Genomic DNA, 112349 nt, shown 5'->3' on the forward strand with positions numbered 1-112349 from the left:
GCGGCATCCTGGGCCGCAAGATCAAGGTCATCAAGGAAGACGGCGCCTCTGACTGGCCCACCTTCGCGGAGAAGTCGAAGAAGCTGCTCGTGAACGACCACTGCGCGGCCGTCTTCGGCTGCTGGACCAGCGCCTCGCGCAAAGCCGTGCTGCCGGTGTTCGAAAAAGAGAACGGCCTCCTGTACTACCCCACCTTCTACGAAGGCCTGGAGCAGAGCAAGAACGTGATCTACACGGGCCAGGAGGCCACGCAGCAGATCATCTGGGGCCTGGACTGGGGCGCCAAGGAGAAGAAGGCCAAGACCTTCTTCCTGGTCGGCTCCGACTACATCTGGCCGCGCACCTCGATGAAGATCGCGCGCAAGCACATCGAGAACTTCCAGAAGGGTTCGGTCAAGGGCGAGGAGTACTACCCGTTGGGCCACACCAACTTCAACTCGCTGATCAACAAGATCAAGGTGGCCAAGCCCGACTGCATCTTCGCGGCGGTGGTGGGCGGCTCAAACGTAGCCTTCTACAAGCAACTGAAGGCCGCGGGCATCACCGGCGACAAGCAGTTCCTCTTGACGCTGGCCGTGACCGAGGACGAGATGACCGGCGTGGGCGGCGAGAACTTCGCGGGCTTCTATTCGTCGATGAAGTACTTCCAGTCGCTCGACAACGAGAACAACAAGAAGTTCGTCGCCGCCTTCAAGGCCAAGTACGGCAAGGACGCAGTGATCGGCGACGTGACGCAGGCGGGCTACCTCGGGCCGTGGCTGTGGAAGGCCGCGGTGGAGAAGGCGGGCAGCTTCGACGTGGACAAGGTCGTTGCCGGCTCGCCGGGCATCGAGCTGAAGACGGCGCCCGAAGGCTACGTGAAGCTGGACGCGAACCACCACCTGTGGAGCAAGGCGCGCATCGGGCAGGGGCAGCTCGATGGGACGTTCAAGGTGGTGGCGGAGTCGGCGGAGTTGATCAAGCCCGATCCGTTTCCCAAGGGCTACCAGTAAGCAGGCCGTCGGCCCTCACCCCAACCCTCTCCCGTGTGCGGGAGAGGGAGCAACCCCAACACTCCGGACTTCCCGCCATGACTCTGTCGGACATGATGAACATCGGCCTCATGCAGGGCTTCGCGGGGCTGAGCCTCTTCGCGGTGCTGCTGCTCATGGGCCTCGGGCTTGCGATCATCTTCGGCCAGATGGGCGTCATCAACATGGCGCATGGCGAGTTCATGACCATCGGCGCCTACTCGATCTACCTGGCCGCGCGCGTCACCGAAAGCATGGCGCCCGCGTTCATGCCGTATTACTTTCCGATCGCCATCGGCCTGGCGTTCGTGTTCGCCTTCATCGTCGGCTGGATCGTGGAGTGGGTGCTGATTCGCCACCTCTACAAGCGCCCGCTCGACACGCTGCTGGCAACCTGGGGCGTGAGCCTGGGGCTGCAGCAGATCTTTCGCACCTTCATCGGCCCGAAGGAAGTGAGCCCCACGCTGCCCGAATGGATCATGGGCTCGTGGACGCCGCATGAAGGCCTGGACATTCCGATCAACGGCCTCTTCGTGCTCGCGCTCACAGGGCTCGTCACGGCCGGCGTGCTGATCGCGCTGCACAAGAGCCGCTGGGGCCTGCGCGTGCGCGCCACCGTGGCCAACCGAACGATGGCCAACGCGACCGGCATCGACACCATGAAGACCGACCGCCTGACCTTCGCCATCGGCTGCGGCATCGCCGGCATGGCGGGCGCGGCCTTCACCACCATCGGCTCGACCGGGCCGACCTCGGGCTCGCTCTACATCGTCGATGCGTTCCTGGTCGTCACCTTCGGCGGCGCGGCGAGCCTTCTTGGCACCGTGGTCTCGGCCTTCGGCATTGCGCAGACGCAGTCGATCTCGGAGTTCTTCATGACCGGCTCGATGGCCAAGGTGCTGACGCTCTCGCTGATCGTGCTGATCCTGATGATGCGGCCGCAGGGATTGTTCGCCGTCAAGGTGCGTCGTTGATGAACCCGATTTCTTCCTGGAGAACGTTCCGATGAATTTCGTCAAGGCCTCGATCCTGCGCTACCAGCTCGGGAGCCTCTTGCTGCTGGTGCTGCTGCTGGCGGTCGTGCTGCCGCTCTCGCTCGACATCTTTCGCCTGAACCTCGTGGGCAAGTACCTCACCTACGCCTTCGTTGCCGTGGGGCTCGTCATGGTGTGGGGCTACGGCGGCGTGCTGAGCCTGGGGCAGGGCGTGTTCTTCGGCATCGGCGGCTACGCGATGGCGATGTTCCTGAAGCTCGAAGCCTCGGACCCCATCACCACCAAGATCCAGTCCACGCCCGGCATCCCGGACTTCATGGACTGGAACCAGATCACCGAGCTGCCCGCGCTGTGGCTGCCGTTCAAGAGCCTGCCGCTGAGCCTCGCGCTGGTGGTGCTGGCGCCGATGGCGCTCGCCTGGCTCGTGAGCTTTGCGATGTTCAAGCGGCGCGTGGGCGGGGTGTACTTCGCGATCATCACGCAGGCGGTGGCGCTGATCTGCACGGTGCTCATCATCGGGCAGCAGGGGTACACGGGCGGCGTCAACGGCATGACGGACCTGAAGACCATGCTGGGTTGGGACACGCGCACCGACGGGGCCAAGTACATCCTGTACTACGTGTGCGTGGGCCTCCTGGTCGCGAGCATCCTGCTGTGCCGCTTCATCCAGACCAGCAAGCTCGGCACGCTGCTGCTCGCGATGCGCGACAAGGAGGACCGCGTGCGCTTCTCGGGCTACGACGTGTCGAACTTCAAGGTCTTCATCTTCTGTCTCGCGGCGGGGCTCTCGGGCATCGGCGGCGCGATGTTCGCGTTGCAGGTGGGCTTCATGTCGCCGAGCTTCGTGGGCATCGTGCCCTCCATCGAGATGGTGATCTTCTGCGCGGTCGGCGGGCGCATGAGCCTGGTGGGCGCGGTGTACGGCGCGCTGCTGGTGAATGCGGGCAAGACGCTGTTCTCGGAGAGCTTTCCAGACCTGTGGCTCTTTCTCATGGCCGGACTCTTCATCGGCGTGACCATGGCGTTTCCGATGGGTCTCGCGGGCCTGTGGGACGAGAAGATCAGGCCCTGGTGGAAGGGCCGCCGCGCAGCGCTGCGCGAGGCCGCGGTGCAGCCGCCGCCCGCCATGCCGATGACGCCGGCGGCATCCACTGCTTCACCCGCGTCGCCCGAGCCGCACCTGCCCGACGGTGTCGGCAGCCAGCGCGCCTGAAGAAGAACACCGGAGCACATCTCTCATGAGCAACACCGACTTCGCGCTCGCCGTGGAAGACCTCACCGTCTCCTTCGACGGCTTCAAGGCCATCGACGACCTGACGCTCTACATCGACAGGAACGAGCTGCGCGTGATCATCGGCCCGAACGGCGCCGGCAAGACCACGCTGCTCGACCTGATCTGCGGCAAGACGCGCGCGAGCGCCGGCAGCATCAAGTTCAAGAACACCGAGCTCACGAAGATGGCCGAGCACAAGCGCGTGCGGCTGGGCATCGGGCGCAAGTTCCAGACGCCGTCGATCTACGAGAACCTGAGCGTGTTCCAGAACCTGGAGGTGTCCTTTCCCAAAGGGCGCTCGGTGTTCGGCGCGCTGGCCTTCAAGTGCGACGACGAGGTCAAGTCGAAGGTGCAGGCGGTGGCCGAAGACATTGGCCTCGCGGACAAGCTGCGCACCGAGGCGGGGCTCCTCAGCCACGGCCAGAAGCAGTGGCTGGAAATCGGCATGCTGCTGATGCAGGAGCCCGAGCTCCTGATGCTGGACGAGCCCATCGCCGGCATGAGCGCGCGCGAACGCGAGCTCACGGCCGAGCTGCTCAAGCGCATCTGCCAGAACCGCGCGGTGATCGTCATCGAGCACGACATGGCCTTCGTCAAGCAGATCGCGCACAAGGTCACGGTGATGCACCAGGGAAAGATCCTCGCCGAAGGGCCGATGGAGAAGGTGCAGGCGGACCCGAAGGTCATCGACGTGTACCTGGGGCATTGAATGAAGCGCCGTCTTCCAGGGCGCGATCACGCCGACGGGGTGCCTTGCTCCGCGAATGTCCCCCGCCTTCGGCTCCTCCTTGATTTCGCTGCGCAAGGCACCCCATCGGCGTGCTCGTCACGCGCAGCAGTCGTTGATCGGCCGTTCACCCAGAGCGTGCCCAAGTGCGCAGGGCATCGGGTGCTCCCCGCAGCGAAATCAAGGAGGAGGGCGAAGCCCGGGGGACATTCGCGGAGGGGAGTACCCGGTGGCCTGCGCACCCGCCCTGAACAACAAAGCCAAGCAAGCAACACCCCGGAGCCATCGAGATGAGCAACATCATGCTGAAGGTCGACGACCTGCACACCGCCTACGGCCAGAGCGAGGCGCTGCACGGCATCTCGTTCGTAGGCCATGCCAACGAAACCGTCGCGATCATGGGCCGCAACGGCATGGGCAAGACCACGCTCTTCAAGAGCCTGATGGGCGTGCTGCCGATCAAGAGCGGGCGCATCGAAGTCGCGGGGCAGGACGTGTCGCGCGACGAGAGCTTTCGCCGCGTGGCCAAGGGCATCGCCTACGTGCCGCAGGGCCGGATGATCTTTCCGACGCTGACGGTGGAAGAGAACATCCAGACGGGCCTGGAGAACTCCAAGACCCGGCGCATTCCCGAAGAGATCTACGCGCTCTTCCCCGTGCTGTGGGACATGAAGCGCCGCAAGGGCGGCAACCTCTCCGGCGGCCAGCAGCAGCAGCTCGCCATCGCGCGCGCACTCGTCACCGACCCCAAGGTGCTGCTGCTGGACGAGCCCACCGAGGGCATCCAGCCTTCGATCATCAAGGACATCGCCAAGGCGCTCAACGAGATCCGGAAGCTGCGCGGCATCACGATCGTCGTGTCCGAGCAAGTGCTCAGTTTCGCGATGGACGTGGCCGACCGGCTCTTCGTCATCGAAGGCGGGCGGCTCGTGCACGAGACCGCGCGCGACAAGACCGATGTGGACCACATCAAAGCTTATCTCTCTGTCTAACCACAACCCCAGGAGCCACTGCAAATGACGGACACGCTGATCAAGGTCGACCTGACCCAATCGCCTACGGAGAACGAGAACATCCACAACCGCTGGCACCCGGACATTCCGATGGCCTGCTGGGTCAACCCGGGCGACGACTTCATCCTGGAGACCTTCGACTGGACCGGCGGCTTCATCAAGAACAACGACAGCGCCGACGACGTGCGCGACATCGACCTGAGCACGGTGCACTACCTCTCGGGCCCGGTGGGCGTGAAGGGCGCGGAGCCCGGCGACCTGCTGGTGGTCGACCTGCTGGACATCGGCGCCAAGCAGGACAGCCTGTGGGGCTTCAACGGCTTCTTCTCGAAGAAGAACGGCGGCGGTTTCCTCACCGATCACTTTCCCGAGGCGCAGAAATCGATCTGGGACTTCAAGGGCATGTTCACGAGCTCGCGCCACATTCCGGGCGTCAACTTCGCGGGGCTGATCCATCCGGGCCTGATCGGCTGCCTGCCCGACAAGCCGATGCTGGACATGTGGAACGAGCGCGAGGGCAAGCTCATCGCCACCGATCCGGACCGCGTGCCGGGGCTCGCGAACCCGCCGTTTGCCGGCACCGCCCACATGGGCAAGATGACCGGTGAAGCGCGCGCCAAGGCGGCAGCAGAGGGCGCGCGCACCGTGCCGCCGCGCGAGCACGGCGGCAACTGCGACATCAAGGACCTGTCGCGCGGCTCGAAGGTGTTCTTCCCCGTGTACGTCGACGGCGCGGGCCTGAGCGTGGGCGACCTGCACTTCAGCCAGGGCGACGGCGAGATCACCTTCTGCGGCGCCATCGAGATGGCGGGCTGGGTGCACATGAAGGTCACGCTCATCAAGGGCGGCATGGCCAAGTACGGCATCAAGAACCCGATCTTCAAGCCCAGCCCGATCACGCCGCAGTACAACGACTACCTGATCTTCGAAGGCATCTCCGTCGACGAGAGCGGCAAGCAACACTACCTCGATGTGAACGTGGCCTATCGCCAGGCGTGCCTGAACGCCATCGAGTACCTGAAGAAGTTCGGCTACTCGGGCGCGCAGGCTTATTCGATCCTGGGCACGGCGCCGGTGCAAGGCCACATCAGCGGTGTGGTCGACGTGCCGAATTCATGCGCCACGCTGTGGCTGCCCACGGGCATCTTCGACTTCGACATCAACCCGAACGCCTCGGGCCCGGTGAAGATGATCGACGGCAACATCGACATGCCGCTGTCACACGACCTGCGCTGAAGAAAACACAGACATGCCGACCTACGACTACGCCTGCGGGCAATGCGGCGGCTTCGACGCGCTGCGGCCTTCGGGCCAGCGCGACGAACCGGCCGCGTGCCCCGACTGCGGCGGCGCATCGCCGCGTGTACTTTCGGCCGCGCCGCGGCTCGCGCTGATGGCTTCGGGCACGCGCAGCGCGATGGAAACCAACGAGCGTGCGCGGCACGAGCCCGGCAGTTCGCGGGACTACGCGCGCTTCAAGCATCCCTCTGGTTGCGGCTGCTGCTCGGGGTCGTCCCGCCGCAGCGCAACGGTGACGGCGCCGAGCGGTGCGAAGTCGGCGCCATCGAAGCGGCCGTGGATGATTTCGCATTGATGCTGCACGCAGGGTCGCGGTCGTGTAGCAAGTTGGAGCAATTCACGATTGTTTCAATCCTGTGAACGCCGCGATTCTTTTTGCCGCGGTTTTTTCGGGGCCTTCAGGATCAAACTTCATCTCACCAACCAACCGATTGAAGGAGATTGAAATGAATGCCTCGAAGATCCTCGCTGCTGCTGCTCTCTCGCTCCTGGCTGCCGCCGGTGCCCAAGCAGAAACCTATGACGGCGTGCACACCGTGAACTCGTCGGTGTCGCGTGCGGAAGTTGCGCCGCAAGCCGCTGCCGCCGCCCGCGCCGGCAACGAATACGGCGAAGGTGCCAGCGCCGGCGCACAAGCGTTCACCTCGACCGCCGACCGCGCAACCATCCAGGCAGAAGCCGTCGCCAAGGCGCACGATCCGTACGCCAGCCTCGACCGCCGCGCCTTCTACCGCGACGAAGTGCCGCAGGCTTACAAGAAGCCCAGCGTGTCGTTCACGCGCCAAGCTACGCGCTGAGCCGATCGCTGATCGGCACCATGAAGAACGGGCCCTCGGGCCCGTTTTTTCGTTGCTGGCCTGGCCGCTTTCGCGGCTGCTGCGTCATTCGATGGTGAATGTCTTGGTGCGCCCATCGCACTCGGCGCGCAGCACATCGCCATCGATCGCGATGTTCGTCCAGGTGATGGCGAAGTCACCGCTGTGGACCAGCCGGATGCTGTCGGCCGAGAGCACGTCGTAGGCGAGAAGCGGTGCGCACACCGGTCCATTCGTCGTGCCCAGCGTTGCGGCGACATGGCCCGCCGCTTGAAACCGGTAGGTCTCGATCTCGGTCTCCGAGACGAGGGCCAGGCGTCGCCCGATCGGGATGGGAGGGATGGGTGTGGTCATGGGTCCGTTGGTCGGTTGAAGGTGGATCGTGTGTGGACTCTTTCTTCCGCAGTGACGCCATGCATGCGTCGATGACGAGGATAGAGTTCGGACCGATGAATTTCCTTGCGATGCATAACGTGAAGCGTGCGGTGGCCGGTGTCCTCGGACTCGTGCTGCTGTCTGACGGATTGGTCTTGCTGGCGACCGGCTACTTTAATCTCGGCGTCGTCCTGCCCGTGGTGATGGGGCTCGGGCTTTGCGGCCTTGCACTCTGGTGGGTGCCGATGAAACGCTGGCTGGGCGTCGCCCCGAGACGCGCCACCCTCTGGCGCTGGTTCTGGTACGGCGTGTTGCTCTGGCTCGCCACAGTGGCCGTCTTCTGGGTCGTGCTGGCAAGCAGGGCATCGACGGATCTCCCCACGACCGCGCCGGCCGCGATCGTCGTCCTGGGATCGGGATCACCGGGTGCTACGGCATCGCCCACGCTCGTCGCCCGGCTGGACCTCGCTTTGCGCGATGCGGCCCGCTACCCAGACGCCTTGGTCGTGGTGAGCGGGGGCATCAGCTTCAGGGCGCAAAGCGAAGGCGAAGTGATGGCCGCCTACCTCCAGGAGCGCGGGCTGTCGGCGCATCGCATCGTCAAGGAAGAACTCAGCACCAGCACGCAAGAGAACCTGGCCTTCAGCCGCCCCCTGGTGGCCGCCGCAGGGGTGCCCGCCGATGCGCCCATCCATCTCGTGACCAGCGATTTCCACACGCTGCGCGCAGGGCTGATCGCCAAGCGCGCCGGCTATCCGGCCGTCACCACCCTGGGTGCGGAGACGCCTCTCTACCTGCGATACAACATCTGGCTGCGCGAGTACTTCGCCTTTGTCAGCAGCTGGGCCTTGAACGAGTACTAGCGCGGGCGCCAATGCCAAGAGCTTGGGGACATGGTTGCGCCTTGGCCGTCGGTCATTGCGGGTCGGTGCGCCGGTAGGTCAAGAGCCGCCCCCGGTACGCCACGCGGCCCACCGCCGCGCGCTGGTCGAGCCGCTCCTCGCACATGCCGAAGCCCTCGTCGGCCATCTGCCGGTTGAAGGCGGGGCGGTTTCCGCGGTCGGGGTCGACGATCCACACCTCGCCGGCGGGGCTCGCATGCCGGCCGATGAAGGCGGCCAGCAGGCCGCCCGCATCGCGCTCGTAGAGCAGGTCGCTGCCGATGATGAGGTCGAACGCGCCCTGCACGTCGCCCTCGGTGTTCACTCCGCGCATGCCCCAGTGGCCGCGCCGGTACTTCATCGGCGGCAGCGCGTTCAGCCGCAGGTTCTCCAGCAGGAAGCCGGCCGTCAGCGGGTGGCAGTCGCTCGCGGTCATGTCGTTGCCGCGGCGGTGGCCGACCAGGCTCGCGAGCGCCAGGCCGCAGCCGATCTCCAGCACGCGGGCGCCGATCACGACGGGGTGTATCGCCATGCGCGCGGCCAGTTGCGCGCCCGAGGGCCACAGGAGCCCGAACATCGGCCATGCCGCCGACGAGATGCCTTGCGCTGCCGCGGCGCCTTGCGGATCGGCGTACTGCTGGCGGTCGAGCAGGGACCGGATGACCAGGTCGTCCGCACCCGCGATGGCGATGCGCTCCAGCTTGATTTGGTAGCCCGGCATCGGAAGGGGGCGGGGCCTCGCGGGCGAGGCCTCGAGGCAAAGCGAAGGAGGCCCAGTATGCGCGCCGCCGCATCAAACCGCCATCGTGGGCGGGTAAGCTCGCGGCCCATGAAGCGCAACAGCAGCCCCAGCACCCCCCGATCCGCCAGCCCCAAGGCCGCCGGCATGCCGCCGCCGCAGTTGCCGGACGGCCAGGTCTCGGCGGTGCTCGCGCGCATCGAGACGCTGTGGTCGTCGCTCGGCCCCGTGGGCCAGCGCATCGCCGACTTCATCGTGAAGAACCCGCGCGAGGTGGTCCACATGTCGGTGAGCGAGGTGGCCGAGCGCACGGGTTCGAGCGAAGGCAGCATCGTGGGCCTGTGCAAGAACCTGGGCGCCACGGGCTTCCAGCAGATAAAGATCGCGCTCGCGCAGGAGATCGTGCGGCCGGTGCAGTTCATCCACGAAGACCTCGACCCGCAGGACAAGGCCGATGCGGTGATCCGCAAGATCTTCCAGAGCAACGTGCAGACGCTGCACGACACGCAGGCCACGCTCGATGCGAAGGCGATGGAGCGCGCGGTCAAGCTCTTTCGCCGCGCCGAGCGCATCGAGATCTACGGCATCGGCAGCTCCGCCACCATCGCCGAAGACGCGCACTACCGCATGCTGCGCATCGGCCTCAATGCGAAGGTGGTGGTCGATTCGCACGTGCAGGCCATCAGCGCCTCGCTCACCGATGCGAAGGTGGCGGTGCTCACCATCTCGCACTCGGGCAGCACGCACGAGACGGTCACGGCCACGCGGCTTGCAAAGGAGGCGGGCGCCTCGACGGTGTGCATCACCAACTTCGGCAAGTCGCCGATCCAGGCCTTCGCCGACGTGGTGCTCTTCACCATGGCGCGCGAAACGAGCTTTCGCACCGAGGCGATGACCAGCCGCCTCGCGCAGCTGGCGATCATTGACGTGCTGATCGCGTGCCTGGCGCTCTCGGACTACGACACCTCGGTGCGCACGTTGCGCCAGACCTTCGACGTGCTCTCGCTCAAGAGGTACTGAGGCGCTTCTTTTGCCGCGGGCGCGGCGGAGCGGAAGAGCCCCGCCACGGTGGGCGCGACGGCGCCCGGCGCCTGGCCCACCAGGAGGCACGCCATGCCCAGCCGCGCGGCGCCCTCGGCATCGGTGAGCGGGTTGTCGCCGATGACCACGGTGCTTGCGGGCTCCGCGCCCAGGCGGCGCAATCCTTCCTCGAACAGCAGCGGCGCGGGCTTGCCGATCACGCGCCAAGGCTGCACGCCGCTCGCGGCGAGCACGGCCGCGAGCAGCGCGCCGGTCTCGGGCACCACGCGGCCTTGCGGGCCGGGGTGCGTGGCGTCGGCGTTGGTCACCATCAGCCTGGCGCCGCGCAGCAACTCGTTGGCGGCGAGCGCGAGCCGCGCGTGGCTGAAATGCATGTCCAGCGCGAGCAGCACGAAGTCCGCATTCGCCTGCACCAGGTCGCAGCCTTCGGCCCGCGCGAACCGATGCAGCGACTGGCTTCCGATCAGCAACACGCGCGCGCCCGGATGCTGCTGCGCCAGCTGCCGCACCGCCAGTTCGCCGGCCAGCACGATGCGCCCTGGCGGCACGCGCAGGCCCAGCCGGCGCAGCCGCAGCGCCAGGCCCTGCGCCGTGTGCGTGGAGTTGTTGGAAACGATGGCGTAGCGGTCGTGAAAGTGCGCGAGCAGTTCGGCCGCGCCGTCGATCGCTTCCTGCTGGCGCACCAGCGTGCCGTCCAGGTCGACGAGCAGGTGGCGGGCCTGGGTGAGCCATTCGCCGTTCGCTGTTGTCGCTGTTGCTGTTGCCATTGCTGTCTTGAAATTCGTGCTCATGGATCTCCGGTATCGGCCGACCGGTATCTCGGCCATGGCGCCGGATTGTATTGAACATTGCTCAATTGATTGTTGGTTTTGTACTGAGCTAATTTCATTTTCCTGTCATCTTTCGTTTCTAAGCTCACCGGCATCCGAGCGATGAACCCGCCCTCCAGCGCTCCCGCTCTGCCCACAGATCCGAAACGAAGGAAACGATCATGAACAAGCTCCTGGCCGTCGCGGCCGCCGCACTCTCGCTGTCCGCAGCACTCTCTTTCCCGGCGCATGCGCAGTCCGTGGCCGACGGCTCGCGCGAGCACCCGCTGCGCGTGCTGCTGATTCCCGCCGACGGCGGCACCGAGTCGGGCACCAAGGCCGACTACGCGCCCGTCTTCAACGCCATCACGCGCACCACGGGCCTGAACTTCGACCTGAAGGTCGGCCAGTCGTACGGCGCCGTGGTCGAGGGCATGTGCAACCAGCTGGCCGACATCGCCTTCTTCGGCCCGGTGTCGTATGTGCAGGCCCACAAGCGCGGCTGCGCGCAGCTCCTGGCCGTGGGCGTGGAGAAGGGCGCCTCGGTGTACTACGCCGGCATGTTCGCCAAGGCCAATGCGCCCATCGCCACCATCAAGGACGTCAAGGGCAAGCGCGTGGCCTTCGGCGACGTCAACTCGGCCTCCAGCTTCACCTTCCAGGTCGCGATGCTGATGGACGCGGGCATGGACCCGGCCAAGGACCTCTCGGCCATCCGCATGACCGGCAGCCACGCGAGCAGCCTGGCCGCGCTCGTGCAGGACCAGGTCGATGTGGCCTCGCTCTCGTTCGACTCGTACGAGAAGGCCGTCAAGCAAGGCGCCGTCGATCCCAAGACCATGAAGGTCATCGCCAAGAGCATCGCCATTCCGTACCCGCCGCTCGCGCTCAACTCCAAGCTGCCCGAGCCGCTGAAGACCAAGCTGAAGGACGCCTTCCAGACCGTCAACAAGGCTCCCGGCATCACGCCCGACATGATCCGCGGCTACGGCGGCGGCAAGATCGACGGCTACGACACCAGGTTCTCGGAAGACGAGTTCAACGTCGCCGCCGAAAAGCTGGGCCTGCTGACCGACGAGCTCAAGGGCCGCATCCTCTCCAAGGCCGCGGAGCGTTGAGCACGGCCATGCTGAACTTCGATTCGGTCGCCATGCGCTATGCCGACGGCACGCGCGCGCTCGACGGCGTCTCGCTCACGGTGCCCACCGGCCAGTTCTGCGTGGTGCTGGGCTCCTCGGGCGCCGGCAAGTCGACGCTGCTGCGCATGGCCAACGGGCTGGTGCGGCCGACCGGGGGCGCGGTGCAGGTGGAGGGCGTGCCGATCGTGGCCGCCGCGCTCGCCCGCATCCGCCCGCGCATCGGCATGATCCACCAGCAGTTCAACCTCGTGCTGCGTTCCACCGTGGCCGAGAACGTGCTGGCCGGTGCGCTGCCCGCGATGCCGACGTGGCGCGCGCTGCTGGGCCTCTTTACCGACGCGCAGCGCGCCAAGGCCTGCGCGCTGATCGAATCGGTGGGCCTGCAGGAGCAGCACCTCATGCGCCGTGTGAGCGAACTCTCGGGCGGCCAGCAGCAGCGCGTGGGCATCGCGCGCGCCTTCATGCTCGATCCGCCGCTGGTGTTGGCCGACGAGCCCGTGGCGAGCCTGGACCCGCAGACCAGCCACGACGTGCTCTCGCTGCTGCGGCGCGAGGCGCGCGAGCGCGGCACCACGGTGCTGTGCAGCCTGCACCAGATCGAGCTGGCCTGCGAGTTCGCCGACCGCATCGTGGCGCTGCGCCATGGCGCGGTGGTGTTCGACGGGGCACCCGAGGCGTTCGACCCGAAGGTCTTCGATGCGATCTACGGCCGGCCCGCGGCTGCCGCACAACCACCGGCGCCGTTGAACGAACCCGAGGCCGTGCTGCCGCTGCACACCGGCCATGCGGGCTTGCTGGAGATGGCGCAATGAACCAGCCCGCATCCCGCCCTTCGTCGGCCTGGGAACTGCCGCGCCCCTTCGGCACCCGCAGCCTCGTCGTGCTGTTTCTCGTCATCGTCGTCGGCTTCTTCGCCGGCCAGCGCGTGGAGATGGGCCGCATGCTCTCGCTCACCGGCGAAGGCGTGCTCGCCGCCGTGGGCCTGCGCGACCAGTCGCAGGTGCTCTCGGGCCTGGGCACCATCGCGCGCTCGCTCTTTCCGCCGCAGGTGTCCGAGCGCACCGAGGTCGCGCGCATCGAGGGCTTCGACCGCAACCGGCTGCCCTGGTTCTCGCACGTGGAGTCCGAGGAATCGCGCCAGCCCAAGCTCAATCCGCAGACGCTGCAGATGGAGGAGGTGGTCGACCAGCGCGAGGTGCTGGTCGAGCCCTTCGGCTATCTCTGGCACGTGGCGGTGAAGATGCTCGAGACCTTCGAGATCGCGATCTGGGCCACGCTGCTGGCCATCGTGCTGAGCGCGCCGCTGGCCTGGTGCAGCGCCAAGAACTACTCGCCACACCGCGCCGTCTACACGCTGGCGCGCAGCGTGGTGGGCATGTTCCGCGCGGTGCCGGAGCTGGTGAGCGCGCTCTTCCTGGTGCTGGCCTACGGCTTCGGCCCGATCGCCGGCGTGCTGGCCCTCGCGCTGCACTCGGCCGGCTTTCTCGGCAAGTTCTACGCCGAAGACATCGAGACCGCCGACGACAAGCCACAGGAGGCGCTGCGCGCCATCGGCGCGAACAAGCTGAAGGTGATGCGCTTCGCGGTGCTGCCGCAGGTGATGCCGCAGTTCATCGCCTACACGCTCTACGTGCTCGACCGCAACGTGCGCATGGCCACCGTGGTGGGCCTGGTGGGCGCGGGCGGCATCGGGCAGGAATTGAAGGGCCGCTACGACATGTACAACTACGCGCACGTCGGAACGATCCTGATCGCGATCTTCCTCACGGTCCTCGTGCTCGACAGGGTCGCAGCCCGCCTGCGCAGCCGCTATGCCTGAGCGCTAGCCCCCGCACCCATCCCGACTTTCCTTCGATTCCGATGCGAGCCCTTCGCGGGCCCGCAGGGGATCGCTTCGCCCTCGATCTTTCGTTCCAAAGGACACACCCATGAAATCAGCTTCTTCCCGGTACGGCCTCGCTGCGGCGGGCCTCGTCTTGTGCCTTGGCCTCGCCGCCTGCGGTGGTGGTGGTGGTGGCGGCGGTGGTGGTGGTGGTGGTGGTGGCCTGCCCATCCTTCCGCCGGGCCAGACGCCGCCCGCCGGCAGCGGCCCGCAGCAGCCCGGCGGCGACCAGCCCCAGCAGCCCGCGCCCGCCCTGAAGTGCGCGCCCTGACAGCGCCGCCCGCCCACCGATCCGCTCCTTCGCTCCTTGTTTTTCTCCCGCGTTGAAAGACCACCCATGAACACCCCCAACCGTCGCGATTTCTTCCGCAAGTCGGCCGGCGCCATCGGCGCCGCCTCGGCAATGACGATGCTGCCGCCCGTGATCCGCAAGGCGCTGGCCATCGAGGCCGCTGTCGACACCGGCACCATCAACGACATCAAGCACATCGTGATCCTGATGCAGGAGAACCGCAGCTTCGACCACTACTTCGGCACCCTGCGCGGCGTGCGCGGTTTCGGCGACCGTTTCCCGATTCCGCTGGCCAACGGCAAGCCGGTGTTCTTCCAGCCCAACACCGTCGTCGGCGGCCCGGAGATCCAGCCCTTCCGCCGCGACTCCACGATCGCCAATGCGCTGATCGGCTCGGGCGCGCCGCACAGCTTTCCCGACATGCAGGGCGCATGGAACCAGGGAAAGATGGACCGCTGGATCCAGTTCAAGAACCAGGTGACGATGGGCTATTACCTGCGCGAAGACATCCCGTTCCAGTTCGCGCTGGCCGATGCCTTCACGCTCTGCGACAGCTACCACTGCTCCATCCTCACCGGCACCGATCCGAACCGCGTCATCTTCTGGTCGGGCTCCAACTTCAACCCCGAGTTGCGCAAGAAGGGCATCAACAGCACGGACACCGATTCGGAGCCCGTGAACTCGCGCTGCTGGCCCAGCCCCTCCAACTGGGTCGCGGGCCGCGCGCAGAAGGCCGACGGCACGGGCCAGACCGACCCGACCTCGGGTGCCTACAACTACAAGTACGTCAACAACTCCTTCAAGTGGGACACGCTGCCGGACGTGCTGCAGAAGGCGGGCATCACCTGGCACATCTACCAGAACATGAACAACAACTGGACGGGCGCCATGAACGGGTGCCTGGCCTTCGAGAGCTTCCGCACCGCGCAGCCGGGCTCGCCGATCTATGAGCACGGCTTGACGGGCGGCCCCGCGGCGGCCGACGGCGCGGTCAACTTCCTCGCGCAGTTGAAGCAGGACGTGATGAACGACACCCTGCCGCAAGTCTCGTGGGTGCTGCCCACGCAGGCGCTGGCCGAGCACCCGGGCAGCAGCGAAGGCACGGCCGGCGCGGCCGACTTCGTCTCGGACGTGCTGAGCGCGCTCACCTCCAACCCCGCGGTCTGGAGCAAGACGGCGCTGTTCGTCACCTTCGACGAGAACGACGGCTTCTTCGACCACATGGCGATGCCCTCGGTGCCCTCGTACAGCGCGAGCGGCGAGCTGATGGGCAAGTCCACCGTGCCGCTGGACGGCGAGTATTTCGACGCCTCGGTGGGCAGCTACCTGAACGCCGCCGATACCACGAGCGGCAAGACGCGCCCATGGGGCCTGAGCGCGCGCGTGCCGATGTACGTGGTGTCGCCGTGGAGCAAGGGCGGCTGGGTCGATTCGCAGGTGTTCGACCACACCTCGATGGGCCGCTTCCTGGAGAAGCGCTTCGGCATCACGATCGACGCCATCAGCCCGTGGCACCGCGCGGTCAGCGGCGACCTCACCTCGTGCTTCGACTTCGTGAGCCCGAACGATCCGGTCGTGCCCAAGCTGCCCGACACGAGCGGCTATCCCGCGATCAACCTGGCGCAGAAGGCGCTGGCCAACACGGGCGTCATCACCAAGGCCCCGGTCACGCCGCAGCCGCTCTTCCAGGAAACCGGCACGCGCTTCTCGCGCGCGCTGCCCTACGAGCTGCACACCAGCGCGCGCATCGAGACGCGCGGCCTCGTGTCGCTGATCTTCAGCAACACCGGCGACCAGGGCGCGGTGTTCCACGTCTACGACAAGCTGCACCTGGACCGCATCCCGCGCCGCTACACCGTCGAAGCGGGCAAGCAGCTGACCGACTTCTGGAACGCCGGCGCCACCGACAGCGGCAAGTACGAGCTGTGGGTCTACAGCAGCAACGGCTTCGTGCGCACCTTCAAGGGCGACGCGCTGGCCACCGACACCGCGGCCTTCAAGCCCGAGGTGCAGGTCTGCTACGACCCGGCCGCGGGCCAGGTCTACGTGAAGGTGCACAACACCGGCACGGGCAGCGGCACGGTCGCGGTCAAGGCCAACGCCTATCGCGCCGACGGTCCCTGGTCGCTCGACGTGGCCGCAGGCGCCACGGGCATGCTGCACTGGAACCTGGAAGACAGCGGCCACTGGTACGACTTCACCGTCGCCGCCGACAACTTCGAGCGCCGCTTCTCGGGCCGCGTGGAAACGGGCAAGCCGAGCGTGAGCGATCCGGCGATGGCGCTGCATCTCGCGGCGGTCTGAACGCGCCCGCAACGACAACACAGAGGAGAAGCATGAAACACAAGCGCGCAACGCGCGGCGCAGCCCTGGTCGGGCTGGCCGTCGCGCTCGGCTCCGGTGTGGGCCTGGGCCATGCCCAGACCATCACCTGGGACCCGGCCAAGTCCAACCTGGGCATCGGCACCGGCACGGGCATCACCGGCGTCACCGGCACCAACAACCAGGCGATGGGCACGGGCACCGGCAACAACGTCAGCACCAAGTACAACCTGGCCATCGGCGACGGCGCGGGCACCAACGTGAGCGGCGACAACGCCAACCAGGCCATCGGCTTCCAGGCGGGCACCGACGTGAAGGGCGGCTGGAACCAGTCCTTCGGCCGCAGCGCCGGCGACAACGTCACGGGCAACCACAACAACGCGACAGGCTTTCACGCCGGCAGCGGCGTGACCGGCTCGGACAACAACTCCACCGGCACCAACGCCGGCATGGCCGTCGCGGGCAGCAACAACAACGCGATGGGCAACGGCGCCGGCAGCAACGTCACGGGCAGCGAGAACACGGCCATCGGCACCAACGCCGGCAAGAACGTGACCGGCAGCAGCGACATCTCGATGGGCAACGGCGCGGGCAACAACGTCAGCACCAACTGGAACCTGGCCATCGGCGAAGGCGCGGGCACCAACGTGTCGGGCAAGAACGCCAACCAGGCCATCGGCTACTACGCGGGCACCGACGTGGTCGGCGGCTGGAACCAGACCATGGGCCGCAGCGCCGGCGAGAACGTCACCGGCGACTACAACAACTCGAACGGATATGCCGCGGGCCAGTTCGTCACCGGCAACCGCAACGACGCCACCGGCTCCAACGCCGGCCAGCACGTCACCGGCTCCGACAACGAGGCCTACGGCACCAGCGCCGGCGGCAACGTCACGGGCAACGGCAACCAGGCCTACGGCAACGGCGCGGGCCGCGACGTGAACGGCAGCAACAACATCTCCACCGGCGAAGGCGCGGGCGGCGGCGTCAAGGGCTCGGGCAACCAGGCCTCGGGCCAGATGGCCGGCGCACAGGTCTCGGGCAACAACAACCTGGCGATGGGCCAGGGCGCGGGCGGCGGCGTGCAGGGCAACCGCAACCAGGCCTTCGGCGCGACCGCCGGGCAGGGCGTGACGGGCAACGACAACACGGCGCAGGGCAACGGCGCCGGCGCGCATGTGAGCGGCAACGCCAACATCGCCATCGGCAACGACGCGGGCGTGTACGTCAACGCGAACCAGACGCTGTCGATCGGCGCCTCGGCCCGCGCCAACGCCGACAACGCGATGGCCATCGGCAGCGGCGCGCAGGCGCAGGCCGATGGGGGCATTGCGCTGGGTGCCAACGCGGTGGTGCAGCACGCCAACAGCGTGGCGCTCGGCGCGGGCAGCGTGACCACGCGCGGCGCGCAAACCAACTACGTGGCCACGGGCATGGCGGGCCTGCAGTCGTCGGCCGGCGAAGTGGCGCTGGGCAACCGCCAGCTCACCGGCGTGGCGCCCGGCAGCGCGCCGACCGACGCGACCAACGTGGGCCAGGTGCAGGGCATGGTGCAGAACGGCGTGGCCTCGGCCAACGCTTATACCGACACCATCGCCGCGCAGGGCCTGCCGTTCGGCAAGGCCTACACCGACCTCACGGCCGCGCGCCTGCAGAACCAGCTGGACGAGAACTCGCGGCGCGCCTTCGCGGGCATCGCGGGCGTCGCGGCGATGGAAGCGGCGCCCCTCGTGCCCGGCAAGATCAGCTACGCCGTGGGCCTGGGCAACTTCCGCAGCGAGAGCGCGATGGGCGGATCGCTGCGCCGCACTTCCGAAGACGGCCGCTACAGCGTCACGCTCGGCGTGGGCGTGAGCAGCTCGGGCGCGGTGAGCCGCGTGGCGTTCACGGGCGTGTTCGACTGAGCCCGGCAACGCGGGGGAGCGCGCGCACGCCGGCGCGCCTTCTCACGCGGGTCTAAGCAACTCGTCATCGGCGCCTAAGTGGGTCGTCCTAGAGTGAAAAAACCAACCACTCCAGGAGACAGCCATGAGAGTTCGTACCGCAGTCCTTTGCATTGCCGCCGCACCGGCGCTGGTGCTGGCCTCGCTCGCGCATGCGGGCGGGCGCGGCGACCCCGACTATCCGCAGATGTCGCACTCGACCCAGTCGCGCGACGCGGTGGCCGAGGACGCCATGCGTGCCAACAACAGCATGCACGCGACCGAGATCCTCGAATCGCAGGTGCAGCGGCCGGTGTCGGGCGCCGACCGTGCGCAGGTCCAGGCCGAGGCCGTGCGCGCCAACAACGCGATGCACCCGACCGAAATCCTCGAGTCGCAGGTGCAGCCGCCGGTGGCGTCGGCGAACCTGCCTTCCGCGACTGGCAGCGGCGAGTAAGCCGCGCGGCTCACTCGCGGGTCACTCGCGGTTCATTCGCGGGTGAGCACGAAGCGCTTTCGGATACCGCTCGCGGCCGAAGGCGCCACCCACAGGTCGAACTCGCCCGGCTCGACCACGGGCTTCATGTCGCGGCCGATGAAGGCCATGTCGGCCGCGGCGAGCGTGAACTCGACCACCTTCGAGGTGCCCGGCTCGATGCGCACCTTCTGGAAGCCCTTGAGCTCGCGCACCGGCCGCGTCACGCTCGCGGCGCGCTCCGAGAGGTACAGCTGCACCACCTCCTCGGCCTCGCGCATGCCGGTGTTGGTGACGGTGGCGCGCACGCGCAGCGTGTCGCCCATCGTCATGCGCTCCTGGCTCAACTCGACGTTGTCGTAGCGCACGGGCGCATAGCCGATGCCGAAGCCGAAGGGGTAGAGCGCCTCGTTCGTCGCATCGACATAGCGCGTCTTGAACGACGTGCCCGGTGCGCCTTCGGGCGTGGGGCGCCCGGTGCGCTTGTGGGCGTAGTAGTAGGGCACCTGGCCGGCGGTCTGCGGAAAGCTCACCGGCAGGCGGCCCGAAGGATTGAAGTCGCCGAACACCACGTCGGCGATGGCGTGGCCCGTCTGCACGCCGAGGAACCAGGTCACGAGAATGGCGCGCGCATTGCGCACCGCGCCCTTGAGCGCCATCGCGCGGCCGTTGCTCAGGAGCACGACGACCGGCTTGCCGGTCGCGGCCACCGCTTCGGCCAGGTCCTGCTGCGGCTGCGGCAGGCCGATGTCGCTGCGCGAGCGCGACTCGCCCGACATCTTCTGGCTCTCGCCGATGGCCAGCACCACCACGTCGGCGTTGCGCGCCGCGGCCACTGCGGCCTCGATGCCGCCGGGCAGCGGCGACTCGACGTTCGAGCCGCGCACGATCGTCACGGAGGAATCGGGGCCGAGCGCTGCGCGCAGCCCTTCGTCGATGCCGACGGGCGCCGACTGGCCCGGGAACAGGCTCCACGAGCCCATCAGGTCCTTCGTGCCTTCGGAGAACGGGCCGATCAGCGCGATCTTCGTGCCGGCCTTGGGCAGCGGCAAGAGCTTGGCCTCGTTCTTGAGCATGACGATGGAGCGGCGCGCGTCTTCGCGGGCGAGCGCGATGAATTCGGGGTTCTCGGTGCGCTGGGCGGCGGGCGGGCCGTCGAGGCCGCGGAACGGATCGTCGAAGAGGCCCAGCTTCTGCTTGACGCGCAGCACGCGGCGCACCGCTTCATCGAGCCGCGCCATCGGCACTTCGCCCGAGGCCACGAGGTCGGGCAGGTGGCGCATGTAGAGCCCGCTCTGCATGCTCATGTCGGTGCCGGCCATGAAGGCCATCTTGGCGGCCTCGCGGCTGTTGGCGGCGTAGCCGTGCTCGATGAGTTCCTCGTCGGCCGTGAAATCGGAGACCACGAAGCCCTTGAACTTCCATTCGTCGCGCAGCACGCCGGTCAGCAGCGCCGGGTTCGCGGTCGAGGGAATGCCGCCGATCTCGTTGAAGGCGCTCATGACCGAGAGCGCGCCTGCGTCGATGGCCGCGCGGAACGGCGGGAGGTACACCTCCCGCAGCGTGCGCTCGGAGATGTCGCTCGCGTTGTAGTCCAGCCCGCCCTCGGCCGCGCCGTAGGCCGCGAAGTGCTTGGGCGTGGCGAGCATCGAATCGGCGTTCGAGAGATTGCTGCCTTGAAAGCCGCGCACGCGCGCCGCCGCGAACTGGCGTGCGAGGAACGGGTCTTCACCCACGCCTTCGAGGCCGCGGCCCCAGCGCGCGTCGCGCGCGATGTCCACCATCGGCGCGAAGGTCCAGCGGAAACCGTCGGCCGTGGCCTCGACGGCCGCCGCGCGCGTGGTGCGCTCGGCCAGCGCCGGCTCCCAGCTGGAGGCCTCGGCCAGCGGCATCGGGAAGATCGTGCGAAAGCCGTGGATCACGTCGGCGCCGAAGATCAGCGGAATACCGAGGCGCGATTCGCGCACCGCGATCTGCTGCAGCCGCAGCTTGCCTTCGAGGCCCGCGTTGTTGAAGAGGCCCGTGAGGCGCCCGGCGCGCACGTCCGCCGTCTCCTGCTGGCCGTTGCGCCATGCGTCCTGCGGGTTGTTGGGGATGTTGATGTCGGCCGGGCCGTAGAGGCTCAGCTGGCCGGCCTTTTCCTCGACGGTCATGCGCGCGATCAGCGATTCGACGCGCGCATCCGCCGCAGCGGAGGCGGCAGAGGCCGCGGGGTCATCGGGCATCGAGGCGGCTGAAGCGGGAAGGAGAAAGCCGGAAAGGGAAAGGAGGAGGGGGAGGGCGGCGAGCGCCGCTTTTCGAACGTGCATGGCCTCCTATTCTGCAGACAACGGGCCCCGCCCCCGGCAAGCGGGTTTCCGTCGTCGCCGTAGGGCTATGGTTGACCGGTGCGCTTATTCCGCGGTTGCGCCGGCTTCCTTCGCCACCTTGACCCACTTGGTCGTCTCGCTCGCGATGAATTTCGAAAGCTCCGCGGGCTTCATGTTGCCGGCCGTCACGCCCTGTTCCTCGAAGCGCTTGACCACATCGGGCTGCTGCACCGCGCGCGCCAGCTCGGTGTTCAGGCGCTGCACGATCTCGGGCGGCGTGCCGTGCGGGGCCATCAGCGCGAACCACGTCGTCATGTCGTAGCCCTTCAGGCCCGCCTCGTCCAGCGTGGGCACGCCGGGGTAGGCGGGCGAGCGCGTCTTCGTCGTCACGGCCAGCGCATGCACCTTGCCGGCCTTGACGTGCGGCGAGGCCGAGGGGCTGGTCTCGATGGCCATCTGGATCTGCCCGCCCATGAGGTCGGCCATCATCGGCGCGCCGCCCTTGTAGGGCACGTGCACGATGTCGGTTTTCGTCATCGAGCGGAAGAGCTCGCCCGAGATGTGCTCGGTGCTGCCGTTGCCGGCCGAGCCGAAGTTGACCTTGCCGGGGTTCGCCTTGATGTACGCCACGAGCTCGGCCACCGTTTTCGCGGGCACCTTGTCGTTGACGATCAGCACGTTGGGCGTGGAGGCCGCGAGCGCGACCGGATCGAAGTCGCGCTGGAAGTCGTAGGCGAGCTTCTTGTAGAGGCCCGGCGCGATCGAATGCGCGATCGTGGCCAGGAACAGCGTGTAGCCGTCGGCCGGCGCCTTCGAGGCGATGGTCGCGCCCACGGTGCCGCCCGCGCCGCCGCGGTTGTCGATGATCACCGGCTGCTTGAGCGCCTCCGAGAGCTTCTGGCCGATGGTGCGCGCGACGATGTCGGTGGTGCCGCCCGCCACGAAGGGGACGATGAGGGTGATGGGTTTGGTGGGCCAGTCGGCGGCGGAGGCTGCGCCGGCCGCGAGCAGCAGCGTGGCGATGGCGGTGCGGAGGAAATTCTTTCGGTTCATGGTCGTGAGGTCTTGGTGTTGTTGTTTGAAGAAAGAAGGCGTCAGGCCACGCGGTTCAGCAGCGGTTGGCCTTCGTTCCAGCGTTTCAGGTTGTCGAGAAAGAGCGCGGCGACGCGCGCCTCGTTACCGTCGGAGTGGCCGGCGGTGTGGGGCGTGACGATCACGTTCGGCATGTCCCACAACGGCGAATCGGCCGGCAGGGGCTCGTGCGCGAACACGTCGAGGTAGGCGCCAGAGAGCGCGCCGCTGCGCAGGGCTGTGATGAGCGCGGGCTCATCGACGACCTCGCCGCGCGAGACGTTCACGAGCCGCGCGCCGGGCGGCAGCAGCGCGAGCGCCTCTGCATCGACAAGGCCGCGCGTGCGGTCGGTCAGCGGGCAGGCGAGCAGCAGCCAGTCGGCGCGCGGCAGCACGGTGCGGATGTCCTCGAAGCGCACGCTGTCGGTGCCCGCACTGCTGCGCACGGCGATCACGCGCAGGCCCAATGCGGAGAGCAGCGCGCCGAGGCCTTGCCCGATCGGCCCCCAGCCGACGATCACCGCCGTTTGCCCCGCCAGGTCGCGCGGCAGGCCGCTGCCCACGAGCGGCGCCCAGGTCTTCTCGCGTTGCGCCGCGAGCAATTGCGCAAAGTTGCGCGCCAGCATCAGCACGCCGGCCAGCGCGGTCTGCACGACCACGCCCGCGTTGGCGCCCGACGAGGTGGTCACTTCGACGCCGCGTGCGCGCAGTTCGCCGTACACGGGCCGGTCGGCGCCCGCCGAATGCGCATGCACCCAGCGCAGCGATGGCGCGCCGCGCAGGGCATCGTGAAACTGCTGCGTGTGCGGCAGCACCTGGTGCTTGGTCGAGAGACCGGTCACGTCGCGCGAGACGAAGGCCACGTCCGCATCGTCCCCGGGGTTCACCACCACGTGCGCGTGGCCGCCGAGCGCTTCGCCAAGACCCGTGCCGGCCTGCTGCGCGGCCGCGGGCGTCATCAGGATGCGCAGCGGGGAACTCATTCGGCCGTCGCGCCCGAATCGCGCACGATCACTTTCCATTTCTCGTACTCCTGCCGCGTGAACTTGCCGAACTGCTCGGGCGTGCCGCCGACCGGGTCCGCGCCCTCGCGGATCATCTGCGCTTCGAGCGAAGGCAGCGCGTCGTTCACCTGTTTGTTGAGCAGCGCGATCACCGGTGCCGGCGTGCCCTTGGGTGCGAAGAAGCCGAACCACGAGCCCGCCGAGAAGCCGGGAAAGCCCTTCTCGGCCACGGTCGGCACGTCGGGCAGCGAACGCGAGCGCTTCAGGCTGCTCACCGCGATGGCGCGCAGCTTGCCCGCGCGGATGTGCGAGATGACCGAGGGGATGGTTGCGAACATGAACTGGATGCGCCCCGCGAGCAGGTCGGTCAGCGCGTTGGCGCCCTTGTAGGGCACGTGCAGCGTCTCGGCGCCGATGCGCTTGCTGAGCATGTAGCTCGACAGGTGCGACGAAGTGCCGATGCCCGTCGAGCCGTAGTTCAGCTTGTTGGGGTTGGCCTTGGCGTAGGCGATGAACTCTTCCATCGTCTTGGCGGGCACTTCGGGGTTCACGACCAGCACGTTGGGCACGTCGGCGATCTGCACCACCGGCACGAGGTCGGCGAGCGGGTCGTAGGTCATGTTCTTGTAGAGCGTCTGGTTCACGGCCATCGGGCCGACCGAATTGACGATGAGCGTGTAGCCGTCGGCCGGCGCGCGCACCACGAACTCGGTGCCGATGTTGCCGCCGCCGCCGGGCTTGTTGTCGATGACGAAGGGCTGGCCCAGCTTCTCGGACATCTGCTGCGTGACGGCGCGCGCGAGGATGTCGGTGGTGCCGCCCGCGGTGAAGGCGACGACCACGCGCACGGGTTTGCTGGGGTACGCGGATTGGGCATCGGCACGCGGCGCGGCGCCCAGGCCCGCGGCCAGCAGCACGGCGGTGGCCGTGCCCACGAGCTTGCGCAGCAGGAAGGAGGAAGAGGAGGGGGAAGGCTTGTCTCGATTCATTTTTCTGATCCTTGGGTTCTGTCGTCTCTGTCTCTACTTGGGCGGGGGAAAGTCGTACAGCGCCGCCGGGTTGTCGACCAGCACGCGCCTGCGCTGCGCCTCGTCGGGCAGCCAGCGCGCGAGCAGGTTCACCAGGGCGCCGTCGTCGGGCACCTGCTGCGCTTCGAAGTAGTTGATGTGCGGCCAGTCGGTGCCCCACACCACGCGCTCGGCATTGGCCTCGAGCAGCGCGGCGGCGAAGGGATCGATGTCGGCGTAGGGCGGGCCCATGCCGGTGTTGCGGTCGGCGCCTGAAATCTTGGTCCACGCCTTGCCCTCGGCGAGCAGGCGGCACAGCGTGCGAAAGCCGGGGTCGTCGATGCCGCGCAAGGCCGCCATGCGGCCCATGTGGTCGACCACCAGCGGTACGCCGGCGCGCAGCAGCCGTGGCGCCAGCTCGACCAGGTCGGGCGCATGGATCCAGATCTGCGCATGCCAGCCGCGTTCGGCCAAGCGCGGCGCCAGCGCTTCGAGCACCTCGATGCCCACGCCGTTGCGGTACACGGCATGGCCGTCGCGCTTGAAGAGGTTGAAGCGCACGCCGCGGACGCCTGCGGCATGCCAGTGGTCGAGTTCCGCATCGGTGGTGTCCGTCTGCGGCACGGCGATGCCGCGCAGTCGGTCGGGATATTGCGTGAGCGCGGCGAGCACCGCACCGTTGTCGGTGCCGCTCGCGCTGCCGGTCACCAGCACGCCGCGCGAGAGGCCCAGCCGGTCGAGGTGCGCGATGAAGGCCGCGCCGGGGTATTCGCCCGGCGTGTAGCTGCGGTCGTCGGCCAGCGGAAAGCGGTCGAAGGGGCCGAAGACATGCGCGTGGCTGTCGCATGCGCCGGGCGGCAGCGCGAAGGACACGGGCGTGAATGCGTCATGGGGAGGCAGGCAGGGGCGGGTCATGGTGCGTGCGTCTCCTCAATCGACCTTGAGCTTGCCGCTCTTGGCGAGCAGCCGCGCGCTCGCGTCTTCCTTCTTCAGCGTCGCGAGCCATTCGTCGGGCGACGAGGCCTGGCCCGGACTGCCGACGGAGATCAGGCGGCGCTTGACCGTCTCGTCGGCCAGCGCCTTGCGCAGCGCGGCGTTGAGCGCGTTGATCACCTCCCGCGGCGTGCCGGCGGGTGCGAGCAGGCCGGTCGCGGTGGTCGCGTCGAAATCCTTCAGGCCTGCCTCGCGCAGCGTGGGCACGTTGGGCAATGCGGGATCGCGGTCCTTCGACATCACGGCGACCGCGCGCAGCATGCCCGACTGGATGTGCGCGGCCGAGCTCGTGAGCTGGTCCACCACGAGATCGATCTGCCCGCCCAGGAGGTCCGTGAGCGCGGGCGCCGAGCCCTTGTACGGCACGGTGTTCAGGCTCAGCTTGCCGGCCTGCTCCAGCTGCAGCAGCGCGATGTGGTTGGTGGTGCCCGGGCCTGCATGGCCGGCCGTCACCTGGCCCGGCTTGCTGCGCGCGGCCGAGAGCACGGCGTCGATGTCCTTGTACGGGCCCTGGCCGCGCACCGCGATCACCAGCGGCGTGGTGGCCGCGAGGCCGATGGGGGCGAAGTTGTCGAGCGCGTAGGTCGTCTTGGTCATCAGCGGCAGCACGACGAGCGCGTTCGGCGTGCTCACCAGCAGCGTGTAGCCGTCGGGCTGCGCACGCGCCACGTACGACGCGCCGATAGCGCCGCCGGCCCCGGCGCGGTTGTCCACGATCACCGACTGGCCGAGGATCTGGCCCAACGCCGGCGCCAGCGTGCGCGCGACGACGTCGAGGTTGCCGCCGGGCGCGAACGGAACGACGAGCGTGACCGGCTTCTGCGGGAATTTTTGCGCGAGCGCGGGCAATGCGAGCGTTGCTGCGAGCGCCGCCAGCACGGCGGGGAGGAATCTTCTCTTCATGGGGCGTTGTCTCTGCTGTTCTTCGGCGTGTGCGTGTCAGTCGCGAAAGCCCGGGTCCATGCGATCGAGCTTGCGCAGCAGCGCGGGCCACTCCATGAGGCCGTAGGGGCGACGGGTGCCGGGCTGGTAGTTGTTCCAGGTCTCTTCGAGCACCTCTTGCGGCACGGCCTTGAGCGGCGTGTTGCACGACATCGCGCCGATCTGCGCGCGGCAGGCCAGCTCCAGCCGGTGCATCCAGTTGAAGGCTTCGCCCACGCTGCGGCCCACCACGAGCGCGCCGTGGTTGCGGAAGATCACCGCCTCGCTCTGGCCGAGGTCGGCCAGGAGCGACTCTTGCTCGGCGGTGTTGAGCACCACGCCCTGGTACTCGTGATAGCCGATCTTCAAAAAGCGCATGGCCGTCTGCGTGAGCGGCAGCAGCCCGCATTCGAGCGAGGACACCGCCATCGACGCCCAGCTGTGCGTGTGGATCACGCAGGCCACGTCGGGCCGCGCGGCATGCACCGCGCTGTGGATCACGTAGCCGGCCTTGTTGATGCCGTAGTTCAGCTCGCCGAAGTCGGGCGAGGAGAGGATGCGGCCGTCGGCGTCGACCTTGATGAGGCTGGACGCGGTGATCTCCTCGTACATCATCCCGTAGGGGTTGATGAGGAACGCGCCGTGCTCGCCCGGCACGTGCGAGGAGATGTGGTTGGCCATCATGTCCGACATGCCATACAAGTCGACCAGCCGGTAGCACGCGGCCAGGTCGATGCGGGCCTGCCATTCGGCGGGCGAGCACTTGTCTTTCATGGAAGGGATCTGGAGCACGCCAGGGGTTGTCATCGCGGGTTTCCTTTCGAGGGGAGGATTCGATTGATTCAATTCAGTCGGCGCCCAGTTGCAGGCGGCTGGGCAGGCGTTTCTCGATCGCGAACTTCAGCAGCGCCGCCGAGCGGAAGATGCCGTGCGCGAACTTGCCGTAGGGCAGCGTGAGGAAGAGCGCCATCACCACGCCCAGGTGCACCGCGAGCAAGAGCGCCATGAAAGTCGTGTCGCGCCATGCGAGCAGCGCGAGGCCGGTCACGCTCGTGAGCAGCAGCAGCGCGATGAAGCCGCGGTCCATCGGCCGCTGCGCCACGTCGCCGTGCGCGGCGTTGCGCCGCAGGTTCAGCCACAGCAGGCCGATCGGGCCGATCACGAGGCCGATGCCGCCGGCCGTGCCCAGCAGCACCGGCAGGCTCGTGAGCGCATAGGGCGCATGCAGGTTGAAGAGGTAGTGGTAAAGCGTCGCCACGCACGTCGAGGCGAAGCACAGCATGAAGCCGTAGAAGGTGAAGTGGTGGAAGCGCCGGCGCCAGAGCGTGAAGCGGTCGTCCTCGTTGTTGCAGCCTTCGCCGTGGCCGCCGCCCAGGTACTTCAGCCGCAGCGCGTCGTGCGCGGCCTCGGCGCTCGCGGGGCCGCGCACGCCGGGCATCGAGGGCGCGTTGCCCGGATCGTTCGCGGGCGACACCTCGCGCCAGAAGCGGCGCACGCCCATGGCCAGCGCGAACATCACGAAGAGGAACACCGCGCCGAACACCAGCGCGAGGAAGTTGTGCGGAAAGATCGCGTAGAAATTGCCCGCGAGCGGCTCGTGCAGCAGCGAGCCCGACATCGCGACGGCCAGTACGAGGAACAGCGCCAATCCACCGGCCAGCGCCAGCGCGACGGTGAGCCCCGCCTTCTTGTAGAGCGCGCCCATCGCAGGCGGCCACGCGTAGTCGTGGTACGTCTGCATGCGCACCTGCGCCATCGCCTGCGGCACGTTCACCGCGAACTCGTGCGGCGGCGCGTACTGGCAGGCATGCAGGCACGAGCCGCAGTTGTGGCAGAGGTTCGCGAGGTAGTGCGTGTCGGCCTTGCCGAATTCGAGCCGGCGCGTCATCGCGGGGAACACGGCGCAGAAGCCCTCGCAATAGCGGCAGGCGTTGCAGATCTGCAGGATGCGCGCGACCTCGCCCTCGCTGGCGGTCAACGGGAGGGCGGGCTGGATCGGGATCACGCGCTGCGAAGGCGGGGCGCTGCCGATGCCGTCGGCATCCGCACGGGCGCGTGCGACGAGATCAGTGAGCTGCTGCAAGGGCGGTCTCCGGGGAATTCTTCGAAAGGTTCTTGGCGGCTTTCGCTGCCTTCGCGGCCTGCGTTCCGGCGATGCGGCCGAAGGCCGTGCCGATGCTCATGCCCACGCCGGCCGTGTAGCCCTTGCCCAGCACGTTGCCGGCCATCATTTCGCCGGCCACGAAGAGGTTGGGGCTGGCGCGTCCGCCGAAGCGCACGGCGGCGGTCTCGTCCACCTTGAGGCCCAGGTACGTGAAGGTGATGCCGGGGCGCACGGGGTAGGCGTAGAAGGGCGCGGTATCGAGCGGGCGCGCCCAGTGCGTCTTGGCGGGCGCGATGCCTTCGGTGTGGCAGTCGTCCAGGGCCGTGTGGTCGAAGCGGCCGACGCGGCAGGCCGTGTTGTAGTCCTGCACGGTGCGCACGAAAGTGGCTTCGTCCAGGCCGATCTTCTGCGCGAGTTCGCCGAGCGTGGTCGCCTGCGTACCGGTGAACACGGGCGGCATGAAGCGGCCGACCGCCTTCTGGTCGATGATGGACCAGGCGATCTGCCCCGGCTGCTGCGCCACGAGCCGGCCCCAGATCGCGTAGCGCTTGGGCCAGAAGTCCTCGCCCTCGTCGTAGAAGCGCTGCGCGTCGCGGTTGACCACCACGCCGAGCGAGACGCAATCGATGCGCGTGCAGATGCCGCCGTCGTAGAGCGGCGCGCGCGCATCGATGGCCACCATGTGGCCCTGCGACGGATCGCCGATGCTGTCGGCGCCCGCGGCGATCATGTACTTCAGCAGCACGCCCTGGTTGAAGCGCGTGCCGCGGATGAGGAAGTTGTCGGCCGGCCACTCGCCGCGCTCGTTCTGGCCCCACGCTTCGCGCAGCCATTCGCGGTTCGATTCGAAGCCGCCCGAGGCGAGCACGCAGCTCTTGGCTTCGATGCGCTCGCCGGCCTCGGTGCGCACGGCCACGAAGCGGTCGCCGTCAAGCTCGACCGAAGCGACGGGCGTGTCGTAGCGGATCTGCACCCCGAGCTTTTCGGCGCTGCGGAAATACGCATTCACCAGTGCCTTGCCGCCGCCCATGAAGAAGGCGTTGGTGCGCGCCACGTGCAGCGCACCCGACAGCGGCGGCTGGAAGTGCACGCCGTGGCTGCGCATCCAGTCGCGGCAGTTCGAGGAGGCGCGGATCACCAGGCGAGCGAGGTGCTCGTCGGTGAGGCCGCCAGTCACTTTCAGGAGGTCTTGCCAGTACTCCTCTTCAGGGTAGGCATCGATCAGCACGTCCTGCGGCGCGTCGTGCATGCAGCGCAGGTTGCGGGTGTGCTGCGAATTGCCGCCGCGCCATTCCTTGGGCGAGGCTTCCAGCAGCAGCACCGAAGCGCCGGCCTCGCGCGCCATCAGCGCGGCGCACAGCGCGGCATTGCCGCCACCAACAACCACTACGTCTGCCAGTACATCCATCACTCGTGGGTCTCCTTGGAATCCAGGAGACTTTAGGGAGCATGGCCTTCACGCGAAAGGCCGAAAGAGGCAACGGGTGTTCAGTTTTCGAGAAGACTTGCGCCGGTCCAGCGGCCCTCGCGAACGAGGGCGCGGGCGGTGTCGGCGACCACCACGCGCGCGGCCAGTGCAGCGGGCGAGAGCTCGTCGTCCGACAGGCTCACGAGCAGGTTGCGGCGGCCGACGTGGGCGTCGCTGATCTGCGTGAGTTCGAGGTCGTCGCGGTCGTGCCGCGCGGTGGCTGCACCGGGCTGCACGGTGGCGCCGTAGCCGGCGCGCACCGCGTCCATCAGGAGCGCGAGGCCGTCGACCTCGGCCACGATGCGCGGCGTGACGCGCGCCCGGAGAAAGGCGGCCATCAGCGTGGCGCGCAGGCCGTGGCTGCCGCTCGGCAGGATCAGCGGCACATCGGCCAATTGAGACAGGCGCACCTTGGTGCCCTTGGGGCGTTCGGCCAGCGTGGGCGAGGCGACCACGAAGAGCTTTTCAGCCAGCAGCGGCGCGACGCTCCAGCGCCGCGGCGTGTCGGTCTGGAACAGCACGGCCAGGTCGAGCTGGCGCGCATGCAGCATCGTCGTGAGGTGGCCCGAGAGCGCCTCGACCATGTGCAGCCGCACCTCGGGGTAGCGCTCCTGCATCGCGCGCATCAGCGGCACGCCGAGCACGGTGGCGGTGGTGGGCGCGAGGCCCACGCTCACATGGCCCGACAGGCGCGCCTGCTGCGCGGCGCGCACCGCGTCGTCGGCATGGCGCAAGGTGAGCTGCGCCTGCTGCAAGAACGCGAGGCCCGCATCGGTGGGCGTGACGCCGGTCGAGCTGCGCTGCAAGAGGCGCGTGGCCAGTTCGCTTTCGAGCCGGCTGATCTGCTGGCTCAGCGCCGAGGTGACCACGCCCAGCTCCACGGCCGCGCGGCCCATGCTGCGCAGCTCGCAGACCTTGACGAAGTAGCGCAGTTGCCTCAGTTCCATGCGCGCATCATCGCGCAGGCACGGCGGCGGGCTGGCCGCGCCGCAGCAACAGCCATCCGAACAGAGGGGCCGTCATGTACATCACCACCGAATAGATCGCGGCCGGCAGCGCGAGCGGAAAGCTCCCGAGCACGCTCACCGCGATGAAGATCGCGAGCGTGGAGTTGTGGATGCCGATCTCGTAGCTGATGGCGGTGGCCAGCGGCTTGTCCAGGCCCGCGGCGCGGCTCAAGTAATAGCCCGCGAGCAGGCTCACGAGGTTGAACAGCAGCACCGGAATGCCGATCTCGGCGAAGGTGGCGGTGAGGGTCTTCCACTCGTTCGCGATTGCGAGCGTCGTGACCACGGCGAGTACCACGCCGCTGAAGATCTTGGTGGGCTTTTCCATGCGCGCGGCGAACGCCGGCTTGCGCGAGGCCACGAACATGCCGATGGCCACCGGCACCAGCACGATCGCGATCACCTCCACGAGCTTGCGCGTCTGCAGCGGCACCACCTGGCCGCTCTGCGCGAAATGGCCGATGGCCCAGTTGGCGATGAGCGGCAGCGTGACGATCGACAGCAGCGTGTTCACGGCCGTGAGCGAGATGTTCATCGCCACGTTGCCGCCGAAGAGGTGCGAGAACAGGTTCGCCGAAATGCCGCCCGGCGAGGCCGCCAGCAGCATGAGGCCGATGGCGAACACCGGCGAGAGCCCGAAGCCCACGATGATTGCGTAGCACACGAGCGGCAAGCCAATGACCTGCAGCAGGAGCGCGATGGTCACCGCCTTGGGGTGCTTGAAGAGCCGCCGGAAGTCGGCCAGCGAGAGCGACAGCCCCAGCCCGAACATCACCAGCGCGAGCGCGCCGAACAGGAACCGGGTCACGATGAGCGTGGTGTCCATGGGTTGTGTCTCCTCTTTGGTTCTTCTAAAAAAATGGCTGCCCGCACCCGTCGCGCGGGCGCTGGCAGCCTTGGAAAACCGGGGATCGACGCGTCTTATTGTTTGTAGCTGTCGTCGATGCGGTCGAGTTTGCGGATCAGCGAAGGCCAGACGAACATGCCGCCCAGGCCGCCGCTTTGCACCTTCATCGCCTGGCCCACGCCGTCGATGATCTTCGGGTTCACATGCGTGAGCTCGCTGCCGCCCGATTGCGCCGCGATCTGGATCTGGCAGGTGTTCTCGAAGGTGTACATCGAGAGGAAGGCATCGGCAATGGTCTTGCCGCAGGTCAGCAGGCCGTGGTTGCGCAGCATGAGGAAATTCGCATGGCCCATGTCGGCCTGCAGGCGCGGCTTCTCGTCGTCGCGGAAGGCCACGCCTTCGTAGTCGTGGTACGCGAGCGAGGCCAGCACGAAGGTCGATTGCTGGCTGATGGGCAGCACGCCGTTCTTCTGCGCGCTCACCGCGATGCCGGCCTTCGTGTGGGTGTGCAGCACGCACTGGATGTCTTCGCGCGCGGCATGCACCGCGCTGTGAATCACGAAGCCGGCCGGGTTCACCGGGTAGGGCGACTCGATGATCTTGTTGCACTGCTGGTCGACCTTCACCAGGCTCGATGCGGTGATCTCGTCGAACATCAGCCCGTAGGGGTTGATGAGAAAGTGATGCTCGGGGCCGGGCACGCGCGCGCTGATGTGCGTGAACACGAGGTCGCTCCAGCCGTAGAGCGCTACGAGCCGGTAGCAGGCGGCGAGGTCGACGCGCAGCTGCCACTCTTCGGCGGAGACGAGCTTCTGGATTTCGGATTGGGAGTTGGCGTTCATGGTGGGGGTGTCCTTTGTCTGGGGTCTGTCAGGCCGCGGCCGGTTCTTTCAGCACGGTCTTGTAGATGCTTTGCTTGGGCTGGGCCATCAACCGGCGCAGCATGGGCTCGAATTCGCCGATCGGCAAGGTCTCGGCCTTCGGGTCGAAGGCGGGGTTGTCGTAGAGCGCGCAGAACTCGGCCGTGCGCTCGTAGTGCGGGTGGTCCTTGAAGTTCTCGCGCATGTCGCGGTCCAGGCCGATGTGGTGGAAGAAGTAATGGCCCTGGAAGATGCCGTGGTGCTGCACCATCCAGTGGTTGGCCTCGCTCACGAAGGGCTTCAAAATCGCGGCGGCGATGTCGGGGTGGTTGAAGCTGCCGAGCGTGTCGCCGATGTCGTGCAAGAGCGCGCACACCACGTACTCCTCGTCGCGGCCGTCGCGCAGGGCGCGCGTGGCGGTCTGCAGCGAGTGGGTGTAGCGGTCGACCGGAAAGCCGCCGTAGTCGCCCTCCAGGATCTGCAGGTGCTTGATCACGCGCGCGGGCAGGGCGCCCGCGAACTGCATGAACTCGCCGCCGATCAGTTGCCAGTCTTCGCGCGTGCTCTCCTGCATGCTCTTGAAACTTGCCCTTGCGCTCATCGTGCTGTCTCCATTGTTCGTGCGTTGTTCGTCCGTGGGGTGGCGGTCACTGTAGACCTGCACTTGACGCTCAACTGTCAAGAATTTGACAATGTAGGGTGGTGGTAAACCCCTGTCCCCAGGGGGACCCGCCCCACCTTTTCTCCAATGCCCCCCTCCACCAAGCCGCGTCTCTCCGCCCCGCACCGCGCTGCGCTGGAGGGCAACCCGTGGTTCACCAGCATGCCGCGCGCGCAGCGCGAGGCGCTGGTGGGCGCGGCCGAGCTCATCCACGTGCGGCGCGGAACGATGGTGTTCCGCCAGGGCGATCCGATTCATGCGTCGGGCGGCGGTTTCTATGGGCTGGTGGCGGGCACGATCAAGATTTCTTCGCTGCGGCAAGACGGGCGCGAGGCCATCCTCGCGGTGCTGGAGCCGGGCAACTGGTTCGGCGAGATCACGCTGATCGACGGCTCGCCCCGCACGCACGACGCGACCGCGCTCGAGGCGCTCGACCTCCTGGTGGTGTCGCCCGAAGCCTTCACGCGGCAGATGCGCGACGTGGTGTTTTCCAACGCGATTGCCGCGATGCTGGCCGCGCGGGTGCGCATGCTCTACGGCCTCGCGGAAGACGCGACGCTGCGCAGCCTGCGCGCGCGCGTGGCGCACCGGCTGCTGGTGCTCGCGCGCGGCGACGCGACGCAGTCGGTGCACCTGCGCCACCAGTTGATGCTGCCGCAGGAGGCGCTCGCGATGATGCTCGGCGTGACGCGCCAGACGCTGTCGAAAGAACTCAACGCGCTGGCAGGCGAGGGCGTGGTGGCGCTGGGCTACGGGCGCGTCGAGCTGCTGTCGCTCGATGCGCTGCAGCGGCTGGTCAGCACCGGTTGATGCCGTTCAGCGCAGCACGCGCCCGTCAGCGGAGATGCTGATCAGGTCGATGCTGCGCACGTTGTCGCGCAGGCCCGGGCGCAGGTTGATGCGAAAGCCCCCCACGTCGTAGTCGGTCATCGCGGTCATCGTGCGCTGCAGCGTCGCGGTGTTGAAGCCGCGGCCCGCGCGGCGCACCGCCTCACCCACTGTCTTGGCGGCGATGAAGCCCTCCAGCCCTTCGTAGGACGCGGTCTGGTCGGAGTTGTCGACCGCCGCGAGGTACTCCTTGACGATCGGAATGGCCGAGGGCCGCGGCGAGGGCACCACCTGCGAGATCACGATGCCGCCGATGTCCTTGCCCAGCTCCGCGTAGAGCGGATCGATCCCCACGATCGAGAAGGCCATGAAGTTGCCCGTGTAGCCGCTCTTGCGGAGCTTGCGGATCGCGCTGGCCGTGGTGCCCGAGAGCGACACCAGCACGATGGCCTGGGGCGATTGCTTCTGCACGTCTTTGAGCGCGGCATCGAGCTTGTCGCCGCCCGCGGGCACCAGCGCGCTCGCGACCAGCGGGGTGAGCTTGAGCTCGGTGATCGCCTGCTGCACGGCCGCCAGGCCCGCGCGGCCCATGGCGTCGTCGTCGCCCAGGAAGGCCACGCGCGTCTGCCCCACGGTGGCGCACTGGCGCACGATCTTGAGGGCCTCGTCGATCATGCCGGGCCGCACGTGGAACACGTTCGGGTGCTCGGCGCCGCGCAGGTTGTCCGATGCGGCGAAGGGCGCGAAGAGCAGGCTCCCCTGCTGCGTGGCGACGTTCGCGCCGGCCTCGCTGCTGGCGGTGCCGACAAAGCCGAAGAGCAGGTCCGCCTTCTGCGCGCCGAGCAGGGTGCGCGCGTTGGCGCTGGCGCGGGCGGCTTCGTAGCCGTCGTCCAGTTGCACCAGCTTCAGCTGCAGGCCGGTGGTGGCGTTGCGCGTGTTGAAGTCGCTCACCGCGAGCCGACTGCCCGCCGCGAAGGCGCTGCCGATGTCCGCGGCGCCGCCGGTCAGCGGCACCGATTGCCCGAGCAGCACGACGCGGGGCGCGCCGGCCGCGCGGGTCTGCGCCAATGCACCTTGAGTGATGCCCAAACCCATGCCGCCGCCCAACAGCAGCGCGCCGCATGCCTTCTCCAACCATTCCCTGCGTGACCTGTTCATTGCGCACCCTTTGTGAGAAGTAGTAAAAAAGTGTAGCAATATTGAGGCCAGGACGATAGCAGCGGCTGCTACAGAATTGCCCTATGAAAACTGCTTTTCTCTGGGGTGGATTCGGGTTGTGCGTGGCGCTCGCGGGATGCATCGTGCCGCCGCGCGATGTGGTGGAAATCGCGCAGCCCGTTCCGGCACCGTCGCCGGACGTTGCGCCGGAGCCGCCGCCCATGGTCATCAGTGCGCCGCCGACCGCAGCCACGCGGCCCCAGGCGCCCGCCATCGAGAAGGATGCGGTGATCCGCCAGCGGCGCCTGCCCGACTATCCGACCGCGCTGGCGAACGAGGGCGTGGAAGGCCAAGTGATCGCCGTCTTCTACGTGGGTGAAACAGGCGTGCCCGAAGACGTGCGCATCGAACGATCGCCGCATCCGCTGCTGTCGAAGGCGGTGACCGATGCGCTCAAGGGATGGCGCTTCGACCCCGCGCGGTCGTCGGACGGGCGCCCGGTGCGCACGCGGATGCGGCTGCCGTTCCGCTTCCAGGCTGAGTAGCTGAGGGCTTCAGGCGCGCACGAACACCAGGTCCCACACGCCGTGGCCGAGCTTGATGCCGCGGTTCTCGAACTTGGTGAGCGGGCGGTATTCCGGCTTCGCGGCGTAGCCTTCGGCCGTGTTGCGCAGCAGCGGCTCGGCGGCCAGCACCTCGAGCATCTGCTCGGCGTAGGGCTGCCAGTCGGTCGCGCAGTGGATGTAGCCGCCGGGGCGCAGGTGCTGCGCGAGCTTGGTCACGAATTCGGGCTGGATCAGCCGGCGCTTGTTGTGGCGCTTCTTGTGCCACGGGTCCGGAAAGAACACATGCACGCCGGCCAGCGTGCCGGGCTGCAGCATGTGGTCGAGCACGTCGACCGCGTCGTGCGCGCAGATGCGGATGTTCGAGATCGACTGCTCGCCGATGCGCTTGAGCAGCGCGCCCACGCCGGGCTCGTGCACCTCGCAGCAGAAAAAGTTGGTCTCGGGCAGCACCGTGGCGATGTGCGCGGTGGCCTCGCCCATGCCGAAGCCGATCTCCAGCACCGTCGGGGCGGCGCGGCCGCCGAAGGCCGCCGCAAGGTCCAGCGGCTCGGGGGTGTAGGGGATGAGGAACAGCGGGCCCAGTTCGGAAAAGGCCCGCGCCTGGCCGTCGGTGGTGCGGCCGGCGCGCTTGACGAAGCTCTTGAGGCGGCGGTGCAGCGGGTGCGGCTTGTTGCTGTCGCCCGCGCTGTCGTCTGCGGTTTCGTCGCTGGGCGGGAGGTCGTGGGGCACGGTGTCGGGAAAGTTCATGGCGGCCGCGAATTGTAGAGAGCGCGCCATTCGGGCACCCAGCCGGCCAGCGCGGCCGCACAGGATGGGGCCGTGGCGGGACCCAGGCCGAGCACGCGCGCGGCCGCATCGAGCGCGGCCAGCGCGGCCTCGGGCGTGGACGTGTCGATGGCCGTGGCGCCGTTCTGCTTGGAGAGCTTGTCGCCGTCGGCGCCGCGCACCAGCGGCGTGTGCAGGTAGCTGGGCGTCGGAAGGCCCAGCGCGCGCTGCAGCAGGATCTGGCGCGCGGTGTTGTCGGCCAGGTCCTCGCCGCGGACCACGTCGGTCACGCCTTGCTCCGCGTCGTCGACCACCACGGCGAGTTGATACGCCCAGGGGCCATCGGCGCGGCGCAGCACGAAGTCGCCGACCTCGCGGCTCACGTCCTGATGTTGTTCGCCCATGCGCCGGTCGGTCCAGCGGAGTTCGCCGGGCTGATGCGATTCGAACTTCTCGGTGGCAAAGCGCCAGGCCCGCGCGGGCTTGCCGTGCAGGCCACCCCGGCAGGTGCCGGGATACACGCGCTCTCCATGCCGCTCGTGCCGCTGGCCGAGCCGCGCGAGCGCCATGTCGATGTCCTTGCGCGAACAGCCGCACGGGTAGGCGAGGCCGAGCGCCTGCAGCTTCTGCAGCGCCGCCTCGTAGTGCGCCGTGCGCTGCGTCTGCCACACGGGCGTCTCGTCGGGCAGCAGATGGCAGTCGGCCAGCTGCCGCAGCATGTGTTCGCCCATGCCGGGCAGGCACCGTTCGGTGTCGGCGTCCTCGATGCGGATCAGCCAGCGCGCCTCGCGGCCGCGGGCGCGCACGTCGAGCCAGCTCGCGAGTGCGGCCACCAGCGAGCCGGCGTGCAGCGGCCCGGTGGGCGAGGGCGCGAAACGGCCGGTCTCACGCATCCTAAAAATCGATCAGATCACCGCGAGCGCCAGCGAGAGGCCCGAGAGGAACGCGTCTTCCACGCGGTGCCCCGTGCACCAGTCACCCGCCACACCGATGCGCGCCTTGGCGTCCCACAGGTGCGTCTTGCCGACGGGCACCTGCGTCTGGGCTTCGGTCCAGCAGCGCGTCTGCGCGTGCGAGGGCACGGCGTGGATGCCGGTGATCTCGGCGAAGGCGCGCAGCAGCTTGGCCTCGACGCGCGGCGCGTCGTCGCGCAGGTGTTCCTGCGACCAGGTGGCGCTGGCCTGCAGCGTCCAGCGCTCGATGCGTTCGCGGCCGGGCTTGGACGATTCGCGCGCAAGCCACGCCACGCGATGGTGGGTGCTGCGCGCCGCGTTCCACTGCGGGCCGAGGTGCGATATGGTGGGCTGGTTGGCCTGCGGGAACGCGATCATCAGCGTCCAGCACGGCGCGATGCGCACCGGCTCGATCTTCTGGCTGATCGATGCGGAGAGCTTGCCGTCGCCCAGCAGCACGCGGGTGCGCGCGGGCGGCACGGCGAGCAGCACGGCGTCGAAGCCGGAGTACACATGCTGCGAATCGTCTTCGCCCGCGGTGCGCAGCTGCCAGCGCTTGGCATCGAGCGCGTCGGGCTCGATCTGCGTGACCTGCGTGTTGGTGATGAGGTTGCCGGCCAGCGGCGCGGCCCAGTGGGCGACCAGCGCGTCCATGCCGGGCTGCGCGACCCAGTGCGATTCGCGGCCGGGCAATGCCGCTTCTGCCACGCGGCCATGGGCATCGAGCACGCGCACGAGGTTGGCGCTCCAGGGGCGGCAGAGGCTGGGCGTGGCTTCGAGTGCCAATGCGAATCGCGCATCGCGCACGGTGAAGTACTGCGCGCCGCTGTCGAAGCGGCCGAACGCCGTGTCGATGCTCGCCATGCGGCCGCCGGGCGCGGCCTCGCGTTCGAACAGCGTGACCTTGTGGCCGGCCTGCACCAGCGTGCGCGCGCAGGCCACCCCGGCGATGCCGGCGCCGACGACGGCGTAGTGGCGGGGAGTGGGGGAGGACGCGGAGGATGTTCGGTGACGGTCGGCTTGTTTTGCAGTTGCGCGGGTGCTCATGGCGGACTCTTTTCTTTTGACAGGGAGACAATGAATGTGTCCGCACTCTACATCGGTCTGCGAGGGCCGCCGGGAGACCGGACCTCAGGGCGTTCCTCAGCGTCCCCGATGGCGCTCGAGCAGCGCGCGCCGCGTGGCCTCGTGCTCGAACTGCGCGAGCCACCATTCGAGCGCGCGCCCCGGCCCGCCCGCGCTGCGCACGCGCCATGCGCAATGCATGGTGCCCAGCGGCGGCGTGCGCTCGGTCTTGCGTTCGATGAGATGGCCCGCCTCGATGTACGGCCGCGCCATCGGCTCGGGCAGGAAGCCGCCGCCGAGGCCGTGCAATTGCGCCGCGAGCTTGAACTGCATGCTCGGCACGGTGAGCACGTCCTGCCCGCCGACGAGGTTGACGGTCATGCTCGGCCCGCTGCGCACCGAGTCGGCTGCGGCGACCGCGCGGTACTGGCGCAGCACTTCGTCGGTCAATGGCTCGGGCAGGCGCGCGAGCGGATGGTGCGGTGCCACCGCGTACACGAAGCGCAGCTCGCCGATCGGCCGGCTGCGGATGCCGGTGGCCGTGAACGCGAGGCTCGCCGCATCGAGCACCGCGCCGATGGCCAGATCGGCCTCGCCGCTCGTCAGCGCCTCGATGGTGCCCAGCAGCGTCTCGTCGCGCAGCTTCAGCCGCGTGGGCGGATCGAGCGCGAAGAAGGCGGTGGCCAGGTCCAGCAGCGGGTCGCGCGCGATCACGCTGTCCACCGCGATGGTGAGCATCGGCTCCCAGCCCGTGGCCACGCGCTTGACGCGGTTGGCCACCGCGTCGATTTCGTTCAGCAGGCGCGCCGATTCGCGCAGCAGCTCGGCGCCGGCCTCGGTGATGCGCGCCTGGCGCGCGCTGCGGTCGAACAGCAGCACGTCGAGCGCGTCTTCGATCTGGCGCACCCGGTAGCTCAGCGCGCTGGGCACGAGGTTGAGCGCGCGCGCCGCGCCCGCGAAGCTGCCGGTGTTGGCCACCGTCTGCAGCATGGCGAGCGCGTCGGGGGTCAGTACGTCTCTGGCGCTGGGCATGGCGGCTCCATCGATTGATCAAAAAATTTGAATGATGCCATCAAAACCGGGCGCTTTTACCGCGGGGGTGCGGGCCTAAAGTTCTTCACATCCGCTGCGCATCCGGCGCGGCATACGAAGAAGGCCAGAACATCCCCCCGGGGAACGGCCAAAGGAGTTCGACGATGTTGCAAGTCCGTAAATCACAGGAACGCGGTTATGCCGACCATGGCTGGCTGCGCTCGTTCCACAGCTTTTCCTTCGCCGGTTACTACGACGCGGCCCACATGGGCTTCGGCAACCTGCGGGTGATCAACGAAGACCGCGTGGCCGCGGGCGCCGGCTTCGGCACCCATGGCCACAAGGACATGGAGATCATCAGCTACGTGCTCTCGGGCGAACTGGCGCACAAGGACAGCATGGGGAACATCGAATCCATTCCGCCGGGCGACGTGCAGCGCATGAGCGCGGGCCGCGGCGTGATGCACAGCGAGTTCAACCACAAGAAAGACGAGACCACGCACTTCCTGCAGATCTGGATCGAGCCCAACGTGCGCGGCATCGCGCCGGGCTACGAGCAAAAGCAGTTCGGCGACGCCGAGAAGCGCGGCAAGCTGCGCCTGGTGGCCTCGCCCGACGGCAGCGACGGCTCGGTGAAGGTGAATGCCGATGCGCGCCTCTTCGCAGGGCTCCTCGATGGCGAAGAGAAGGCCAGCCTGGCGCTCGACCCGGCGCGCAAGAGCTACGTGCACCTGATTCGCGGCGAGCTCGAAGTCAATGGCCAGAAGCTCTCGGGCGGCGACGCCGCGATGCTCGAAGGCGAATCTCAATTGACGCTGGGTGCCGGCAAGGACGCCGAAGTGCTGGTGTTCGACCTGACCGCTTGATCCACCGCCGGGCGCTTGTCGCCCGGCTTTTTTTCTGTCCCCTGTATTTCAATCAACAACCCGAGGAGTTTTCAACCATGGCAACCACCACCACCACCACCCCCAACGCAGCCCAGGACACCCTGGCGCTCATCGGCCGCATCCTGATCGCCACGCTGTTCATCCCCGCCGGCTTCGGCAAGCTGATGGGCTTTGCGGGCACCGTCGGCTACATCACCAAGGTGGCGGGCCTGCCGCTGCCCGAGGTGGCGGCGGCGATCGCGATCGTCATCGAACTCGGCTTCGGCATCGCGCTGCTGGTCGGCTTCAAGACGCGCTGGGTGGCCCTGGTCATGGCGATCTTCACGGTCGCGACCGGCCTGTTCTTCCACAAGTTCTGGATCGATGCGACGCAGAACACGCAGTTCTTCAAGAACCTGGCGATCGCAGGCGGCATGCTCGCTTTCGCAGCCTTCGGCGCCGGCCGCTTCAGCATCGACAAGAAATAGGCTCTCCCCCAGGCTTCGCGCACTTCGTGTCGCTTCGCCAACCCCCCACCGGGGGCAACACCTGAGGCCCGGCAAAGCCGGTTCCTCGGTGTTCCGCGAAAAGACATTCACCACCGCTCACCATCGTTTCACTCAGGAGATCATTCATGGCAAACATCGTTGTCGTCTTCCATTCCGGCTACGGCCACACCCAACGCATCGCGCAAGCCGTGGCCGAATCGGCCGGTGCGCAACTGCTCGCGATCGACGCCGATGGCAACCTGCCCGAAGGCGGCTGGGAAACATTGGCCGCGGCCGATGCGATCGTCCTCGGCTCGCCCACCTACATGGGCGGCGTGAGCTGGCAGTTCAAGAAGTTCGCCGATGCGTCGTCCAAGGTCTGGTACACGCAGGGCTGGAAGGACAAGCTCTTCGCCGGCTTCACCAACAGCGCCACCATGAACGGCGACAAGGTCACGACCATGGCGTACCTGTGGACGCTCGCGATGCAGCACAGCGGCATCTGGGTCAGCATGGGCATCTTGCCGACCAACAACAAGGCAGCGACGCGCGATTCGATGAACTACGTGGGCGGCTACGGCGGCCTCTTGACGCAATCGCCGTCGGACGCGAGCCCGGCCGAGATGTTCAAGGGCGACTTCGATACGGCACGTGCATTCGGCGAACGTATTGCCGCAGTGGCAAGATCGCGCGGATAAAACCCAGCCACCCACGGAGCCCCCGATGACCGACACCACTGCCCACGCCCAATTGCTTCAACCGCACGACAAGGACCTGGGTGGTGGCTTCAACGTGAGGCGCCTCTTGCCCGCGGCGCAGCGCCGCTCTGTCGGGCCCTTCGTGTTTTTCGACCATTTCGGGCCGGCCACCGAGAAGCCCGGCACCGAGCACGACGTGCGGCCGCATCCGCACATCGGCCTGGCGACGGTCACCTATCTTTTCGAGGGCGCGATGATGCATCGCGACAGCCTCGGAAGCGTGCAGGAGATCCTGCCCGGCGCGATCAACTGGATGACCTCGGGGCGAGGCATCGTGCACTCCGAGCGCAAGCCCGACCGCCTGAAGGCCGACACCTATGTGAACCACGGACTGCAGCTCTGGGCCGCATTGCCGCAGGCGCATGAGGAGGTCGAGCCGAACTTCGAGCACACGCCGGCCAGCGCCATTCCCGAACTGGTGGAGCAGGGCGCCAACGTGCGCGTGCTGGTGGGCGAGGCCTTCGGCCAGCGCTCTCCGGTGAAGACATTGGCGCAGACCGTGTACCTCGATATCGCGCTGCCCGCGGGCGGCCGCTTCGAGCTGCCCGCACTCGCGCCCGAGCTGGCCATCTACGCCGTCGATGCCGATGCGCGCGTCAACGGCGAGGCGATTCCCGCGCACACGATGGCGGTGCTGCCCGACGGGCAGGGCGCCGTGCTGACGGCCGAGGCGGCCGTGCGCCTCATGGTGATCGGCGGCGAGCCGCTGGACGGTCCGCGCTACATCACCTGGAACTTCGTCTCGAGCCGGCGCGAGCGCATCCTGGAAGCCGGTGCCGACTGGGCCGCGCAACGCATGGGCCACGTGCCCGGCGAGACCGAATTCATTCCGCTGCCGGGCAAGCCCTTCGGCGTGCGCGAGCCGGACACGGGCACCACGCCCGTCTGACCCTGTTCGTACGTTGGCGGGAGAGATTTCGCGAGATTTCCGGACACCTTGAGGTAGTAAGCTGCGCCCCGCAAACGGCGATCGAGGGGGTCGCCGTCCCAACGACATCCCCAGAAAGGGAGCAAGGCACATGGCAGTTTTTCGGACCCCCGAGGTTGCACCGGGCGAATACGGCGATCTTTTCGAATTCCTCATGGAGGAGCTCAAGCTCTTCAAGCGCAAGCTGGTCCTCATGCTCAAGCATGTGCAGACCGGCGAGTCGATGGTCTATGAACAGGCCTGGTACGACTTCCACCTGAAGGACCGCATCACGCATCTGCTCAAGACCGACGACTACGCCGCCGTCGCGCAGCTGCCGATCAACAAGAAGGGCCAGACCGGCATCTACATCGAGACCCGCTACGTCAAGAGCGGCAAGCTCGTCGGCCTGCAGCTCGTGGAGGCCCGGCCGCACGAAGGCGGGCGCTACGTGGGCCTCACGCCGGCGGTGGTGTTCACCGACGCCGACGGCGAACGCATGCTGGCGTTCGCGCAGAAGCTCAAGTAAAAAGCAGCAGCGCGAACGAAAAAAGGGCCCGACGGATCGGGCCCTTTCATTGGGTGATTGCCTTGCGCGGCTTACTTGCCGCCGATCGAGACGGCCTCCGAAGGCGGTGCGCCATCGGGCGCCTTAGGCAGTTCGATCATGGCCTTGCGCCCCGCGCGTCCGCGCCATGCCGAGAAGCCCACGCCGGCCAGGAGCAGCACGCACAACCCGATGAAGGTGCCGCTGATCGGCCGCGTGACGAACACCGACATGTCGCCGCGCGAGAGCAGCAGCGCGCGGCGGAAGTTCTCCTCCACCATCGGCCCGAGCACGAAGCCCAGCAGGATCGGCGCGACCGAGAACTCCAACGTCATCAGCACCGCGCCGACGATGCCGAACACCAGCACTTCCCAGATCTGGAACAGGCTGTTCTGCGTGCTGTACACGCCCGTCGCAATGAAGAACATCGCGGCCGGGAACAGGTACTTGTAGGGCACCTTCAGGAGCTTGACCCACACGCCGATCATCGGCACGTTCAGCACCACCAGGATCACGTTGCCGATCCAGAACGAGGCGATCAGGCCCCAGAAGATGTCCGGATGCTCGGTGATGAGCTGCGGGCCGGGCTGGATGCCCTGGATCAGCAGCGCGCCCAGGATCAGCGCCATCACCGCGTCGCCCGGAATCCCCAGGCTCATCGTCGGGATGAAGTCGACCTGCGTCTTGGAGTGGGCCGAGGCCTCGGGGCCGGCCACGCCTTCGATCATGCCGGTGCCGAACTTGTCGGGCGTCTTGGAGACCTTGCGCTCCAGCGCGTAGGCGATGAAGGTGGTGATGGTCGGGCCGGTGCCGGGCATCGCGCCGAAGATCGTGCCGACGATGGTGCCGCGGATCATGGCGGGGAAGGCGCGCTTCAATTCTTCCTTGCTCGGGCGCATGTCGCTCAGCTTGAGCGTGCCCGTGTCGCCGATGGCCTTCATGCGGTTCACGTTGAGCAGGAAGTCGGCCACGCCGAAGAGGCCCATCGAGATGGCCACCAGTTCGAGGCCGTCGCTCAACTCGGGCAGGTTGAACGCGAAGCGGAAGCTGCCGCTGTTCACGTCGGTGCCGACCACGCCGCACAGGAGGCCGAAGATCGTCATCGCCACGCCCTTGAGCGGCGAGCCGCGCGACATGGTGGAACCGGCAAGAAGGCCCAGCAGCATGATCGAGAAGATCTCGGTCGGGCCGAACTTGAACGCGATCTGCACCAAGAGGGGCGAGGCGAAGATCATCACGATGATGCCGACCGACGCCGCGAAGAACGAGGCGATCATCGTCACCCCGAGCGCGACGCCGCCCTTGCCCTGCTTGGTCATCGGGTAGCCGTCCAGGCACGTCACCGCATGCGGCGGGTGCGAGGGCATGTTCATCAGGATGGCGCCGATGGCACCGCCGTACTGCGAGCCGTAGAAGATGCCCGCCAGCATCAGGATCGCGGGCACCGGGTGCATCGCGTAGGTGAGCGGCAGAAGGATCGAGATGGCCTGCAGTGCGCCCATGCCCGGCAGCACGCCGATCAGGTTGCCCACCAGCACGCCGAAGAACGACCACAGGAGATTGGAGCCCTGGAACGCGACACCGAAGCCGAACCAGAGGTCGTGGAGCGATTGACCGATCATGGCTTCAGCCTCCCCATTGGAACAACGGCAGCTGCAGCTTCAGCGCCCACCAGAACACCACCACCGCGATGAAGCACATCGCGAGCGCCAAGAGCAGCGCCTCGGTCAGCGTGTTGTCACGGTCGCCCAGCGCCGAGATGAACACGATGGCGAAGGTCGCCGGCAGCAGGCCGCCGTATTCGCCCAGCAGCAGGAACGACAGGATGCCCACGATGATGCAGATGCCGCCGCGCAGGTCGGGCATGCCGCCCGGATGGCCGTGCGATGCGGCCTCGGTGCTCGCGGGTTTTTCGCCGCGCGCGGACAGCGCGATCAAGAGGCCCGTGAGCGCCAGGAGACCGCCGAGCGCGACCGGGAAGAAGCCCGGTCCCATGTGCGCGAGTTCGCCGACGCGGTAGCCGATGCCGGCATAGACGGCTGCCAGGCCGATGACCACGAGCAACGCGCCGCCGTAGTAATCCTTCTTGAATTGGGGTGCGGGCCGAAGCGCGTGCGAGGCCGGATCTTCACCGTGCGGGTGCATTGAGTCTCCTTCGATTTGGAAGGAGCGCAGTCTAGGAATCGAGGCTTTCAATCGCCTTTCGATACGAGTGCGAAAGGCCTCTGGACCTTCAAAATACGTGTAATTGCGTACCGCGCTACCCCGCAGAAACCCTAGGTAAAACGGCCAATGGGAGCTTGAGGATCGCGCGGAGGCCGCCGCCGTTCGGACGCTCGGGCATGTCGGCGCTGTCCAGTCCGATCTCGCCGCCGTTGCGCCGCGCATAGCCGCGCGCGATGGCCAGGCCGAGGCCCGCGCCTTGCGTGGCGGCGTTGGCGGCGGGGTCGCGGTGAAAGCGCTCGAACACGCTGTCGCGCCGCTCGGGCGCGATGCCCGGGCCGCTGTCGCACACCTCGGCCAGCGCGTGCGAGGCCTCGCGCCGCACGGTCACCGTGATGTTGCCGCCGCGCGGCGTGTACTTGATGGCGTTGTGCACGAGGTTGGCGAGCACCTCGTGCAGCTCGGCGCCGTTGGCCTCGACGGGCAGCACGGGGGGCGCGTTGTCGTCGTCGCTGTCGCCGTCCAGCTTGTCCTGCGCCTCCGGTTCGCCGCGTGCATCGACCCAGCCCAGGTCCTGGTCGTGCTCGCGCGCGAGCGGCAGGTACTGCAGCACCACGGCGCGCGCGATGTCGCTGAGGTCGACCACCGCGGGCTCGGTGCCGCCCGTGATTTCCTCTTCGGTCGTGGCATGCGCCAGCGCCAGCAATTGCTCGCTCAGGCGCCGCGTGCGCGCCAGCTGCGCGACGATCGCGTGCAGCGATTCGCGCATGCGCGCCGGGTCGGTCTCGCGCACCGCGTAGCCCGCCTGGATCGACAGGATGCTCAGCGGCGTGCGCAGCTGGTGCGAGGCATCGGCCAGGAACTGCGACTGCTCGGCCACCATGCGCCGGTGGTCCGCGATGTGGTGGTTGACCGCGTCCACCAGCGGCACCACTTCCTGCGGCACGCCGCTCGCGTCGAGCGGCTTCAGGTCATCGCGCCGGCGCTCGCGCAGCGACCGGCGAAGGCGCTCCAGCGGACGCAGCGTCCAGGCCACGCCCAGCCACACCAGCACGGCCATCACCAGCACCATGCGCGCGTCGCGCAGCAGCTCCTGCTCGAGCGATTCGTTCTGCGCCTGCAGGCGCGGGCCGGTGCCTTCTGCGGCCTGGATGAGCACGCTGTACGCGGTGCCGGCGTGGGTGTTGTCGTAGACCGTCTGGCGCAGCGCGGCCACGCGCACCGGGTGCTGCTCGTGCACCGCGTCGTAGAACACGGGCGTGCCGTCGGGCGGGCGTTCGGCGGGGCGGGGCAGGCCGGGCACGCCCATGAGCGTGGTCTCCGGCGCATTGGTGTCCAGTGTCTCGCCCTTGGGAATGCGCTGCACGCCGACGTGCAGGTACTTGTAGCGCAGGTGCGTGGACTCGAACATCGCCTGCACCGAGAAGGCCTCCTGCACCCGCACGCTGCCGTCGCTCGCGACCACGATGCCGTTGGCCAGCGCCTGCACGGGCTCCAGCAGGCTCTGGTCGTAGGCGAGCACCAGCGAATCGGTGAGCGTGCGGTAGTCGTTCCAGCTGTCCAGCGCCAGCAGCGCGACGATGCCCGGCAGCAGCAGCGCGAGCAGGCGCGCGCGGATGCCGAAGCGCCGCGGTTCGGTCCGCAATTCAGGCCGCTGCGGGCGGGGCGCCTGGGGGTCCATCGGCAATGCCCTCGAGCATGTAGCCCAGCCCGCGCACGGTGACGATGCGCACGTCGCTGTCCGCGAGCTTGCGCCGGAGGCGATGCAGCACCACCTCGATGGCGTCGGGGCCCGCGGTGCTGTCGTTGGTGAACACCTTGGCAAAGAGCTGCGACTTGCCCACCGGCGCGCCGCTGCGCATCAGGAGCGCGGTGAGCGCGGCCTGCTCCCGCGGCGTGAGCGACAGCAGCGTGCCGCGCAGCGTGAAGGCGTGGCTCTCGCTGTCGTACGAGAGCGAGGCGCACTGCAGCCGCGGATGCTGCTTGCCGCGGCTGCGCCGCACCAGCGCCGCCAGGCGTGCCTCGAGCTCGACCAGCTCGAAAGGCTTGGTGAGGAAATCGTCCGCGCCCAGGTTCAGGCCGCGCACGCGGTCCTGCAGCGCGCCCTGCGCGGTGAGGATGAGCACGGGGGTGCGGTCGTCCGCATCGCGCATGTCGGCCAGCACGCTCAGGCCGTGCTTGTCGGGCAGGCGCAGGTCCAGGACGATGGCGTCGTATTCGGTGCCGGCCATGAAGGCCTCGGCGGTGCGCGCATCGGGCGCGTGGTCGGCGACGAAGCCGCTCTGGGTCAACGCCCGGACGAGCCACGAGGCCATGTCCAGTTCGTCTTCCACCAGGAGGATGCGCATGAGGGATTGCCGGTTAGTGCCCGTTTGTGCCGTTTATTTTTTCAGGCCGCGGCCCAGGTCGATGTCTTCCGAGGCGCGTGCGCTGGCATCGGCCGCGCGCGCGCTCAGGTCGGGCGCCAGGGCGCGCCGGCCGTCGAACACGAAGCAGTCGCCGTGATAGTGCGCACCGCCCACGTCCTCGAAGTATTTGAGGATGCCGCCTTCGAGCTGCAGCACGTGCTCGATGCCTTCCTCCCGCATCAGGATCGCGGCCTTCTCGCAGCGGATGCCGCCGGTGCAGAAGCTCACCACGGTCTTGCCCGCGAAATCGGCGCGGTGTGCTTTCAGCGCGGGCGGGAATTCGGTGAACTTGGTGATGCGCCAGTCGATCGCGCCGTCGAAGGTGCCTTCGTCGACCTCGAAGTCGTTGCGCGTATCGAGGAGGGCGATCTCGCGGCCTTCATCGTCGTGGCCTTGGTCGAGCCAGCGCTTGAGGGTGGGCGCATCGACGCCGGGGGCACGGCCTGCGGCCGGCTGGATGGCCGGGTGATCCATGCGGATGATCTCGCGCTTGAGCTTGACCAGCATGCGCCTGAAGGGCTGTGCCGCGGACCAGCTTTCCTTGGTTTCGAGGTCGGCGAAGCGCGCGTCGGCACGCAGCTCGGCCAGGAAGGTATGGATGGCGTCCGGCGGCCCGGCCAGAAACAGGTTGATACCCTCGGGCGCCAGCAGGATGGTGCCCATGAGGCCCAGGGCCTGGGTGCGGGCACGCAGGTCTTCGCGCAGCACGGGGCTGTCGTCTATGGCCACGAATTTGTAGGCCGCGATATTCAGAATCTCTTGCACGGGGCGCGATTGTAGGGATTGCCAACCCACATCGTGGGGTGCGGCTTTCTACAATGACCGGATGTTTGTTCACCTGCGCCTGCACACCGAATTTTCCGTCGTCGACGGCACCAACCGGATCGACGAAGTCATCAAGGCCGCCGCTGCCGACAAGCAGCCCGCACTGGCCATCACCGACCTGAACAACCTGTTCGGGGCGGTCAAGTTCTACAAGCAGGGGCGGGGCAAGGGCGTCAAGCCCGTCATCGGCGCTGAAATCTTCATCGAAGGGTTGGGCAAGGAGCCCGGCGTGCTCACCCGTATCGTGCTGCTGGTGCAGAACACCGAGGGCTATCTGCACCTGTCCGAATTGCTCGCGCGCGCGTGGACGCAGAACGTGGGCCGCGGCCAGTCGCAGGCCGCCTGCAAACTCGAATGGCTCGAAGAACTTTCGGGCGGGTTGATCGTGCTCTCGGGCGCGCAGGCGGGGCCGCTGGGCGTGCCGCTGCTGCAGGGGCAGGAAGAGCGCGCCGCCGAGCTGGCGCTGAAGTTGGCGGGCATGTTCCCGCACCGTTTCTACATCGAGCTGCAGCGCGCGGGCCGTCCGGAAGACGAGCCGCACGTGGTCGCCGCGGTGAAGCTCGCGGCACGCCTGAAGCTGCCGGTGGTCGCCACGCACCCGGTGCAGTTCGCCGAACGGCAGGACTACGAGGCGCACGAGGCGCGCGTGTGCATCTCCGAAGGCGAGATCCTCGGCAACCCGCGCCGCGTGCGCAAGTTCACCGAAGAGCAGTACTTCAAGTCGACCGCCCAGATGCAGGCCCTGTTCGCCGACGTGCCCAGCGCGCTGGCCAACACGGTGGAGATCGCCAAGCGCTGCAACTTGACGCTGGTGCTGGGCAAGCCGCAGCTGCCTGACTTCCCCACGCCCTTCGTGAGCGACGGCGTGCGCATGCCGATCGACGACTTCTTCCGGCAGGAATCGTTCGAGGGGCTGGAAGTGCGCCTCGCGCACCTCTACCCCGACGCGGCCAAGCGCGATGCCGAGCGGCCGCGCTACGTGGAGCGCCTGGAGTTCGAGATCAACACGATCCTGAACATGGGCTTCCCCGGCTACTTCCTGATCGTGGGCGACTTCATCAAGTGGGCCAAGGAAAACGGCTGCCCCGTGGGCCCGGGCCGGGGCTCGGGCGCGGGCTCGCTGGTGGCGTATGCGCTGAAGATCACCGACTTGGACCCGCTCGAATACAAGCTGCTGTTCGAACGGTTCCTGAACCCCGAGCGCGTCTCGATGCCCGACTTCGACATCGACTTCTGCCAGGGCAACCGCGATCGCGTGATCGACTACGTGAAGGACAAGTACGGCCGCAACGCCGTGAGCCAGATCGCCACCTTCGGCACGATGGCCGCGCGCGCGGCCATCCGCGACGTGGGCCGCGTGCTGGACATGAGCTACATGTTCTGCGACGGCATCAGCAAGCTGATTCCGAACAAGCCGGGCATGTCGGTCACGCTGCAGTATCCGCCCGAGAAAAAGATCGAGGGCGACAAGAACAACTACGCCATCGAGATGGAGCCGCAGCTCGCGCAGCGCATCGAGAAGGAAGAAGAAGTGCGCATGCTGGTCGAGCTCGCGCAGAAGCTCGAAGGCATGACGCGCAACATCGGCATGCACGCCGGCGGCGTGCTGATTGCGCCGGGCAAGCTCACCGATTTCTGCCCGCTCTACCAGCAGCCGGGCAGCGACTCGGCCGTGAGCCAGTACGACAAGGACGACGTCGAAGCCATCGGCCTGGTGAAGTTCGACTTTTTGGGCCTCGCCACGCTCACCATCCTGGAGATCGCGAAAGAGTTCATCGTCGCGCGCCACAAGGGCCAGGAGGACTTCGCGTTCGAGAACATTCCGCTCAAGGACGCGGCCACCTACCGGCTCTTCTCCGAAGGCAAGACCGAAGCGGTGTTCCAGTTCGAATCGCGCGGCATGCAGGGCATGCTGAAGGACGCGCGGCCCACGCGCCTGGAAGACCTGATCGCGCTCAACGCGCTGTACCGTCCGGGCCCGATGGACCTGATCCCCAGTTTCGTCGCGCGCAAGCACGGCCGCGAAGAGGTGGAGTACCCGCACCCGGCCGTCGCCGAGATGCTCTCGGAGACCTACGGGATCATGGTCTACCAGGAGCAGGTGATGCAGACCGCGCAGATCCTGGGCGGCTACTCGCTCGGCGGCGCCGACCTGCTGCGCCGCGCAATGGGCAAGAAAAAGCTCGAGGAGATGGCCGAGCACCGCGAGAAATTCCGCGCGGGCGCGCTCGCCACGCACGGCATTCCGCAGGACAAGGCCGACGAGATCTTCGACTTGATGGAGAAGTTCGCGGGCTACGGCTTCAACAAGTCGCACGCGGCCGCCTACTCGCTGCTCGCATACCACACGGGCTGGCTCAAGGTCCACTACACGGCCGAATTCTTCTGCGCCAACATGACCGTGGAAATGGACGACACGGACAAGCTCAAGCTGCTGTTCGAAGACGCCCAGAAGAACTTCGGCATCACCTTCGAGCCGCCGGACGTGAACCGCGGCAACTACCGTTTCGAGCCGGTCACCGACCGGGTGATCCGCTACGGCCTGGGCGCCGTCAAGGGCACGGGCCAGCTCGCGGTCGAGGCCGTGGTGCGGGCGCGCGAAGAGGGCGGGCCGTTCAAGAGCCTGTTCGATTTCTGCGTGCGCATCGATCGCCAGCGCATCAACAAGCGCACGGTCGAGGCGCTCATCAAGGCGGGCGCGTTCGATGCGATCCAGCAGAACCGCGCGGCGCTGATCGCCTCGCTGGACCGCGCCTTCGATTTCGCCAGCGCGACCGCGGCCAACGCCTCGCAGGTCGACATCTTCGGCGACTGCGAGCACGGCTCGGCCACCGCCGAACCCGACCTGGTCGATGCCACGCCGTGGGGCGTGAAGGAGCGCCTGACGCTCGAGAAAACCGCCGTCGGCTTCTACCTCTCGGGCCACCTGTTCGACGAGGTCTCGCACGAGGTGCGGCGCTTCTGCAAGCGCGAGATCGGCGACCTGCTCGACAGCCGCGACCAGCAGGTGATCGCGGGCATCGTGAGCGACTTTCGCGTGATCAACGGGCAGCGCGGGCGGCTCGCGATCTTCAAGCTGGACGACAAGTCCGAGTCCATCGATGCGACGGCCGACGAGGCGCTCATCAATGCCAACCGCAACACCTTGAAGGACGACGAGCTCGTCATCGTGAGCGGCCGGCTGCAACCCGCGCGCGGCGGTTTCGAGGCGCGCTTCCAGGTGCAGCAGGTGTGGGACCTGGCGACGGCGCGCTGCCGCTTCGGCAAGTTCCTGCGCGTGGCGGTGAACGGCAAGGCGCCGGACATCGCGCGGCTGGTGAAGGACTTTCCGCCGCGCACCGAGCAGACGGAAGTCGGCGATCTGGTTCAGGGTTTGCCGGTGCGCCTGTCGATGGCGCGGGGCGGCGCGCAGGTCGAGCTGCAGCTGGGCGAGCGCGCCAAGTTCTTCCCGACCGATGCCGCGCTCGCGAGCTGGACGGCACAGGCGGAGGCGGGCAAGGCGCTGATCGTCTACGAGTGAATGGCCCCTGGCTTTTTGGGGTCGTGGAACGTTTGGGCGTACTGCGCGTCCATCTGTTTCTTCACAACCAGGCTGTTCGAGGAGGAACGATTGCCATGACCCACCAAAAGACCAAGACCCTGAAGACCGCCGCGCTCGCACTCGGCATGTCGCTGGCGATGTCCGCCGCCTTCGCCCAGTACGCCGGCCCGAGCAGCGTGCCGACGATGACGGTCAAGCAACTGCTGGACACCGGCAAGGACGACCAGCACGCCACGCTGCGCGGCTTCATCGTCTCGCACGACGGCGGCGAGCACTACACCTTCGCCGACGACACCGGCCGCATGAAGGTGGAGATCGATGCCAAGCACTTCCCGCCCGGCGTGAAGATCGACGACAAAGTGCGCGTCGAGATCTCGGGCGAGTTCGACAAGGACCTCGTCGGCAAGGCCGAGCTGGACGTCAAGCGGCTGAGCCTGGCGCGCTGACCTCTGCCGCGGCGGCAGCGGGGGCTTCTTCCACCGCCGCCTTCTTGCCCTTCTTCCGCAGCGCCAGCTCGATCTGCTCGAGCACGGCCTCCGGCGCGTGCAGCCAGTCCTTGGCCAGCACCTGCACCACCTGCCAGCCGAACGCATCGAGCACGCGCGGACGCGAGACGTAGCGCTCCAGCACGTTGCGGTTCTCGTAGTGCGTCGCGGTGTCCACGAGGATGCCCAGCGCATAGTGCCCGGCCTCCGGCGCACGCAGCGCGAGGTCGCAGCGAAAACGCGACTGGCCCACCTGTTCATCGACCGCATGGCCGCGCGCACGCAACGCGGCCGCGAGCTGCGCCGTCACTTCGTCGGCGCGCGCATGGGGCGCGCTGCTGCCGCGCGTGAGCGGGTTCATGCCCTCGAGCACGCGCCGCGCGGTCGCCGAATCGCCGCGCGACAGGCACTCCGCATAACGCAGGAACTGCTTGAGCGCCGCGGCGCCTTCGTTGTGGTCGTTGGTGATGGCTTCGTGGCGGATCGTGGAGACCACGGCCATGTGGTGCCGCGCGCGGCTGAAGATCACGTTGAGCCGCTTCTCGCCGCCGCGCTGGTTGATCGGGCCGAAGTTCATCAGCATGCGGCCCTCGGGGTTCGGGCCGTAGCAGATGCTCAGGATGATGATGTCGCGCTCGTCGCCCTGCACGTTCTCCAGGTTCTTGATGAAGAGGCCGCAGAACTGGTCGTCTTCCTCGCGCACGTACTCGGCTTCCAGCCGCGCGGCGAAGTCGCTGTCGATGGCGCCCAGCGCGTCGAGCTCGGCCTCGATCTCGGTCTGCTGCGCTTCCGAGAACGCGACGATGCCCAGGCTGCGCCCGGTCTCGCGCTTGAGCAGTTCGCGCACCAGCTGCGCGATGTGGCGCGCCTCGCCGTCGTTGATGCGGTTCTCGTACACCGCATCGGTCACGCGGTGGAAGCTGATGGCGCGCGAGAGCAGGGCGTCGACGTTCGCGGCCACCGAGGCGTCGGTCGGGTTGCGCGACTGCACGAGGATCTCTTCACGCGCATCCGAAGGCAGGCTCCGGTCCGGAATGGTGAAGAGGTTGCCCGCATAGAAGGCCGCGTTCGAAAAGCCGATCAGCGACTCGTAGCGGCTGCGGTAGTGCCAGGCGAGCAGCGTGGCCGGCAGGTTGCGCGCGCCCTGGTTCAGCAGGCTGTCGGCATCGAGCACCACGGCGATGCGGTCGCCTTCGTCTTCGTCTTCGACGGAGACGGTATCGTCCTCGGGGTCGCGGCCCGAGGAGAAGAAGCTCGTCGGCGGCAGCTGCATCTCGTCGCCCACCACGATGATCTGCGGCGCGCGGTAGAGCGCGGGCACGGCTTCTTCCACCGGAATCTGGCTCGCCTCGTCGAAGATCACCACGTCGAAGAGGTCGGCCGCGAGCGGCAGCGTGTCGGACACCGAGAGCGGGCTCATGAGCCAGATCGGCTTCATGTCGCGCACCACCTGCCCGGTCTCGCCCGAGGCGAGTTCGCGGATCGCCTTGTAGCGCATGGTCTTGCCGAACTCGTGCTCGAGCTCGCGCCGGCCGGCGTTGTAGCTTTTCTTGAAGAGCTTGCCAGCAGCGTCGAGCTGGCTCGCGGGGAGGGCGCTGGTGCGCACGTGCGCCCGAAAGCGCTCGCGCACCGCGGCGGCGAGCGTGCGGGCATTGCGGTCGAGCAGCTTGCGCTCTCCCTCGGCCAGGCGCTGCGCATGGCGCGCGAGCGCGGCGCTGTCGAAGCGCGGCAGCCAGCGCTCGGTGCGGTAGACGCGCTCCAGGCCTTCGCGCGCGACGGCGTATTCGATGGCTTCGGGTGCGAGCGGCAATGTGCGCAGCGCCTTGGCCAGGGCCGGGTCGGCATCGGCCAGTTCCTGCAGGTGGGGCAGCACGCTCGGCAGGGTGTCGGTCTGCTCGCGCAGCGTGCGGGCCAGCGCTTCGAGCGCGGCCAGCGGCTGCGCCGCGGGGTCGTCCAGCAGGTCGCGCCACAGGGCATCGAGCGCGTCGGTGCGCTCGCCGAGCGCGGCCAGCCGTTCGACGTTGCGGCTCGCGCCGGGCTCGGTGCGCAGGTGCGCGTGGAAGGCCGCGCGCACGCCGGTGCCGGCGGCATCGCCGCGGCGCAGGGCATCGAGCTGCTGCACGAAATCGTCGGGGTCGGCGCAGCCGTAGGTGGCCTCGATCTGCGCGGCCTGCTTGGCGACGGCTGCGCGGGCCGTGTGCTCGGCCAGCAGTTCTTCGAGCACCTGGCTGGGCTGCGGGCGGACGGCGTGCTTGGCGAAGTCGTAGCGGCGCTTGAGTTCGCCCGACAGGCGCCACCACGAGGGCTGGAGCCAGCGCAGCAGCGAGCCCTGCTGCGCCTTGGCCTGGGCGAGGCCGGCTTCGGTGTCGCCCGGCGAGAACCTGTCGCGCCAGTGGTTCGTGCGCTCGAGGGCCTCCTTGAGCACCTGCTGCAGCGCACGGCGCTGCGCCATCGCCTCGCCAAACGCGAGGCTCGTGGGGTGCGCGATGTCGAGCAGCGAGAGATGCCCGCGCGCGGCCAGTGCGGCCACGCGGCGCGCATCGGCCACAACGGCCAGCGCATCGCCCCAGAGCGTGGGCGCATCGCCCAGCGGCGGCCAGGCGTCGGTCAATGCATCGCGGTGCGGGCCGGTCTGTTCCGCCGCGCGGTCGCTGAGTTCGACCAGCCGCGCCAACGGCCGCTCCTGCCGCAGCAACGCGGGTGCGAGTTGCGCGAACGCATGCGCCGAGAGGTAGGGCACGTCGAGGCTTTCTGTGACGGCGAGGTGCAGGCGCGCGACCAGGTCTTCATGCCGGCGCCATGCCGCGAAGGCCGGCAATGCTTCGGATTGCAGTGGCGTGAGTGCCGGGTCGTGCGGCTTGAGCGCGATCAGCCGCGCCATCAGCGTGCGCACTGCCACGGCCAGGTGCTCGGGCGTCTCGCGCATCGCGGCGTCGAAGCGTTCGAGCGCCTTCAGGTCCGCGTCCATCATGTCCACGAGCTGCGTGCGCTCGCGGGTCTCGGCCCCCAGTTCCTCGGGCGCCGCGAGCCAGTGCTCGTAGGTCTTCTTGAGGTTCTGCACGAAGGCCTTCTTGTCGCCCTGCGAGTCGTGGATCATGCAGCACAGCTCGTCCAGCCCCTGCTGCCGCAGGCGATGGAACACCACGTCGATGGCGGCGCGCTTCTCGCAGACGAACAGCACGCGCTGCCCGCGTCCCACGTAGTCGGCGATGAGGTTGGTGATGGTCTGCGACTTCCCCGTGCCGGGCGGGCCCTGGATGATGTAGCTGGTGCCGGTGCGCGCGAGCGCGACGGCGGCGGTTTGCGTGGCATCGGCCTGCACCACGGGCCACTGGTCGGCCAGCGGCAGCGCGGCGGGCGTCTGGGCATCGACCTGGCGCGGCTGCAGCGAGAACACGCGGTCGAAGGCGTCGCTCGCGATCTCGGTTTCGCTCAGCGCCGAGTAGTCGCGCACCAGCGACATCTTGCGGTGGTTGAAGTTGCCGAGCGTGACCGAGGTGAGGTCCACGTCCCACTGGTAGGGGTTGCCGCTGCTCTCGTGCAGCGAGTAGGTCTTCTGTTCGGTCTGCGCGGCGGTGGACGCCATCTGCGGCGCGCGCGGCAAGGGGCGCGCGCCGACCGCATCGCGCAGCGACAGCGGAACCGGCCGCACCTTGGCGTGAAAGAGCTGCAGCCCGAGCGGGCGGAAGTCGTCCTTCGCATAGCTGAAGTCCTGCGCCGCCACGGGCTGCGCGCCGGGGTGGCGCACGCGGGCGCGCCGCTTGAACTGTTCGAGCCGCTGGCGCGCGCGCTGGTGGATCAGTTCGATCTCGGGCTGCTTGACCAGCCGCAGCTGCACGCCGGGCTCGGTCGCCGCGATCTGCGCGGCCAGCTGGGCGTGGAACTGCTCGATGGTGGTCTCGCGCAGGTCGATGCTCTCGGGCAGCACGATGCCGTAGAGCTGGCGCAGGTGGTGCCTGAGCGTCGGATTCACCTGCGCCTCACTGGAAGCGGCTTCGAGCAGGTACTGGTCCTTCACGCCCTTCTTGCGCGTGAGCTCGACGGGCAGCATCAGGAGCGGTGAGGCGATGCGCTCGGCCCGCTCGGCCTCTCCCTCTTTCAGGTTGTGCCAGCGCAGGAACGCGATCACCAGCGAGAGCTGCGAGAAGCCGTATTCGGAGCGGTCGCGCCGCGCCTCCTGCAGGATGCGGTCGAGCGCGCCCGGGAGGTACGGCTGGTCCTCGAAGCGCAGCCAGCGCGCGAGCGGCACCGGGTCGCAGCTGGCGATGTCGCTCGCGAAGCGGCCGTCCCACAGGCACAGCTGGTCGACGCGGATGTTCTTGATGTCGACCACCAGCGGCACGCTCGCCACCGTGAGGTTCACATGCGTCTGGCTCGGCTTGAAATGCAGGAGGCGGTTGCGGCGCGAGAGGTCGAAGAGGCGGTCGCGCAGGTGCACGCGGATCGCCTGGCGGCGCTGGCCCGCGCCGTCTTTCGCGGGCGCGATGCGGTCCAGGCCCAGGTCCAGCGGCTGGTCGCGGTAGGTCTCCAGGCGTCGGATCACCGAGGGCAGGTCGCGCGCGCGCTCGTGGCGGTCCAGCGCGGTCATCTCGCCGATCACCGCGCCAACCACGGGGTGCAGGCGGCGGTTGAGCGCGAAGAGATTGCCGCGGTTCGCGACGAAGCGGCTGAGCTCTTCGCTGTCGGTGAAGTCCAGGCCGCACGAGAGGCTGGCGAGCACCTGGCCGAGGCAGAGGATGTCGGTCAGCGCATCGTGGTGCGCGAATCGCAGTTCCCACGCGGTGTAGCCGGGCAGGTAGACGGGGCGCGTCGGCAATGCATCGGGCGCGGCGTCGGCCATGAGCGCGAGGTTCTCGACCGAGACGCCTTCGTCGGCATCGAGCGTCACGCGGTGCTCGCCGACCACGCGCAGCACGGAGGCGGCGGGCGCTTCGAGCGGCGCGATGGCTTCGCGGTTCTGGCGCGGGTCGGCGCCTTCGGGCTGGGCCAGCACGAGGGCGGGCGTGTCGTCGACGCGGTAGGCGAAGGCGGTGCCGAGCGCGGCGACCTTGCCTTGCTCGTGCAGGGCGGACACTTCGCGCAGCAGCGGCAGCACGAGGCTGAGCACATCGTCGGTCTGCAGGCCGCCGTGGGCGTCGGCGGTGTCCAGCAGTTGCAGAAGAGGGGCGACGGTGGCGTTCATGCGGAGGCGCCTTGCAGGTGTTGGGCGGCCGCCTTTTCGAGCAGCGTGGCAGCGTCGCGCTTCACGCGGGTGAGGCTGCGCTTGGGAAAGCGCATGTCCTTGACCACGCGCTCTTCGAGTTGCGTGGTGCAGCCCATCGCTTCGGCGAGACCGAGCGCGGCGGCGAGCGTGACGTCGTCCAGGTCGGGGTCGGCCGCGACGAAATCGACCAGCACGCTGGCCAGGTAGTCGTGCACGCCGGCCGGCACCGGCGCAGGTGGCGGCATGGGCGCCGAGGGCGGCGCGAAGTTCGGGAAGAAGCGGCGTGCGTGGGCCAGCAGCGGTTCGGACTGCAGGAACGGGCGCTGCAGCAACTGGGCGATGGTCTCGCGCGTCAGCGCATCGGCGCGCTGTTGGCCGAGCAGGTCGAGCGTGGCGATGTCCAGCGGGCCTTCGAGCGCGCCGGCCAGCCATTCGTCGGCCTCGGGCTGGCGCTCGGTCCACAAGCGCAGCGCCCGCGCCCGCACGAACACCTCGGGGTGGCTGGTGCCGCGCGTCTGGAGTTCGGGCGCGGCGCAGATCTCGTCGGCCTGCCGCAGATAGCTCGCCGCGTTGACCTGGTTCAGGCCCGTCTGCACCTTGACCAGCGCGGTCACCGCGGGTTCGAGCGCTTCGCAGGCGATGCAGGCGCCGCGGTCGGCGAAGGCCTCGGTGTAGAGGCCGTAGCGCCGCGCCGCATGCAGGTGGCTCGCGTCGGCGCGCGAATCGGCCGCCGCGGCCTGCAGGATGCGGTCGACCACGTGGTACTTGCCGCCGTCGCGCTCCCACAGCAGGTAGTGCGCCAACTCGTGGCCGAGCACGGCCTGCAACTCCGCGCCCTGCAGGCGCTCCATGAGCGGGCCCGAGAGCACGATGTGCGCCTCGCCCGGAAGGAAGAAGAGCGTGGCGTTCATCGTGCCGTCGCCCGCCTGGTAGAGCGCGACGCGCGCCGTGATGCCCAGGCGCTGCACCGCCGCGCTGCAATGCGCGTGCAGCTCGGGGTGGGCGTCGGCATCGAGCCGGTACGAGTTGCGCAGCAGGTCGGCGCGCACGGCCGCGGCATGCTCTTCGCGCGCCTCGGCGGAGGCGGCCCAGTGCCAGACCTCTGGCTCGTTCGCCTGCAAATGGGCGGCCAGGGCCTGCTGGTAGGGGAGCGGGGTCAGGTCGTCGAGGCGAACGGCGGGAGCGGCAGGAGGGGTTGCGACCATGTCAGGAGCGCCAGGCAATGAATTGCTGACGATCCTAAACGAGCGGGGTGGCCCCCATGAGCCATCAATGCCCCATCAGTGCGCCATCGACGCCACCGGCAGGTCGGGCAGCACGTTCAGGATGCGCAGCGTCTGCTGCACCACCTGGCTGAACACGGGCGCCGCGACCAGGCCGCCGAAGTACTTGCCCGCGCCGGGCTCGTCGATCATCACCGCGACGATGATGCGGGGCTTGTCGATCGGCGACATGCCGGTGTACCAGGCGCGGTACTTGTTGCTCGCATAGCCCTTGCCGACCTGCTTGTGCGCGGTGCCGGTCTTGCCGCCCACCGAGTAGCCCTCGGTCTGCGCGAGCGGCGCGGTGCCGCCGGGCGCGGCGGCCAGGTGCATCATCTTGCGCACCTCGCTCGCGACCTGCGGCGAGAACACCTGCACGCCGGGCGGATCGGTGTCGGTGCTTTTGAGGAGGCCCACCGGAATGACCTCGCCGTTGTGCGCGAAGGCCGTGTAGGCGTGCGCGATCTGGAACAGCGACGCCGACAGGCCGTAGCCGTACGACATGGTGGCCTGCTCGATCGGCCGCCACGACTTCCAGGGCCGAAGGCGCCCGGTCACCGCGCCGGGGAAGGGCGTCTGCGGCTTCTGGCCGAGGCCCAGCGAGGTGAACGAGTTCCACATCTCCTGCGCCGTCATGCGCTGCGAGATCTTGGTGGCGCCCACGTTGCTCGATTTCTGGATCACGCCCTGAACGGTGAGCACGCCGAAGTTCTCGTCGTCGTGGATGGTGGCGCCGGTCACGGTGACGCGGCCCGGGTTGGTGTCGATGATGGTCTGCGGCGTCACGCGGCCCAGCTGCAGCGCGGTGGCGATGGTGATCGGCTTCATCGTGGAGCCCGGCTCGAACACGTCGGTCATCGCGCGGTTGCGCAGCTGCTCGCCGGTGAGATTGCGGCGGTCGTTCGGGTCGTAGCTCGGGTAGTTGGCCATGGCGAGCAGCTCGCCCGTCTGGGCATCGACCACCACCACGCTGCCCGCCCGCGCCTTGTTGGCAACCACCGCGTCGCGGATCTTCTCGTACGCGGTGAACTGCACGCGGTCGTCGATGCTCAGCTGGATGTCGTGGCCGTCGGTCGGCGGCACCTGGTCTTCGGTGTCCTCCACGATGTGGCCCAGGCGATCCTTGATCACGTGGCGCGAGCCCGCCTTGCCGGCCAGCTCGCTGTTGAAGGCGAGCTCCACGCCTTCCTGCCCGATGTCCTCGACGTTGGTGAAGCCGGCCAGGTGCGCGGCCGCCTCGCCTTCGGGGTACTGGCGCCGGTAGTCGCGGCGCAGGTACAGGCCCTTGATGCCGAGATCGGTGATCTGCTTGCCGACGGCGGTGTCGACCTGGCGCTTGATCCAGACGAAGCTCTTGTCCTCGTCCTCGAGCTTCTTGTCGAACTCCTTCTGCGGCATGCCGAGCAGCCTGGCGGCCTGCTTCAACTTGGCCTGCACGGCGGGGTCGTCGCGCTCGATGTCCTCGGGAATGGCCCAGATGCTGGGCGCCGGGATGTCGGAGGCGAGGATCAGCCCGTTGCGGTCGAGGATGCGCCCGCGGTTCGCGGGCAGCTCCAGCGTGCGCTGGTAGCGCACCTCGCCCTGGTGCTGGAAGAAGTCGTGGTTGAAGACCTGTACGTAGGCGGCCCGGCCGGCCAGCAGCACGAAGCCGAAGGCGATGCTGGCCACGATGAACTTGCTGCGCCAGACGGGGGTGGGACTTGCGAGGAGCGGACTGCTGCCGTAGCGGATTCGGCCATTGGGATTCATGCGTCCCGATTATCGAGTTCCGGGTGACGTGTCCGTCACCCGGAAGGCCCTCGTTTTCTTAGCTGCGCGTTAGATGCGCGCTGAACCGAATCTACTTGGGACGCAGCGTCACGATGAGTGACGGAAAAATGCGCCCGTCGATGTCGCGCGGCACTTTTTCGGTCTTGTGCAGGCCGCGTTCGGCGGCTTCGTCCCAGGCCGGCAAACCGCTCGATCGGGTGAGCTTCACGCCGACGATGGTGCCGTCGGGCGCGAGGTTCACTGCGAACTCGGCGGCGGGGTTGCCGTCCACGGTGCTGTTGTCGAAGGTGATGTTGGGCCTGACCGCCGCGGCGATGCGCCCGGCATAGCCGCTCGATGGGCCCGAGGAGCGCAGCGCATTGCCCTTGGCGTCGTCGGCACCGCTCGCGCCCGCAAGACCTTGCATGCGCTTGAGCGTCGCCGCGCGATCGGCCGCGGCCTGCTTGGCGGCAGCCTCGGCCTTCTTGGCTTCGACCTGCTTGGCGTCGGCTTCCTGCTGCTTTTTCTGGTCGGCGAGCTTTTGCTGCTGTTCCTTCTTGCGCTGGGCCTCGTCCTCGGCGCGCTGTTTGGCTTCGAGCTCTTTCTTCTTTTGCTGTTGCTGCTGCTCGAGCTCGCGCTCTTTCTGTTCCTTCTGCTCCTTGAGCTTCTTCTCGCGCTCCAGGGCGATGTCAGGGGCCTTGGGGGCGGGCGCGGGCTCGGGGGCCTTTGCGGCAGGAGGCGGTGGCGGCGTGGGCGCAGGCGGGGGCGGCGCGGGAGCGGGCGTCGGCGCCTCCGGTGCGGACAGGCGCGGCGCGGCCTGTTGCACCGTGGACGACCACAGCTCCGCATCGACGGCGCCTTCGTCGGCGTCGCTGCGCCAGCGCACGCCCCACGTCAGCGCCGCGATCAGCAACGCATGCGCGATGAGGGCGAGCACCACGGCGCGCGGCGTGCCGCGTTGCGGCGGGGGCGCGAACTCGGGGCGATCCAGTGCGAGCGACATGCCTTATTTGCCGCCCGTGGTCGTGACCGACAGCCCCACGCGCTCGATGCCGCTGCGCTTGAGCTGGTTCATCGCCTTCACGACGGTTTCGTACTTCACCGTCTTGTCGGCGCTGATGACCACCGGGCGCTCGGCGTCGCCGCCCTGGGCCTGCTTGGCGGCCGCGCCGATCTGCGTCATGGGAATCGACGTGCCGCCGGTGCCGGTGGACGGGTCCTTCTTGATCTGCACTTCGTCGTCGCTCTTGATGACGATCTCGATCGGCTTGTTGGGCTGCTTGTTGGCGCGATCGACCGAAGGCAGGTTGATCACGCTGGGCGTGATGAGCGGCGCGGTGACCATGAAGATGATCAGGAGCACCAGCATCACGTCGATGAACGGGACCATGTTGATCTCGTTGATCGTGCGGCGTCCTCGGCCCCGGGATGAAACGGCGGGCATGCGCTGCTATCCGTTCAACGGTTGGCCGGAGCCACCGTGGTGGCTGCTGCGGCGGCGCCCGGGTTGGCCGAGAGGTTGCGCTGCAGGATGTTGGAGAACTCCTCGATGTAGGTCTCCAGGGCGATGGCGATCTTGTCGATCTCGCGGGCGAAGCGGTTGTAGCCGACCACCGCGGGAATCGCCGCGAAAAGGCCGATGGCCGTGGCCACCAGCGCTTCGGCGATGCCGGGCGCCACGGTGGCGAGCGTCACCTGCGCCAAGGCGGCCAGGCCCGTGAACGCATGCATGATCCCCCAGACCGTGCCGAAGAGGCCCACGTAGGGCGAGACCGAGCCGACGGTGGCCAGGAACGAGAGGTTCTGCTCGGCCGCGTCCAGCTCGCGCTGGAAGCTCGCGCGCATCGCGCGGCGGGCGCCGTCCAGCAGCGTGGCGGGATCGCTCACGTGGCGCTCGCGCAGCTTCTGATATTCGCGCATGCCGGAGGCGAAGATGCGCTCCATGGGGCCCGCGAACTTGGCGTTCTGCGCGGCCGAGGCGAACAGCTCGTTCAGGCTGGTGCCCGACCAGAACTCGCGCTCGAAGTCGTCGTTCAGGGCGCGCATGCGCCGCAGCGCGAAGTACTTGCGGATGATCGCGGCCCAGCTGGCGATCGAGACGATCACGAGCAGCAGCACGACCAGTTGCACCACGAAACTGGCGTGGAGCAGGAGGTTGATGATGGAAAGATCTTGGTTCATGGCTTGAAAGGTTGAGTCATGGAGCCGCCGTAGTGCTCGAGGGTTCCCGAAACCTGGGGCGGTATGCGTGTGGGGCGCAATGTGGCGGCATCCACCCACCCGATGCGGATCGTGCCTTCGCACAGCAAGACCGGTTCCGGGGCACCGGTTCGCTCTTGCTCTGTTTTTGATAGCACTTGCTGTCTGATTATCAATGACGCGGTGCCCAATTGTTGGACATCGGCGGTCACCAGCAGTTCGTCGTCCAGGCGCGAGGGCCGATGGTATTTGAGCTGCGTTTCGCTCACCACGAACTGGCCGCCGGTTTCTTCGCGCAGCTTGCGCTGCGCGATGCCCAGGGAGCGCAGCCACTCGGTGCGCCCGCGCTCCATGAACTTCAGGTAGTTGGCGTAGAACACGATGCCGCCGGCGTCGGTGTCTTCCCAATAGACGCGGATCGGGAACGCGTAGCTCACCGGCACGCCTCCGTGCGTTGCCCTCTGGCGCGAGCTGGCTTGGGGCGGCGCGGCGCGGCGCTCATGAAGCCCGGTTCTCGGCCATCGCCCGCAGGCGCTCGACCGATTCCTTCAGGTGTTCCATCGAGCTCGCGGTGGAGAAGCGCACGAACTTCGCCGTCTCGGCCGTGCCGAAGTCGCGCCCTGGCGTGACGGCGACATGGGCGCGCTTCATGGTCTCGAAGGCGAAGTCCCAGCTGCCCGAGATGCCGAGCTTCTCGGCAAAGCTTGTGCAGTCGGCCCACGCATAGAAGGCGCCGTCGGGCACCACAGGCACGTTCAGGCCCAGGGCGTTCAATTGCGGAATGAACCAGTCGCGGCGCGCCTTGAATTCGGCGCGGCGGCGTTCGTACTCGGCGATGCTCTCGGCCTCGAAGCAGGCGAGCGCGGCGTACTGCGACACCGTGCTCGCGCAGATGAAGAGGTTCTGCGCCAGCCGCTCGACCACCGGCACCAGCACCTCGGGCACCACCAGCCAGCCCAGGCGCCAGCCGGTCATGTTGAAGTACTTGCTGAAGCTGTTGATGCTGATGACGTTGTCGTCGATCGCCAGCGCCGTCTGCCCGAAGGCGTCGTCGTAAGAGAGGCCCAGGTAGATTTCGTCGATCAGCGTGATGCCGCCGCGCTGCGAGACCACCTCGTGGATGCGGCGCAGTTCGTCGGGCGCGATCGAGGTGCCGGTCGGGTTGGACGGCGAGGCGAGCAGCACGCCGCGGGTCTTGTCGGTCCAGGCGGCCTCGACCTTGGCGGCGGTGAGCTGGAAGCGCTCCTCGGCCGTCGTCGGGATGAGCACCGCCTTGCCGTCCGCAGCGCTCACGAAGTGGCGGTTGCAGGGATAGCTCGGGTCGGGCAGCAGGATCTCGTCGCCCGATTCGATCAGCGCGAGGCAGGCCAGCTGCAAGGCGGCCGAGGCGCCGGCCGTCACCACGATGCGGCGAGCGGGCACGTCGACGTCGAAGCGCTCGCGGTACCAGCCGCTGATGCGTTCGCGCAGGTGGTCCAGGCCCGTGGCCTGCGTGTACTGCGTGGCGCCGGCGCGCACGGCGCGAAGGGCGGCTTCCTGCACCAGCGGGGGCGCGGTGAAATCGGGCTCGCCGATGTTCAGGAAGATCATCGGCCGGTCGGTGTGCGCCACTTCGCGCGCCAACGCACCCGCAGCCTTCGCCACCTCCATCACATAGAAGGGCTCGATGCGCTCCGCGCGCGTCGAGATCCTCATGCCTTCGCCTTGCCGGAAGCGCGGTCGGCTTCCACCTCGAGCGGCCGGAATTGCGGCGCCAGGCCGTTGAGCACGGCGTTCACGTACTTGTGGCCGTCGGTGCCGCCGAATTCCTTGGCGAGCTCGATGCATTCGTTGAGCACCACGCGCCACGGCACGTCGGGGCAGTTCTGGAATTCGTACACGCCGATCCACATCACGGCGTGCTCGATCGGCGAGATCTCCTCGAACTTGCGGTCCAGCAGCGGACGGATCAGCGCGTCGAGCTGCTCGGCGTTGTCGATGGAGCCGTGCAGCAGCGCGTCGTAGTGCGCGGCGTCGGCCTTGTGAAAGCCCGCCAGGTCGCGCGTGAAGTGGTCGATGTCGGTCGGGTCGTTGCGGCCCACCAGGTGCTGGTAGAGCGCCTGCAGCGCGAACTCGCGCGCGCGGCTGCGGTTGGACTTGGCCGAAGCCTTGCGTGCGCCGGTGCTGGTGAGGCCCGTGCGCGACTGGCGGGGCTTGGCGCCGCCTGCCTTGGTGGTGTCTTCGGTCATGAAAGGGTGGCCAGCAGTTGCGCCATTTCGACGGCGACCTGGGCTGCATCGCGGCCCTTGTCGGTCTGCCGCGCAACGGCCTGCTCGAGGTTTTCGGTGGTGAGGATCGCGTTGGCGATGGGAAGGCGGTAATCGAGCGCGATGCGGCTCACGCTCGCGCCCGATTCGTTGGCCACCAGTTCGAAGTGGTAGGTCTCGCCGCGGATGATGCAGCCCAGCGCGACCAGCGCGTGGTAGCCGCCGCGCTCGGCCAGCGCCTGCAGCGCCACGGGCACTTCGAGGGCGCCGGGCACCTTCACATGATGGATGTCGGCCGCGGCCACGCCGAGCGATTCGAGCTCGGCCAGGCAGGCAGATGCCAGTGCGTCGGTGATGTCGGCGTTGAAGCGCGCCTGCACGATGCCGATGCGCAGGCCCTTGCCGTTGAGCGCCGTCTGGCCCTTGTTTGAACCTTGCATGGTCTTTCAGTCTTTCGTGAGGTAGCCGGCAATCTCCAGGCCGTAGCCTGCGGCCATGCTCGGCATGCGACGTGGCGTGCCCAGCAGGTTCATCTTGTGCACGCCGCATTCGCGCAGGATCTGCGCGCCGATGCCGTAGCTGCGCAGGTCCATGCGGCCGCGCTCGGGCGCTTGTGCGGGGCGCGCGGTGCCGTCGAATTGCGCGAGCAGCTCGCCCGCGGTCTCGCCGCAGTTCAGCAGCACGGCCACGCCCTTGCCCTCGGTCGCGATGTGCGAGAGGCTGGCGTCCAGGCTCCACGAATGCAGCGAGCGGTTGATCTCCAGCGCGTCGAGCACCGAGAGCGGCTCGTGCACGCGCACCGAGACCGTGTCCTCGGGCGTCCAGGTGCCGCGCACCAGTGCCAGGTGCACGCCGCGGCTGGGCTTGTCGGTGAAGGCGTGGGCGGTGAAGGCGCCCCAGGCGGTTTGAATCTCGCGGCAGCCGACCTTCTCGACCAGCGATTCGGTGCGGCTTCGGTGCTCGATGAGCGCGGCGATGGTGCCGATCTTGATGCCGTGCTCGGCCGCGAAGATCTGCAGGTCTGGCAGGCGCGCCATCGTGCCGTCCTCATTCATCACCTCGCAGATCACCGAGGCGGGCGAGCAGCCGGCCATGGCGGCCAGGTCGCAGCCGGCTTCGGTATGGCCGGCGCGCATCAGCACGCCGCCATCCACCGCCTGCAGCGGGAAGATGTGGCCGGGCTGCACCAGGTCGGCCGCCACGGCGTTGGGCGCGACGGCCGCCTGCACGGTGCGGGCGCGGTCGGCCGCCGAGATGCCGGTGGTGACGCCTTCGGCCGCCTCGATGGAGACGGTGAAGGCGGTCGAATGCTTGGCGCCGTTGCGCTGGACCATCGGCGGCAGTTGCAGCCGCTCGCACATCTCGCGCGAGAGCGTCAGGCAGATGAGGCCGCGTGCATGGCGCGCCATGAAATTGATGGATTCGGCCGTGATGTGGTCGGCCGCGATGACGATGTCGCCTTCGTTCTCGCGGTCTTCCTCGTCCACCAGGATGACCATGCGGCCCGCGGCCAGCTCGGCCACGATTTCTTCGACCGAGGCGATCGGGGCGGGGGCGCGCACGGCGCTGGGGGCGGCGCCGATGGGCGTGACGGAGGCGTTCATTCGGCGGTGTCCTTGGAATACGTAGCGGTCTGCGGGACCAGGACGCCGGCCTGGAGCATCCGCTCCACGTAGCGCGCCACGGTATCGATTTCGAGATTGACCTTCGAGCCGGCTTTCAAGCCGCCGAGGGAGGTGTTGTCCACGGTGTGCGGGATCAGGTTGATGCTGACCTCGGCGCCGTCTTCGATGTCCTTCACGCTGTTGACCGTGAGGCTCACGCCGTTGATGGTGATCGAGCCCTTGTAGGCCAGGAAGCGGGCCAGCGCCGGCGGTGCGACCACGCGCAGCTCCCAGCTCTCGCCGACCGGCTCGAAGAAGCTCACCGTGCCGATGCCGTCCACATGGCCCGAGACGATGTGGCCGCCCAGGCGGTCGCTCGCGCGCAGGGCCTTCTCGAGGTTGATGCGGCTGCCCTCGTCGGTCAGGCCCGCAGTCTTGTCGAGGGATTCGGCGGAGATATCGATGGTGAACAACTGCTGCTCGGGGGCGAGCGTGGTGACGGTCATGCAGGCGCCGTTCAGCGCGATGCTGTCGCCCAGCCCGACGTCGTCGAGATAGCCGTCAGGCACCGCAATGCTGAGTCTTTTGCCGTAGGAGGAGGAGGTGCCGAGGTCGTGGATGGCGGCGATGCGCCCCACGCCGGTGATGATTCCGGTGAACATTCGCACATTTTCGCAGAGAACGGGGGGCCGTTCGGGGCAAACGCTAGAACCCGTCCCTTCCCGCCACCCGGGCCACGATGCGCAGGTCGGGGCCGAGCATGTCCACGGACTTGAATTCCAGGGGCAGAACGCCCGCCAGCGAGGTGAGCGGGCCGTCCGCATGGAGGTGGCTCGCGATGTCCAGGCCGGGGCCGATCAGCTTGGGGGCCATGTACACCAGCAGCTCGTCGACGCAGCCTTCGCGCAGCAGCGAGCCGTTGAGCTTGTGGCCCGACTCGACATGCAATTCGTTGACGCCGCGCGCCGCCAGGTCCTTCAGCATCGCGCCCAGATCGACCTTGCCGTCGGCGTTCGCCAGGCAGGTGATGGTGGCGCCGCGGGCCTCGAGCGCGGCGGCCTTGGCTTCGTCCCGCACGGCCGCATAGATCCAGATGGGACGGCCTGCTATGAATATGTGAGCGTCGGGCGGCGTCTGGAGGCGGCTGTCGACCACCACGAGATGCGGCTGGCGCGGCGTCTCGACCAGGCGCACATCCAGGCGCGGGTTGTCTTCGAGCACGGTGCCCACGCCCGTGAGCACGGCGCTCGCGCGGGCGCGCCAGGCATGGCCGTCGGCGCGCGCGGCTTCGGCGGTAATCCACTGGCTCACGCCGTTTTCGAGGCCCGTCTTGCCGTCGAGCGAAGCCGCCACCTTGAGCCGCACCCACGGCGTCGTGCGCACCATGCGGCTGAAGAAGCCGATGTTGAGTTCGCGCGATTCGGCGGCGCCCGGGCCGACTTCGACCTCGACGCCCGCCGCGCGCAAGCGCTCGAAGCCCTGGCCCGCGACCAGCGGGTTCGGATCGGCCAGCGAGGCCACGACCCGCCCGATGCCGGCTGCAATCAACGCATCGCAGCAGGGGCCCGTGCGGCCATGGTGCGAGCAGGGCTCCAGCGTGACGTAGGCCGTCGTGCCTTCGACCGAATGACCCCGCGCCGCCGCATCGCGCAGCGCCATCACCTCCGCATGCGGACCACCGGCCTTCTGCGTGTGCCCCTGGCCCAGCACGCGCCCTTCGGCATCGCACAGCACGCAGCCGACGCGCGGGTTCGGATCGGTCAGCAGCAGCGCATCGGCAGCGAGGCGCAATGCCGTCGCGATGTGCTGCGCATCTTGTTCGTGTGAGGACATGGGATGAGATGAACGGAAAAATTTAACACCGGTGCGTTTCGATCATACGAGCGGCATCCCGATGGGGATGAACGGTGCGCGTGCCGTCGCAAGCGGCCTCTACGCTCGAAGTTCGATGGCGGGAATAAAGAAGCAACACAAGTTGCAGCAGATCAGGGAGGACATCGAACATGGCTTCAAAGAAGCATCGGGCCGCGGGCTTTTCGCTCGTGGAGGTATTGGTTTCCATCGTCGTGCTGAGCGTGGGACTGCTCGGCATGGTCGGCATGCTGCTGGCGTCGGTGCGCACCGGCAATGAGACGGCCACGTTCACGGCGGCGCTCAACCTGGCGCGCGAGTTGTCGGAGAAGGCGCGCATGAACAAGGGCGTGGCCGCGCGCAACGATGCGGCCAATGCGTACCTTGTCGAGGACTGGCGGGAAGGTGCTGCACCGGATGCAGCCTCCGTCGGCAGTGCCTGCGTGGCGTCCGGCGCGGCCTGCAGCGCGGCCGACCTCGCGCTATGGGACATGGGCGAGTGGAAGCGCCGCATCGCCAAGGCCCTGCCCGATGCGCGCCTGAGCGTGTGCTTCGACGAGGCGCCCTGGAATGCGGCGGCGGACGAATACACATGGGCGTGCAGCAAGACGGGCCACACCTTGGTCGTGAAGCTCGGCTGGACGCCTCGCACGATGCGAAGCGCGAAGGTGCAGCCGGCGGCGCCGCCGCGTCTGGTGATGCAACTGGTCGCGGGGCAGGCACACGATGGCCAGGCCGGTTCCTGATCCCATGGGCCACGCACGTCAGCGCGGCGTGACGCTGGTCGAGCTGCTGGTCGCCATGGCCATCGCGCTGGTCGTCGTTCTCGCGGCCACGGCCGCGTTCATCGGCAGCCAGCGGTTGTTCACGGTCGACGCCGACGCGCAGGCCGTGGAAGAGTCGCTGAGGTTCGCGGGCTTCGTCGTGCGGACCGTCGCGCGGCAGGCCGGCTATGCCGACTATGCGCCGGACTACCAGAGCCCCGACGGTGCGGCAACAGCCGCAAGCGGCACGAACATGCCGGCACCGTCGAACGACCCGATGGACCTCGACATCGTGGGCGCGAGCGATACGCGCGTCAGCGGCGTCGGCGACAGCTACGGCGCGCACGGCACCCGCGGTGTCAACGCAAGCGATTCCCTGCGGGTCCGCTTTTTCGGCCGCAGCCGTCCGGGCGGCGATGGCACCGACCCCGACGGCGCAATGATCGATTGCATGGGTTTCGCCCAGCCCGGGCCCTCGGCGGACAAGCCGGTGTCCGCCGACCGCGCCTGGAGCTTCTTCTACGTCGCCGAAGCCGCGGACAAGGAACCCGAGCTCTATTGCAAATACCGCGCTTCGAAGAATGGCCCGTTCCAGGCGCAGCCCTTGGCGCGCGGCATCGAGGTGTTCAAGGTCGTCTACGGTCACGACGCCGATGGCGACGGCGTTCCCGAGCAGTGGCTGGACGCCTCCCAGCTCGAGGCCATGGCCGCGTCGGAAGACAAGGTCGCCGACGAATGGCGCAAGGTCGTCGGGCTGCGCATCGGCATGGTGGCGCGCAGCGCGCGCCCCCGAGGTGCTGCCCAGGAGGCGGAGGAGGTGCTCTATCCGCTGGGAACCGATTTCTCCGAGCTGAGTTTCAGGCCGCCAGCGGACGGCAGGCTGCGTCGCGTTGCGACCTTCACGGTCATGCTGCGCAATCCGATGAAGGGACGCGCGCCATGAGCCCGCGCTGTCGTTCACCGCAGCGGGGCTTCTCGTTGATCGTCGTGCTGCTGATTCTTGTCGTGGCCACCGTGCTGGGCGTCGGTGCGGCGCAGGTCTCGCTGGTCAACGAACGCAGCGCCCGCAACGACCGCGACACCGAGGTGGCGTTCCAGGCCGCCGAAGCCGCCCTCATCGACGCCGAAACCGATGTGCTCGGCCCCAACGACGACACGCGGCAGCGGCTCTGTCTTTTCAATCGCCAGGACGTGACTGGCTTCTTCGAAGGATGCGGCGGCGCCGGCAAGCAGCAGGGGCTGTGCGCACCCGCCGAACCGGGCACCGATCCGGCGTGGATGTCCGTCGACCTTTCAACCGACAGCGGGCGGTCCGTTGCTTACGGCACCTTCACCGGGCAGACCTACTTCAGCGGCGACGCCGCCACGGGAATGCGAGCGGGCGCGTTGCCTTCCCGGGCACCGCGCTACATCGTGGAAGCCGTTCGCAACCGCGGCGGTTGGCAGGCCAATGCGCTGCAGAGCGCGAGCGCCCAGGACGCCAGCTACCTCTTTCGCGTCACCGCCATCGGCTACGGCATGCGCGACGAGACGCAGGTCGTGCTGCAGACCAATTTGTACAAACCGGCGGTCAGTCCTGGCTGCCTTCCTCAAGACTGAACCTGCATGCGCTCTCTTCGATTTTGCGCGGCGCTGGCCTGCGCCGTCTCTTGCGCCCACGCCGCGACGACAGTCCTTCCACCTGACGCGGTGCTTCCGAGCGAGCCGATGTTTTCGCTGGCATCGCGCGTCGATCCCGGGGTGGTGATCGATCTTTCGCTGAAGCGCGCGAACGCGGGCGCGGCGTACCGCGACGGCTTCGACGCGAAGAAAACCTACGGCGGCTACTGGGACCCGATGGGTTGCTACAGCTACGCGGCGGGCGACGGTTATTTCAAGCGCTCGGCCACGGCAACGAAGCCGGATGGGGGCGCCATTGCCTGCGTCAACCAATGGAGCGGCAATCTGCTGAACTGGGCGGCCTCATCGTCGCTCGACGGAGTGCGCATTGCATTGACCGGTGGCGATCGCGTGATCGACGAGCCGGGCCGAACGGTGCTGCAACGCGCGGTGCTGCCGGAAGATTTCCATCGCAGCGCCCAGTTTCCCGACAAGACCGTGACCGGGAGCCTCGACAAACTGACGCCGTTGGTCACCACGGGCCGCGATGGCGTGCTCGCGACCGGCACGCTGCATTTCGGCAACTGCCTGGACCGCGTCGCCGTCGGGCCGACCGGTGGCGGCACCTGCGCGGAGCCGGGCGGCACGACTTTCCTGGCGCGCGTCGAGGTATGCACGCCGGCCGACGCGTCGGCGCGCCCGTCGTTGTGCGCTCCGTATCCGGACGGCAACTCCAAGCCAGTGGGCAGCATCCAGCGCTACGCCGGGCGGATGAAGTTCTCGGTCTTTGGCTATCTGCCGGACGACGATCCCGCGCGCTACGGCGGCGTCCTGCGCGCGCCGATGAAGCACGCCGGGACGAAGAAGGTCGATGCGACGTTCGACAGCGTGGACAACGCGCAGACGGAGTGGGATGCGGTGACGGGCGTGTTCAAGGCCGACAGCCCCGAAGGCATCGGTGTCGTCGGGGCCATCAACCGCCTTGGACGCAACGGCGGCAAGCAAGGCGCCTACCGGTTGTTCGACCCGGCGGGCGAGCTCTACTACGAGTCGCTGCGCTACCTGCAAGGCAAGGCGCCGACGCCCGACGCCGTGGCCGGCACGCAGAGCGCTCGCAGTCACGCGGACCCTATCGCCGCCAGTTGCCAGCGGAACGACATCCTGGTGATCGGCGATGCCGAGACCCATTACGACCGTTCGCTTCCCGGCATGTCGAAGGGCGCCTCGATCGGCGACTTCGACCGGAGTTTCAACAATGCGGCCTACGAGCCGGACACGGCCTATTGGACGGGCCTCGTCGGTGGCTTCGAGAACAAGGAGTCGCTTTCTTTCACGCACCCTTCAGGAAAGGCGGGCCTCACCACGAGCGGCAACGAGGGGCCCAGGGCGCTCAACTACAAAGGCGGAACACCGCTGACCTCCGCCAATATCGCAGCCATCGAAACAGGCGCAGACAAGGGTTCGTTTGGAATAGCGGGCCTCGCGTACTGGGCTCGCACGCAAAAGATCCGCAGCGACCATCCCGACCTGCGGGTGCAGACCTTCGCCATCGACATGGGGCAGGGCGGCGAGAGCGCCATCGGGCAGAAGCAACGTGGCAGCGTCTTCTATCTGGCCGCGAAGTACGGCGGCTTTGCCGACAGCAACGACGACGGCAATCCGTTTCGTGCGTCGGGTGGCGGTTCCGAATGGGCCGAGGGCCTCGATGCCGACAACCAGCCCAAGCCTGCCAACTATTTCCTGGCTGGCGATCCGTCTCAGTTGACCACAGCCATTCGACGGGTCTTCCTGCGCGCCGACGTGCCGCGGGGCGGCATCACGGCAGGCAGCGCCATGTCGTCGGGAACGATCACGGACGCCGGTGTCAGCCTCTACGTGCCGCGGTTCGATGGCCGCCGCTGGTCGGGCACGCTGCTGTCGTATCCGTTCGGCGCCGATGTGGCGAACGGCGCTGCGCACAAGCTGGAGAAACCCGATTGGGATGCCGGTGAATTGCTGACCGGCAATCCGAACGCCATCCCGCCCGTGGCCGCGCGGGACATTGCGGGCCGGCGCATCTTCACGCTCTCGACGGCGGGCGTCGGCACGCCGTTCGAATGGGCGGCGCTCGATGACGGGCTGCGCAGATGGCTGAGCGCGACGCCGTATGCCGTGCCTGAATCGTCCGATGGCCTCGGCGCCGAGCGGTTGGCCTATCTGCGTGGAGATCGGCGAAAGGAGCAGTCCGCGCCGCAAGGCATCTTCCGCGTGCGCGATTCGGTCATGGGGGATGTGACCAATTCCAATCCGGTCTACGTGGGCGCGCCGAGCCTTGCGATCCACGAGACCGGCTACGACAAGTTCCTGGCCGCCCATCGCGGCCGGCCGCACGCGGTGTACGTCGGCGCCAATGACGGCATGCTGCACGCCTTCGAGGCTCGCACCGGCAAGGAACTCTTCGCCTACGTGCCGCGGATCATGTTCGCCAGACTGGCTGCTTACGCCTCTCCGGACTACGTGCACCGGAGCTACGTCGATGGAACGCCCGTCATTGGCGAAGCCCGGATGGCGAACGGCGCGTGGAAGAGCGTGCTGGTCTCCGGCAATGGTGGCGGCGGCACCGGCGTCTTCGCGCTCGACGTGACCGAACCCGCGGACTTCTCCGCCGACAAGGCGCTGTGGGAGTTCAATGGCGCGTACGACCCCGACATGGGGTACGTGACCCAGGCGCCACGCATCATGAAGTTCCGCACGGCCGCAGCCACGAAGACGGATGCTGCGACTTACGGCTGGTTCGCTGTCGTTCCTTCGGGTTTCAACAACGCCAACAAGGACGGGCGCGCCGCGTTGTTCCTGCTCTCGCTCGACAAGCCCGCAAGCGAAGCTTGGAAGGAGAACCTCAACTACTACAAGATCGTCCTGACCGCGCCGAAGGACAAGACCATCGTGAATGCGCTGAGCACACCAGGTGATTACGCGGCAGCGGACGGGGCCACGCGCTTCCTCTACGCCGGCGATACGCAGGGCAACCTGTGGAAATTCGACTTTACGGGCGGCACACCATGGGGCAACGGCAACGCGCTGGGAGTGAAGGGCTCGCTCGTGATGGTTGCTACGTCGGGCAGCGGCGCGAATGCGAAGCGCCAGCCCATCACGGTCGCGCCGGAGGTCGGCGTGGGGCCGGATGGCGGCGCGATCGTGCTCTTCGGCACGGGCAAGTTCGCAAGCCCCGAAGACCTCGGCAGATCGAGCCGCGGCGTGCAGACGATGTATGGCGTGTACGACAACGGCGTTGCGATTCCTGCGGGCGAAGCGCGCACGCAGCTTCAGCCGCGAAAGGCCACGCCCGTCGCCGGGCAGGCATTCCCGCCCGGCACGGGCGATCCCTTTGTCTACGGCGCGTTCGATCGCAAGACGAACGCCCGGCGCGGCTGGTATTTCGACTTGCCGGCGGGGCTCGAGCAGGGCGAGCGGCTGGTCTTCCAGCCGGTGCTCAGCGATGGACAGCTGTTTTTCAACACGCTGATCCCCAACGCCGACGCCTGCAGCGCCGATGGCGGCGGCCGCAGTTGCGCGGTGAACGCGATGACAGGGCTCTCGCAGGCCGGCACCTGCATGCCCTCGAGCGTCGGCATGCTGGGCACGCCGCATCTGGTGCAACTGGGCATGGCTGGCTTCGGCGCGACCGATGCCTTCGGGCGGCGGTCTGAAACCAAGCGCCTGGGCATCGTCAGCATCGGCGCGCGAGATGCGCCGGGAGGTCGGGGCGGCGGCATCTCGACCGCCCAGCCTGCCGGCGACGGCAAGATGGTCCAGACCGGTGGGCGCCTGAACTGGCGAGAAGTCGTCGACTACCAGGGAGCGAAAAAATGAAGCACGCGGCGTTTCGCGGATTCACATTGATCGAGATGCTGATCGTGGTGGCCATCGCCGCGATCCTGGCGGCCATCTCCTATCCGTCGTACATGGATTTCGTGCGCAAGGGCTGGCGCAGCGAGGGGCGCTCCGCGCTGATGCAACAGATGCAGGAGCAGGAGCGCCTCTATACGCAGGTCGGGCGGTACCGGCGCTACCTGGGCGATTCGGCAGACTCAGGAATCGGCGGCGCAGGCGGCAAGTACACGGTCGAGAGCGGCAATTGCGAAGGAAAGGGGAGCATCGACAGCTGCCTCCGGCTGACGGCCACGCTGAAGGCCGGTTTCTCCGATCCGCAGGTCGGCAATCTCTGGGTGGACAGCACGGGCGGCAAGGGCTGCGATGGGACGGACGCGGGAAGGTGCTGGCAATGAAGGGCGGCGAAGGCGCGTCGTCGCCCGGCTTCACCTTGATCGAGCTGATGGTGGTCGTGGCCATCGTGGCGGTGCTGGCTGCGGTCGGCGCGCCGAGCTTTCGCGACATGCTGCTCAACCAGCGTCTCGCGAGCGCCGCGCAAGGCTTCAATTCTGCGTTGAGCCTGGCACGCATGGAGGCCATCCAGCGCGCGAGGCCCGTGGAGGTGGCTGCGCTCGCGGGCAGCGACTGGTCCGGCGGCTGGATCGTCCGGACCGGGGACGATGAATCGCGCCAGACGCTGCGGCGCTTCGAGCAGTTGCCGCAGGGCGTGAGCGTCGACACGACGCTCGGGGCCGGCTTCGCGCAGGGCCTGCGCTACGACGGCAACGGCTTCTCGCGCCAGACAAGCCGCTCCGGCTTCAGCGCCGGCTGCCTGACGCTGAAGGCCGAGACCGGGCGCAGGGCGTCGATCATCGTCTCGGCGTCGGGCCGGGCGAAGGTCTGCAATCCGGATGTGAGCGGCGATTGCGGCTCGGGCGCGTGCGCCAGGGGAGGAGAAAGCGGCGATTGAGGAGACGCGCCCGCCCGGACGTGGGGGATCAGATGTCCCGCAGCAACTGCCTGAACTCGTCCACGTCCTCGAAGCTGCGGTACACCGAGGCAAAGCGCACGTAGGCCACCTTGTCCAGGCGCTTGAGTTCGCGCATCACGAGTTCGCCGACCTTGGTCGAATCGATTTCGCGCAGGCCGCTGGCCAGGAGCTTCTGCTCGATGCGCAAGAGGGCGGTGTCGATCTGCTCGATGCTCACCGGGCGCTTGCGCAGCGCCAGCATCATCGAGGCGCGCACCTTGGTCGAGTCGAAGTCGGCGCGGCTGCCGTCCTTCTTCACGACCACAGGGAAATTGACGTCGGGGCGCTCGTAGGTGGTGAAGCGCTTGTCGCAGGCGCTGCACTGGCGGCGCCTGCGCACGAAATCGGCGTCTTCCGAAACGCGGGTCTCCACGACCTGCGTTTCAAGATGACCGCAAAAAGGGCATTTCATGCGGTCGTCTCGTCAGTCGGATCAGCGGTAGACGGGGAAGCGGCTCGTCAGCGCGTGCACCTTGGCGCGCACCGCGTCGATGTTCGCCGTGTCGCGCGGGTTCTCGAGCACGTCGGCGACCAGGTTCGCGGTGATGCGGGCCTCTTCGTCCTTGAAGCCGCGCGTGGTCATGGCCGGGGTGCCGATACGCACGCCGCTGGTGACCATCGGCTTTTCCGGGTCGTTCGGAATCGCGTTCTTGTTGATCGTCATGTGGGCGCTGCCCAGCACGGCTTCGGCTTCCTTGCCGGTGATGCCCTTGGCGCGCAGGTCCACCAGCATGACGTGGCTCTCGGTGCGTCCGCTCACGATCCGGAGGCCCCGCTCGGTGAGCGTGTCGGCCACGATCTGGGCGTTCTTGACCACCTGTTGCTGGTAGGTCTTGAACTCGGGCGTCATGGCTTCCTTGAACGCGACGGCCTTGGCGGCGATCACGTGCATCAGCGGGCCGCCTTGCAGGCCCGGGAAGATGGCGCTGTTGATGGCTTTTTCGTGCTGCGCCTTCATCAGGATGATGCCGCCGCGCGGGCCGCGAAGGCTCTTGTGCGTGGTGGAGGTCACGATGTCGGCGTGCGGCACCGGGTTGGGGTACACGCCCGCGGCCACGAGGCCGGCGTAGTGGGCGATGTCGACCATGAAGATCGCGCCCACGTCCTTGGCCACCTTGGCGAAGCGCTCGAAGTCGATGCGCAGCGAGTAGGCCGAGGCGCCCGCGATGATCAGCTTGGGCATGTGCTCGTGCGCCTTGCGTTCCATCGCGTCGTAGTCGATGGCTTCGTTGGCGTCCAGACCATAGCTCACCACGTTGAACCACTTGCCGCTCATGTTCAGCGGCATGCCGTGGGTCAGGTGGCCGCCTTCGGCCAGGCTCATGCCCATGATCGTGTCGCCGGGCTTCAGGAAGGCGAGCATCACGGCTTCGTTGGCCGAGGCACCGCAATGCGGCTGCACGTTGGCGGCATCGGCGCCGAAGATCTGCTTGACGCGGTCGATGGCCAGTTGCTCGGCCACGTCGACGTGCTCGCAGCCGCCGTAGTAGCGCTTGCCCGGATAGCCCTCGGCGTATTTGTTGGTGAGCTGCGAGCCCTGGGCGGCCATGACGGCCGGCGAGGCGTAGTTCTCGCTGGCAATCAGCTCGATGTGGTGTTCCTGGCGCGCGTTTTCGGCTTGAATCGCGGCCCAGATCTCGGGATCGGTCTGTTCGACCAGGATATTGCGTTGGTACATGGCAGTCCTTTGAAGACGAGGTCCTTGTTCTTCAACCAAACAAGGGCTGCCCAGGCGAACGGCTGAACGCCTGTTGTGGTCAGGCGGCACGCTTCCCAGTGGTATTCCACGTCAGCGCGTGGCACCTTGTCGGGTGCTGCGCCTATCGCCAGTCGCGTACGGGGCCGAGTGTAGCTCACCCCCGGCCAGGCGAGCCTCAGGACACGCCGGAAAGCAGCGCGACCTTTGCGGGTTCCGAGCCTTCTTCGGCCTTGATCGGCGCGGGCGCCGGCGTCACGATGGGAATCGGCTGTGCGCGAATGGCCGGCCGGGGCGGCAGCACCGACGGCGCGCGGCCGTTGGCGACCTGCAGCAGGCGCTCGTGCTCGGCCATGACCTTGCTGGCGTAGCCGCCGTCGTCCTCGAGGTTGGCCGCGCCCACGTAGTAGCGCAGGCCGCCCTCGAGCGAGCCGGCGCGGGCGATGCATTCCTGCAGCACCTTCACGCCCACGCGCATGTTGGTCACCGGGTCGAAGGCGGTGAGCGTGCCGCCCGCGCTTTCGTACTTGTCGCCGTGCACGCGGGTCATGACCTGCATCAGGCCCTGGGCGCCGACGTGGCTCTGGGCGAAGGGATTGAAACTGGATTCCACGGCCATGATGGCCAGGATCAGCGTCGGGTCGAGCTTGGTGCGCTTGCCGATCGAATAGGCCTCGGACACCAGCACGCTCAGCGGCTCTGCAGCCACGCTGTATTTCTTGCTCAGCCAGTAAGCCACGGCGGCTTGCTGCTTGGGCAGGTCGCCGGGGCTCGCTGCCGTGGTGCGCTCGATGGCGGTCGGCTCCAGGTCGGAGACTTCAGGCGCGGGCTTGCGCGACTGCAGCCAGCCCATGAGCTGTTCCTCGCCGGTCTGGCGCAGATCGGGCCGTGCCACGAGGGCGAGGGCCGCGAACACGATGGCCAAACCGACCAGCGCAAACCCGTTGTGGGTGATTTCAAAAAAGCCGTCTGCCACATCGGACACGAAGGTCCGTAGCCCGCGGGCTGTGGCATCAAACGCCTTGTTCATCGCTCTTCCTTTCTGTGCGGCACCTGCTCGCAGCGCCTGGAGAGGCGATGGATGAAGGCAACGGCGCTTGGATTGGTACGAATCAGGCTCCGCGCATGGAGGGGTGTGGGGTAAGGAGCGCGGCGACCTGATCAAGCCGGGGGAGTTCTCGGCAGCGGATTCAGGGTGGCCCTGCTGCGTCTGGCAGCTGGGGCAGGGCGGATTCTAACGTCGCTTAATAGCCGGTCAAGCATAAGGAAATCGTTTCATATGCTAATAGATGTTTAAAAATCCGACCCGCACAGAGGCATTTGGCTTACGGGAAATCCCTTGGAAGATTGAATTTGCAATGCGAGGGTGCGGCACCTAATCTGGACGGGCCTGGGTTTTCAGGCGTTTTCCAAAGTCAGGCAGTCCGAGGTGCAAGTCAAGGGCTCGATCGACGGCGGATCCACGGCGGCAATCTCTTGCTGCCAGCACGGCAGGAACCATTGACTTCCGGTCGCGCGAATCGATGGCTTGGGTGTTAGGCCCGCCATCAAGCCCGGCAACGAGGCATTCAGTCGCGTTGCCGGGCTTTCTTGTTTCTGCTTTGCCGCATGTTTGCGGCACACTCCCGCGATGGATTTAGCTTCGCTCAAACAAAACAAATGGGTGCGACGTGGGATCGTCGCGGTGCTGGTTCTTCTGGCCTTCTGGGTCATTGCATGGTTGATCGTGCCGCCGATCGCCAAGAGCCAGCTTCAAAAGATCGCGAGCGAGAAACTGGGCCGCCAGGTGACGGTGGGCAAGATCGACTTCAAGCCCTGGACCCTCGAACTCGCGCTGCACGACCTGCGCATCGCCACGGCCGACGGCAAGCAGCCGCAACTGGCCATCAAGCGCATCTACGCCGACGCCGAACTGCAGTCGCTCTTTCGCCTGGCGCCCGTGATCGACGCGGTGTCGATCGAGGCGCCCGCGGTGCTGCTCACGCACCAGGCCGACGGCAAGTACGACATCGATGACATCCTGGCCAAGCTGGCCTCGGGCCCGCCGCCCGACCCCAAGGCCGAGCCGGCGCGCTTTGCCATCTACAACATCTCGATCAAGGACGGCGCGGTCGACTTCGACGACCAGACGGTCAAGCGCAGGCACGAGCTGCGCAACTTCGTCCTCGACGTGCCTTTCCTGAGCAACCTGGCGTCGCAGCGCGAGGTCAAGACCGAGCCCAAGCTGGCCTTCGTGCTCAACGGCAGCAGCTTCGATTCGGCCGCTTTCACCACGCCCTTCTCGGCAAGCCGCAAGACCGACGCGCACGTGCAGTTCAAGGGGCTCGATCTGGCGCCTTACCTGGGCTACATCCCCGGCGGCCTGCCGGTGAAGCTGCAGGCCGGCAGCCTGGATGCCGACCTGAAGATCGACTTCCAACAGGCGGCGACCACGGGCCTGAAGATCTACGGCACGGTCGAGGCGCACGGCGCCAAGCTGAGCGACGCCCGAGGTCGCGACCTCCTGGGCTTCGATTCGCTCAAGCTCGCGCTGGCGGACGTTCGCCCACTCGAATCGGTGTTTCATTTGAGCGAAGTGGCGCTGGCCAATCCGCAGCTCGTGGTGGCGCGCGATGCCTCGGGCCAGTTGAACCTGATGGCCACGGACCCGGCCACCGGTGCCGCGGAAAAAGTGGCTCCGCTTCCCACCGCCGCAGCCAGTGCGCCGGCCGGCAAGCCGGCCGAAAAACCCAAGCTCAAGGTGCAGGTCGACAAGGTGGCGCTGAGCGGCGGGCGCATCGGCTGGCGCGACGAAACCGTCAAGCCTGCGGCCGCCGTCGATGTCACCGACCTAGGGCTCGACGTCACCGCCATCACCTGGCCGATGGAAAAGCCGGCCCAATTCAACGGCAGCACCGCCATCGCCGGCGCCTCGCTCAAGTTCAAGGGCAGCGCCACCGACAAGGTGGCGGACGTGCAGACCGAGGTCGACGCGCTGCCGCTCTCGCTGGCCGCGCCCTATCTGGCGCAGAGCCTGGAGCCCACGCTCGACGGCAAGCTCAGCGGACAGATCGACATTGCCTGGGACCAGCCCAACCTCAAGTTCAAGGCCCGCCGTCTGGCCGCCGACGGCCTCGCGCTGACCCAGACCAAGACCGCGCTGGCCAGCGTCGGCCGCTTCGAGCTGGTCGATGCCGAGGTCGACATGACCCAGCACACGCTGAACATCGCCTCCTTCACCGCCACCAACCCCAAGGTGCGCGTGGAGCGCGACAGCGAAAAGCGCTGGATGTTCGAGCGGTGGCTGCGCACCCCGGCCGGCAACGGCGGGGCGGCCGAAGCGAAGGTTGCGGCGCCCAAGCCCGCCGGCGCCGGATCGGCCAAGCCCGATGCCAACACCAAGCCCTGGGCGCTGACCATCGCCACCATGGCGGTCGACAACGGCAGCCTCTCTTATTCAGACAAGGCCGGCGCGCTGCCGGTGACGGTGGAGGTCACGGCCTTCAAGCTGAACGCGCAGAAGATCGCGCCCGAGACAAACACCGTCTCGCCGCTGCAGGTCTCGGGTCGCATCGGCTCCGGGCGTTCCGATCCGGGCAAGTTCGACTACAAGGGCAACGTGGTGCTCAAGCCGCTGGCCGCCGAAGGCCGGCTCGAGGTGATCTCGTTCCCCGCGCACGCCTTCAAGGCTTATTACGCGGACGCGCTCAACGTCGACATCCGCCGCGCCTTCGCGAGCTACCGCGGCACCGTCAGCTACGCGACCGCGCCGGCGGGCATGAGCGTGAAGCTGGCTGGCGACACCGCGCTGGACGACTTCCGCGCCAACAGCGTCTCGCTGACCCAGTCGCCCGGTTTCGACCGCAACACCAACCAGCTGCTGAGCTGGAAGACGCTGAGCCTTCGCGGCCTGCAGGTCAGCATGGCGCCCAACGCGCCGCCGAACGTGAACGTGCGCGAGACCACGCTGACCGACTTCTTCGCCCGCGTGATCGTCGACCCGACCGGCCGGCTCAACCTGCTGAACCTGACGAAGAAGGGCGAGGCCGAAGGTGCCGCCGCCGCTACGGCGACCGCCGAGGCCAGGACCCAGAAGGGCCCGGGCGGCACGACCACCACGACCCGCGGCGCACCGCCGGCGCAGCGCTCGGGTGGGGCGCCGGTATCGGCCGAAGCCATGGTCGGCGGCACCCCCGAACCGGCCGCGCCGGCGGCGGCGCCCGTCGCCACGGCGCAGGCCCCCGTCGACACCGGCCCCAAGCCCGTCATCAACTTCGGCCCGATGAGCCTGGTCAACGGCAAGATCGATTTCACCGACCTGTTCGTCAAGCCCAACTACTCGGCCGACCTGAGCGAGCTGACCGGCAAGCTCAGTTCCTTCTCGTCGAACCCGCCCAACGGGCAGGGGGGCCGGCCGGCGCTGGCCGACCTGGAGCTGCGCGGCAAGGCGCAGCAGACCGCCGCGCTGGAGATCACCGGCAAGCTCAACCCGCTGGCCAAGCCGCTCGAGCTGGACATCACCGCCAAGATGCGCGACCTCGATCTCGCGCCGCTGTCGCCGTACTCGGTGCGCTACGCGGGCCACGGCATCGAGCGCGGCAAGATGAGCATGGACGTGAACTACAAGGTCGCGCCCGACGGCCAGCTCACCGCCACCAACAAGCTGGTGCTCAACCAGTTGCAGTTCGGCGAGGAAGTCGCCGGCGCGCCCAACAGCCTGCCGGTGAAGCTGGCCGTGGCCCTGCTGGCCGACCGCAACGGCGTGATCGACGTGGACCTGCCGCTCAGCGGCTCGCTCAACGATCCGCAGTTCAGCGTCGGGCCGTTGATCTGGAAGGCCGTGGTCAACCTGATCGTCAAGGCCGTGACGGCGCCGTTCAGCCTGCTCACGGGGGGGCTGGGGGGCGGCGGCAGCGGCGAGTCGAGCGCCATCACCTTCGAGGCGGGCAGCTCGGTGCTCAGCGCCGCGGCCAAGGAAAGCCTGGACAAGGTCGCCAAGGCGCTGACCGAGCGGCCGACGCTGGAGATGACGGTCGTTGGCACCTCCAGCCTCGAGAAGGAGCGCGACGCCTACCAGCGCCAGCGGGTGCGCCAGCTGACGCAGGCCGAGAAGCGCCGCGTCGCGGTGCGCGGCGGCCAGACCGGCACCGACGTGGCGCCGGTCACCGACGCTGAATACCCCGAGCTGCTGACCGCGGTCTACAAGCGCGCCGACATCACCAAGCCGCGCAACCTCGTCGGCCTCGCCAAGGACCTGCCCGTCACCGAAATGGAAAAGCTGCTGTTCGCGAGCGTGCCGGTCGACGAGGAGTCGATGCGGCAACTGGCCGTGGAACGCGGCGCCGCGGTGCGCGACTACCTGCTGGCGCAGAAGCTCACGAGCGAGCGGCTGTTCCTGGGCGCGGTGCGCACCACGGCCAGCGGTGCCGACTGGAAGCCGGGCGCCGAGCTCAAACTGACCATGAAGTGAGAGCGGCCACTTGGTTTTTTGCATCGGCTTGCTATATATGTAGTCACCTTTAATCTCCCAGCCCGCAACCTGCATTGGCCGCCGTTCCGCAACGGAATTGGGCGGTCCACCGCAAGTGGGTGAAAATGTCGATGTGCGCCGGCCTTTGCCGGCGCCTTCGCTTTCCATACCAAGACAACGATTTCGCGCAGTGACCTCTACTTCTTCCAAGCCACACGACCTTCAGGCCCTCGACACGCTCACCGGCGGCGCCTTCACCGCGCCGACCTCGGGAGAACGCGCCGCGCGCATCCGCGACTGGCTCGCGGGCAACCCCGCGTCCGAGCAAATGCAGGAAGTCTTCAAGGAGCTGAGCGGCCGCGACAAGGGCGCCGCACGCCTCTTGCGCGAGAAGCTCGACGAGCTCAAGCGCGCCAAGGGCCAGGAGGCCATTGCCGCCGAATGGGCGCAGAAGGCCGAGGCGCTGCTGGGCCAGTCCAAGCTCAACATCGCCGACGCGCTCGCCTGGCAGCGCGATGCCGCCAAGGCCGGCGCGCCGCTCTCGCGCGAACCGCTTGCAAGCCTGAAGGCCAAGCTGGCTGAACGCGTGAAGGGCATCGAAGACCTGCAACACCGCGCCCAGGTGCACCGCGAAGCCGCTGTGCTGCTGGCGCAGCGTTTCGAAGTGCTCTCCACCAAGGGCTGGCAGGACGCCCAGGCCGCCGAGGAGTCGCTGCGCAACGACGTCACGCACTGGCAGCAGCAGGCCGGCGACATCACCGCCGACATCAACTGGAACAGCCTGGACGCCAAGTTCGCGCCGCAACTCGAAGCATCGAAGTCGCAGCTGCTGGTCGTGTCCGATGCATTCCACAGCGCGCTGGCGCAGGCCATCGCCGCCGCGGCCGACGCTGCAGCGCCGCTGCCGCCGGTGCCCGTTTGGGCCGACGAGCTGCGCAGCGCGCGCGGCGAGGTGCTCGCGCCCAAGGCCGCAGCGCCCGCACGGCCTGCCGCACCCAAGATCGATCCGGCCGTGCGCGCCGCCGCGCAAGACGCGGTGCAGGCCGCGCTTGCCAAGCTCGAGCAGGAAACCGCCGAGGGCCACGGCAAGGCCAGCGCTGGCGCGGCCGCCGCGCTGCGCGCGGTGCTCAAGGAGCACGGCAAGCTGGTCGAGGCGCCGCTCGAAGCCCGCGTGCATGCGGCGCTGGTCGCGGCCGGCGAGCTCGAAGGCTGGCAGCGCTGGAGCGCCGACAAGGTCCGCGAAGACCTCGTCGCCAAGGCCGAGGGCCTCCTCAAGCGCCCCGAAGGCCAGGCCCTCGGCGGCCGCAAGATGCAGGAAACGCTGCGCGCGCTGCGCGACCAGTGGAAGCAGGCCGACCAGGGCGGGGTGCCCAACCATGCGCTGTGGAAGCGCTTCGACGAAGCCTGCAACGAAGCCCACAAGGTGGTCGAAGCCTGGCTCGAGAAGGTGCGCGCCGATGCGGCCGAGCACCGCGCGCACCGCGTGGCGCTGATCGAAGAGGTCAAGGCCTGGGCCGCCGAGCATGCCGGCGCCACCGACCTGAAGGCGCACAACCGCGCGCTGCACCAGTTCGCCGACCGCTGGCGCGATGCCGGCCACGTGGGCGAGAAGGTGTTCGCCGAGTTGCAGCCGCAGTGGAACGAAGCCTTCGGCGCCGCGCGCGCACCGTTCGAGACGGCGCAAAAAGCCAGCGTCGAACGCCGCCAGGCCATGATCGCCGAGGCCGCCGAGCTCGGTGCCCAGCCGATGCTGCGCATCGACGCCGTCAAGGCGCTGCAGCAGCGCTGGCAGCACGAGGCGCAGAGCGTGCCGCTCGACCGCCGCCACGAACAGAAGCTGTGGGACGCGTTCCGCGCGCCCATCGACGAAGCCTTCAACCGCAAGACGGCCGAGCGCGAAAAGGCATCGGCCGCCATGAGCGAGCACGACCGCCATGTGCTCGACGCCTCCAAGGCGCTCGACGCCGCCAATGCCGGCGGCGACGTGCAGAAGATCCGCGCGGCCATCGCCCGCCTGGAAGGCGCGCTGCGCGGCGAAGCACCGCCGCCCGCGCCGAAGGCCGAACAGGCCGTTGCCCCGAACGTGGCCAGCGATGGCCCGTCGGTGGGTGCGACCGACATCGTGGCGCCCGGACAGGCCGCCGCTGAATTCGCCGAAAGCGCCGAGCAGGCGCCGAGCCCGAGCGATGCGGAAGCGTCGCCGGCCGCACCGGTCGAAGCCGCGCAGGCCGATGCGCCCGACCTCGTGGCGCCCGCCGACGGCGCCGACGCCTCCGCACGCGCCGATGGCGCAGCGCACGACGCCGGCGAAGCCGCCGCTGTCGAAAGCCCGGCACCGGCCGCCGCGCCGAAGCCGGCCCCCAAGCCGGTCGTGGCCATGCGCGGGGACGACCGTCCCAGCAGCAAGAAGACGGACGCGGCGCCCGCAGGCCGTGCCGGTGGCAAGTTCGGCGACCGCCGCGACGGTGGCCGGCCCGGCCCCGGTGGCCCGGGGCGTCCCGGCGACCGTGGCGGTCCGCGCCCCGATGCGCGCGGTGATCGTGGCGATCGCGGCGGTGATCGCGGCGCACCGGCCGGTCGTTTCGGCGACCGTCCCCCGCGCTTCGAGGACCGCGGCCCGCGCCTGGGCGATGCGGCTTTCCGCGCGCAGCGCGAAGCGCTCGAACGTGCGGACATGGCGCTGCGCAAGCTCGCGGCGCAAGCCCACGGCGAAGCGCTCACGCAGGTGCTCGGCGCCTGGGAACAGCGCGATGCCGCGCGCCTGCCGAGCGTGCAGGAGCTGGGTCGCGCGGTCTCGCCGGCCGTGCGCACGAACTGGTCGCAAGCCATCGGCAGCGCGCCGACCGCCGCCGCCAACGATGCCGCCGAAGCACTGCTGCGCCTGGAAATGGCCGCCGAAGTGCCGACGCCGGCCGAGCAGCTGGACGCGCGCCGCGCCTTGCAGCTCAAGCTGCTGACCAAGCGTGGCGACCCGGCGCCGGTGCAGACCTGGGGCCAGGATGCCGGCAAGGTGCTGGCCGCGGCGCACGACGCTGCCAGCGCACGCCGCCTGCAGAATGCGTTGAAGGCGCTGCTGCGCAAGTAAGCGCGCGCCGGAAGGCCATGAAAAAAGGCGCCCCGCGGGGCGCCTTTTTCTTTGGGGTAATGCACGGCCGCACGGCCGCACGCGCCGAATCCCGCATGTCCCGTCGGGATCAGGCCTGTTTGCGCAAGAAGAATTCGTCGAAGAGCGCCACCACGCTGGCGAAATCCCGCGCGAAGTTCGGACGGTTCACGAAGTAGGCCTCGCAGGCCACCGCGAAGAACTCGCTGAGCGAGGTCGCGCCGTAGTCGTCCAGCCACGGCGGCTCGGCGCCGAAGCGCTCGGCCATGATGGTTTTCTCGCGGAAGTCGTCGTAGGCGGGCTGCAGCACGGCGAACCACGCGGCGCGCGATGCGCGGGCGCTGCGCTGGCCCGCGAAGCCGGCCGGCAGGGGCGGGCAGCCGTCGGCATCGCCGCCGCGCATGTCGATCTTGTGAGCGAACTCGTGGATCACGACGTTGTAGCCGCCTTCGCGGGTGACGCTGCTGGCGAGCACGTCCTGCCAGCTGAGCATCACCGGGCCGCGGTCCATGGCTTCGCCGGCCACCACCTCGTCGTACTCGTGCACGACCTGCGCCTCGTCGACGACCTTGCGCCGCGCCACCACTTCGGACGGGTGCACCACGATGCCGACGAAATCGTCGTACCAGTCGAGGTGGCCCTTCAGGTGCAGCACCGGCAGCACCGCCTGCGCGGCGATGGCCAGCGCGACCTCGTCGGTGATGACGAAGCCCTGGGTGCCGTGGAATTCCTTGTCGCGCAGGAACTCGGCCGTCAGCACACGCAGCCGCTCCAGGTCCGCGGCGGGGCGATCGGCCAGGAAGCTGTAGCGCGCCAGCGTGGCGTGCCAGGCGGCTTCGGGAATCGGGGGCAGGGCACGCAGGCGGCGCAGCCACTTGAACATCGGCGGTGCTAGCGCAGGTCGACGCGTTGCACGCCGGCGGTGGACAGGCACAGCAACTGCGCGCGCGGCGGATGCGCCGCGGCGTCCCAGTCGCTCAGCACGATGCGGCGCAGGCCATCGCCCAGGTCGTGGTCGGCAGGGCGATGCGTGTGGCCGTGCACCATCGTTGTCGCCCCGGCCTGCTGCAGCCATTGGCGTGCGGCGCCGGTGTCCACGTCGGCCCAGATCGTCGAGGGATTGCGCTTGCGGTCTTCGCTCTGGGTGCGCATCGAGCGCGCGAGCGCGCGGCGCTCTTCGAGCGGCCGGGCCAGGAAGGCGGCCTGCCATTCGGGCGTGCGAACCATCGCGCGGAACTTGAGGTACTCGGTGTCGTCCAGGCAAAGGATGTCGCCGTGGCTCAGCAGCCACCGCTGGCCGTGCAGCACCAGCACCGTGGGGTCGTCCAGCAGCGTGAAGCCGCATTGCGCCGCGAGCGCGGGGCCGACCAGGAAGTCGCGGTTGCCGTGCATGAAGAACACCGGCAGGCGCTCGGCGGTGCGGCGCAGCAACTCGGCGCATTGCGCCTCGAAGCCGGGCTCACCCGCGGCATCGTCGCCCACCCACACCTCGAACAGGTCGCCGAGGATCACCAGCGCATCGGCCGGCGTGGTCTGCAAATAGCCCTGCCAGGCCTCGAAGGTGGCGGGCTCGCCGGCCTCGAGGTGCAGGTCGGAGATCAGGTCGACGGTGCGCCACGCGGGCGGCGCCACCAGCTCGCAGAAAGCCGGGTTCGCCACGTTGGTCATGCCGCGCCGTGCCTGATGCGGGTCATTCAGCGATGACGACGGCTTTCTCGATCACCACGTCGTCGAGCGGCACGTCGTCGTGGAAGCCCTTGCGGCCCGTCTTCACGGCCTTGATCTTGTCGACCACGTCGGTGCCGTTGATGACCTTGCCGAACACCGCATAGCCCCAGCCTTGTGCCGAGGGTGCCGTGTGGTTCAGGAAGCCGTTGTCGGACACGTTGATGAAGAACTGCGCGGTGGCCGAGTGCGGCGCGCTGGTGCGGGCCATGGCGACGGTGTAGTTGGCGTTCTTCAGGCCGTTGTTGGCTTCGTTCTCGATTTCGGCGCCGGTGGGCTTTTGCTTCATGCCGGGCTCGAAACCGCCGCCTTGCACCATGAAGCCGGGGATCACGCGGTGGAACACGGTGTTGTCGTAGTGGCCCTTCTTCACGTAGGCGATGAAGTTCTCGGCCGACTTGGGCGCCTTCTCGGCGTCCAGTTCGAGCGTGATCACGCCGTAGTTCTTGATGTGCAGTTCGACTTGGGGGTTGCTCATGAGGGGCTCCTTCGGAAGTTCGGAATGGGTGAATTACTTCGCCAGCGTGGCGGACTTGATGGTGATGGTCTCCAGGGGCACGTTCTGCATGCCGCCCTTGTTGCCGGTCTGAACGGCGCGGATCTTGTCGACCACGTCGGTGCCGGCCACGACCTTGCCGAACACCGTGTAGCCGTAGCCATCGGGGTTGGGCGCGTTGAGCGAGTCGTTGTTCTTCACGTTGATGAAGAACTGCGAGGTCGCCGAGTTCGGGTTGCCGGTGCGGGCCATGGCGATGGTGTACTTGTCGTTCTTCAGGCCGTTGCCCGCTTCGAGCGGAATCGGCGGGCGCGTGGGCTTTTGCTGCATGTCGGCGGTGAAGCCGCCGCCCTGGATCATGAAGCCGTCGATCACGCGGTGGAACACCGTGCCGTCGTAGTGCTTGTCCTTGACGTACTGCAGGAAGTTGTCGACCGACTTGGGCGCCTTGGCCGCATCGAGCTCGACCACGATGTCGCCGGCCGAGGTGGCCAGCTTGACGCGCGGTGCGGCTTGCTGTGCGTAGCCGGTGGCGGCGAAGCCGAGGGCCGCGGCCAGGATGAAGGCGTTGCGGCGGCTGAATCTTGAAAAGGCGTGGATCGTCAAGTGATGCTCCGTTTGCGAAAGGGGGAGGGCGCGGGCGGTGCAACGAATGCGTTGCCGCGCCGTGCCGGATGCGGCCAGGCTTACTTGCTGGAACGGCCGACGGGCTTGCGAATGACCACGGGCGCCGCCGGCAGTGCTGCGGCTTCGGCCTCGGTCTTCGAGGAGAAGATCTGGCGGATCAGCACGAGCTTGGGCGCGACGCTGGCGTTGGTGCTGGCGAACTGCTGGGCGCGCACGTACTCCTGGGCCGCGAGGCGCGCATAGACGTCGCCGAGGTTCTCGTGCGCGGTGGCGTAGTTCGGGTTGAGCTTGAGGGCGGTTTCGAGCGCGGCGCGGGCCTGGTCGAACTTGCTCTGCGACGCATACAGCGCCGCGAGGTTGTTGTAGGGCTCGGGCAGCTCGGGGAAGTCTTGCGTGAGCTGGGTGAAGGCGATGATGGCCTCGGCCTGCTTGTTCTGCTCGGTGAGGATCACGCCGCGCAGGAACCGCATCTGCGGATCGCGCGGCTTGCCGGCGATGTAGGTGTCGGCCTTGGCGAGCGCTTCGGTGGCCTTGCCCTGGCGCAGCAGGAGGTTCACGTCGTCGTAGTCGTTGGCATGCGCGGCGGTGCCCCACAGGCTGAACAGGAGTGCGAAGGCGAAGGAGAGTTTGGAGAACACGGGGTGCTTCATGAAGCCTCGGCAGGATTGGGGGATGCGGGCCTGGACGGGCCTGAAGGGGCCTGGAAAGCACCCGAGAGGTCCGCGGCAGCAGGCTGCGGCGGCCGTTTATACTGCGTTGCATTGTAGCCGAGGGGCCATGTCCAACCCCTCGTCGCCACTGTCCCCGTCACCCCTGAAATACACCGTCGTTCGCCCGTGCCGCACGTGCGCGAAGCGACGCTTTCCGAGTCTCATGAGTCTGCGCATCTACAACACGCTGTCGCGTGAATTGGAGGAATTCTCCCCATTGCAACCTGGCAGGGTGCGCATGTACGTTTGCGGCATGACGGTCTATGACTTCTGCCACATCGGCCATGCCCGCATGATGATGGCCTTCGATGTGGTGCAGCGCTGGCTGCGTGCGAGCGGCTACGGCGTGACCTACGTGCGCAACATCACCGACATCGACGACAAGATCATCGTGCGCGCCGTTCAGCGCGGCATCACTATCCGCGCGCTGACCGACGAAGTCATCGCGGCCATGCATGAAGACATCGGCACGCTCGGCATCGAGCCGCCCACCGTCGAGCCGCGTGCCACCGAGTACGTGCCGCAGATGCTCGGCATCATCGAGACACTGGAGCGCAAGGGACTGGCCTATCGATCGCCCGATGGCGACGTGAACTATGCGGTGCGCAAGTTCCCGGGCTACGGCAAGCTGTCGGGCAAGTCGCTGGACGAACTGCATGCCGGCGAACGCGTCGCGGTGATCGAGGGCAAGCAGGACCCGCTCGACTTCGTGCTCTGGAAGGCGGCCAAGCCCGCCGAGCCGGACGATGCCAAGTGGGACAGCCCCTTCGGCACCGGCCGTCCGGGCTGGCACATCGAGTGCTCCGCAATGAGCTGCGCCACCCTTGGCGAGACCTTCGACATTCACGGTGGCGGCGCGGACCTTCAATTCCCGCACCACGAGAATGAAATTGCGCAAAGCGAAGGCGCCCATGGCAAGCCGCTCGCGCGTTTCTGGGTGCACAACGGCTTCGTTCGCGTGGACAACGAAAAGATGTCCAAGAGCCTGGGCAACTTCTTCACCATCCGCGAGGTGCTGCAGAAGTACGACGCAGAGAGCCTGCGCTTCTTCCTCGTGCGCACCCACTATCGCAGCGCGCTGAACTACAGCGATGCACACCTGACCGACGCCCGCAACTCGCTCAAGCGCCTGTACACGGCGCTCGACCTGGTAACGCCCGCACCGGTCACGCTGGACTGGACGAATCCGCACGCAGCGGCCTTCAAGGCTGCGATGGACGAAGACTTCGGCACGCCCGGCGCCATCGCGGTCCTGTTCGAGCTGGCCACCGGCGTTCACCGCACGCAGTCCGCGGAAACCGCCGGCCTGCTCAAGGTGCTCGGTGGCACGCTGGGCCTGCTCCAGGGCGACCCGAAGGCGTTCCTGCAAGCAGGCACGGGCAGCACGCTCGACGACGCGGCAATCCAGGTGCTGATCGCCCAGCGGGCCGCGGCCAAGGCGGCGAAGAATTTCGCCGAAGCCGATCGCATCCGCCAGGAACTGTTGGAGCAGGGCATCGTGCTCAAGGATTCGCCCACAGGCACGAGCTGGGCCGCCGCGCAGTGAACGGAACCACCAACCCCATGCCCGCTTCCAAAAACCCGACCGTTCAGATCTACACGCCGGACTATTGGGAAGAGGCCTGCAAGCACCTGGCCAAGAAAGACCGCGTGATGAAGCGGTTGATTCCGAAGTTCGGCGAGGCCTGTCTCGAATCGCGCGGCGATGCGTTCACCACGCTGGCACGCAGCGTCGTGGGCCAGCAGATCTCGGTGAAGGCCGCGCAAACCGTCTGGGACAAGTTCGCCTTGCTGCCGCGCAAGCTGACGCCGGCCAACGTGCTCAAGCTCAAGGTCGACGACATGCGCGCGGCGGGCCTGTCGGCGCGCAAGATCGAGTACCTGGTCGACCTGGCCCTTCACTTCGACTCGGGCGTGGTGCACGTCGATTCGTGGAAGGACATGGCCGACGAGCTCATCATCGAGGAGCTCGTGGCCATCCGCGGCATCGGCCGCTGGACGGCCGAGATGTTCCTCATCTTCCACCTCATGCGCCCGAACGTGCTGCCTGTGGACGACGTGGGACTGCTCAACGGCATCAGCGTCAACTACTTTTCGGGCGACCCGGTCAGCCGCAGCGATGCCCGCGACGTCGCCGTGGCCTGGGCGCCGTATTGCAGCGTGGCGACTTGGTATATTTGGCGATCGCTGGACCCCGTGCCGGTCGCGTATTGAAATAAAACAGGAGAAGACGTTGGCGAAACGAACCTTCCTCGATTTCGAGCAGCCCATTGCGGAACTCGAGACAAAGATTGAAGAACTGCGCTATGTACAGACCGAATCGGCGGTCGACATTTCGGAAGAAATCGATCAGCTCGGCAAGAAAAGCCAGCAGCTCACCAAGGACATCTACAGCGACCTGACGCCCTGGCAGATCACCAAGATCGCACGGCATCCCGAGCGCCCCTACACGCTGGACTACGTCAACGAAATCTTCACCGACTTCGTCGAACTGCACGGCGACCGGCATTTCTCGGACGACCTGTCGATCGTGGGCGGCCTGGCGCGCTTCAACGGCGTGCCCTGCATGGTGCTGGGCCACCAGAAGGGCCGCGACACGAAGGAGCGCACCGCGCGCAACTTCGGCATGAGCAAGCCCGAGGGCTACCGCAAGGCCCTGCGCCTCATGAAGACGGCCGAGAAATTCAAGCTGCCCGTGTTCACCTTCGTGGACACGCCCGGCGCGTACCCCGGCATCGATGCCGAGGAACGCGGCCAGTCCGAAGCCATCGGCCGCAACATCTTCGAGATGGCGCAGCTGGAGGTGCCCATCATCGTCACGATCATCGGCGAGGGCGGCTCCGGTGGCGCGCTGGCGATTTCGGTCGGCGACCAGCTCGTGATGCTGCAGTACTCGATCTATTCGGTGATCAGCCCCGAAGGCTGCGCCTCCATTCTCTGGAAGACCAGCGACAAGGCGCAGGAAGCGGCCGATGCACTGGGCATCACGGCGCATCGCCTGAAGGCGCTGGGCCTGGTCGACAAGATCGTGAACGAGCCGGTCGGCGGCGCACACCGCGACCACCGGCAGATGGCCGCGTTCTTGAAGCGCGCGCTCAACGACGCGTTCCGCCAGGTCAGCGACCTGAAGCCTAAGGAACTGCTGGACCGCCGCTACGAGCGCCTGCAGAGCTACGGCCGTTTCAACGACACCAAGGCCGACACCGGCAGATAAGCCCCTTAGATAAGCCCCTTATGAGCGAAGCCTTCGAACGCGCCATGGCCGCGTTCGAGCCGGCGCAATGGCCGCTGGCGGTGGGCTTCAGTGGGGGCGCGGACTCCACCGCCTTGCTGGCCGCCTGCGCGTCGCGCTGGCCGGGGCAGGTCGTCGCTTTTCATGTGCATCACGGGCTGCAGGCCGCGGCCGACGATTTCGAGCGGCATTGCGGCGAAGTGTGCGAGCGGCTCGGCGTGCCGCTCACAGTTCACCGGGTCGATGCGCGGCATGCACCGGGCTACAGTCCTGAAGACATGGCGCGGCGTGCTCGCTACGAAGCGTTTGCGGTCATGGCGCGCGCGGATGCGATCCAATCCATCGCGCTCGGGCATCACGCCGACGACCAGGTCGAAACGCTCCTGCTGGCACTGTCGCGCGGCGCCGGTCTTCCGGGGTTGGCGGCCATGCCCGCGCATGCCGAGCGCCATGGCCTGAACATCCATCGACCTCTGCTCGCGGTGCCTGCGGCAGACATCCGCGCCTGGCTCGCATCGCGCGACCTGCCGTGGATTGAAGACCCGAGCAATGGCGACGCCCGCTACACCCGCAACCGGATCCGCGCGGTGCTGCTGCCCGCGCTGGCGCAGGCATTTCCGCAGTTCCGCGCCACGTTCGCGCGCAGCATCTGCCATGCGGCGCAGGGGCAGCAACTGCTGCTCGAACTTGCCGCGCAAGACCTCGAAACCGTGGGCGATCCGCCCGTCATCAGGGCGCTGCAGGCGCTCTCGAAGGCCCGCCAGGCCAACGTGCTGCGCCATTGGCTGATGCAGTCGCACGGCTGCGCGCCCAGCGCCGCGCAGCTCGACCAGCTGCTCGACCAGGTCCGCGCCTGCACCACGCGCGGCCACCGCATCCACCTCAAAGTGGCCGGCGGTTTTGCCGAGCGAAAGGGCGACCGGCTGCATTGGTACAATGCCCCGCCCTCGCCGAAGACTTAGCTCGGACAGCTTGCAGGGCGCCGCCTAGACAGCGGCCCTTTTCTTTTCTCTGATTTCACCCATGGCATTGATCGTTCACAAATACGGCGGTACGTCGATGGGCTCGACCGAGCGCATCCGAAACGTCGCCAAGCGCGTCGCCAAGTGGGCGCGCGCCGGCCACCAGATGATCGTGGTTCCGAGTGCCATGAGCGGCGAGACCAATCGCCTGCTGGGCTTGGCCAAAGAACTGGCACCGAGCAAACCGGGCGACGCCCACAACCGCGAACTCGACATGCTGGCATCGACCGGCGAACAGGCTTCGTCGGCGCTCCTGGCCATCGCGCTGCAGGCCGAGGGCATGGAGTCGGTGAGCTATGCGGGCTGGCAGGTGTCGGTGCGCACCGACAACTCGTACACCAAGGCCCGCATCGAGAGCATCGACGACACGCGCGTCATGGCCGACCTGAACGCGGGCAAGGTGGTGGTCATCACCGGCTTCCAGGGCGTGGACGACGCGGGCAACATCACCACGCTGGGCCGCGGCGGCAGCGACACCTCGGCCGTGGCCATCGCGGCTGCGATGAAGGCGCACGAGTGCCTGATCTACACCGACGTGGACGGCGTCTACACGACCGACCCGCGCGTGGAGCCCGATGCGCGGCGCCTGACCACCGTGAGCTTCGAGGAAATGCTCGAGATGGCGAGCCTCGGCTCCAAGGTGCTGCAGATCCGCTCGGTGGAATTCGCCGGCAAGTACAAGGTGCCGCTGCGTGTGCTCTCGAGCTTCACCGCATGGGACATCGACATCAATGAAGAGGCCAAGTCCGGCACGCTGATCACTTTCGAGGAAGACGAAAACATGGAACAAGCCGTCGTATCCGGCATCGCATTCAACCGCGACGAAGCCAAGATCTCGGTGCTGGGCGTGCCCGACAAGCCGGGCATCGCGTACCACATCCTGGGCGCCGTGGCGGACGCCAACATCGAGGTGGACGTGATCATCCAGAACCTGAGCAAGGACGGCAAGACCGACTTCAGCTTCACGGTTCACCGCAACGAATACGCCAAGACCATCGACCTGCTGCAGTCGAAGGTCATGCCCTCGCTGGGCGCGACCGAGATCGTGGGCGACACCAAGATCTGCAAGGTCAGCATCGTGGGCATCGGCATGCGCAGCCACGTGGGCGTGGCGAGCAAGATGTTCCGCGTGCTGAGCGAAGAGGGCATCAACATCCAGATGATTTCGACCAGCGAGATCAAGACCTCGGTGGTGATCGACGAAAAATATATGGAATTGGCGGTGCGCGCGCTGCATAAAGCCTTCGATCTGGATCAACCGGCTGTCTGACAGTGGCATAATCTCGGCTTCTTTCAGGAACTGTGACCGAGTGGCCGAAGGTGCTCCCCTGCTAAGGGAGTATGGGGTGTAGAGCCTCATCGAGGGTTCGAATCCCTCCGGTTCCGCCAGTTGAGGTTTTGGAGCAATCCAGAACCTTCCGAATAAGCCCCGTAGATCGCTGATTTACGGGGCTTTTTCTTTGCCTGCGTCTCTCCGGCGATTCGGCACTTTCCAGCGCTTTCCAGTTCGAGCTACCGGCAGCGGGTGCCCGCGCTGTTGGATTCCGCCGATCTCTGACCCTAGATTTCCATTGAATACTGACCCACCCGCTTTGTGAGCCTGAAGGCTTCACGGTGTAGTGCTTGGTGTTCTCCTTTTTAGGTTGAGTGTGTGGATCTGCCGCAGATTGCGCCGCTGTTTGCGCGATTTGGTTGCCTCGATCGCGAGCCAGGTCGCGAGCTTCTCGGCATAGGGATCGAGCTTGCTTGAGCTCTCCCGCTTGGCGTAGCGCGGCATTTCTTCGCCCGCTCGCAGGTACTTCTTTACGGTGTTGCGAGACAGGCCTGTAGGCCTGGCTATCTCGCGGATGGACATCTGCTCGCGCAGGGCCCAACGTCTGATGACACTCAATGTCGCCACGTCTATCACTCCTAGGATCCCCTGCTTTAATAATGAGCAGGGTAGGGTTTTACGTGGGTCAGTCTTAGACGGAATTACTGCGTTAGCTGGGTCAATTTTCGACGGTAAACAACAGCGCACGCTTGACCAGTTCGACGAGATCCTCGAGGGCAAGTAGCGGCCTCTTACGAGCATCGGATAGCGGCCTCACAGGCGCGAGCGATCGAGCTACGGGCGAATTACCTTGACTGTTCGGTCGCAGAGAAATGAGGTGGCCCCGCGCCGCTGGATGATCCGAAGATCTGCAGGCAGCTCTGACTGCCGCGTGTTCACGACTCCAGCGTAGCCGGCCGACTGCAAAGCTGGATGCTTGAACTCAGCTGCAACGTCAGGGCGCTCGACTTTGTGGGCCGGATAGATCGTCGCGCTTCCATCTGGTCGCACCAGTGCCAGCGAGACCGCGTCGTTCGCAATGCCCTTCGAACCAGACACCACCGCCCAACCGGTGACTTGCAGGAGCGCGGCGGCAGCGGTGTACGACTGTCTGCCGGGCTCCGCTGAGTTGATGCTGTCGATGTTGCAATCGGTCGCCCGATGCAGGCCCGCGAGGGAGTCCATACGCTGTGGCGCGGGAAACAACATTTCTTCGACGGACCCGTCGGCACTCACGGGCAGCCTAAAAAACTTCACCTCGACCGAGTTTTGCCATGTGAAGCGGGTTCCGCTGTCGCCAGTTATCCCGAATTTCACGGGCATCCGATGGCCCAGATAGGCCTTCCAATTTGGCGACTTGAGCAAGGCAAAGTCTGTGACGTTTGAAATCGTCGGCGCAAGAACGAAACCGGATTGGCCCATGCCTGCGATGTAGCGGTAGGTTTGCGACTTTCCGTCCGGGTAGACCGCGACGAGATGCAACTGCGGAGACTTGAACGCAATGGCCGCAATCTTGCCGATTGCCGTCGGTCGCACATCGATCTGAACGAACATCGGCGCGTCCAATGTGGGCACGTCGACCAACTCGCCCATTCGCATCGTGCGCGTCGAAGCCGCAGGGCCCAAGTCGAACATCGAGGCTGATGTGTCTCGGGAAAGCACAGCGTAAGCGCCCGCGATCTGTTTCACACGGTATTGGTTGAGCAGGATCGGCCAGCTGGCGCCGTCATCGATGCTTGGATAGCGTTGATCGATCGGAGCGACAGTAAAGAAAGCGTGATCAGGGCCGGCGGTGCGAAGGTGATCTGCATTTCTGCGAGCAAGGCCTTCCGTATAGGCGGAGTAACTTTGCAAAACTGGTCGCGGCGCCCAGGTGTTGCCACTGGCAAGCAAGACGGAAAGGTCGGTCGGATAGAGATCGGTTGTGCCGCTCAAAACCGGCAGCGGGTGCGCAGCTCGAATGCCCGAATATGCGAGTTCCAAGGCGTGATCGAGCAGGTACCGGCCCTTGAAGCGGTTCCATATTCCCGTGGCACCGCTTTTAACCGCTGAAGGGAAATTCCCCGCGAGTGCAGTTGGTGTCACCGAAGTAATGCTCGACGCGATGAAGACCCAGGTAAGGACTGCGGTCCCGAGCAGAATGGCGGTCCTGCGGCCCGGCGACCACAACAGGCAGAGAAGCGCCACAAAAACAGTGGCGAACGCTGCGGAAATGGCGTGGCCGTCGTGGCGCACGAAGCCGGCCTTGAAACAAAGGAAGAAAAAGAGCGTTGTTGCGAACAAGGTCACCCAGGGATACGGCGTCTTCACTTTCCAGACCGACCACAAGAGCAGTAGCGAGCACAGCGCATAGACGCCTACGTCGCTGACGGGCCCGAGCATCGACATGGCATCTGTGTACCCGGAAATGATGGGCGCCTGCGCGATGAAATAGGTGGGTAGATTGGCTATTGCCTGTCCGGAGGCGGCCCACGCCATCAGCAACGCCGAGACGAAGACTGCCGCGCTGAGCACCGCCAGAGCCATGGATTTGCGGCAAAGCACTGCCACCGTGGCTGCGCTGCAAAACAACACAGTGGGGATCGTGTTCCCCTTCGCGATCAGCAGCAAGGCCATTGCGGCCATGCCGAGCAGCAGCGACGCCGTATACAGGACTCGCTCCGATGCGGGCTTGACGCTTGCGAACAAAACCAGCAGCGGCAGACCTACGAAGATCGGGTCCATCGTGGTTTGACTGACCAAGAACGGCAATGCGAGCAACCATGATTTGCGCGCGGCGCCGGCGATGGTTCGGAAGCACAGAAACACCGAGACCGCAATCAAGAGCGACCCTGCCAGCATCGCGTTATCTGTCGACGGGAAATACTGCTTCGTGTAAACGGCCGCCCATGGTCCTAGGGTGAAGTTGATGTCAAGCCCGAACTGCAAGCCCTTCCCGACCGCAAAATTTATCGCGTGCATCCACGATGAATCGAGGGTGCCATCGGGAAAGCTCGCGGAGAAGGGAACGAGCACCAAGACGGTGAGGATGGCTGCAATCCACATGGCGAGTGTTGCCGCCGCGGCTCGGGCTTCGATCACTCGGGTCGTGTCGTTGTTCTTATTCATCAGCTTCTAATTTTCTGCAGTCACAGCCGGTCGGCTGGCGGCGGCATTCTCTCAGCCGTTTTGCACGGTCAGCCTTGGCACTCCTTGCGTGAAGGCCAATCGCAAGATGCAGGGTAGGCCGATGGTAAAAATTTGATCGCGGCTCGAAGGTCGCGCCAGCGCTAAAGTTTTCAATCCCTCCGTGCCGCCAAGCTAAAGCGCCGCGGCGCCGAGTACGACGACATGAAAGCGCAGTTGACCGAGCATCTGCTCGCCGAGGCCATTCGCCGCTTTCCGCAGCTCCAAGGGCGCGTCGCGCCCACCGAGCTGGCCACGCCGCTGAGCTTCAATCATTTCCTGAATCGCACCCGGGGCAATTTCATGGGCTTCGAACAGACGCCGCGGCGTTTTGCCCAGCGCTGGATGGGCGCACACGCACCGGTCAAGGGGCTGTACTTCAGTGGCCAGGACGTCACAGCAGCGGGTGTCAGTGGTGCAATGGTCGAGGGCTGGTGGCTGCCAGCGCCTCCCGGACTCGGCAACTCACTGCGCCAGCGCAGCCCCTTCCCCCAGATAGCTGCGCAGCCCCGCCAGATCGAGCACTTCCACGCCCCCGTGCTCCACCCGCAGCAGCCCCGCGCGCTCGAGTTCGTGCAGCGCCCGGTTGGCGCGCTGGCGCGAGACGGCGGACAAAAGGCCGATCTCGTCCTGGCTCAGCCGCACGAAGCTGCTCGTCTTCGGATAGAGGAGGGGATCGAACAGGCTCGCCAGGCAACGCGCCACGCGCGCATCGGGCCCGAGCAGCCGATCGAATTCCATGAGCCCGATGAACAGGCTCAGCCGCGCGTTGATGTGCAGCAGAAGAAAGCGGTTGAAGTCCAGGTTCGTGGACACCAGGCGCTCGAAGGTGTGGCGCGGCACGCAGGCCATGCGCGTGGGCCGCATGGCCACGCCGTCGTAGCGCCACGGGCCGGGCTTGAGCAGCGAGCCTTCGCCGGCCCAGCCGCCGGTGGTCACGCCGGTGAAGGTGGAGATGCGGCCATCGGCCAGCGACACCGACATCTTCACCAGACCTTCGATCACACCGAGCCACAGGTCGGCCGATTCGCCGCGGCGCAGCACGAACCCGCCGGCCGGCACCTCGCGCTCGTGCGACTCGCGCACCACGCGGTCGAGCTCCCCGGGCGAAAGGGTCTGTGCCCACAGGCTCTCGCGGAGCATGGTTTCCATGGCGTTCGACGACATACGTGCTTCCCTCGCTCGCTTGCTTTTCAGCTGGCTGGCTTGCTCACTCCTCCATCTCCGCGGGCCTGCATGGAAAGGCCTGCGGAGCCGCGTAAGGAATGTCTTTGAAACGACATCTTCGGCGAAACGATCATGACATATTGACTCCTGTTCGCCACAACCAGAAGACAGGAGACAAGGATGGAACATCCCGAATCCGGCACGGTCCCCACGCATGTGCCGCGCCAAGACGAACCACCCGGCATGCGCCGGCGCGACCTCCTGGGATACGCGGCGTCCGCGCCGTTGGTTTCAGCCGCCGCCGTCGGACTTGGCGGGCTGGCCGCCCCCTCGTCGGCCGAGGCCGCGATCCTGCCGATGACGCCCCCCGACACGACCGACCTGATCGACATCGGCGATGCGGTGACGCTCACCGCGTTGCCGACGATGCCGCTGGTCAAGGTTACCAACGTGGCCAACGGCCGCGTGCGGCTGGAGCTCCCGCGCCTGGAGTCGGGCCAGGGCATCGCCACGGCCGCCGCGATGATGCTGGCCGACAAGCTGCGCCTGCCGCTGAGCGCGATCGAGGTGGGCTCGGCCGATGCCAGCCCCGAGCTCGTCTTCAACCAGCTCACCGGCGGCTCGTCGAGCGTGCGGTCGCTGCATGCAGGCATGCCGCTGCTGGGCGGTCTGGGTGGATTGCTCTCGGGCAGCGCGAACGCGGTGGTCGGCCAGCGCACCACGCGTCTGGACGCGCTGGACATCGTGACCGGGCGCAAGAAGTTCTCGATGGACCAAGCCGTGCCCGACGCGATGCCGACCATGGTGTGCCGCCCGCCGACCATCAACGGCAAGTTCGTGCGCATCAACAACCTGAACACGGTGACGGCGATGCCGGGCGTGCTGGGCATCGCGCCGATTCCCGCGACCAACGGCATCGTGCCTACGCCGCCCGGCGTGGCGGTGATGGCCGAGACCTTCGGGCAGGCCTGGGCCGCGGTGAATGCGCTGGACGTCACCTGGACCGCTGGGCCCGTCGCGGGTGAGTCCAACGCCAGCATCCAGCAGAAGCTCAAGAGCGCGCTGCTGCCGTTCCTGCTGCCGCCGCTGGGGGCGCTCACGGTCGAGGGCGAATTCGAATTCGCGGCCGTCTCGCACTGCCCGATGGAAACCGAATGCGCCATCGCCGATGTGCGCGCCGACCGGGCCGAGATCTGGTCCGGCCTGCAGAGCCCGATCGTCACGCAGCAGGCCATCGCCATCGAGCTGGGCCTGCCGCTGGACAAGGTGAAGGTGCACGCGGTGCCCTCGGGCGGCTCCTTCGGGCGGCGGCTCTTCTGGGACGCGACGCTGCAGGCGGTACAGGCCTCCAAGGCGCTGGGCCGGCCCTGCCGGCTGATGTACCACCGCACCGACGACATGCGCCACGGCCGCGTGCGCCCGCCCATGTTCCACCGGGCGCGCGCCACCATGCTGCTGGGCCAGGTCATCGCGTTCGAGCAGCGGATTGCCGGCGTGCGGCTGGACACGCGGCACGGCTTCGGCGAGATGCTGGGCGCGGCGGCCATCGCGCTGCCCAACGGCTTTCCGCAGACGGTGGGCAACTTCGCCATCGAGCAGGTCATGTTCAAGACGATGGTCACCTCGCCGTACAACTTCGGCGTGACCACCAAGCTGCTGACGCCGGTGGCGATGGACATGAACACCTGTTCGTACCGCTCGGTGCACATCCAGCCTTCGCGCCTGGTGGAAGAAATTTTGGTCGACGACATGGCGCGGGCGCTGCGCAAGGACCCGATCGCGTTCCGCCTCGAATACCTGCGGCTGCCCCGCGCACGCAAGGTGCTGCAGGCGGCCGCTGCCGCGGCGCAGTGGGGCAAGGCCATGCCGGCAGGCTTCGCGCAGGGCGTGGGGGTGCACCAGGAGTCCAAGTCGTTCACGGCCTGCATCGTCGAGATCGATGCGCGGGTGCCGACCGACGTCAAGGTCATCCGCGCGACCATCGCCATCGACGTGGGCACGCCGATCAACCCCTCGGGCATCGAGGCGCAGATGCAGGGCGGCCTGTGCGAATCGATCTCCATCGTGCTCACGGCGGGGCTGCACATCCAGAACGGCCTGCCGCTGGAGGGCAGCTATTCGCAGTACCACTTCGCGCGCATGAAGAACTACCCGAAGGACGTGAAGGTCATCATCATGCCGGCCAGCACCGGCGAGGCGATCGGCGGGCTGGGCGAGGTGGGCCTGTCGGCCAGCTCGGGCGCCATCGCCAACGCCTACGCGCGCGCCACCGGGCGAAAGCCACGCAGTTTTCCGCTGAACTTCCCGGTCGATTTCACCCCCATCCCCCCGGGCAAGCTGCCCACGCCGGTCGTCGTGCCGGTCCCCGCCTGAGGAGCCCGCCATGCCCGTGCAATCTTTCAAGGTGAACGGCAGCAATGTCGATGTCGAGGCGCCCGACGACATGGCGCTGCTCTGGGTGCTGCGCGACAAGCTCGGCATCACCGGCCCGAAGTACGGCTGCGGCATCAACGTGTGCAAGGCCTGCACCTGCCACGTGGACGGCAAGGCGGTCACCACCTGCTCCACGCGGGTGGCCGACGTGCGCGGACGGCAGGTGACGACCATCGAGGGGTTGGCCAACGGCAACGTGCTGCATCCGGTGCAGCAGGCCTGGATGAACCTGGACGTGCCGCAGTGCGGCTTCTGCCAGCCGGGGCAGATCATGGCGGCGGTCGACCTGCTGCGGCGCACCCGCAATCCGACCGATGCCGACATCGATGCCATCGAGAACGTGTGCCGGTGCGGCACCTACGGACGCATCCGCGAAGCCATCAAGGCGGCGGCCGCGATGATGGGGTAGCGAAGAGGCGTTCGCCGGCAGAGCGGCCATGCGATACACGTTGAGGCGGTGCGGAGACATAATTGTTAACTAATGCACACGTCTCCCGTTGCCCTTGGCCGCCGACCCGTCAGCCAAGGCTGGCGGCGGATGGGCCGATGGATTGCGAACCTGTGCATCGTGCTGCCGCTCGTCGCCTCGCCTTTGGCGCGCGCCGTCGAACCACTGGCGGCGGAGGCACCACAGCCCGATGGCGCCGTCCACATCACCCGCGCCGAACTGCTCATCGTGCCCGGCACCGGCTACACCGCGCCGCCGCTGCACGCCGAGGATGCACGCCTGCCCGACGACGGATGGCAAGAGATCAGCCTGCCGCACACGGCCGGGCGTGAACTGGTCCCCACGCCGGAGGGCGGCGTGCGAACCCTCACCGACTGGTACCGCATCGACCTGACCGGGCTCGCGCCCTCGGCGCAGCAGCGCCTTCTTTATCTCCCGCGCTGGAAGACCCTGGGCCACATCGCGGTGTACGGCGACGGGGTGCTGCTCTATCAATCGCACGGCAGTCCCATCCACAACGGCTACAACCATCCGCTGCTGCTGTCGTTGAACGCGGCGGCCGGTACGCCGTCCCCTGTCACGGTGCTGATCCGCGTCGATCGCCTGCGCAGCAGCGGCAGCGGTTTCTCGACGGTGTGGGTCGGCGACCAGGACTCGCTGATCTGGCGCTACCAGGCGCGCCAGTTGCTGCAGGTGCAGCTGCCGTTCATGGGCAGCGCGGCGTTCCTGGCGGTGGGTGCCTTCGCCTTCGCGGTGTGGCTGGGCAAGCGGCGCGAACCGCTCTACCTGCTGTTCTTCGCGATCTCGGCGCTCGCGTTCCTGCGGACGGTGCATTACTACGCGGGCGGCAGCTACCTCCCGATTTCGGACGAGCTGTTCGAATGGATGACCGTGGCCTCGCTGATCTGGCTGATCGTCGCCATCCACCTGTTCCTGGAGCGCCTGCACCAGCAGCCCTCGCCGTGGCTGACGCGCTCGTCGGTGGCGCTGGCCACGGGCTGCAGCATCGCCACGCTGCCGCACCTGTCGCCCTCGATCGCAAGCCTCTACCTCATCACGCCGCTGCTCAACCTGGCGGTGCTGCCCGTCGCGGTGCTGATCTTCGCGGTGAATCTGCGCAAGGCATTGCGCGCGAAGTTGCCCGAGGGGCGGCTGGTGGCGGGCTGGACGGTCTTTGCCGTCACGTTCACGTCCTACGACGGGCTGTTGCAGAACAACCTGGTGAGCCCGGAGAGCGTCTACACCTCGCCCTACGCGATCATCAGCCTGTTCTTCGTCTTCTCGTACATCATGTTCGAGCGCTACACCGGCGCGTTCGCCGAGGTGGCGCGGTTGAACAAGGGGCTGGCGCAGCGCCTGCAGGCGCGCGAAGAAGAGCTCGAGCAAAGCTACCAGCGGCTGCGCGTGATCGAGAACCAGCAGATGCTCAACGCCGAGCGCCGGCGCCTGATGCAGGACATGCACGACGGCCTGGGCTCCTCGCTCATCAGCGCGATCCGCTCGGTGGAGCGGGGCGCCATGAGCGACGCCGAAATCTCCGACGTGCTCAAGGGCTGCATGGACGACCTGAAGCTGGCGATCGACTCCATGGAAAGCGTGGACGCCGACCTGCTGCTGCTGCTCGCGACCCTGCGCTTTCGCCTGGCGCCGCGCATCGAGAGCGCCGGCGTCGCGCTGCGCTGGGAAGTGCAGCCCGTGCCCGAGCTGCCCTGGCTGGATGCGGGCAGCGCGCTGCACATCCTGCGGATCATGCAGGAGTGCATTGCCAACGTGCTGCGCCACACGCGGGCCACCACCATCTCGTTCAGCACCGCGACAGTGGGCGAGGGCGTCAGCGTCGTGATCGAGGACAACGGCGCGGGCTTCGACGTGGAAAAGGCCCTGCAGCGAAGCGGCCGGGGGCTGCGCAACCAGCAGCAGCGTGCCACGGCGATCGGCGGCACCGCGAGCTGGGAATCCGGCAGTGGCGGCACGCGCTTCACGCTCTGGCTGCCGCTCCAGCGCAAGGCTGATACCGAGAAGGCTGCGCGGGCGTCCTGAGCCTTACTTCGTGGCCGGCGACGGCTGGGACAGCACCCAGCTCGCCAGCACCCGCGCGTCGGCCTCCGTGACCAGGCTCTGCCGCGGCATGATGACCCGGCCCCACATGCCGACGCTGCCGTTGCGGATCTTCTCGGCCAGGCGCGGCGGCGCTTCCGGATCGGTGCGATAGCGGTCCGCGATCTGCGCGAAACCCGGGCCGACCTGCTTGTGGACGAGGCCATGGCAGGCGATGCAGCCGTTTTTCCGCAGCAGGTCCATCACGGCCGCGGGAGGTGCGGGTGGTGCGGTCTGGGCGAGGGATGTCGACGCGCCGCAACAGATCGACAGGAGCGAGCACACGGCAGGAATCGAAAACTTCACGGGGACTTTGGTTTGCAGCCCGTAGAGGGCGGAGAAACGCATGGTCGCATGCCCTTGCATCGGTCGTCGTTCATTCGCGACAAGTCGATTCAAGAGTAACTATATGTATGGTTAAATCCGCGGAACTATCGCGAAAGAGGACGAGGGAATCCCATGAAGCTGTTGCTGAGCATTGCGTTCGCCGCTGTCGCCCTGATGGGCTGTACCGCCAGGGCGCCGCTGGTGCCGACCGAACCCGGCACGGGCTCCGGACTCACCTACGTGCCCCTGGTCGCCATGGAAGGCGTGGACAAGGTGCGCTACGACAGCGACGTGCAGGCCTGCCGCACCGCCGCCACCCGCATCACGGCGCGCAGCGAAACCGGTGACGCCATGTGGCTGGCGCTCGGTCTCGGATTGATTACCGTGCACGGCCAGGGCATCGTGGCCGCCGCGTCGTACACCGGCATCAGTGCAGCGGTCATCGACTGGAACGGTCGCCCGACCTCGGAACTCATGGCCGAGCACCAAGAGATCGCCATCGTCCACTGCATGGCCAAGCGCGGCTATCGCAACCTCGATCCGGACGTGCGCGACACCTTCTACGGTCACACCTTCGATCCGGTCGTCGCCGCCAAGCCGCGCCGCACGGGCATCGACACCTACAACGTCGAATCGCTGGCCAAGGCCGGTCGTTGCAACGTGCAGCCGCGCGCCGAACTCACGGCCAAGGGCCCGGGCTTCGAGTCGTACAACGTGCCTTGCGAAAACGGCGGCACCTGGGCGGTGCGCTGCGAATTCGGCAAGTGCCGCGTGCTGGCGCAGGCGCCGGTGCGCCGCTCCTGAGTCTTTTCAACCCAGCTAACGGCCGGCGTCATGCCGGCCTTTCTCTTTCTGGCTCAGCGCCAGACGTAGTGCCCCGGCACCCGGCGGCCATGCTCACGGTGCGCCGGCACCCACACCTTGTGCTTGCGGTGATGCGGCGCCGCGTGCGGCCGGTCGTAGCCGGGGCCATGACGCATGGGCTGGGCCATGGCTGCACTCGAGAGCACGCAGGCGGCGAGAACGAAGAGTATCTTTTTCATGTTGGAGTCCTTCGGGTTGATGAATGCACCTCAAGCAGGTACGGCATGAACCTTAGTTTGCGGCGGTGCACGGCTTCGTAGGCCTCCGGACACTTTACAAACAGGACGTTGCAGCGGCACGACGCCGCTGCAACCAACGGCATCGTCCTACTTGACGATCATTCCCTTGAGCGCCGGGTCCGGCGGCGGGGCCTTGAACTTCATCTGCCGCAGCGTCTTCATCAAGAGCTGCGCAATCATCAGGTTGCGGTGCCGCTTGCTGTTGGCCGGTATCACGTACCAGGGCGCATGCTCGGTCGAGGTGGCCGCCAGGGCGTTCTCGTAGGCGCGCTGGTAGGCGCTCCACTTGGTGCGCACTTCCAGGTCGCCCATGCTGAACTTCCATTGCTTGCCGGGCGTGTCGATGCGCGCCTGCAGGCGCTCGCGCTGCTCGTCCTTGTCGATGTGCAGCATGCACTTGACGACGACCGTGCCGGTCTCCACCAGCAGCCGCTCGAAGTCGTTGATCTGCGCATAGCGCCGCTTGGTCTCGGCCTTGTCGATCCAGCCTTCGACCACCGGCACCAGCACGTCTTCGTAGTGGCTGCGGTTCCACACCGCGATCTCGCCGGTGCGCGGCACGACGGCGTGGCAGCGCCAGAGGTAGTCGCGCGCCCGTTCCTCTTCGGTGGGCGCCTTGAAGGCCGCCACGCGCACGCCCAGCGGGGAGGTGCGCGAGAACACCCAGCGCACCGTGCCGTCCTTGCCGCTGGTGTCCATGCCCTGCAGCACCAGCAGCACCTTGCGGCGGCCTTCGGCGTGCAGCAGGTTCTGCAGCTCGTCGAGCTCCACGGCCATCGCATCGACCTCTTCGCGCTGCGCCGCTTCGTCGCCCTCGCAGAAGGCGGTGTCGCCGGGGTCGATGTGCGAGAGCTTGAACTTGCTGCCGACGCGGTATTTCTTGAAGCTGGCCATGAACCGGAACTCCGTGAAGAAGGAAAGCCGACAGCCTAAGCGATCAGAGATCAGCGCTCGGTATCTTCCGGATCGATCGAGGCGCTCCAGCGGTTGTCCCATTCGGCGTGGCGCACCGCGCCGTCGAGATCGCGCCGGTCGCGCTTGGTCGGGCGCCCCTGCTCGATGGCCAGGGCCGGCTCGCTGCCCATGCGGCGTTGCTCCCGCAAGGCGGCCTGCGCGGCGATGCTCTCGGCTGTTTCTTCGTAGAGCAATTGAGCAACGGGCGCCGGCCCGCGCTGGCCGCTGATGCCGCGCACCGTCACGGTCCGCGTCTGCACGCCCAGGCGCATCGTCACCGTGTCGCCGGCCTTCACTTCGCGCGAGGCCTTGGCGACGTCGCCGTTCACCTGCACCCGGTTCTTGCCGATTTCCTCCGCGGCCAGCGAACGCGTCTTGAAGAAGCGTGCGGCCCAGAGCCATTTGTCGATGCGCAGACGTTCCAGAGAGGATTCCATAGATCAGGAATTGTGCCGCCACAGCGGCAGATGCACGACGGCGTCCAGCCCGATGACCCTGGCGGTGTTGTCCTGCGCGGTGCGGTTCTCCAGGTCGATGCGCCCGTCCAGCGCCAGCACGATCTCGCGGCAGATCGCCAGCCCCAGCCCCGAGCCGCTCGACGTGCTGCCCGCGGAGAAGGGCGCGAAGAGGCGCAGCCGCAGCTCGGGCGAAATGCCGGGCCCTTCGTCGCGCACCGTGAGCACCGCCTGGCCCTCGGCGGCCCGCACGCTCACCGACAACGCCGCACCCTGCGGGCTCTGCTTGATCGCGTTGTGCAGCAGGTTGCGCGTGAGCTCCTGCAGCATCCACTGGTGCGCGCGCACGGCCACCGGTTCGTCGATGGCCAGTTCGAAATCCAGCGCCTTGTCGGCCACCAGCGGCGACAGGTCCAGCACAATGTTGCGCACCACGTCGCCCAGATCCAGCGTCACCGACTCGGGCTGCTGGCGCAGTTGCTCCACCTTGGCGAGCGAGAGCATCTGGTTGGCCAGCATCGTCGCGCGCTCGACCGTCTGGCTGATTTCGCCGAAGGCCTGCTCGGGCGCCACGTCGCCGCGGCGCGCCGACTGCACCTGCGCCTTGAGCACCGCGAGCGGCGTGCGCAGCTGGTGGGCGCTGTCGCGCACGAAGCGCTTCTGGTGATCGAGCAGCCGCTGCAGCCGGCCCATCACCTCGGTGGTGGCGTCGATCAGCGGCAGCAGCTCGCGGGGCGCATCGGGCGCGTCGATCGGCGAGAGGTCGTCCGCCGGCCGCTTCCCGATGGCTTCGCCCAGCTCGCGCACCGGGCGCGTCGCGCGGTGCACCACGAACACCGTGACGCCCGCGATCACGCCCATCAAAAGGAGCTGGCGCCACAGCGTGTCCAGGAGCAGCTTGCGCACCAGCGTCTCGCGCAGTTCGAGCGTCTCGGCCACCTGCACCACCGCCATGCCGCGGCCGCGGGCGCTCGCCACCGGCTGCAGCAGCACCGCGACGCGAACGGGTTGCTCGCGGAATTGCGCATCGTAGAAATCGACCAGCGCCGCGTAGGCACTGCGGTCCGGAATGCGGCCGCGCCAGAACGGCAGCTCGGCAAAGCCCGAGATCAGGTCGCCGTTGAGCGCGGACACGCGATAGAAGAGCCGGCTTCGGTTGTCGGCCTCGAAGGCCTCCAGCGCGGAGTAGGGCACGATCGCGCGCAACTGCGCCTTCTCGTCGTAGCCTTCCACGTCGAGTTGCTCGCCGATGGTCTTGGCCGAGGCGAGCAGCGTGCGGTCGTAGGCGGTGGTGGCGGCCGCAAGGCTCTGGCGGTACAGGCTCACGCTGTTGATCACGATGAACACCGCCACCGGCGCGAGGATGCCCAGCAGCAGCCGCGCGCGCAGGGAGGAGACATGCCTCATGCGGCCTTCATGTCTCGGGCCGCAGGAGATAGCCCAGGCCCCGCATCGTCATCAGCACGGCGCCCGTGCCCGCGAGCTTCTTGCGAAGGCGATACACCACCACCTCGATGGCCTCGTATTGCACGTCGGTCTCGCCCGGGAACACCAGCTCGAACAGGCGCTCCTTGGTCACCGCATGGCCCGGCTTCATCATCAGCGCCTTCATGAGCGCGAGCTCGCGCGGCGTGAGCTCCAGCAGGTCGGCACGGTTGTAGATGGCGCCGTTGTCGGGCTCGAAGCGCAGGCCGCCGATCTCCTGCGGGTTCAGGCCGTTGTCGGGTCCCGCGCTCTGGCTGCGCCGGCGCAGCGCGCGGATGCGGGCCTCCAGCTCGTCCAGGTCGAAGGGCTTGGGCAGGTAGTCGTCGGCGCCGGCGTTCAGGCCCACGATGCGGTCGCCCACCGTGCCGCGGGCCGTGAGCAGCAGCACCGGGGTGCGCAGCCCTTCGGCGCGGGCCTGCGCGAGCACCTGCAGGCCGTCCAGGTTGGGCAGGCTCAGGTCGAGCGCCACCACGTCGGGCTCGATGGCGCGCCACTGCGCCACCGCCTCGGCCCCGTCGCCGCACACGCGCACGTCGATGCGGCGGCGGGCGAGGGCGCGCTGCAGCGTGACCTGCATCGAGGGATCGTCTTCGACCAGCAGCAGCTTCATACGAGGGTCATGCGGGAAATGGGGGGACGGCGCAATGGATACTTTGGTGTTTTCCCCAGTCTGGCGGACAGCCAACTGACAGCGGGGCGGCGCATGATAGCGGCTCAGGCCTGAGTCAGGTTCTTTCAGGTTCCTTCAGGCTCCAGCAACTTCCTTTCAGCCCCTCCGGAGACAACCACAATGCGTCGCGATACCTTTTTGAAGTCCCTGGCCGCACTGGCCGCCGCCGGCGCGCTGCCGCTCTCGGCGCGTGCAGCAGCCAACGTCAAGATGATGATCCCCGCCAACCCGGGCGGCGGCTGGGACACCACCGGCCGCGCATTGGGCAAGGCGCTGAGCGACGCCAAGGTGGCCGACACCGTCACCTACGACAACAAGGGCGGCGCCGCCGGCGCGCTGGGCCTGGCCCAGTTCGTGAACGGCTCCAAGGGCGATGCCAACGCGCTGATGGTCATGGGCTCGGTCATGCTGGGCGGCATCATCACCGGCAAGCCGCCGGTCAAGCTGGAGCAGGCCACGCCCATCGCGCGCCTGACCACCGAATACAACGTGTTCGTGCTGCCCGCCAATTCGCCCCTGAAGACCATGAAGGACGTGGTCGACCAGCTCAAGAAGGATCCGGGCAGCGTCAAGTGGGGCGGCGGTTCGCGCGGCTCCACCGAGCACATCGCCGCGGCCATGATCGCGCAGAAGGTCGGCGCCGATCCGTCCAAGATCAACTACGTGGCCTTCCGCGGAGGCGGCGAGGCCACCGCCGCCATCCTGGGCGGCAACGTCACGGTCGGGGGCAGCGGCTACAGCGAATTCGCCGAGTACATCGCCGCCGGCAAGATGAAGGCCATTGCCGTCACCTCCGCGCAGCGCCTGCCGGGCATCAACGTGCCCACGCTCAAGGAGCAGGGCATCGACGTGGAAATCGGCAACTGGCGCGGCGTGTACGGCGCCCCCGGCATCTCGGCCGAGCAGCGCAAGGCGCTGACCGACATGGTGCTGGCCGCCATGAAGAGTTCGTCGTGGGCCGAGTCGCTCAAGAAGAACGACTGGACGCCGGCCGTGCTGTCGGGCGACGCGTTCGCCAAGTTCGTGGACGACGACTTCGCGAGTCTCCGAGCCATCATGACCAAGTCCGGCATGGTCTGACGCGCACACCGCGCACCACCTGCCTGCCGAATGGCACGCTGTCCTCGCAAGAGACGACAGCGTGCCGTTTTCAAATCCAGCACCACATTCCGGGAGCAAAAAATGACAACTCCAGATTCCTCGGTCTCGCCGCCTGATGCGGCGGCGCAAGCGGCGGCAGTTTGGCCGCAAACCCTCGTCGGCGCGGGCGTGCTCGTCACCGGCCTGGCGCTCGCCTTCGGTGCCATCGGCATCTCGTCCGAAGCCGGCTATGGCGGCGTCGGCCCCAACTTCCTGCCCTGGATGGTGTCCGTGGTGCTCGTGCTCTGCGGCGGCTGGATTCTCTGGGAAGCGCGCACCGGCGGCTTTCGCGAACTCGACGCGCCCACGGGCGCCGACCGCGCCTACTGGCCCGGCTTCATCTGGGTCTCGGCGGGCCTGCTGCTCAACGCGGCGCTCATCACGACCCTGGGCTTCATCTTGAGTTGCACGCTGTGCTACGTGCTGGCCGTGCAGGGCCTTCGCCGCGCGAGCGGGCAGGCCGGCGTGAATGCGCCGCGCACCTTCGCCATCGATTTCGTCACCGGCGTGCTCATCGCCGCCCCGGTGTTCTGGATGTTCACGCAGTTCCTGGCCATCAACCTGCCCGGCCTCACAACGACGGGGTGGCTCTGACATGGAAATCTTCAACGCACTCATGGCGGGTTTCGCCACGGCGATCACCCCGATCAATCTTCTCTGGTGCCTGGTCGGCTGCGCCCTGGGCACGGCCGTGGGCGTGCTGCCCGGCATCGGCCCGGCGGTGGCGGTTGCGATGCTGCTGCCGATCACCGGCAAGGTCGACATCACGGCCTCGATGATCTTCTTCTCGGGCATCTACTACGGCGCCATGTATGGCGGCTCGACCACCTCGATCCTCTTGAACACGCCCGGCGAAACCGCCAGCATGGTGACGGCGATGGAGGGCAACAAGATGGCCAAGAGCGGCCGGGCGGGCGCGGCGCTCGCCACCGCGGCCATCGGCTCCTTCGTGGCCGGCACCATCGCCACCGTCATCGTCACGCTGTTCGCGCCGTTCGTGGCCGAGTTCGCGGTCAAGCTCGGGCCGCCCGAATATTTCCTCTTGATGCTGCTGGCCTTCACCACGGTGAGCGCGGTGCTCGGCAAGAGCACGCTGCGCGGCATGACGGCGCTGTTCGTGGGTCTTGCGGCCGGCTGCGTGGGCCTGGACCAGATCTCCGGCCAGGGCCGCTACACCGGCGGCGTGCCCGAGCTGCTCGACGGCATCGAGATCGTGCTGGTCGCGGTCGGCCTGTTCGCGGTGGCCGAGGTGCTGTACGCCGTGCTCTACGAAGGCAAGGTCACCGAAGGCCAGAACAAGTTGAGCCGCGTGCACATGACCAAGCGCGACTGGAAGCGCTCGATCCCCGCGTGGCTGCGCGGCACCGCCATCGGCACGCCGTTCGGCTGCATCCCGGCCGGCGGCACCGAGATTCCGACCTTCCTGAGCTACGCGATGGAAAAGAAGCTCGCCAAGGACAAGGACGCCAAGGCCGAGTTCGGCACCACTGGCGCCATCGAAGGCGTGGCCGGCCCCGAGGCCGCCAACAACGCCACGGTGACGGCCGCGCTGATCCCG

The 112349-nt window shown here is 67.5% G+C and carries 102 protein-coding genes, 1 tRNA gene, 1 pseudogene and 1 riboswitch (2 of these 105 only partly in view); of the genes and pseudogenes, 47 read left to right on the forward strand and 57 right to left on the reverse strand.

Translation table 11 applies throughout. The features are described from left to right. From urtA to ACZYRS_RS15130, 8 genes are all read left to right on the forward strand, one after another. Positions 1-992, forward strand: the 3' portion of a protein-coding gene (gene urtA, locus ACZYRS_RS15095) for an urea ABC transporter substrate-binding protein (RefSeq protein ID WP_198789574.1). It extends 274 nt beyond the left edge of the window; only the last 992 of its 1266 coding nucleotides appear in the window; its start codon lies beyond the left edge, outside the window; it ends in the stop codon at positions 990-992. A gap of 77 nt (positions 993-1069) precedes the next feature. After that, positions 1070-1984: an urea ABC transporter permease subunit UrtB gene (gene urtB, locus ACZYRS_RS15100; protein ID WP_198789575.1), complete on the forward strand. Its 915-nt coding sequence runs from the start codon at positions 1070-1072 to the stop codon at positions 1982-1984. Between the two features lie 31 nt (positions 1985-2015). Then, positions 2016-3218: an urea ABC transporter permease subunit UrtC gene (urtC, locus tag ACZYRS_RS15105; protein WP_463419904.1), complete on the forward strand. Its 1203-nt coding sequence runs from the start codon at positions 2016-2018 to the stop codon at positions 3216-3218. A 25-nt stretch (positions 3219-3243) separates the two neighbouring features. Continuing rightward, the gene (gene urtD, locus ACZYRS_RS15110) at positions 3244-3987 is read left to right on the forward strand and encodes an urea ABC transporter ATP-binding protein UrtD (RefSeq protein ID WP_463419905.1); all 744 of its coding nucleotides are present in this window, start codon (positions 3244-3246) and stop codon (positions 3985-3987) included. Between the two features lie 320 nt (positions 3988-4307). After that, positions 4308-4997, forward strand: coding sequence for an urea ABC transporter ATP-binding subunit UrtE (urtE, locus tag ACZYRS_RS15115; RefSeq protein ID WP_257860511.1), 690 nt, complete (start codon positions 4308-4310; stop codon positions 4995-4997). Positions 4998-5021: 24 nt separating this feature from the next. After that, positions 5022-6254 carry a formamidase gene (fmdA, locus tag ACZYRS_RS15120; protein WP_463419906.1) on the forward strand — a complete coding sequence of 411 codons (1233 nt, stop codon included), beginning with the start codon at positions 5022-5024 and terminating at the stop codon, positions 6252-6254. Positions 6255-6267: 13 nt separating this feature from the next. Next, positions 6268-6612 carry an FmdB family zinc ribbon protein gene (locus ACZYRS_RS15125; RefSeq protein WP_198789579.1) on the forward strand — a complete coding sequence of 115 codons (345 nt, stop codon included), beginning with the start codon at positions 6268-6270 and terminating at the stop codon, positions 6610-6612. A gap of 151 nt (positions 6613-6763) precedes the next feature. Next, the gene (locus ACZYRS_RS15130) at positions 6764-7114 is read left to right on the forward strand and encodes an alpha/beta hydrolase (protein WP_198789580.1); all 351 of its coding nucleotides are present in this window, start codon (positions 6764-6766) and stop codon (positions 7112-7114) included. An 84-nt stretch (positions 7115-7198) separates the two neighbouring features. Here the strand turns inward: ACZYRS_RS15130 and ACZYRS_RS15135 are convergent, their stop codons facing one another. After that, positions 7199-7486 (reverse strand): hypothetical protein, encoded by a 288-nt coding sequence (locus tag ACZYRS_RS15135; protein WP_463419907.1) that lies wholly within the window; start codon positions 7484-7486, stop codon positions 7199-7201. A 32-nt stretch (positions 7487-7518) separates the two neighbouring features. On the opposite strand from ACZYRS_RS15135, the gene ACZYRS_RS15140 reads away from it, so the two are divergent. Next, positions 7519-8370, forward strand: a complete 852-nt coding sequence (locus ACZYRS_RS15140) for a YdcF family protein (protein ID WP_463419908.1) — start codon at positions 7519-7521, stop codon at positions 8368-8370. 52 nt (positions 8371-8422) lie between these two features. On the opposite strand, the gene ACZYRS_RS15145 is transcribed toward ACZYRS_RS15140, so the two are convergent. Continuing rightward, positions 8423-9109, reverse strand: coding sequence for a class I SAM-dependent methyltransferase (locus ACZYRS_RS15145; protein ID WP_463419909.1), 687 nt, complete (start codon positions 9107-9109; stop codon positions 8423-8425). A gap of 108 nt (positions 9110-9217) precedes the next feature. On the opposite strand from ACZYRS_RS15145, the gene ACZYRS_RS15150 reads away from it, so the two are divergent. Next, positions 9218-10147 (forward strand): MurR/RpiR family transcriptional regulator, encoded by a 930-nt coding sequence (locus ACZYRS_RS15150; protein ID WP_233102141.1) that lies wholly within the window; start codon positions 9218-9220, stop codon positions 10145-10147. Here the strand turns inward: ACZYRS_RS15150 and ACZYRS_RS15155 are convergent. Next, complete coding sequence (locus ACZYRS_RS15155; protein WP_463419910.1) at positions 10084-10959, reverse strand: HAD-IIA family hydrolase; 876 nt, start codon at positions 10957-10959, stop codon at positions 10084-10086. The two genes, ACZYRS_RS15150 and ACZYRS_RS15155, sit on opposite strands and share 64 nt — an antisense overlap. 200 nt (positions 10960-11159) lie before the next feature. Here ACZYRS_RS15155 and ACZYRS_RS15160 point away from each other — a divergent pair, with 200 nt between their 5' ends. The 7 genes from ACZYRS_RS15160 to ACZYRS_RS15190 all read left to right on the forward strand — a co-directional run bounded on the left by ACZYRS_RS15160 (position 11160) and on the right by ACZYRS_RS15190 (position 18991). Next, positions 11160-12095, forward strand: coding sequence for a phosphate/phosphite/phosphonate ABC transporter substrate-binding protein (locus ACZYRS_RS15160; RefSeq protein ID WP_463419911.1), 936 nt, complete (start codon positions 11160-11162; stop codon positions 12093-12095). An 8-nt stretch (positions 12096-12103) separates the two neighbouring features. Further along, complete coding sequence (gene phnC / locus ACZYRS_RS15165; RefSeq protein ID WP_463419912.1) at positions 12104-12928, forward strand: phosphonate ABC transporter ATP-binding protein; 825 nt, start codon at positions 12104-12106, stop codon at positions 12926-12928. Beyond that, a complete protein-coding gene (phnE, locus tag ACZYRS_RS15170) occupies positions 12925-13935 on the forward strand; it encodes a phosphonate ABC transporter, permease protein PhnE (RefSeq protein ID WP_463419913.1) in 1011 nt (336 codons plus the stop codon). Before phnC ends, phnE begins: the two co-directional genes overlap by 4 nt. Before the next feature lie 109 nt (positions 13936-14044). Next, positions 14045-14269, forward strand: a complete 225-nt coding sequence (locus ACZYRS_RS15175; RefSeq protein ID WP_463419914.1) for a hypothetical protein — start codon at positions 14045-14047, stop codon at positions 14267-14269. 66 nt (positions 14270-14335) lie between these two features. Beyond that, complete coding sequence (locus tag ACZYRS_RS15180) at positions 14336-16594, forward strand: phosphocholine-specific phospholipase C (RefSeq protein WP_463419915.1); 2259 nt, start codon at positions 14336-14338, stop codon at positions 16592-16594. A 32-nt stretch (positions 16595-16626) separates the two neighbouring features. After that, complete coding sequence (locus ACZYRS_RS15185) at positions 16627-18516, forward strand: YadA family autotransporter adhesin (protein WP_463419916.1); 1890 nt, start codon at positions 16627-16629, stop codon at positions 18514-18516. A gap of 124 nt (positions 18517-18640) precedes the next feature. Next, complete coding sequence (locus ACZYRS_RS15190) at positions 18641-18991, forward strand: hypothetical protein (RefSeq protein WP_198789596.1); 351 nt, start codon at positions 18641-18643, stop codon at positions 18989-18991. A gap of 32 nt (positions 18992-19023) precedes the next feature. Here ACZYRS_RS15190 and ACZYRS_RS15195 read toward each other — a convergent pair whose 3' ends face one another. From ACZYRS_RS15195 to ACZYRS_RS15255, 13 genes are all read right to left on the reverse strand, one after another. Then, positions 19024-21234, reverse strand: coding sequence for a glycoside hydrolase family 3 N-terminal domain-containing protein (locus ACZYRS_RS15195; RefSeq protein ID WP_463419917.1), 2211 nt, complete (start codon positions 21232-21234; stop codon positions 19024-19026). 168 nt (positions 21235-21402) lie between these two features. Continuing rightward, on the reverse strand, positions 21403-22371 hold the full coding sequence (locus ACZYRS_RS15200; protein ID WP_463419918.1) for a tripartite tricarboxylate transporter substrate binding protein: 969 nt from the start codon (positions 22369-22371) through the stop codon (positions 21403-21405). A 41-nt stretch (positions 22372-22412) separates the two neighbouring features. Next, positions 22413-23372 (reverse strand): D-2-hydroxyacid dehydrogenase, encoded by a 960-nt coding sequence (locus tag ACZYRS_RS15205; protein ID WP_463419919.1) that lies wholly within the window; start codon positions 23370-23372, stop codon positions 22413-22415. Further along, positions 23369-24382, reverse strand: coding sequence for a Bug family tripartite tricarboxylate transporter substrate binding protein (locus tag ACZYRS_RS15210; RefSeq protein WP_463419920.1), 1014 nt, complete (start codon positions 24380-24382; stop codon positions 23369-23371). Before ACZYRS_RS15210 ends, ACZYRS_RS15205 begins: the two co-directional genes overlap by 4 nt. 33 nt (positions 24383-24415) lie before the next feature. Continuing rightward, complete coding sequence (locus ACZYRS_RS15215; RefSeq protein WP_463419921.1) at positions 24416-25315, reverse strand: amidohydrolase family protein; 900 nt, start codon at positions 25313-25315, stop codon at positions 24416-24418. Positions 25316-25330: 15 nt separating this feature from the next. Beyond that, entirely contained in the window at positions 25331-26296 is a 966-nt protein-coding gene (locus ACZYRS_RS15220) for a tripartite tricarboxylate transporter substrate binding protein (protein WP_463419922.1), read from the reverse strand. Between the two features lie 36 nt (positions 26297-26332). Beyond that, positions 26333-27121: a class II aldolase/adducin family protein gene (locus ACZYRS_RS15225; RefSeq protein ID WP_198789602.1), complete on the reverse strand. Its 789-nt coding sequence runs from the start codon at positions 27119-27121 to the stop codon at positions 26333-26335. Between the two features lie 40 nt (positions 27122-27161). After that, on the reverse strand, positions 27162-28397 hold the full coding sequence (gene tcuB / locus ACZYRS_RS15230; protein ID WP_463419923.1) for a tricarballylate utilization 4Fe-4S protein TcuB: 1236 nt from the start codon (positions 28395-28397) through the stop codon (positions 27162-27164). Next, positions 28381-29817, reverse strand: coding sequence for an FAD-dependent tricarballylate dehydrogenase TcuA (gene tcuA / locus ACZYRS_RS15235; RefSeq protein ID WP_463422491.1), 1437 nt, complete (start codon positions 29815-29817; stop codon positions 28381-28383). Before tcuA ends, tcuB begins: the two co-directional genes overlap by 17 nt. Positions 29818-29906: 89 nt before the next feature. Then, positions 29907-30833: a LysR family transcriptional regulator gene (locus ACZYRS_RS15240; RefSeq protein WP_198789603.1), complete on the reverse strand. Its 927-nt coding sequence runs from the start codon at positions 30831-30833 to the stop codon at positions 29907-29909. Positions 30834-30840: 7 nt separating this feature from the next. Next, a complete protein-coding gene (locus ACZYRS_RS15245) occupies positions 30841-31719 on the reverse strand; it encodes a bile acid:sodium symporter family protein (protein WP_463419924.1) in 879 nt (292 codons plus the stop codon). A 95-nt stretch (positions 31720-31814) separates the two neighbouring features. Next, positions 31815-32582 carry a class II aldolase/adducin family protein gene (locus ACZYRS_RS15250; RefSeq protein WP_093433400.1) on the reverse strand — a complete coding sequence of 256 codons (768 nt, stop codon included), beginning with the start codon at positions 32580-32582 and terminating at the stop codon, positions 31815-31817. A gap of 28 nt (positions 32583-32610) precedes the next feature. After that, positions 32611-33201 (reverse strand): HD domain-containing protein, encoded by a 591-nt coding sequence (locus ACZYRS_RS15255; protein WP_463419925.1) that lies wholly within the window; start codon positions 33199-33201, stop codon positions 32611-32613. A 147-nt stretch (positions 33202-33348) separates the two neighbouring features. On the opposite strand from ACZYRS_RS15255, the gene ACZYRS_RS15260 reads away from it, so the two are divergent. Then, positions 33349-34071: a Crp/Fnr family transcriptional regulator gene (locus ACZYRS_RS15260; protein WP_463419926.1), complete on the forward strand. Its 723-nt coding sequence runs from the start codon at positions 33349-33351 to the stop codon at positions 34069-34071. A 6-nt stretch (positions 34072-34077) separates the two neighbouring features. Here the strand turns inward: ACZYRS_RS15260 and ACZYRS_RS15265 are convergent, their stop codons facing one another. Then, positions 34078-35247 (reverse strand): ABC transporter substrate-binding protein, encoded by a 1170-nt coding sequence (locus ACZYRS_RS15265; RefSeq protein ID WP_463419927.1) that lies wholly within the window; start codon positions 35245-35247, stop codon positions 34078-34080. Positions 35248-35330: 83 nt separating this feature from the next. Here ACZYRS_RS15265 and ACZYRS_RS15270 point away from each other — a divergent pair, with 83 nt between their 5' ends. Then, on the forward strand, positions 35331-35792 hold the full coding sequence (locus ACZYRS_RS15270; RefSeq protein WP_463419928.1) for an energy transducer TonB: 462 nt from the start codon (positions 35331-35333) through the stop codon (positions 35790-35792). 9 nt (positions 35793-35801) lie between these two features. Here ACZYRS_RS15270 and trmB read toward each other — a convergent pair whose 3' ends face one another. The 4 genes from trmB to ACZYRS_RS15290 all read right to left on the reverse strand — a co-directional run bounded on the left by trmB (position 35802) and on the right by ACZYRS_RS15290 (position 39628). Continuing rightward, complete coding sequence (gene trmB, locus ACZYRS_RS15275; RefSeq protein ID WP_463419929.1) at positions 35802-36560, reverse strand: tRNA (guanosine(46)-N7)-methyltransferase TrmB; 759 nt, start codon at positions 36558-36560, stop codon at positions 35802-35804. Then, positions 36557-37471: a tRNA glutamyl-Q(34) synthetase GluQRS gene (gene gluQRS / locus ACZYRS_RS15280; protein ID WP_463419930.1), complete on the reverse strand. Its 915-nt coding sequence runs from the start codon at positions 37469-37471 to the stop codon at positions 36557-36559. Before gluQRS ends, trmB begins: the two co-directional genes overlap by 4 nt. 12 nt (positions 37472-37483) lie before the next feature. Then, the gene (locus ACZYRS_RS15285; protein ID WP_463419931.1) at positions 37484-38578 is read right to left on the reverse strand and encodes an NAD(P)/FAD-dependent oxidoreductase; all 1095 of its coding nucleotides are present in this window, start codon (positions 38576-38578) and stop codon (positions 37484-37486) included. A gap of 96 nt (positions 38579-38674) precedes the next feature. Beyond that, positions 38675-39628, reverse strand: a complete 954-nt coding sequence (locus ACZYRS_RS15290; protein WP_198787395.1) for a LysR family transcriptional regulator — start codon at positions 39626-39628, stop codon at positions 38675-38677. Between the two features lie 164 nt (positions 39629-39792). Here ACZYRS_RS15290 and ACZYRS_RS15295 point away from each other — a divergent pair, with 164 nt between their 5' ends. The 5 genes from ACZYRS_RS15295 (at position 39793) to ACZYRS_RS15315 (ending at position 43176) form a co-directional block, all read left to right on the forward strand. After that, positions 39793-40494 (forward strand): pirin family protein, encoded by a 702-nt coding sequence (locus tag ACZYRS_RS15295; RefSeq protein WP_463419932.1) that lies wholly within the window; start codon positions 39793-39795, stop codon positions 40492-40494. 77 nt (positions 40495-40571) lie between these two features. Continuing rightward, complete coding sequence (locus ACZYRS_RS15300; protein ID WP_463419933.1) at positions 40572-40982, forward strand: DoxX family protein; 411 nt, start codon at positions 40572-40574, stop codon at positions 40980-40982. A 146-nt stretch (positions 40983-41128) separates the two neighbouring features. After that, a complete protein-coding gene (locus tag ACZYRS_RS15305) occupies positions 41129-41680 on the forward strand; it encodes a flavodoxin family protein (RefSeq protein ID WP_463419934.1) in 552 nt (183 codons plus the stop codon). Positions 41681-41705: 25 nt separating this feature from the next. After that, entirely contained in the window at positions 41706-42629 is a 924-nt protein-coding gene (locus ACZYRS_RS15310; protein WP_463419935.1) for a pirin family protein, read from the forward strand. Between the two features lie 130 nt (positions 42630-42759). Further along, a complete protein-coding gene (locus ACZYRS_RS15315) occupies positions 42760-43176 on the forward strand; it encodes a hypothetical protein (RefSeq protein ID WP_463419936.1) in 417 nt (138 codons plus the stop codon). A gap of 71 nt (positions 43177-43247) precedes the next feature. Here the strand turns inward: ACZYRS_RS15315 and ACZYRS_RS15320 are convergent, their stop codons facing one another. The 5 genes from ACZYRS_RS15320 to ACZYRS_RS15340 form a co-directional block, all read right to left on the reverse strand. Then, positions 43248-44816 carry a tripartite tricarboxylate transporter permease gene (locus ACZYRS_RS15320; RefSeq protein WP_463419937.1) on the reverse strand — a complete coding sequence of 523 codons (1569 nt, stop codon included), beginning with the start codon at positions 44814-44816 and terminating at the stop codon, positions 43248-43250. A 4-nt stretch (positions 44817-44820) separates the two neighbouring features. Continuing rightward, the gene (locus ACZYRS_RS15325; RefSeq protein ID WP_463419938.1) at positions 44821-45339 is read right to left on the reverse strand and encodes a tripartite tricarboxylate transporter TctB family protein; all 519 of its coding nucleotides are present in this window, start codon (positions 45337-45339) and stop codon (positions 44821-44823) included. A 115-nt stretch (positions 45340-45454) separates the two neighbouring features. Continuing rightward, entirely contained in the window at positions 45455-47038 is a 1584-nt protein-coding gene (locus ACZYRS_RS15330) for a sensor histidine kinase (RefSeq protein WP_463419939.1), read from the reverse strand. Beyond that, positions 47004-47705, reverse strand: a complete 702-nt coding sequence (locus ACZYRS_RS15335; protein ID WP_198787404.1) for a response regulator — start codon at positions 47703-47705, stop codon at positions 47004-47006. Before ACZYRS_RS15335 ends, ACZYRS_RS15330 begins: the two co-directional genes overlap by 35 nt. Before the next feature lie 33 nt (positions 47706-47738). Continuing rightward, entirely contained in the window at positions 47739-48530 is a 792-nt protein-coding gene (locus ACZYRS_RS15340) for a sulfurtransferase (RefSeq protein ID WP_463419940.1), read from the reverse strand. A 61-nt stretch (positions 48531-48591) separates the two neighbouring features. Between ACZYRS_RS15340 and dnaE the strand changes: the two genes are divergently transcribed. Continuing rightward, positions 48592-52110, forward strand: a complete 3519-nt coding sequence (dnaE, locus tag ACZYRS_RS15345; protein WP_463419941.1) for a DNA polymerase III subunit alpha — start codon at positions 48592-48594, stop codon at positions 52108-52110. A gap of 95 nt (positions 52111-52205) precedes the next feature. After that, positions 52206-52577 (forward strand): YgiW/YdeI family stress tolerance OB fold protein, encoded by a 372-nt coding sequence (locus ACZYRS_RS15350; RefSeq protein WP_198787407.1) that lies wholly within the window; start codon positions 52206-52208, stop codon positions 52575-52577. On the opposite strand, the gene ACZYRS_RS15355 is transcribed toward ACZYRS_RS15350, so the two are convergent. The 13 genes from ACZYRS_RS15355 to ribD form a co-directional block, all read right to left on the reverse strand. Continuing rightward, positions 52552-57798 carry an AAA domain-containing protein gene (locus ACZYRS_RS15355; protein ID WP_463419942.1) on the reverse strand — a complete coding sequence of 1749 codons (5247 nt, stop codon included), beginning with the start codon at positions 57796-57798 and terminating at the stop codon, positions 52552-52554. The two genes, ACZYRS_RS15350 and ACZYRS_RS15355, sit on opposite strands and share 26 nt — an antisense overlap. After that, the gene (locus tag ACZYRS_RS15360) at positions 57795-59024 is read right to left on the reverse strand and encodes a SprT-like domain-containing protein (RefSeq protein ID WP_463419943.1); all 1230 of its coding nucleotides are present in this window, start codon (positions 59022-59024) and stop codon (positions 57795-57797) included. Before ACZYRS_RS15360 ends, ACZYRS_RS15355 begins: the two co-directional genes overlap by 4 nt. A gap of 75 nt (positions 59025-59099) precedes the next feature. Beyond that, positions 59100-60830 carry a peptidoglycan D,D-transpeptidase FtsI family protein gene (locus ACZYRS_RS15365; protein WP_463419944.1) on the reverse strand — a complete coding sequence of 577 codons (1731 nt, stop codon included), beginning with the start codon at positions 60828-60830 and terminating at the stop codon, positions 59100-59102. A gap of 91 nt (positions 60831-60921) precedes the next feature. After that, complete coding sequence (tolA, locus tag ACZYRS_RS15370; protein ID WP_463419945.1) at positions 60922-61833, reverse strand: cell envelope integrity protein TolA; 912 nt, start codon at positions 61831-61833, stop codon at positions 60922-60924. A gap of 3 nt (positions 61834-61836) precedes the next feature. Beyond that, complete coding sequence (locus ACZYRS_RS15375; RefSeq protein WP_463419946.1) at positions 61837-62274, reverse strand: ExbD/TolR family protein; 438 nt, start codon at positions 62272-62274, stop codon at positions 61837-61839. Between the two features lie 14 nt (positions 62275-62288). Further along, on the reverse strand, positions 62289-63011 hold the full coding sequence (tolQ, locus tag ACZYRS_RS15380; protein ID WP_093433360.1) for a protein TolQ: 723 nt from the start codon (positions 63009-63011) through the stop codon (positions 62289-62291). Continuing rightward, positions 63008-63466, reverse strand: a complete 459-nt coding sequence (gene ybgC / locus ACZYRS_RS15385; RefSeq protein ID WP_463419947.1) for a tol-pal system-associated acyl-CoA thioesterase — start codon at positions 63464-63466, stop codon at positions 63008-63010. The genes tolQ and ybgC overlap by 4 nt, the downstream gene beginning before the upstream one ends. Positions 63467-63527: 61 nt before the next feature. Further along, positions 63528-64724, reverse strand: a complete 1197-nt coding sequence (locus ACZYRS_RS15390; RefSeq protein ID WP_463419948.1) for a pyridoxal phosphate-dependent aminotransferase — start codon at positions 64722-64724, stop codon at positions 63528-63530. After that, positions 64721-65257 carry a transcription antitermination factor NusB gene (gene nusB, locus ACZYRS_RS15395; protein ID WP_042580121.1) on the reverse strand — a complete coding sequence of 179 codons (537 nt, stop codon included), beginning with the start codon at positions 65255-65257 and terminating at the stop codon, positions 64721-64723. Before nusB ends, ACZYRS_RS15390 begins: the two co-directional genes overlap by 4 nt. Beyond that, the gene (gene ribH, locus ACZYRS_RS15400; RefSeq protein ID WP_198787413.1) at positions 65254-65715 is read right to left on the reverse strand and encodes a 6,7-dimethyl-8-ribityllumazine synthase; all 462 of its coding nucleotides are present in this window, start codon (positions 65713-65715) and stop codon (positions 65254-65256) included. Before ribH ends, nusB begins: the two co-directional genes overlap by 4 nt. Before the next feature lie 6 nt (positions 65716-65721). Next, a complete protein-coding gene (gene ribBA / locus ACZYRS_RS15405; protein WP_463419949.1) occupies positions 65722-66879 on the reverse strand; it encodes a bifunctional 3,4-dihydroxy-2-butanone-4-phosphate synthase/GTP cyclohydrolase II in 1158 nt (385 codons plus the stop codon). Further along, on the reverse strand, positions 66876-67541 hold the full coding sequence (locus ACZYRS_RS15410; protein ID WP_463419950.1) for a riboflavin synthase: 666 nt from the start codon (positions 67539-67541) through the stop codon (positions 66876-66878). The genes ribBA and ACZYRS_RS15410 overlap by 4 nt, the downstream gene beginning before the upstream one ends. A 43-nt stretch (positions 67542-67584) precedes the next feature. After that, positions 67585-68712 carry a bifunctional diaminohydroxyphosphoribosylaminopyrimidine deaminase/5-amino-6-(5-phosphoribosylamino)uracil reductase RibD gene (ribD, locus tag ACZYRS_RS15415; RefSeq protein WP_463419951.1) on the reverse strand — a complete coding sequence of 376 codons (1128 nt, stop codon included), beginning with the start codon at positions 68710-68712 and terminating at the stop codon, positions 67585-67587. Between the two features lie 170 nt (positions 68713-68882). Here ribD and pilV point away from each other — a divergent pair, with 170 nt between their 5' ends. The 6 genes from pilV (at position 68883) to ACZYRS_RS15445 (ending at position 75915) form a co-directional block, all read left to right on the forward strand. Then, on the forward strand, positions 68883-69476 hold the full coding sequence (pilV, locus tag ACZYRS_RS15420) for a type IV pilus modification protein PilV (RefSeq protein ID WP_463419952.1): 594 nt from the start codon (positions 68883-68885) through the stop codon (positions 69474-69476). Positions 69477-69480: 4 nt separating this feature from the next. Then, a complete protein-coding gene (locus ACZYRS_RS15425) occupies positions 69481-70437 on the forward strand; it encodes a PilW family protein (protein WP_463419953.1) in 957 nt (318 codons plus the stop codon). Continuing rightward, on the forward strand, positions 70434-71093 hold the full coding sequence (locus ACZYRS_RS15430) for a pilus assembly PilX family protein (RefSeq protein WP_463419954.1): 660 nt from the start codon (positions 70434-70436) through the stop codon (positions 71091-71093). Before ACZYRS_RS15425 ends, ACZYRS_RS15430 begins: the two co-directional genes overlap by 4 nt. A 108-nt stretch (positions 71094-71201) precedes the next feature. Beyond that, positions 71202-74945 carry a pilus assembly protein gene (locus tag ACZYRS_RS15435; protein WP_463419955.1) on the forward strand — a complete coding sequence of 1248 codons (3744 nt, stop codon included), beginning with the start codon at positions 71202-71204 and terminating at the stop codon, positions 74943-74945. After that, positions 74942-75361, forward strand: coding sequence for a type IV pilin protein (locus ACZYRS_RS15440; RefSeq protein ID WP_463419956.1), 420 nt, complete (start codon positions 74942-74944; stop codon positions 75359-75361). The genes ACZYRS_RS15435 and ACZYRS_RS15440 overlap by 4 nt, the downstream gene beginning before the upstream one ends. Continuing rightward, on the forward strand, positions 75358-75915 hold the full coding sequence (locus tag ACZYRS_RS15445; protein WP_463422492.1) for a GspH/FimT family pseudopilin: 558 nt from the start codon (positions 75358-75360) through the stop codon (positions 75913-75915). Before ACZYRS_RS15440 ends, ACZYRS_RS15445 begins: the two co-directional genes overlap by 4 nt. A 28-nt stretch (positions 75916-75943) precedes the next feature. On the opposite strand, the gene nrdR is transcribed toward ACZYRS_RS15445, so the two are convergent. The 4 genes from nrdR to ACZYRS_RS15465 form a co-directional block, all read right to left on the reverse strand. Beyond that, positions 75944-76387, reverse strand: a complete 444-nt coding sequence (gene nrdR, locus ACZYRS_RS15450) for a transcriptional regulator NrdR (RefSeq protein WP_042580112.1) — start codon at positions 76385-76387, stop codon at positions 75944-75946. A gap of 21 nt (positions 76388-76408) precedes the next feature. Further along, positions 76409-77653: a serine hydroxymethyltransferase gene (gene glyA, locus ACZYRS_RS15455; protein ID WP_463419957.1), complete on the reverse strand. Its 1245-nt coding sequence runs from the start codon at positions 77651-77653 to the stop codon at positions 76409-76411. A 41-nt stretch (positions 77654-77694) separates the two neighbouring features. Beyond that, positions 77695-77819, reverse strand: a riboswitch (ZMP/ZTP riboswitch). Between the two features lie 30 nt (positions 77820-77849). Next, positions 77850-78701 (reverse strand): lytic transglycosylase domain-containing protein, encoded by an 852-nt coding sequence (locus ACZYRS_RS15460; RefSeq protein WP_463419958.1) that lies wholly within the window; start codon positions 78699-78701, stop codon positions 77850-77852. Positions 78702-79069: 368 nt separating this feature from the next. Further along, entirely contained in the window at positions 79070-79384 is a 315-nt protein-coding gene (locus tag ACZYRS_RS15465; protein WP_198787587.1) for a hypothetical protein, read from the reverse strand. Here ACZYRS_RS15465 and ACZYRS_RS15470 point away from each other — a divergent pair. Together ACZYRS_RS15470 and ACZYRS_RS15475 are read left to right on the forward strand one after the other, a co-directional pair. Beyond that, positions 79302-83120 (forward strand): DUF748 domain-containing protein, encoded by a 3819-nt coding sequence (locus ACZYRS_RS15470; protein ID WP_463419959.1) that lies wholly within the window; start codon positions 79302-79304, stop codon positions 83118-83120. The genes ACZYRS_RS15465 and ACZYRS_RS15470 overlap by 83 nt on opposite strands. Positions 83121-83310: 190 nt before the next feature. Further along, positions 83311-86205: a DUF349 domain-containing protein gene (locus ACZYRS_RS15475; protein WP_463419960.1), complete on the forward strand. Its 2895-nt coding sequence runs from the start codon at positions 83311-83313 to the stop codon at positions 86203-86205. A gap of 109 nt (positions 86206-86314) precedes the next feature. Here the strand turns inward: ACZYRS_RS15475 and ACZYRS_RS15480 are convergent, their stop codons facing one another. The 5 genes from ACZYRS_RS15480 to ACZYRS_RS15500 all read right to left on the reverse strand — a co-directional run bounded on the left by ACZYRS_RS15480 (position 86315) and on the right by ACZYRS_RS15500 (position 89721). Beyond that, a complete protein-coding gene (locus ACZYRS_RS15480) occupies positions 86315-87106 on the reverse strand; it encodes a M90 family metallopeptidase (RefSeq protein WP_463419961.1) in 792 nt (263 codons plus the stop codon). Between the two features lie 8 nt (positions 87107-87114). Further along, the gene (locus ACZYRS_RS15485) at positions 87115-87891 is read right to left on the reverse strand and encodes a UDP-2,3-diacylglucosamine diphosphatase (RefSeq protein WP_463419962.1); all 777 of its coding nucleotides are present in this window, start codon (positions 87889-87891) and stop codon (positions 87115-87117) included. Positions 87892-87913: 22 nt separating this feature from the next. Then, entirely contained in the window at positions 87914-88426 is a 513-nt protein-coding gene (locus tag ACZYRS_RS15490) for a peptidylprolyl isomerase (RefSeq protein WP_198787429.1), read from the reverse strand. A gap of 33 nt (positions 88427-88459) precedes the next feature. Continuing rightward, on the reverse strand, positions 88460-89050 hold the full coding sequence (locus ACZYRS_RS15495) for a peptidylprolyl isomerase (RefSeq protein WP_463419963.1): 591 nt from the start codon (positions 89048-89050) through the stop codon (positions 88460-88462). 80 nt (positions 89051-89130) lie between these two features. Continuing rightward, positions 89131-89721, reverse strand: coding sequence for a tetratricopeptide repeat protein (locus ACZYRS_RS15500; protein WP_198787431.1), 591 nt, complete (start codon positions 89719-89721; stop codon positions 89131-89133). Between the two features lie 223 nt (positions 89722-89944). Here ACZYRS_RS15500 and cysS point away from each other — a divergent pair, with 223 nt between their 5' ends. From cysS to ACZYRS_RS15530, 6 genes are all read left to right on the forward strand, one after another. Next, positions 89945-91327: a cysteine--tRNA ligase gene (gene cysS / locus ACZYRS_RS15505; protein ID WP_463419964.1), complete on the forward strand. Its 1383-nt coding sequence runs from the start codon at positions 89945-89947 to the stop codon at positions 91325-91327. 17 nt (positions 91328-91344) lie between these two features. Further along, positions 91345-91995 carry a DNA-3-methyladenine glycosylase family protein gene (locus ACZYRS_RS15510; protein ID WP_198787433.1) on the forward strand — a complete coding sequence of 217 codons (651 nt, stop codon included), beginning with the start codon at positions 91345-91347 and terminating at the stop codon, positions 91993-91995. Between the two features lie 19 nt (positions 91996-92014). After that, a complete protein-coding gene (locus tag ACZYRS_RS15515) occupies positions 92015-92995 on the forward strand; it encodes an acetyl-CoA carboxylase carboxyltransferase subunit alpha (protein ID WP_013541914.1) in 981 nt (326 codons plus the stop codon). A gap of 20 nt (positions 92996-93015) precedes the next feature. Further along, positions 93016-93975: a tRNA lysidine(34) synthetase TilS gene (tilS, locus tag ACZYRS_RS15520; RefSeq protein WP_463419965.1), complete on the forward strand. Its 960-nt coding sequence runs from the start codon at positions 93016-93018 to the stop codon at positions 93973-93975. Positions 93976-94036: 61 nt separating this feature from the next. Next, positions 94037-95305, forward strand: coding sequence for an aspartate kinase (locus ACZYRS_RS15525; protein WP_463419966.1), 1269 nt, complete (start codon positions 94037-94039; stop codon positions 95303-95305). Positions 95306-95331: 26 nt separating this feature from the next. After that, a tRNA-Ser gene (locus ACZYRS_RS15530) sits at positions 95332-95424 on the forward strand. 262 nt (positions 95425-95686) lie between these two features. Here ACZYRS_RS15530 and ACZYRS_RS15535 read toward each other — a convergent pair. The 3 genes and pseudogenes from ACZYRS_RS15535 to ACZYRS_RS15545 form a co-directional block, all read right to left on the reverse strand. Continuing rightward, positions 95687-95944, reverse strand: a pseudogene (locus ACZYRS_RS15535) (helix-turn-helix domain-containing protein); the annotation flags it as partial. A gap of 198 nt (positions 95945-96142) precedes the next feature. Then, positions 96143-98455, reverse strand: coding sequence for a hypothetical protein (locus ACZYRS_RS15540; protein ID WP_463419967.1), 2313 nt, complete (start codon positions 98453-98455; stop codon positions 96143-96145). Positions 98456-98977: 522 nt separating this feature from the next. Beyond that, positions 98978-99679, reverse strand: coding sequence for a Crp/Fnr family transcriptional regulator (locus ACZYRS_RS15545; protein ID WP_463419968.1), 702 nt, complete (start codon positions 99677-99679; stop codon positions 98978-98980). A gap of 180 nt (positions 99680-99859) precedes the next feature. Between ACZYRS_RS15545 and ACZYRS_RS15550 the strand changes: the two genes are divergently transcribed. From ACZYRS_RS15550 to ACZYRS_RS15560, 3 genes are all read left to right on the forward strand, one after another. Further along, positions 99860-102052 carry a xanthine dehydrogenase family protein molybdopterin-binding subunit gene (locus tag ACZYRS_RS15550; RefSeq protein ID WP_463419969.1) on the forward strand — a complete coding sequence of 731 codons (2193 nt, stop codon included), beginning with the start codon at positions 99860-99862 and terminating at the stop codon, positions 102050-102052. Positions 102053-102062: 10 nt separating this feature from the next. Beyond that, a complete protein-coding gene (locus ACZYRS_RS15555) occupies positions 102063-102521 on the forward strand; it encodes a (2Fe-2S)-binding protein (protein WP_013541876.1) in 459 nt (152 codons plus the stop codon). A 129-nt stretch (positions 102522-102650) separates the two neighbouring features. Continuing rightward, positions 102651-104600 carry a sensor histidine kinase gene (locus tag ACZYRS_RS15560; protein ID WP_463419970.1) on the forward strand — a complete coding sequence of 650 codons (1950 nt, stop codon included), beginning with the start codon at positions 102651-102653 and terminating at the stop codon, positions 104598-104600. 3 nt (positions 104601-104603) lie between these two features. Here ACZYRS_RS15560 and ACZYRS_RS15565 read toward each other — a convergent pair whose 3' ends face one another. After that, a complete protein-coding gene (locus tag ACZYRS_RS15565; RefSeq protein WP_463419971.1) occupies positions 104604-105005 on the reverse strand; it encodes a c-type cytochrome in 402 nt (133 codons plus the stop codon). A 111-nt stretch (positions 105006-105116) separates the two neighbouring features. Between ACZYRS_RS15565 and ACZYRS_RS15570 the strand changes: the two genes are divergently transcribed. Continuing rightward, positions 105117-105788 (forward strand): hypothetical protein, encoded by a 672-nt coding sequence (locus ACZYRS_RS15570; protein ID WP_198787440.1) that lies wholly within the window; start codon positions 105117-105119, stop codon positions 105786-105788. 53 nt (positions 105789-105841) lie between these two features. On the opposite strand, the gene ACZYRS_RS15575 is transcribed toward ACZYRS_RS15570, so the two are convergent. From ACZYRS_RS15575 to ACZYRS_RS15595, 5 genes are all read right to left on the reverse strand, one after another. Beyond that, positions 105842-106027 (reverse strand): hypothetical protein, encoded by a 186-nt coding sequence (locus ACZYRS_RS15575; RefSeq protein WP_198787441.1) that lies wholly within the window; start codon positions 106025-106027, stop codon positions 105842-105844. Positions 106028-106174: 147 nt separating this feature from the next. Next, positions 106175-106981, reverse strand: a complete 807-nt coding sequence (locus ACZYRS_RS15580; RefSeq protein WP_463419972.1) for a PPK2 family polyphosphate kinase — start codon at positions 106979-106981, stop codon at positions 106175-106177. Between the two features lie 50 nt (positions 106982-107031). After that, positions 107032-107466 carry an RNA-binding S4 domain-containing protein gene (locus ACZYRS_RS15585; protein ID WP_013541870.1) on the reverse strand — a complete coding sequence of 145 codons (435 nt, stop codon included), beginning with the start codon at positions 107464-107466 and terminating at the stop codon, positions 107032-107034. Positions 107467-107481: 15 nt separating this feature from the next. Next, a complete protein-coding gene (locus ACZYRS_RS15590) occupies positions 107482-108903 on the reverse strand; it encodes a sensor histidine kinase (RefSeq protein WP_463419973.1) in 1422 nt (473 codons plus the stop codon). Positions 108904-108910: 7 nt separating this feature from the next. Then, the gene (locus ACZYRS_RS15595; protein WP_463419974.1) at positions 108911-109591 is read right to left on the reverse strand and encodes a response regulator; all 681 of its coding nucleotides are present in this window, start codon (positions 109589-109591) and stop codon (positions 108911-108913) included. A 180-nt stretch (positions 109592-109771) separates the two neighbouring features. On the opposite strand from ACZYRS_RS15595, the gene ACZYRS_RS15600 reads away from it, so the two are divergent. From ACZYRS_RS15600 to ACZYRS_RS15610, 3 genes are all read left to right on the forward strand, one after another. Further along, positions 109772-110731, forward strand: coding sequence for a tripartite tricarboxylate transporter substrate binding protein (locus tag ACZYRS_RS15600; RefSeq protein WP_198787445.1), 960 nt, complete (start codon positions 109772-109774; stop codon positions 110729-110731). A gap of 102 nt (positions 110732-110833) precedes the next feature. Beyond that, positions 110834-111385 (forward strand): tripartite tricarboxylate transporter TctB family protein, encoded by a 552-nt coding sequence (locus ACZYRS_RS15605; RefSeq protein ID WP_463419975.1) that lies wholly within the window; start codon positions 110834-110836, stop codon positions 111383-111385. A 1-nt stretch (position 111386) separates the two neighbouring features. Further along, positions 111387-112349 carry the 5' portion of a tripartite tricarboxylate transporter permease gene (locus tag ACZYRS_RS15610; RefSeq protein ID WP_198787447.1) on the forward strand. The gene runs 561 nt beyond the window's last position, so the window shows 963 of its 1524 coding nt (coding positions 1-963); the start codon lies at positions 111387-111389; its stop codon lies off the right edge, out of view.

This window comes from Variovorax sp. AC194, from assembly GCF_979257995.1.

Bases quoted from the DNA above. Each gene is read 5' to 3' on its own strand.
- ACZYRS_RS15350 (WP_198787407.1), top strand. From the start codon at position 52,206: ATGACCCACCAAAAGACCAAGACCCTGAAGACCGCCGCGCTCGCACTC.
- ACZYRS_RS15150 (WP_233102141.1), top strand. From the start codon at position 9,218: ATGAAGCGCAACAGCAGCCCCAGCACCCCCCGATCCGCCAGCCCCAAG.
- ACZYRS_RS15300 (WP_463419933.1), top strand. From the start codon at position 40,572: ATGGCAACCACCACCACCACCACCCCCAACGCAGCCCAGGACACCCTG.
- ACZYRS_RS15365 (WP_463419944.1), bottom strand. From the start codon at position 60,830: ATGAATCCCAATGGCCGAATCCGCTACGGCAGCAGTCCGCTCCTCGCA.
- ACZYRS_RS15480 (WP_463419961.1), bottom strand. From the start codon at position 87,106: ATGTTCAAGTGGCTGCGCCGCCTGCGTGCCCTGCCCCCGATTCCCGAA.
- urtE (WP_257860511.1), top strand. From the start codon at position 4,308: ATGCTGAAGGTCGACGACCTGCACACCGCCTACGGCCAGAGCGAGGCG.
- ACZYRS_RS15595 (WP_463419974.1), bottom strand. From the start codon at position 109,591: ATGAAGCTGCTGCTGGTCGAAGACGATCCCTCGATGCAGGTCACGCTG.
- ACZYRS_RS15580 (WP_463419972.1), bottom strand. From the start codon at position 106,981: ATGGCCAGCTTCAAGAAATACCGCGTCGGCAGCAAGTTCAAGCTCTCG.
- ACZYRS_RS15550 (WP_463419969.1), top strand. From the start codon at position 99,860: ATGGAACATCCCGAATCCGGCACGGTCCCCACGCATGTGCCGCGCCAA.
- urtB (WP_198789575.1), top strand. From the start codon at position 1,070: ATGACTCTGTCGGACATGATGAACATCGGCCTCATGCAGGGCTTCGCG.
- ACZYRS_RS15175 (WP_463419914.1), top strand. From the start codon at position 14,045: ATGAAATCAGCTTCTTCCCGGTACGGCCTCGCTGCGGCGGGCCTCGTC.
- ACZYRS_RS15315 (WP_463419936.1), top strand. From the start codon at position 42,760: ATGGCAGTTTTTCGGACCCCCGAGGTTGCACCGGGCGAATACGGCGAT.
- ACZYRS_RS15440 (WP_463419956.1), top strand. From the start codon at position 74,942: ATGAAGCACGCGGCGTTTCGCGGATTCACATTGATCGAGATGCTGATC.
- urtD (WP_463419905.1), top strand. From the start codon at position 3,244: ATGAGCAACACCGACTTCGCGCTCGCCGTGGAAGACCTCACCGTCTCC.
- ACZYRS_RS15220 (WP_463419922.1), bottom strand. From the start codon at position 26,296: ATGAAGAGAAGATTCCTCCCCGCCGTGCTGGCGGCGCTCGCAGCAACG.
- ACZYRS_RS15590 (WP_463419973.1), bottom strand. From the start codon at position 108,903: ATGAGGCATGTCTCCTCCCTGCGCGCGCGGCTGCTGCTGGGCATCCTC.
- ACZYRS_RS15485 (WP_463419962.1), bottom strand. From the start codon at position 87,891: ATGACCAACGTGGCGAACCCGGCTTTCTGCGAGCTGGTGGCGCCGCCC.
- ACZYRS_RS15600 (WP_198787445.1), top strand. From the start codon at position 109,772: ATGCGTCGCGATACCTTTTTGAAGTCCCTGGCCGCACTGGCCGCCGCC.
- ACZYRS_RS15425 (WP_463419953.1), top strand. From the start codon at position 69,481: ATGGGCCACGCACGTCAGCGCGGCGTGACGCTGGTCGAGCTGCTGGTC.
- ACZYRS_RS15510 (WP_198787433.1), top strand. From the start codon at position 91,345: ATGCCCGCTTCCAAAAACCCGACCGTTCAGATCTACACGCCGGACTAT.
- ACZYRS_RS15325 (WP_463419938.1), bottom strand. From the start codon at position 45,339: ATGCACCCGCACGGTGAAGATCCGGCCTCGCACGCGCTTCGGCCCGCA.
- ACZYRS_RS15320 (WP_463419937.1), bottom strand. From the start codon at position 44,816: ATGATCGGTCAATCGCTCCACGACCTCTGGTTCGGCTTCGGTGTCGCG.
- ACZYRS_RS15125 (WP_198789579.1), top strand. From the start codon at position 6,268: ATGCCGACCTACGACTACGCCTGCGGGCAATGCGGCGGCTTCGACGCG.
- pilV (WP_463419952.1), top strand. From the start codon at position 68,883: ATGGCTTCAAAGAAGCATCGGGCCGCGGGCTTTTCGCTCGTGGAGGTA.
- ACZYRS_RS15410 (WP_463419950.1), bottom strand. From the start codon at position 67,541: ATGTTCACCGGAATCATCACCGGCGTGGGGCGCATCGCCGCCATCCAC.
- dnaE (WP_463419941.1), top strand. From the start codon at position 48,592: ATGTTTGTTCACCTGCGCCTGCACACCGAATTTTCCGTCGTCGACGGC.
- ACZYRS_RS15335 (WP_198787404.1), bottom strand. From the start codon at position 47,705: ATGCGCATCCTCCTGGTGGAAGACGAACTGGACATGGCCTCGTGGCTC.
- ACZYRS_RS15160 (WP_463419911.1), top strand. From the start codon at position 11,160: ATGAACAAGCTCCTGGCCGTCGCGGCCGCCGCACTCTCGCTGTCCGCA.
- ACZYRS_RS15575 (WP_198787441.1), bottom strand. From the start codon at position 106,027: ATGAAAAAGATACTCTTCGTTCTCGCCGCCTGCGTGCTCTCGAGTGCA.
- ACZYRS_RS15470 (WP_463419959.1), top strand. From the start codon at position 79,302: ATGGATTTAGCTTCGCTCAAACAAAACAAATGGGTGCGACGTGGGATC.
- urtC (WP_463419904.1), top strand. From the start codon at position 2,016: ATGAATTTCGTCAAGGCCTCGATCCTGCGCTACCAGCTCGGGAGCCTC.
- ACZYRS_RS15360 (WP_463419943.1), bottom strand. From the start codon at position 59,024: ATGGTCGCAACCCCTCCTGCCGCTCCCGCCGTTCGCCTCGACGACCTG.
- ACZYRS_RS15465 (WP_198787587.1), bottom strand. From the start codon at position 79,384: ATGACCCAGAAGGCCAGAAGAACCAGCACCGCGACGATCCCACGTCGC.
- ACZYRS_RS15250 (WP_093433400.1), bottom strand. From the start codon at position 32,582: ATGAACGCCAACTCCCAATCCGAAATCCAGAAGCTCGTCTCCGCCGAA.
- ACZYRS_RS15525 (WP_463419966.1), top strand. From the start codon at position 94,037: ATGGCATTGATCGTTCACAAATACGGCGGTACGTCGATGGGCTCGACC.
- ACZYRS_RS15155 (WP_463419910.1), bottom strand. From the start codon at position 10,959: ATGAGCACGAATTTCAAGACAGCAATGGCAACAGCAACAGCGACAACA.
- ribH (WP_198787413.1), bottom strand. From the start codon at position 65,715: ATGCAAGGTTCAAACAAGGGCCAGACGGCGCTCAACGGCAAGGGCCTG.
- ribBA (WP_463419949.1), bottom strand. From the start codon at position 66,879: ATGAACGCCTCCGTCACGCCCATCGGCGCCGCCCCCAGCGCCGTGCGC.
- cysS (WP_463419964.1), top strand. From the start codon at position 89,945: ATGAGTCTGCGCATCTACAACACGCTGTCGCGTGAATTGGAGGAATTC.
- ribD (WP_463419951.1), bottom strand. From the start codon at position 68,712: ATGTCCTCACACGAACAAGATGCGCAGCACATCGCGACGGCATTGCGC.
- ACZYRS_RS15190 (WP_198789596.1), top strand. From the start codon at position 18,641: ATGAGAGTTCGTACCGCAGTCCTTTGCATTGCCGCCGCACCGGCGCTG.
- ACZYRS_RS15430 (WP_463419954.1), top strand. From the start codon at position 70,434: ATGAGCCCGCGCTGTCGTTCACCGCAGCGGGGCTTCTCGTTGATCGTC.
- ACZYRS_RS15490 (WP_198787429.1), bottom strand. From the start codon at position 88,426: ATGAGCAACCCCCAAGTCGAACTGCACATCAAGAACTACGGCGTGATC.
- ACZYRS_RS15260 (WP_463419926.1), top strand. From the start codon at position 33,349: ATGCCCCCCTCCACCAAGCCGCGTCTCTCCGCCCCGCACCGCGCTGCG.
- tilS (WP_463419965.1), top strand. From the start codon at position 93,016: ATGAGCGAAGCCTTCGAACGCGCCATGGCCGCGTTCGAGCCGGCGCAA.
- ACZYRS_RS15265 (WP_463419927.1), bottom strand. From the start codon at position 35,247: ATGAACAGGTCACGCAGGGAATGGTTGGAGAAGGCATGCGGCGCGCTG.
- glyA (WP_463419957.1), bottom strand. From the start codon at position 77,653: ATGTACCAACGCAATATCCTGGTCGAACAGACCGATCCCGAGATCTGG.
- ACZYRS_RS15130 (WP_198789580.1), top strand. From the start codon at position 6,764: ATGAATGCCTCGAAGATCCTCGCTGCTGCTGCTCTCTCGCTCCTGGCT.
- gluQRS (WP_463419930.1), bottom strand. From the start codon at position 37,471: ATGCGTGAGACCGGCCGTTTCGCGCCCTCGCCCACCGGGCCGCTGCAC.
- ACZYRS_RS15180 (WP_463419915.1), top strand. From the start codon at position 14,336: ATGAACACCCCCAACCGTCGCGATTTCTTCCGCAAGTCGGCCGGCGCC.
- ACZYRS_RS15570 (WP_198787440.1), top strand. From the start codon at position 105,117: ATGAAGCTGTTGCTGAGCATTGCGTTCGCCGCTGTCGCCCTGATGGGC.
- ACZYRS_RS15270 (WP_463419928.1), top strand. From the start codon at position 35,331: ATGAAAACTGCTTTTCTCTGGGGTGGATTCGGGTTGTGCGTGGCGCTC.
- ACZYRS_RS15310 (WP_463419935.1), top strand. From the start codon at position 41,706: ATGACCGACACCACTGCCCACGCCCAATTGCTTCAACCGCACGACAAG.
- ACZYRS_RS15555 (WP_013541876.1), top strand. From the start codon at position 102,063: ATGCCCGTGCAATCTTTCAAGGTGAACGGCAGCAATGTCGATGTCGAG.
- ACZYRS_RS15500 (WP_198787431.1), bottom strand. From the start codon at position 89,721: ATGAAGCACCCCGTGTTCTCCAAACTCTCCTTCGCCTTCGCACTCCTG.
- tolA (WP_463419945.1), bottom strand. From the start codon at position 61,833: ATGTCGCTCGCACTGGATCGCCCCGAGTTCGCGCCCCCGCCGCAACGC.
- ACZYRS_RS15445 (WP_463422492.1), top strand. From the start codon at position 75,358: ATGAAGGGCGGCGAAGGCGCGTCGTCGCCCGGCTTCACCTTGATCGAG.
- ACZYRS_RS15240 (WP_198789603.1), bottom strand. From the start codon at position 30,833: ATGGAACTGAGGCAACTGCGCTACTTCGTCAAGGTCTGCGAGCTGCGC.
- ACZYRS_RS15305 (WP_463419934.1), top strand. From the start codon at position 41,129: ATGGCAAACATCGTTGTCGTCTTCCATTCCGGCTACGGCCACACCCAA.
- ACZYRS_RS15185 (WP_463419916.1), top strand. From the start codon at position 16,627: ATGAAACACAAGCGCGCAACGCGCGGCGCAGCCCTGGTCGGGCTGGCC.
- ACZYRS_RS15290 (WP_198787395.1), bottom strand. From the start codon at position 39,628: ATGCCCAGCGCCAGAGACGTACTGACCCCCGACGCGCTCGCCATGCTG.
- ACZYRS_RS15390 (WP_463419948.1), bottom strand. From the start codon at position 64,724: ATGAGGATCTCGACGCGCGCGGAGCGCATCGAGCCCTTCTATGTGATG.
- ACZYRS_RS15605 (WP_463419975.1), top strand. From the start codon at position 110,834: ATGACAACTCCAGATTCCTCGGTCTCGCCGCCTGATGCGGCGGCGCAA.
- ACZYRS_RS15295 (WP_463419932.1), top strand. From the start codon at position 39,793: ATGTTGCAAGTCCGTAAATCACAGGAACGCGGTTATGCCGACCATGGC.
- ACZYRS_RS15210 (WP_463419920.1), bottom strand. From the start codon at position 24,382: ATGAATCGAGACAAGCCTTCCCCCTCCTCTTCCTCCTTCCTGCTGCGC.
- nusB (WP_042580121.1), bottom strand. From the start codon at position 65,257: ATGACCGAAGACACCACCAAGGCAGGCGGCGCCAAGCCCCGCCAGTCG.
- ACZYRS_RS15225 (WP_198789602.1), bottom strand. From the start codon at position 27,121: ATGACAACCCCTGGCGTGCTCCAGATCCCTTCCATGAAAGACAAGTGC.
- ACZYRS_RS15375 (WP_463419946.1), bottom strand. From the start codon at position 62,274: ATGCCCGCCGTTTCATCCCGGGGCCGAGGACGCCGCACGATCAACGAG.
- trmB (WP_463419929.1), bottom strand. From the start codon at position 36,560: ATGAACTTTCCCGACACCGTGCCCCACGACCTCCCGCCCAGCGACGAA.
- ACZYRS_RS15355 (WP_463419942.1), bottom strand. From the start codon at position 57,798: ATGAACGCCACCGTCGCCCCTCTTCTGCAACTGCTGGACACCGCCGAC.
- ACZYRS_RS15435 (WP_463419955.1), top strand. From the start codon at position 71,202: ATGTTTTCGCTGGCATCGCGCGTCGATCCCGGGGTGGTGATCGATCTT.
- ACZYRS_RS15245 (WP_463419924.1), bottom strand. From the start codon at position 31,719: ATGGACACCACGCTCATCGTGACCCGGTTCCTGTTCGGCGCGCTCGCG.
- nrdR (WP_042580112.1), bottom strand. From the start codon at position 76,387: ATGAAATGCCCTTTTTGCGGTCATCTTGAAACGCAGGTCGTGGAGACC.
- ACZYRS_RS15560 (WP_463419970.1), top strand. From the start codon at position 102,651: ATGGGCCGATGGATTGCGAACCTGTGCATCGTGCTGCCGCTCGTCGCC.
- tolQ (WP_093433360.1), bottom strand. From the start codon at position 63,011: ATGAACCAAGATCTTTCCATCATCAACCTCCTGCTCCACGCCAGTTTC.
- ACZYRS_RS15565 (WP_463419971.1), bottom strand. From the start codon at position 105,005: ATGCGTTTCTCCGCCCTCTACGGGCTGCAAACCAAAGTCCCCGTGAAG.
- ACZYRS_RS15460 (WP_463419958.1), bottom strand. From the start codon at position 78,701: ATGAACAAGGCGTTTGATGCCACAGCCCGCGGGCTACGGACCTTCGTG.
- fmdA (WP_463419906.1), top strand. From the start codon at position 5,022: ATGACGGACACGCTGATCAAGGTCGACCTGACCCAATCGCCTACGGAG.
- ACZYRS_RS15330 (WP_463419939.1), bottom strand. From the start codon at position 47,038: ATGGACCCCCAGGCGCCCCGCCCGCAGCGGCCTGAATTGCGGACCGAA.
- ACZYRS_RS15285 (WP_463419931.1), bottom strand. From the start codon at position 38,578: ATGAGCACCCGCGCAACTGCAAAACAAGCCGACCGTCACCGAACATCC.
- ACZYRS_RS15145 (WP_463419909.1), bottom strand. From the start codon at position 9,109: ATGCCGGGCTACCAAATCAAGCTGGAGCGCATCGCCATCGCGGGTGCG.
- ACZYRS_RS15135 (WP_463419907.1), bottom strand. From the start codon at position 7,486: ATGACCACACCCATCCCTCCCATCCCGATCGGGCGACGCCTGGCCCTC.
- ACZYRS_RS15200 (WP_463419918.1), bottom strand. From the start codon at position 22,371: ATGAACCGAAAGAATTTCCTCCGCACCGCCATCGCCACGCTGCTGCTC.
- ACZYRS_RS15540 (WP_463419967.1), bottom strand. From the start codon at position 98,455: ATGAATAAGAACAACGACACGACCCGAGTGATCGAAGCCCGAGCCGCG.
- phnC (WP_463419912.1), top strand. From the start codon at position 12,104: ATGCTGAACTTCGATTCGGTCGCCATGCGCTATGCCGACGGCACGCGC.
- ACZYRS_RS15545 (WP_463419968.1), bottom strand. From the start codon at position 99,679: ATGTCGTCGAACGCCATGGAAACCATGCTCCGCGAGAGCCTGTGGGCA.
- phnE (WP_463419913.1), top strand. From the start codon at position 12,925: ATGAACCAGCCCGCATCCCGCCCTTCGTCGGCCTGGGAACTGCCGCGC.
- ACZYRS_RS15205 (WP_463419919.1), bottom strand. From the start codon at position 23,372: ATGAGTTCCCCGCTGCGCATCCTGATGACGCCCGCGGCCGCGCAGCAG.
- ACZYRS_RS15215 (WP_463419921.1), bottom strand. From the start codon at position 25,315: ATGACCCGCCCCTGCCTGCCTCCCCATGACGCATTCACGCCCGTGTCC.
- ACZYRS_RS15195 (WP_463419917.1), bottom strand. From the start codon at position 21,234: ATGCCCGATGACCCCGCGGCCTCTGCCGCCTCCGCTGCGGCGGATGCG.
- ACZYRS_RS15255 (WP_463419925.1), bottom strand. From the start codon at position 33,201: ATGAGCGCAAGGGCAAGTTTCAAGAGCATGCAGGAGAGCACGCGCGAA.